This window comes from Streptomyces sp. NPDC111507 (genome assembly GCF_055638955.1).
This window is the reverse complement of record NZ_JBVKBU010000001.1, coordinates 646329-759066: the sequence shown is the minus strand read 5'-3', so window position 1 is coordinate 759066 and position 112738 is coordinate 646329. Positions and strand designations below refer to the sequence as shown.

General features: G+C 70.9%; 96 protein-coding genes, 1 other RNA gene and 3 pseudogenes (2 of these 100 only partly in view). 47 read left to right on the top strand and 53 right to left on the bottom strand.

Annotated elements, in window-relative coordinates; translation table 11 throughout:
• Positions 1-685: the 3' portion of an esterase/lipase family protein gene (locus ACZ7M2_RS03405; RefSeq protein WP_471593935.1), read on the top strand. 587 nt of this gene lie to the left of the window's left edge; the window shows 685 of its 1272 coding nt (coding positions 588-1272); its start codon lies beyond the left edge, outside the window; the stop codon is at positions 683-685.
• Positions 686-877: 192 nt separating this feature from the next.
• Here the strand turns inward: ACZ7M2_RS03405 and ACZ7M2_RS03400 are convergent, their stop codons facing one another.
• Both ACZ7M2_RS03400 and ACZ7M2_RS03395 read right to left on the bottom strand, forming a co-directional pair.
• Positions 878-1771, bottom strand: coding sequence for a methyltransferase domain-containing protein (locus ACZ7M2_RS03400; RefSeq protein ID WP_471593934.1), 894 nt, complete (start codon positions 1769-1771; stop codon positions 878-880).
• A gap of 229 nt (positions 1772-2000) precedes the next feature.
• Positions 2001-2720 (bottom strand): YoaK family protein, encoded by a 720-nt coding sequence (locus ACZ7M2_RS03395; protein ID WP_471593933.1) that lies wholly within the window; start codon positions 2718-2720, stop codon positions 2001-2003.
• 411 nt (positions 2721-3131) lie between these two features.
• Here ACZ7M2_RS03395 and ACZ7M2_RS03390 point away from each other — a divergent pair, with 411 nt between their 5' ends.
• The gene (locus ACZ7M2_RS03390) at positions 3132-4721 is read left to right on the top strand and encodes a PE-PGRS family protein (RefSeq protein ID WP_471593932.1); all 1590 of its coding nucleotides are present in this window, start codon (positions 3132-3134) and stop codon (positions 4719-4721) included.
• A 133-nt stretch (positions 4722-4854) separates the two neighbouring features.
• On the opposite strand, the gene ACZ7M2_RS03385 is transcribed toward ACZ7M2_RS03390, so the two are convergent.
• From ACZ7M2_RS03385 to ACZ7M2_RS03360, 6 genes are all read right to left on the bottom strand, one after another.
• Complete coding sequence (locus tag ACZ7M2_RS03385; RefSeq protein ID WP_352045671.1) at positions 4855-5271, bottom strand: aggregation-promoting factor C-terminal-like domain-containing protein; 417 nt, start codon at positions 5269-5271, stop codon at positions 4855-4857.
• Between the two features lie 376 nt (positions 5272-5647).
• Positions 5648-6469, bottom strand: a complete 822-nt coding sequence (locus ACZ7M2_RS03380; protein WP_471593931.1) for an ECF transporter S component — start codon at positions 6467-6469, stop codon at positions 5648-5650.
• The gene (locus ACZ7M2_RS03375; protein WP_471593930.1) at positions 6466-8124 is read right to left on the bottom strand and encodes an ABC transporter ATP-binding protein; all 1659 of its coding nucleotides are present in this window, start codon (positions 8122-8124) and stop codon (positions 6466-6468) included. The genes ACZ7M2_RS03380 and ACZ7M2_RS03375 overlap by 4 nt, the downstream gene beginning before the upstream one ends.
• Positions 8121-9236, bottom strand: coding sequence for a CbiQ family ECF transporter T component (locus ACZ7M2_RS03370; RefSeq protein ID WP_471593929.1), 1116 nt, complete (start codon positions 9234-9236; stop codon positions 8121-8123). The genes ACZ7M2_RS03375 and ACZ7M2_RS03370 overlap by 4 nt, the downstream gene beginning before the upstream one ends.
• Positions 9237-9251: 15 nt before the next feature.
• A complete protein-coding gene (locus ACZ7M2_RS03365; RefSeq protein ID WP_471593928.1) occupies positions 9252-9935 on the bottom strand; it encodes an SCO2322 family protein in 684 nt (227 codons plus the stop codon).
• Positions 9932-11167 (bottom strand): prenyltransferase/squalene oxidase repeat-containing protein, encoded by a 1236-nt coding sequence (locus ACZ7M2_RS03360; RefSeq protein WP_471593927.1) that lies wholly within the window; start codon positions 11165-11167, stop codon positions 9932-9934. The genes ACZ7M2_RS03365 and ACZ7M2_RS03360 overlap by 4 nt, the downstream gene beginning before the upstream one ends.
• 477 nt (positions 11168-11644) lie before the next feature.
• On the opposite strand from ACZ7M2_RS03360, the gene ACZ7M2_RS03355 reads away from it, so the two are divergent.
• Together ACZ7M2_RS03355 and ACZ7M2_RS03350 are read left to right on the top strand one after the other, a co-directional pair.
• Positions 11645-12811 (top strand): M48 family metallopeptidase, encoded by a 1167-nt coding sequence (locus ACZ7M2_RS03355; RefSeq protein WP_471593926.1) that lies wholly within the window; start codon positions 11645-11647, stop codon positions 12809-12811.
• Between the two features lie 37 nt (positions 12812-12848).
• Positions 12849-13517, top strand: coding sequence for a phosphotransferase (locus ACZ7M2_RS03350; protein WP_471593925.1), 669 nt, complete (start codon positions 12849-12851; stop codon positions 13515-13517).
• Here the strand turns inward: ACZ7M2_RS03350 and ACZ7M2_RS03345 are convergent.
• Positions 13511-14725: a serine hydrolase domain-containing protein gene (locus ACZ7M2_RS03345; protein WP_471593924.1), complete on the bottom strand. Its 1215-nt coding sequence runs from the start codon at positions 14723-14725 to the stop codon at positions 13511-13513. The two genes, ACZ7M2_RS03350 and ACZ7M2_RS03345, sit on opposite strands and share 7 nt — an antisense overlap.
• A gap of 67 nt (positions 14726-14792) precedes the next feature.
• Positions 14793-15821 carry a PP2C family protein-serine/threonine phosphatase gene (locus ACZ7M2_RS03340; RefSeq protein ID WP_471593923.1) on the bottom strand — a complete coding sequence of 343 codons (1029 nt, stop codon included), beginning with the start codon at positions 15819-15821 and terminating at the stop codon, positions 14793-14795.
• A gap of 259 nt (positions 15822-16080) precedes the next feature.
• Between ACZ7M2_RS03340 and ACZ7M2_RS03335 the strand changes: the two genes are divergently transcribed.
• Complete coding sequence (locus tag ACZ7M2_RS03335) at positions 16081-18174, top strand: ATP-binding protein (RefSeq protein WP_471593922.1); 2094 nt, start codon at positions 16081-16083, stop codon at positions 18172-18174.
• Here the strand turns inward: ACZ7M2_RS03335 and ACZ7M2_RS03330 are convergent.
• Positions 18153-18380 (bottom strand): hypothetical protein, encoded by a 228-nt coding sequence (locus ACZ7M2_RS03330; RefSeq protein WP_471593921.1) that lies wholly within the window; start codon positions 18378-18380, stop codon positions 18153-18155. The two genes, ACZ7M2_RS03335 and ACZ7M2_RS03330, sit on opposite strands and share 22 nt — an antisense overlap.
• Positions 18381-18421: 41 nt before the next feature.
• Complete coding sequence (locus tag ACZ7M2_RS03325) at positions 18422-19459, bottom strand: MBL fold metallo-hydrolase (protein WP_471593920.1); 1038 nt, start codon at positions 19457-19459, stop codon at positions 18422-18424.
• Positions 19460-19652: 193 nt separating this feature from the next.
• Here ACZ7M2_RS03325 and ACZ7M2_RS03320 point away from each other — a divergent pair, with 193 nt between their 5' ends.
• Together ACZ7M2_RS03320 and ACZ7M2_RS03315 are read left to right on the top strand one after the other, a co-directional pair.
• A complete protein-coding gene (locus ACZ7M2_RS03320) occupies positions 19653-21110 on the top strand; it encodes an aldehyde dehydrogenase (protein WP_471593919.1) in 1458 nt (485 codons plus the stop codon).
• A gap of 2 nt (positions 21111-21112) precedes the next feature.
• Positions 21113-21346, top strand: a complete 234-nt coding sequence (locus ACZ7M2_RS03315; protein ID WP_054230941.1) for a ferredoxin — start codon at positions 21113-21115, stop codon at positions 21344-21346.
• A gap of 299 nt (positions 21347-21645) precedes the next feature.
• Here the strand turns inward: ACZ7M2_RS03315 and ACZ7M2_RS03310 are convergent, their stop codons facing one another.
• Positions 21646-22299, bottom strand: a complete 654-nt coding sequence (locus tag ACZ7M2_RS03310) for a TetR family transcriptional regulator (protein ID WP_099941091.1) — start codon at positions 22297-22299, stop codon at positions 21646-21648.
• Positions 22300-22549: 250 nt separating this feature from the next.
• Here ACZ7M2_RS03310 and ACZ7M2_RS03305 point away from each other — a divergent pair, with 250 nt between their 5' ends.
• From ACZ7M2_RS03305 to ACZ7M2_RS03295, 3 genes are read left to right on the top strand one after another with little or no spacing between them, the layout of a single operon-like run.
• Positions 22550-24172, top strand: coding sequence for a glycosyltransferase family 4 protein (locus tag ACZ7M2_RS03305; RefSeq protein ID WP_471593918.1), 1623 nt, complete (start codon positions 22550-22552; stop codon positions 24170-24172).
• A complete protein-coding gene (locus ACZ7M2_RS03300) occupies positions 24166-24912 on the top strand; it encodes a class I SAM-dependent methyltransferase (protein WP_403687670.1) in 747 nt (248 codons plus the stop codon). Before ACZ7M2_RS03305 ends, ACZ7M2_RS03300 begins: the two co-directional genes overlap by 7 nt.
• Positions 24909-25976 (top strand): prenyltransferase, encoded by a 1068-nt coding sequence (locus tag ACZ7M2_RS03295; protein WP_403687668.1) that lies wholly within the window; start codon positions 24909-24911, stop codon positions 25974-25976. The genes ACZ7M2_RS03300 and ACZ7M2_RS03295 overlap by 4 nt, the downstream gene beginning before the upstream one ends.
• Before the next feature lie 80 nt (positions 25977-26056).
• On the opposite strand, the gene ACZ7M2_RS03290 is transcribed toward ACZ7M2_RS03295, so the two are convergent.
• Positions 26057-26350: a hypothetical protein gene (locus ACZ7M2_RS03290; protein ID WP_352045653.1), complete on the bottom strand. Its 294-nt coding sequence runs from the start codon at positions 26348-26350 to the stop codon at positions 26057-26059.
• A 156-nt stretch (positions 26351-26506) separates the two neighbouring features.
• On the opposite strand from ACZ7M2_RS03290, the gene ACZ7M2_RS03285 reads away from it, so the two are divergent.
• Positions 26507-27070 (top strand): hypothetical protein, encoded by a 564-nt coding sequence (locus ACZ7M2_RS03285; protein WP_471593917.1) that lies wholly within the window; start codon positions 26507-26509, stop codon positions 27068-27070.
• Between the two features lie 52 nt (positions 27071-27122).
• Here ACZ7M2_RS03285 and ACZ7M2_RS03280 read toward each other — a convergent pair whose 3' ends face one another.
• From ACZ7M2_RS03280 to ACZ7M2_RS03260, 5 genes are all read right to left on the bottom strand, one after another.
• A complete protein-coding gene (locus ACZ7M2_RS03280) occupies positions 27123-28133 on the bottom strand; it encodes an LLM class F420-dependent oxidoreductase (protein ID WP_471593916.1) in 1011 nt (336 codons plus the stop codon).
• 130 nt (positions 28134-28263) lie between these two features.
• Entirely contained in the window at positions 28264-29097 is an 834-nt protein-coding gene (locus ACZ7M2_RS03275; protein ID WP_471593915.1) for a hypothetical protein, read from the bottom strand.
• A 176-nt stretch (positions 29098-29273) separates the two neighbouring features.
• Entirely contained in the window at positions 29274-30275 is a 1002-nt protein-coding gene (locus ACZ7M2_RS03270) for an N-acetylmuramoyl-L-alanine amidase (protein WP_471593914.1), read from the bottom strand.
• Between the two features lie 22 nt (positions 30276-30297).
• Positions 30298-30948 (bottom strand): class I SAM-dependent methyltransferase, encoded by a 651-nt coding sequence (locus ACZ7M2_RS03265; RefSeq protein ID WP_352045798.1) that lies wholly within the window; start codon positions 30946-30948, stop codon positions 30298-30300.
• 326 nt (positions 30949-31274) lie between these two features.
• A complete protein-coding gene (locus tag ACZ7M2_RS03260; RefSeq protein WP_471593913.1) occupies positions 31275-33014 on the bottom strand; it encodes an MFS transporter in 1740 nt (579 codons plus the stop codon).
• Positions 33015-33235: 221 nt separating this feature from the next.
• Between ACZ7M2_RS03260 and ACZ7M2_RS03255 the strand changes: the two genes are divergently transcribed.
• The 4 genes from ACZ7M2_RS03255 to ACZ7M2_RS03240 all read left to right on the top strand — a co-directional run bounded on the left by ACZ7M2_RS03255 (position 33236) and on the right by ACZ7M2_RS03240 (position 37469).
• Positions 33236-34429, top strand: a complete 1194-nt coding sequence (locus tag ACZ7M2_RS03255; RefSeq protein ID WP_471593912.1) for a lipid-transfer protein — start codon at positions 33236-33238, stop codon at positions 34427-34429.
• 159 nt (positions 34430-34588) lie between these two features.
• Positions 34589-36016 carry an MFS transporter gene (locus tag ACZ7M2_RS03250; protein ID WP_352045646.1) on the top strand — a complete coding sequence of 476 codons (1428 nt, stop codon included), beginning with the start codon at positions 34589-34591 and terminating at the stop codon, positions 36014-36016.
• 77 nt (positions 36017-36093) lie between these two features.
• The gene (locus ACZ7M2_RS03245) at positions 36094-36633 is read left to right on the top strand and encodes a SigE family RNA polymerase sigma factor (RefSeq protein ID WP_471593911.1); all 540 of its coding nucleotides are present in this window, start codon (positions 36094-36096) and stop codon (positions 36631-36633) included.
• Positions 36633-37469 (top strand): hypothetical protein, encoded by an 837-nt coding sequence (locus ACZ7M2_RS03240; RefSeq protein ID WP_471593910.1) that lies wholly within the window; start codon positions 36633-36635, stop codon positions 37467-37469. Before ACZ7M2_RS03245 ends, ACZ7M2_RS03240 begins: the two co-directional genes overlap by 1 nt.
• 30 nt (positions 37470-37499) lie before the next feature.
• Here the strand turns inward: ACZ7M2_RS03240 and ACZ7M2_RS03235 are convergent, their stop codons facing one another.
• On the bottom strand, positions 37500-38132 hold the full coding sequence (locus tag ACZ7M2_RS03235) for a response regulator transcription factor (protein WP_352045797.1): 633 nt from the start codon (positions 38130-38132) through the stop codon (positions 37500-37502).
• Between the two features lie 290 nt (positions 38133-38422).
• Here ACZ7M2_RS03235 and ACZ7M2_RS03230 point away from each other — a divergent pair, with 290 nt between their 5' ends.
• Positions 38423-39973 (top strand): alpha-L-arabinofuranosidase B, encoded by a 1551-nt coding sequence (locus tag ACZ7M2_RS03230; protein WP_471593909.1) that lies wholly within the window; start codon positions 38423-38425, stop codon positions 39971-39973.
• On the opposite strand, the gene ACZ7M2_RS03225 is transcribed toward ACZ7M2_RS03230, so the two are convergent.
• The 3 genes from ACZ7M2_RS03225 to ACZ7M2_RS03215 are packed head-to-tail and all read right to left on the bottom strand — an operon-like array spanning position 39951 to position 42888.
• Entirely contained in the window at positions 39951-41228 is a 1278-nt protein-coding gene (locus ACZ7M2_RS03225; protein ID WP_471593908.1) for a sensor histidine kinase, read from the bottom strand. The two genes, ACZ7M2_RS03230 and ACZ7M2_RS03225, sit on opposite strands and share 23 nt — an antisense overlap.
• A 29-nt stretch (positions 41229-41257) precedes the next feature.
• Positions 41258-41977, bottom strand: coding sequence for an ABC transporter permease (locus ACZ7M2_RS03220; RefSeq protein ID WP_471593907.1), 720 nt, complete (start codon positions 41975-41977; stop codon positions 41258-41260).
• Positions 41977-42888: an ABC transporter ATP-binding protein gene (locus ACZ7M2_RS03215; RefSeq protein ID WP_471593906.1), complete on the bottom strand. Its 912-nt coding sequence runs from the start codon at positions 42886-42888 to the stop codon at positions 41977-41979. Before ACZ7M2_RS03215 ends, ACZ7M2_RS03220 begins: the two co-directional genes overlap by 1 nt.
• A gap of 254 nt (positions 42889-43142) precedes the next feature.
• Here ACZ7M2_RS03215 and ACZ7M2_RS03210 point away from each other — a divergent pair, with 254 nt between their 5' ends.
• The 3 genes from ACZ7M2_RS03210 to ACZ7M2_RS03200 all read left to right on the top strand — a co-directional run bounded on the left by ACZ7M2_RS03210 (position 43143) and on the right by ACZ7M2_RS03200 (position 46132).
• On the top strand, positions 43143-44000 hold the full coding sequence (locus ACZ7M2_RS03210; RefSeq protein WP_403687629.1) for a MaoC/PaaZ C-terminal domain-containing protein: 858 nt from the start codon (positions 43143-43145) through the stop codon (positions 43998-44000).
• 45 nt (positions 44001-44045) lie between these two features.
• Positions 44046-45122 (top strand): Zn-dependent alcohol dehydrogenase, encoded by a 1077-nt coding sequence (locus ACZ7M2_RS03205; RefSeq protein ID WP_403687627.1) that lies wholly within the window; start codon positions 44046-44048, stop codon positions 45120-45122.
• 71 nt (positions 45123-45193) lie between these two features.
• Positions 45194-46132 carry a 3-oxoacyl-ACP reductase gene (locus ACZ7M2_RS03200; RefSeq protein WP_471593905.1) on the top strand — a complete coding sequence of 313 codons (939 nt, stop codon included), beginning with the start codon at positions 45194-45196 and terminating at the stop codon, positions 46130-46132.
• Positions 46133-46360: 228 nt separating this feature from the next.
• Here the strand turns inward: ACZ7M2_RS03200 and ACZ7M2_RS03195 are convergent, their stop codons facing one another.
• Positions 46361-46528, bottom strand: coding sequence for a hypothetical protein (locus tag ACZ7M2_RS03195; RefSeq protein WP_398095057.1), 168 nt, complete (start codon positions 46526-46528; stop codon positions 46361-46363).
• Positions 46529-46590: 62 nt separating this feature from the next.
• On the bottom strand, positions 46591-47901 hold the full coding sequence (locus ACZ7M2_RS03190) for a hypothetical protein (protein ID WP_471593904.1): 1311 nt from the start codon (positions 47899-47901) through the stop codon (positions 46591-46593).
• A 255-nt stretch (positions 47902-48156) separates the two neighbouring features.
• On the opposite strand from ACZ7M2_RS03190, the gene ACZ7M2_RS03185 reads away from it, so the two are divergent.
• From ACZ7M2_RS03185 to ACZ7M2_RS03175, 3 genes are read left to right on the top strand one after another with little or no spacing between them, the layout of a single operon-like run.
• Positions 48157-49014 carry a Nif3-like dinuclear metal center hexameric protein gene (locus ACZ7M2_RS03185; protein ID WP_471593903.1) on the top strand — a complete coding sequence of 286 codons (858 nt, stop codon included), beginning with the start codon at positions 48157-48159 and terminating at the stop codon, positions 49012-49014.
• Positions 49011-49754, top strand: a complete 744-nt coding sequence (locus ACZ7M2_RS03180; RefSeq protein WP_471594508.1) for a zinc ribbon domain-containing protein — start codon at positions 49011-49013, stop codon at positions 49752-49754. The genes ACZ7M2_RS03185 and ACZ7M2_RS03180 overlap by 4 nt, the downstream gene beginning before the upstream one ends.
• Positions 49755-49766: 12 nt before the next feature.
• Positions 49767-50996, top strand: a complete 1230-nt coding sequence (locus ACZ7M2_RS03175) for a bifunctional RNase H/acid phosphatase (protein ID WP_471593902.1) — start codon at positions 49767-49769, stop codon at positions 50994-50996.
• Here the strand turns inward: ACZ7M2_RS03175 and ACZ7M2_RS03170 are convergent.
• Positions 50939-51793: a helix-turn-helix domain-containing protein gene (locus ACZ7M2_RS03170; RefSeq protein WP_471593901.1), complete on the bottom strand. Its 855-nt coding sequence runs from the start codon at positions 51791-51793 to the stop codon at positions 50939-50941. The two genes, ACZ7M2_RS03175 and ACZ7M2_RS03170, sit on opposite strands and share 58 nt — an antisense overlap.
• Positions 51794-51908: 115 nt before the next feature.
• Between ACZ7M2_RS03170 and ACZ7M2_RS03165 the strand changes: the two genes are divergently transcribed.
• Positions 51909-52925: a zinc-dependent alcohol dehydrogenase family protein gene (locus ACZ7M2_RS03165; RefSeq protein ID WP_471593900.1), complete on the top strand. Its 1017-nt coding sequence runs from the start codon at positions 51909-51911 to the stop codon at positions 52923-52925.
• Here the strand turns inward: ACZ7M2_RS03165 and eda are convergent.
• Positions 52909-53559, bottom strand: coding sequence for a bifunctional 4-hydroxy-2-oxoglutarate aldolase/2-dehydro-3-deoxy-phosphogluconate aldolase (gene eda, locus ACZ7M2_RS03160; RefSeq protein ID WP_471593899.1), 651 nt, complete (start codon positions 53557-53559; stop codon positions 52909-52911). The two genes, ACZ7M2_RS03165 and eda, sit on opposite strands and share 17 nt — an antisense overlap.
• Before the next feature lie 211 nt (positions 53560-53770).
• Positions 53771-54553 carry a peroxide stress protein YaaA gene (gene yaaA, locus ACZ7M2_RS03155; RefSeq protein WP_471593898.1) on the bottom strand — a complete coding sequence of 261 codons (783 nt, stop codon included), beginning with the start codon at positions 54551-54553 and terminating at the stop codon, positions 53771-53773.
• 93 nt (positions 54554-54646) lie between these two features.
• On the opposite strand from yaaA, the gene ACZ7M2_RS03150 reads away from it, so the two are divergent.
• Positions 54647-56083: an RNB domain-containing ribonuclease gene (locus ACZ7M2_RS03150; RefSeq protein ID WP_471593897.1), complete on the top strand. Its 1437-nt coding sequence runs from the start codon at positions 54647-54649 to the stop codon at positions 56081-56083.
• A gap of 7 nt (positions 56084-56090) precedes the next feature.
• Here ACZ7M2_RS03150 and ACZ7M2_RS03145 read toward each other — a convergent pair.
• Positions 56091-56273: pseudogene (locus ACZ7M2_RS03145) on the bottom strand (MerR family transcriptional regulator); the annotation flags it as partial.
• A gap of 114 nt (positions 56274-56387) precedes the next feature.
• Between ACZ7M2_RS03145 and ACZ7M2_RS03140 the strand changes: the two are divergent.
• The 6 genes and pseudogenes from ACZ7M2_RS03140 (at position 56388) to ACZ7M2_RS03115 (ending at position 72441) form a co-directional block, all read left to right on the top strand.
• Positions 56388-57212, top strand: coding sequence for an AraC family transcriptional regulator (locus ACZ7M2_RS03140; RefSeq protein ID WP_471593896.1), 825 nt, complete (start codon positions 56388-56390; stop codon positions 57210-57212).
• Between the two features lie 25 nt (positions 57213-57237).
• Positions 57238-58017, top strand: a pseudogene (locus ACZ7M2_RS03135) (DMT family transporter); the annotation flags it as partial.
• 136 nt (positions 58018-58153) lie between these two features.
• Positions 58154-58555, top strand: an RNA gene (gene rnpB / locus ACZ7M2_RS03130) — RNase P RNA component class A.
• Positions 58556-59819: 1264 nt separating this feature from the next.
• A complete protein-coding gene (locus ACZ7M2_RS03125; protein WP_471593895.1) occupies positions 59820-64883 on the top strand; it encodes a DEAD/DEAH box helicase in 5064 nt (1687 codons plus the stop codon).
• Complete coding sequence (locus ACZ7M2_RS03120) at positions 64880-67984, top strand: helicase-related protein (protein ID WP_471593894.1); 3105 nt, start codon at positions 64880-64882, stop codon at positions 67982-67984. Before ACZ7M2_RS03125 ends, ACZ7M2_RS03120 begins: the two co-directional genes overlap by 4 nt.
• A complete protein-coding gene (locus ACZ7M2_RS03115; protein WP_471593893.1) occupies positions 67981-72441 on the top strand; it encodes an Eco57I restriction-modification methylase domain-containing protein in 4461 nt (1486 codons plus the stop codon). Before ACZ7M2_RS03120 ends, ACZ7M2_RS03115 begins: the two co-directional genes overlap by 4 nt.
• Positions 72442-72468: 27 nt before the next feature.
• On the opposite strand, the gene ACZ7M2_RS03110 is transcribed toward ACZ7M2_RS03115, so the two are convergent.
• Both ACZ7M2_RS03110 and ACZ7M2_RS03105 read right to left on the bottom strand, forming a co-directional pair.
• Positions 72469-72690: a DUF397 domain-containing protein gene (locus ACZ7M2_RS03110; protein WP_471593892.1), complete on the bottom strand. Its 222-nt coding sequence runs from the start codon at positions 72688-72690 to the stop codon at positions 72469-72471.
• Positions 72671-73552 (bottom strand): helix-turn-helix domain-containing protein, encoded by an 882-nt coding sequence (locus ACZ7M2_RS03105; RefSeq protein WP_471593891.1) that lies wholly within the window; start codon positions 73550-73552, stop codon positions 72671-72673. The genes ACZ7M2_RS03110 and ACZ7M2_RS03105 overlap by 20 nt, the downstream gene beginning before the upstream one ends.
• A gap of 145 nt (positions 73553-73697) precedes the next feature.
• Between ACZ7M2_RS03105 and ACZ7M2_RS03100 the strand changes: the two genes are divergently transcribed.
• The 4 genes from ACZ7M2_RS03100 (at position 73698) to ACZ7M2_RS03085 (ending at position 79497) form a co-directional block, all read left to right on the top strand.
• Positions 73698-74204, top strand: a complete 507-nt coding sequence (locus ACZ7M2_RS03100; protein WP_471593890.1) for an ATP-binding protein — start codon at positions 73698-73700, stop codon at positions 74202-74204.
• A 265-nt stretch (positions 74205-74469) separates the two neighbouring features.
• Positions 74470-76749, top strand: coding sequence for an McrB family protein (locus tag ACZ7M2_RS03095; RefSeq protein WP_471593889.1), 2280 nt, complete (start codon positions 74470-74472; stop codon positions 76747-76749).
• An 80-nt stretch (positions 76750-76829) separates the two neighbouring features.
• Positions 76830-78134 (top strand): McrC family protein, encoded by a 1305-nt coding sequence (locus tag ACZ7M2_RS03090; RefSeq protein WP_471593888.1) that lies wholly within the window; start codon positions 76830-76832, stop codon positions 78132-78134.
• A gap of 823 nt (positions 78135-78957) precedes the next feature.
• A complete protein-coding gene (locus ACZ7M2_RS03085) occupies positions 78958-79497 on the top strand; it encodes an AMIN-like domain-containing (lipo)protein (protein WP_471593887.1) in 540 nt (179 codons plus the stop codon).
• Between the two features lie 235 nt (positions 79498-79732).
• On the opposite strand, the gene ACZ7M2_RS03080 is transcribed toward ACZ7M2_RS03085, so the two are convergent.
• A complete protein-coding gene (locus ACZ7M2_RS03080; RefSeq protein ID WP_471593886.1) occupies positions 79733-80443 on the bottom strand; it encodes a TetR/AcrR family transcriptional regulator in 711 nt (236 codons plus the stop codon).
• Between the two features lie 104 nt (positions 80444-80547).
• Here ACZ7M2_RS03080 and ACZ7M2_RS03075 point away from each other — a divergent pair, with 104 nt between their 5' ends.
• Positions 80548-81027 carry an SRPBCC family protein gene (locus tag ACZ7M2_RS03075; RefSeq protein WP_471593885.1) on the top strand — a complete coding sequence of 160 codons (480 nt, stop codon included), beginning with the start codon at positions 80548-80550 and terminating at the stop codon, positions 81025-81027.
• 385 nt (positions 81028-81412) lie between these two features.
• On the opposite strand, the gene ACZ7M2_RS03070 is transcribed toward ACZ7M2_RS03075, so the two are convergent.
• Entirely contained in the window at positions 81413-82243 is an 831-nt protein-coding gene (locus ACZ7M2_RS03070; protein ID WP_471593884.1) for a LysR family transcriptional regulator, read from the bottom strand.
• A 117-nt stretch (positions 82244-82360) separates the two neighbouring features.
• Here ACZ7M2_RS03070 and ACZ7M2_RS03065 point away from each other — a divergent pair, with 117 nt between their 5' ends.
• Positions 82361-83251 (top strand): NmrA family NAD(P)-binding protein, encoded by an 891-nt coding sequence (locus ACZ7M2_RS03065; protein ID WP_471593883.1) that lies wholly within the window; start codon positions 82361-82363, stop codon positions 83249-83251.
• 123 nt (positions 83252-83374) lie between these two features.
• Here the strand turns inward: ACZ7M2_RS03065 and ACZ7M2_RS03060 are convergent, their stop codons facing one another.
• Together ACZ7M2_RS03060 and ACZ7M2_RS03055 are read right to left on the bottom strand one after the other, a co-directional pair.
• Positions 83375-84379: a Gfo/Idh/MocA family protein gene (locus tag ACZ7M2_RS03060; RefSeq protein WP_060897193.1), complete on the bottom strand. Its 1005-nt coding sequence runs from the start codon at positions 84377-84379 to the stop codon at positions 83375-83377.
• A gap of 100 nt (positions 84380-84479) precedes the next feature.
• Positions 84480-85244 (bottom strand): SDR family oxidoreductase, encoded by a 765-nt coding sequence (locus ACZ7M2_RS03055; protein WP_471593882.1) that lies wholly within the window; start codon positions 85242-85244, stop codon positions 84480-84482.
• 133 nt (positions 85245-85377) lie between these two features.
• On the opposite strand from ACZ7M2_RS03055, the gene ACZ7M2_RS03050 reads away from it, so the two are divergent.
• Positions 85378-86415: a LacI family DNA-binding transcriptional regulator gene (locus ACZ7M2_RS03050; RefSeq protein ID WP_352045597.1), complete on the top strand. Its 1038-nt coding sequence runs from the start codon at positions 85378-85380 to the stop codon at positions 86413-86415.
• Positions 86416-86512: 97 nt separating this feature from the next.
• Here the strand turns inward: ACZ7M2_RS03050 and ACZ7M2_RS03045 are convergent, their stop codons facing one another.
• From ACZ7M2_RS03045 to ACZ7M2_RS03030, 4 genes are all read right to left on the bottom strand, one after another.
• Positions 86513-87178 carry a histidine phosphatase family protein gene (locus tag ACZ7M2_RS03045; protein WP_471593881.1) on the bottom strand — a complete coding sequence of 222 codons (666 nt, stop codon included), beginning with the start codon at positions 87176-87178 and terminating at the stop codon, positions 86513-86515.
• Between the two features lie 219 nt (positions 87179-87397).
• Positions 87398-88792 carry a hypothetical protein gene (locus tag ACZ7M2_RS03040; RefSeq protein WP_471593880.1) on the bottom strand — a complete coding sequence of 465 codons (1395 nt, stop codon included), beginning with the start codon at positions 88790-88792 and terminating at the stop codon, positions 87398-87400.
• Between the two features lie 103 nt (positions 88793-88895).
• A complete protein-coding gene (locus ACZ7M2_RS03035; RefSeq protein ID WP_471593879.1) occupies positions 88896-89228 on the bottom strand; it encodes a MazG-like family protein in 333 nt (110 codons plus the stop codon).
• A 59-nt stretch (positions 89229-89287) separates the two neighbouring features.
• Positions 89288-89833 (bottom strand): DoxX family protein, encoded by a 546-nt coding sequence (locus ACZ7M2_RS03030; protein ID WP_261684368.1) that lies wholly within the window; start codon positions 89831-89833, stop codon positions 89288-89290.
• Between the two features lie 142 nt (positions 89834-89975).
• On the opposite strand from ACZ7M2_RS03030, the gene ACZ7M2_RS03025 reads away from it, so the two are divergent.
• Positions 89976-90302: a nuclear transport factor 2 family protein gene (locus ACZ7M2_RS03025; protein WP_352045593.1), complete on the top strand. Its 327-nt coding sequence runs from the start codon at positions 89976-89978 to the stop codon at positions 90300-90302.
• Between the two features lie 120 nt (positions 90303-90422).
• Here ACZ7M2_RS03025 and ACZ7M2_RS03020 read toward each other — a convergent pair whose 3' ends face one another.
• Both ACZ7M2_RS03020 and ACZ7M2_RS03015 read right to left on the bottom strand, forming a co-directional pair.
• Entirely contained in the window at positions 90423-91133 is a 711-nt protein-coding gene (locus tag ACZ7M2_RS03020; RefSeq protein ID WP_352045592.1) for an ABC transporter ATP-binding protein, read from the bottom strand.
• Between the two features lie 88 nt (positions 91134-91221).
• Positions 91222-92703, bottom strand: coding sequence for an ABC transporter permease (locus ACZ7M2_RS03015; protein WP_471593878.1), 1482 nt, complete (start codon positions 92701-92703; stop codon positions 91222-91224).
• 337 nt (positions 92704-93040) lie between these two features.
• Here ACZ7M2_RS03015 and ACZ7M2_RS03010 point away from each other — a divergent pair, with 337 nt between their 5' ends.
• Positions 93041-94267, top strand: coding sequence for a D-alanyl-D-alanine carboxypeptidase family protein (locus ACZ7M2_RS03010; protein ID WP_471593877.1), 1227 nt, complete (start codon positions 93041-93043; stop codon positions 94265-94267).
• Positions 94268-94551: 284 nt separating this feature from the next.
• Here the strand turns inward: ACZ7M2_RS03010 and ACZ7M2_RS03005 are convergent, their stop codons facing one another.
• Together ACZ7M2_RS03005 and ACZ7M2_RS03000 are read right to left on the bottom strand one after the other, a co-directional pair.
• Positions 94552-95337 (bottom strand): SDR family oxidoreductase, encoded by a 786-nt coding sequence (locus tag ACZ7M2_RS03005; protein WP_471593876.1) that lies wholly within the window; start codon positions 95335-95337, stop codon positions 94552-94554.
• Between the two features lie 89 nt (positions 95338-95426).
• Positions 95427-96434, bottom strand: coding sequence for a Gfo/Idh/MocA family protein (locus tag ACZ7M2_RS03000; RefSeq protein ID WP_471593875.1), 1008 nt, complete (start codon positions 96432-96434; stop codon positions 95427-95429).
• Positions 96435-96532: 98 nt separating this feature from the next.
• Here ACZ7M2_RS03000 and ACZ7M2_RS02995 point away from each other — a divergent pair, with 98 nt between their 5' ends.
• The 3 genes from ACZ7M2_RS02995 to ACZ7M2_RS02985 all read left to right on the top strand — a co-directional run bounded on the left by ACZ7M2_RS02995 (position 96533) and on the right by ACZ7M2_RS02985 (position 100156).
• A complete protein-coding gene (locus tag ACZ7M2_RS02995; RefSeq protein ID WP_471593874.1) occupies positions 96533-97897 on the top strand; it encodes a multidrug effflux MFS transporter in 1365 nt (454 codons plus the stop codon).
• Positions 97898-97914: 17 nt separating this feature from the next.
• Entirely contained in the window at positions 97915-99024 is a 1110-nt protein-coding gene (locus ACZ7M2_RS02990) for a serine hydrolase domain-containing protein (protein ID WP_471593873.1), read from the top strand.
• A gap of 136 nt (positions 99025-99160) precedes the next feature.
• Positions 99161-100156: a small ribosomal subunit Rsm22 family protein gene (locus ACZ7M2_RS02985; RefSeq protein WP_471593872.1), complete on the top strand. Its 996-nt coding sequence runs from the start codon at positions 99161-99163 to the stop codon at positions 100154-100156.
• 34 nt (positions 100157-100190) lie between these two features.
• Here the strand turns inward: ACZ7M2_RS02985 and ddaH are convergent, their stop codons facing one another.
• A complete protein-coding gene (gene ddaH / locus ACZ7M2_RS02980) occupies positions 100191-101012 on the bottom strand; it encodes a dimethylargininase (protein ID WP_471593871.1) in 822 nt (273 codons plus the stop codon).
• A 343-nt stretch (positions 101013-101355) separates the two neighbouring features.
• Between ddaH and ACZ7M2_RS02975 the strand changes: the two genes are divergently transcribed.
• Both ACZ7M2_RS02975 and ACZ7M2_RS02970 read left to right on the top strand, forming a co-directional pair.
• The gene (locus tag ACZ7M2_RS02975) at positions 101356-102012 is read left to right on the top strand and encodes a TetR/AcrR family transcriptional regulator (RefSeq protein WP_471593870.1); all 657 of its coding nucleotides are present in this window, start codon (positions 101356-101358) and stop codon (positions 102010-102012) included.
• Between the two features lie 205 nt (positions 102013-102217).
• Positions 102218-102958 (top strand): bifunctional DNA primase/polymerase, encoded by a 741-nt coding sequence (locus tag ACZ7M2_RS02970; RefSeq protein WP_075026527.1) that lies wholly within the window; start codon positions 102218-102220, stop codon positions 102956-102958.
• 57 nt (positions 102959-103015) lie between these two features.
• Here the strand turns inward: ACZ7M2_RS02970 and ACZ7M2_RS02965 are convergent, their stop codons facing one another.
• From ACZ7M2_RS02965 to ACZ7M2_RS02945, 5 genes and pseudogenes are all read right to left on the bottom strand, one after another.
• Positions 103016-104029, bottom strand: coding sequence for an SCO2278 family lipoprotein (locus ACZ7M2_RS02965; protein WP_471593869.1), 1014 nt, complete (start codon positions 104027-104029; stop codon positions 103016-103018).
• The gene (efeU, locus tag ACZ7M2_RS02960) at positions 103986-104861 is read right to left on the bottom strand and encodes an iron uptake transporter permease EfeU (RefSeq protein WP_471593868.1); all 876 of its coding nucleotides are present in this window, start codon (positions 104859-104861) and stop codon (positions 103986-103988) included. Before efeU ends, ACZ7M2_RS02965 begins: the two co-directional genes overlap by 44 nt.
• Before the next feature lie 3 nt (positions 104862-104864).
• The gene (gene efeB / locus ACZ7M2_RS02955) at positions 104865-106142 is read right to left on the bottom strand and encodes an iron uptake transporter deferrochelatase/peroxidase subunit (protein WP_352045581.1); all 1278 of its coding nucleotides are present in this window, start codon (positions 106140-106142) and stop codon (positions 104865-104867) included.
• 12 nt (positions 106143-106154) lie between these two features.
• Positions 106155-107303 (bottom strand): iron uptake system protein EfeO, encoded by a 1149-nt coding sequence (gene efeO, locus ACZ7M2_RS02950; RefSeq protein ID WP_471593867.1) that lies wholly within the window; start codon positions 107301-107303, stop codon positions 106155-106157.
• Between the two features lie 190 nt (positions 107304-107493).
• Positions 107494-107938, bottom strand: a pseudogene (locus ACZ7M2_RS02945) (ATP-binding cassette domain-containing protein); the annotation flags it as partial.
• Between the two features lie 18 nt (positions 107939-107956).
• Between ACZ7M2_RS02945 and ACZ7M2_RS02940 the strand changes: the two are divergent.
• Together ACZ7M2_RS02940 and ACZ7M2_RS02935 are read left to right on the top strand one after the other, a co-directional pair.
• Positions 107957-108250: an HtaA domain-containing protein gene (locus tag ACZ7M2_RS02940; protein ID WP_471594507.1), complete on the top strand. Its 294-nt coding sequence runs from the start codon at positions 107957-107959 to the stop codon at positions 108248-108250.
• 15 nt (positions 108251-108265) lie between these two features.
• Complete coding sequence (locus ACZ7M2_RS02935; RefSeq protein ID WP_471593866.1) at positions 108266-108913, top strand: PhzF family phenazine biosynthesis protein; 648 nt, start codon at positions 108266-108268, stop codon at positions 108911-108913.
• Positions 108914-109091: 178 nt separating this feature from the next.
• Here ACZ7M2_RS02935 and ACZ7M2_RS02930 read toward each other — a convergent pair whose 3' ends face one another.
• Both ACZ7M2_RS02930 and map read right to left on the bottom strand, forming a co-directional pair.
• Complete coding sequence (locus ACZ7M2_RS02930; RefSeq protein ID WP_471593865.1) at positions 109092-109742, bottom strand: biliverdin-producing heme oxygenase; 651 nt, start codon at positions 109740-109742, stop codon at positions 109092-109094.
• A 180-nt stretch (positions 109743-109922) separates the two neighbouring features.
• Positions 109923-110780, bottom strand: coding sequence for a type I methionyl aminopeptidase (gene map / locus ACZ7M2_RS02925; RefSeq protein ID WP_054230856.1), 858 nt, complete (start codon positions 110778-110780; stop codon positions 109923-109925).
• Positions 110781-110839: 59 nt separating this feature from the next.
• Between map and ACZ7M2_RS02920 the strand changes: the two genes are divergently transcribed.
• A complete protein-coding gene (locus tag ACZ7M2_RS02920; protein WP_403687505.1) occupies positions 110840-111070 on the top strand; it encodes a hypothetical protein in 231 nt (76 codons plus the stop codon).
• A gap of 112 nt (positions 111071-111182) precedes the next feature.
• Here the strand turns inward: ACZ7M2_RS02920 and ACZ7M2_RS02915 are convergent, their stop codons facing one another.
• Entirely contained in the window at positions 111183-112547 is a 1365-nt protein-coding gene (locus ACZ7M2_RS02915) for an MFS transporter (RefSeq protein ID WP_471593864.1), read from the bottom strand.
• Between the two features lie 79 nt (positions 112548-112626).
• On the bottom strand, positions 112627-112738 hold the end of the coding sequence (locus ACZ7M2_RS02910) for a hypothetical protein (RefSeq protein WP_067363306.1). 491 nt of this gene lie beyond the right edge of the window; the window shows 112 of its 603 coding nt (coding positions 492-603); its start codon lies beyond the right edge, outside the window — the gene reads right to left on this strand; the stop codon is at positions 112627-112629.

The following is a 112738-nucleotide window of genomic DNA, read 5'->3' as shown; positions in this document are numbered from 1 at the left end:
GCTTCAGGCGTTCGCGCACTACATCAAGCGCGGCAACCCGGCCAACAGCGCGCTGTCGGACCAGATCAACAGCCCGGCCTCCCGCGAGCTGATGTGGCGGCACATCGAGACGGTGGACGGCACTCCCGGGCAGGACAAGGCCCGTACCGAGTTCCTCGCCGCACTGGAGCGCGTCGGCGGCTGGCCGATGCGCCCGCGGAAGATCGGCGTCGCCAACGGCACCGGTAATGGCCAGGGCACGGGCATCGAGTCCGGCGCGGAGGCGTTCCGCGCCACCGGACTGCTGTTCCCGGGCACCACCATCTACACGCAGTCCGAGGGTGACGACGCCGTGGTCGCCGAACTGAAGGCGACCTTCGGGAAGGACGAGACGATCACCACCGACGGGTTCCCGGAGATCGACGGCGCTCCCGGCGGCACCCTGGAGTCCTTCGGCATCGCCGCCAACACCCTCAACAAGCTGATCCCCGGCAGCGCCGTGGCCCCGGTCCCCGAGATCTGCTTCGTGCCCTCGGTCAGCGCGGTGGCCGTCCGCGACCTGGACACCACCGCCCTGCTGCACACCGACATCAGTGCCCTCGACCCCGCCGAGAGCGAACTCGACGCGTTCCTGTGCGCCTCCCAGAACGAGGAGCACACCAAGATCACCGAAGAGCTGTGCACCTGGCTCCTCGACCGGCTGTAGCCCGGCCCGCTCGAAGGCCCCGGACTCCGTGACGGAGCCCGGGGCCTGTTCGCGCGTCGAGGGAGTCCGACCGTTCCTGTGGACTGAGCAGGTCCTCAGGCCGCGGGCTGCTGAGCGCGCACCTGCGCGAGCTGCCTGGCCTCCCTCGACGAACAGCGCTGTGGGCAGATCGGACAACGCCTGGATCTGCGCCTAACCGAGTGCCTGCGGGTGCTCGGCTGGACGGCGTCCCCAGGCCGAGATCAGCGGCGCGAGTGTCAGGTCGAGTTCGCCGGCGTCGATGGCGGCCAGGTGCGCGTCGATCTCGGCGTCGTCGGCCAGGCCGGCCGTGAGCAGTTCGCCGCGCACGTGCCGGATGGTCGCCGCCTCCAGCCGGTCGCAGGCCGGCCCGCCGACCGGGAATGCGCCCCCCGCGGCGACATCTACCAAGCCGGCCTCCCGCAATGCCCGCGGCAGTGTCCGGCCGTAGCGCAGGTCCGCGCCGCGGCGCGTCAGCAACTCCCGGACCGCGTCGCGCAGCTGGTTGGCCCGCCGCTGCGTAGGGCCGCTGTCGTCCAGGCAGGCCAGTGGCTGCAGAGCGGTATCGGCGTCCTCGACCAGCAGCCAGCCGCCGGGCCGTAGCGCTGCCACCATCGTGGCCAACGCCCGGGCCCGGTCGGGTACATGGATCAGCACGAGCCGGGCGTGCACCAGATCGAACGTCCCCGGCTCCGGGGGCGGATCAGCGGCGACGTCGTGCCGGCGCACCTCGTACCCGTCTCCTGTCTTCAGCCACGACGGGTCGATGTCCGTGACCAGCACGTGCCCGGTCGGACCGACGGCCGCCGCGAGTGCCTCCGGGATACTGGGGCCACCGGCGCCCACTTCCCAGCAGCGCGAGCCGGCCCTGACCCCCAGTCGATCGAAGTGCCCGCGCGTCACATCGTCGAACAGCTCGGCCAGCCAGACGAATCGCTCGCCCGCCTCGGCGCGTGCGTTGTCCAGCAGGTACCCGCGGGCGGGAGTGGACTCTCCACCGAGCGCGGTAGTCCCGTCTATCGGATCCGGTCGGCCACCGACGTGCGGCGGCCGGGGCGAGGTGGTCATCACCACATGGTCCACCTCCCCAGGCGGCCAGTGCCACGACGACGGGGGGAGAGGCATCTCACACAGCCGGCGAACCCCGCACGTCCGGATCGGACTGTCGGCTACGGCCGGTTCGGCCTCGTAATCCGACTTCGGCTCCGGCGACCACGTCAACCTGACCGAGCATGGCTACAACGCCATCAGCAACCGTCATGGTGGTCTTCGGGCGAGCCGGCCTTCGAGGCCGTTGTCACTCCTGCCCCGAAGTCGCGACCGCCAATACCCCCGCCAGTACTGCCGAGAGCAGCAGAGGGATGCCCAGGCCGTGGTGGATCACCAGCCATGCGCCGAGCGTCGCGCCCGCCAGCATGGCGAGGACGGACGCAGTGCGGCGGGGGGAGCGGTGGCCCGTGCCGTCGCCGGCCCGGGACTCGGAGGCGAGGCCGGTCAGGGTCATCGTCAGGACGGTGGTCGTGAGGTCCGGCACACCGAGTTTGCGGACCGTCGCGTTGCGCAGGCCCATGGCGAAGGCCGTGAGGGCGATCAGGGCGTAGACGGTCGCGGTGGCGCCCGGCGCGGCGAAGGCGACCACCGCGGACGCGCCCACGAACACCGCCTCCGCGGTGAGCGTGACCCGCGCCCAGGTCCGGCGTGAGCCGCCGCCGTACCGCACCGAGATCCGGCCTCCGGCCGCGGCGCCCGCCAGGAAGAAGGCCAGCGAGGTCGAGGTGTGCGGGACGGAGAAGCCGGGGGCGCCGGCCGCGGCGAAGCCGAGCACCACCACGTTGCCGGTCATGTTCGCCGTGAAGACGTGCCCGAGTCCGAGATAGCTCACCGCGTCGATCAGCCCGCTGACCACGGTCAGCGACAGCAGCACCACCACCAGACGCACCCCGCGCGCCTCGGGGTCGGCGGGCGGCGGCCCGGTGTTCTCCGCGCCCTCCGCGCCCTCTGCGCTCTGTTCGCTCACGGGGGCTCCGGTGGGAGTGACGGGCACGGTGTGCTCAAGTCCACCACGGACGCGGAGGACTCCCGGACACCAGGGCGCCCCGCGTGTCCGTCCGGTGCGCCGCGCCCCGGGGCAACCGTGCCCGTGAGGTCCCGCGTGCTGCCCCTTGTGTCCTTCCGTCCGGGTGCGCCCCGGAGTCACCATGACTCCTTATACCTCTGGGGACAACGGAAGCGGGCGCTCAGGCGTACGGCGGGAGCCCGGTGGATGAAGAGGTGGGTGGAGAGGCGTATGGACAGGCGGCAGTACGGCGAGGGCGGGCGCTCACGGGCGGGATCACCTGCACGTACCGCGCCCCTGCCACGCCCAGCCTCCCCGGGCCCCCACCAGGCCCGGACCGGGTCGGACGCCACGCCCAGGACGCCCGCCGAGATGGCGGCGATCCAGCGCACGGCCGGCAACCGGGCGGCGTCGTCCGTGACCGTGCAGAGGGTGGGGGAGTCGAGCACGGGCGCGCCTCCGGCCGCCGAGGAGTCCGGCAGGGAGGACCAGGGCGCGGCCGTGATCACACGGCTGAGCCGGTCGATCGAGGGCCATGTCGTCGTGGCGAAGATGAAGGTGAACCCCCTGGCGCCGGGCACGTGGTGGCCGGAACACTGGATGCCGGACGGGCCCGCGCGCCTGAAGCGCACCCTGGAACGGCGGGTGATCAGCGGCGAGCTGTTCGGCGCCCAGGACCTGGAGGACATCAGGACGCTCTCTCAGCTGAACCCCCAGTGGCTCGCGAAGGTGGGTATCGGCACCTTCAAGGAGTCCGAGGACTACATCAAGGGCGACCACAAGGACTGGCTGCGGAACCTTCCGGGCAAACGCATCCTCGCCGCGACCCTGGCCTTCCAGCAGAACGCGCCGGGCACGCGCGCGGCGGGCGCGCCCACCCCGATCGCCCCGGACTACACCCTCGGCCGTTTCATGACCACCAAGGCTCCCGGAGTCCCGGACGAGGAGAAGCAGCCCCTGCGGGCCGAGCGGGACGAGCAGATACGGCAGACCGCCGTCGACACCCTGCACCCGGCCGGACTCCCGCCCGAACGCCGCCACCCCGACGCGGACAGGCCCGAGACGGTGAAGCACGCGGCGAAGGACGCGAAGGCCCGTGACGTCTTCACCTCCGTCCTGCTCCTGCTGCAGCACGGGCTGAAGACCTACGACCCGGGGGAGGGTGTGGCCGCGCATGTCGACTACCGCGAGGGTGACGTCGTGCGGGCGCTCGCCCACGGCGGCCGCGTCAACATCCGCATCCCTGCCCTGCGCGCGGGCGAGTCGCCCCAGTCGTTGACGGACTTCCTGGGCGTCACGGACCAGGGCCGACGCGCGGGGTTCGTCGACAAGCGCGATTTCGCCACGCACCGCACCGCCATCGAGAAGAACAAGAAGGGGGGCGAGCCGGGCACGTTCCAGGAGAAGGGCGGCATCGGCGCGTCCATCACGAACTATCTGACGCCGGCCGTGCCCCATGTCGGGCCCGAGCGTCCGCAGCTCATGGGCATGGACATCTCCGGCGGCGGGTTCGGCTCGCGGGACTGGAACGGCGACGTGGTCCTGCCGAACGGCTCGTACGGCCACATGCTGCTGATTCTCACCCCGCCCACCGTCGCCAAGGACGGCTCCCTGCTGGTCGGCATCGAGACGATCAAGCCCCATGCCGAGAGCCCGGTCGGTTATGTGCACAACGCCCGGTCCACCGAGGCCACGGCCAACCCCGAGTCGGTCCTGCACGGTCACAAGGGGGACAAGGTCGGCAGCGGCGGGCTGAAACGGAACGAGCGCCTGGTGGAGCTGCGGGAGCTGGGGAAGGCCCAGGGAAGCGGGGACTGGCGCGCGTTCCTGGACCAGATCAGGCGGGAGTGGCTCGACGAGCTGGAGAAGAACAAGGACGACATCGCCGAGCAGCGGAAGATGTACGAGCGGCTCGTCGGCAGGCGGCAGCACTTCTACGAGCAGACCGAGCAGATCGAGTAGGCCGAGCAGATCGAGTAGGCCGATTCGTTCGATGTTCGGTGGGCATGGCGAAGGCGGCGGCCCCGGGGATCGGGGGGCCGCCGCCTTCGCGTCTGCGGGTGCCGTGGGGCGCCGGTGGTCACCGGTGGGCCGCTCAGTACCAGTTGTGGGCCTGCCAGAAGTTCCACGCGGCGACCGGGCTGCCGTAGCGGGAGTTCATGTAGTCGAGACCCCACTTGATCTGGGTGGCCGGGTTCGACTTCCAGTCTCCACCGGCGGCCGACATCTTCGAGCCGGGCAGGGCCTGGACCAGGCCGTAGGCGCCGGAGGAGGCGTTCGTGGCGCTGGGGTTCCAGCCGCTCTCGTGCTCGACGATCTTGCTGAAGGCGGTGAACTGCGCGGCGTCCGGGATCATCTGGTGCGCGATCGCCTGGGCGGAGGAGGCCTGGCCGGTGGCGGCCTGAGCGGGGCTCGCGGCGAGGACCATGCCGGTGGCGGCGGCAGCCACGGCGGCAGTGGTGAGGACCTTCTTCGGGGAAGCGGCGATGTTGCGGATGAAGGAGACGGACACGCGGAGAACCTCTCTTCGGAAACAGGGCGGTCGCGGTGCGCCGTGACCACACGACGTGTGGTGGGGGCGTACATCGGCGCCGCGACCCGGGTGGGTTCGTGGCGCCTTGCGACTGCTTCAGAGAAACAGGCTCAGGGGGGTGTCCGCAATGACCCCTTTTACTAGTGGTGGTCGCATCCGAGGGAAACGTCCCTCGTGTGACCTGGGTCTCAAACCCCAGGTCAGAGGGGTTGACGACGCGTGCATGCCACGCCTTTGGCGCTACTAGCGCGCGTCGTATGTGACGTGGGTCCTATGGGGTGCTTCACCCCGCGGCTGGCGGACGGTGTGCGGGTGACTACGAGGCGCGTCCGGGTGGTGTGACCTGGGCCGCACGTCACCGGGGTTCGAAGGTGACCGGGGTCTCAAAGGCGGCCCGCCGCGTCGCCCGGCGCAGCGCCTTGAGGAGGGTCGCGCCGAGCGCGAGGGTCAGGGCGACGGTGACGACGGCCCGGCCCAGGTCCCAGCCGAGGGAGGTGGCCAGGCAGTAGGCGAGGAAACGGGCCAGGTTGGCGGTCACGTCGGCATGCGGGTCGAAGGCGACGTTCGAGGCCAGCGCGCCCATGAAGGGCCAGCCGGCCAGGTTCATGACCGTGCCGTACGCGAACGCGGCGCAGAACCCGTACGCCGCGAGCAGGGCGAGTTCCCCGCGCCCGCGCAGCCGGTCGGGGCCCGGCAGCAGCCCGGCGCCCATCGTGAACCAGCCCATCGCGAGCATCTGGAACGGCAGCCACGGACCCACCCCGCCCGTGAGCAGCGCGGAGGAGAACATGGTCACGGACCCGAGCACGAACCCGAACCCCGGTCCGAGCACCCGGCCGCTCAGCACCATCAGGAAGAACATCGGCTCGATCCCGGCCGTCCCGGCGCCGATCGGCCGCAGCGCGGCGCCGGTCGCGGCCAGCACCCCGAGCATGGCCACCGCCTTCGGGCCGAGCCCGGACTCGGAGATCGTCGCCGTGACGACGGCGACGAGCAGCACCAGCAGCCCCGCGAACAGCCAGGGCGCGTCCTGCGCGTGCGCGGCGACCTGCGAGGTGGGATCGGCGAAGAGCGGCCAGCCGAACCCGGCGACCCCGACGGCGCTCACGAGGCAGAGCGCGGCGAGGGAGCGAGGTCCGAGGCGGACGGCTCTGGTCCGGACCTCCGGTGTCGTCATGCGAGGGCCTCCCTGACCTGGGTGACCGTGAGCCACGGCTGCGGCGCGAGCACCTTCGCGACCTGGGGGGCGAAGGACGGGGAGGCGACGACCACCTCGGCCGTGGGGCCGTCGGCGACGATCTCGCCGTCCGCGAGGACGACGACACGGTGCGCGAGCTCGGCGGCGAGTTCCACGTCGTGGGTGGCCAGGACGATCGCGTGACCCTCGGCGGCCAGGCCGCGCAGGACCGTGACCAGACGGGCCTTCGCCGCGTAGTCCAGGCCGCGGGTCGGTTCGTCGAGGAGCAGGAGCGGGGGGCGGGCCGTCAGGACGACGGCCAGCGCGAGCGCCAGCCGCTGCCCCTCCGACAGGTCACGGGGGTGGGTGTCGTCCCCGATGCCCGGCAGCAGCTCGGACACCAGGGCCCGGCAGGTACCGGGCTCGGCCCCCGCGTCCCCGTCGGCCGCCGCGCACTCGGCGGCGACCGTGTCGGCGTACAGCAGGTCGCGCGGTTCCTGCGGTACGAGACCCACCCGGCGTACGAGGTCCCGTGGTGCCGTCCGGTGCGGGACCGCGCCCCCGACCAGGACCGAACCGGCCGCCGGTTGGACCAGGCCGACCAGCGTGCCGAGCAGGGTGGACTTCCCGGCCCCGTTGCGGCCCATCAGCGCGATGATCTCGCCGGGGGCGGTGGTGAGGTCGACGCGCCGGAGCGCCTCGACGCGGCCGTGGCGGACGGCGAGGGCTTCGATCGAGGCCGGGGCCGTCGCCCGGGGAACCGTCGCCCGCGGGGCTGTCGGCCGCGGGGTCCTCGGTTGCCGGGTTGTCGGCCGCGGGGTCCTTGGCTCGGGGACGAGTTCCGTGAGCCGCTCCCGCAGGGACCCCGCCCTGCGCCGTGCGTCGCGCACCGTGAGGGGGAGCGGGGACCAGTCGGCCAGCCGGCCCAGGTCCACCACCGGCGGGTACACCGGGGAGACGGCCATGATCTCGGACGGGGTGCCGAGCACCGGCGCGGCGCCCGGGGACGGGAGCAGGGCGACCTGGTCGGCGTACTGGATGACCCGTTCGAGGCGGTGTTCGGCCATGAGGACGGTCGTGCCGAGGTCGTGGACGAGGCGTTGCAGGACGGCGAGGACCTCCTCGGCGGCGGCCGGGTCCAGGGCCGAGGTGGGCTCGTCGAGGACCAGGACGCGCGGGTGGGGGGTCAGGACCGAGCCGATGGCGACGCGCTGCTGCTGGCCGCCGGAGAGCGTGGCGATCGGGCGGTCGCGGAGGTCCGCCAGGCCCAGCAGGTCCAGGGTCTCCTCGACGCGGCGGCGCATCACGGCCGGCGCGAGGCCCAAGGACTCCATCCCGTAGGCGAGTTCGTCCTCGACCGTGTCCGTCACGAAGTGGGACAGCGGGTCCTGGCCCACCGTGCCGACCACGTCCGCGAGTTCGCGTGGCTTGTGGGTGCGGGTGTCCCGTCCGGCGACCGTGACCCGGCCGCGCAGGGTGCCGCCCGTGAAGTGCGGCACGAGACCGGAGACCGCGCCGAGCACGGTCGACTTGCCGACACCGGAGGGCCCCACCAGCAGGACGAGTTCACCCTCCGGGACCTCGAAGTCCACGCCCTGGACGGTGGGTTCGACAGCTCCGTCGTACGTCACGGAGACATCCTCGAAGCGGATCATGAGGGGTCCTTGGGGGTGGAGGATTCCCGCGCGTGGGGTGTCGGGGCCACGAAGGCGGGGAGCAGGCCGAGCAGGATCGCCGCCGCGGGCCAGAGGGGCAGGGCGGGGGCGGTCAGCGGGAGGACACCGGGGCTCAGGGCCGAGGCGTCGTACGCGGCGGAGACGATCAGTCCGGCGGCGACCGCGACTCCGGAGCCCGTCACCAGCCAGGCCCGTACGCCCCACACGTCCGGGCGGTAGCGCGTGCGGACCGAGCGGCGCCCGCCCAGCCACAGCCCGCCGAGCGCCGCGGCCACTCCGGCGAGCAGCACGGGCAGGCCGTAGGTGCCGCCCTCGGCGGTCAGCACTCCGTACGTCCCCGCGCAGACGCCGAGCAGACCGCCCAGCGTCAAGGCGGTGGTCGTACGGCGGACGGCGGGCGGTACCTCGGCGGTGCGGCCGTAGCCGCGGGCGTCCATCGCCGCCGCGAGGGCGACCGAACGCTCCAACGCGCCCTCCAGGACCGGGAGTCCGACGTGCAGCAGGCCACGCAGGCCACGGTCGGGGCGGCCACGCAGACGGCGGGCGGCGCGCAGCCGTTGGACGTCCGCGATCAGGTTCGGCGCGAAGGTGAGCGCGACGACCACCGCGACGCCCGCCTCGTACAGGGCGCCCGGGAGCGACTTCAGCAGCCGTGCCGGGTTCGCGAGGGCGTTCGCGGCGCCGACGCAGATGAGGAGCGCGGCCAGTTTCAGGCCGTCGTACAGCGCGAAGAGCAGGCCCTCGGCGGTGACCCGGCCGCCGACGCGGATGCCCTGGGCCCAGTGGGGGAGGGGGAGTTCGGGGAGGGTGACGAGGAGATGGGTGCCGGGGATGGGGGAGCCGAGGAAGACGGCGAACGCCAGCCGGATGCCGAGGACGGCGATGCCGAGTTTGACGAACGCGGTGTAGGAGCGGGCCCAGGGGGCGTCGGTCCGGCGGGCGGCCACCACATAGCCGGCCACGGCTATGAGGAGGGCGAGCAGGAGGGGGTTGGTGGTGCGGGAGGCGGCGGTTCCCAGGCCCAGGGCCCAGATCCACCAGGCTCCTGGGGGGAGGGCGTTGGAACGGTGTGCCTTCGGCGCGCGTGTCATCGTCGGTCGCCGTACTCAGGGCCGGCGGCGGCGGGTCTGCCAGACCGCTGCTCCGCCGAGCGCGGCGACCGCGACGACTCCCGCGAGCAGGCCGAGCGACGGGCCGTGCCGGTCCGGCTCGGACTTGGCGTCGGTGTTGGCCTTGGCATCGGTGCCGGCGCCGGCTTGCGCGGTGGCGGAAGGCGTGGTGCGTGACGTCGTGACCTGGTCGCCGCAGCCCTTGCCCGGGTAGCCAGCGATGGCGCACAGGAGGGCGTTGGTGTCGTAGCGGAGGGGCTTGGCGACCGTCGCGAGGGCCTCGGCCGTGGTCGCGTCGGCGGGGACGCGGGCGCAGACCGTCCGCGGTGCGGGCGGCGTCTCGCCGCCCGGGGCGTCCGCGGTCGTGCCGGAGTCGATGACGAGCGCCACCCGCTTGTGGCCCGCCTGGGCGGGCGTCTTCGCGCAGATGGACGCGAAGTCGGCGTGGCCGCGCGGCTTGGAGGCGTCCTGCGAGTCCGCGCTCACCGCGAAACGGAAGCCCTGTACGTCGCCGTCGGACGGTCGCGCGGTCGACGGGCCCTGCGTCGCGTACGTCCACTTCCCGCCGGTCAGGTCCCAGAACGACCAGTAGCGGTAGCCGACGGCTCGGGCCTGTCCCGCGCCGCCGAGTACGAGCAGGAGCAGGGACAGGACCAGCGCGCACGTCCGACGGCGGCTCACGGCTGCTGCTTCTTGTTGCGGGCGCTGATCAGGAAGCCGATGCCGATGCCGCCGACGAGACCGACGCCGATGATCCACCAGACGCTGACGCCGCCGTCGTCCTTCTTCTTCGCGGTTTCCGCGGCGGACGCGGAGACCGTGGGCTCGGCCGGGAGGGACGCGGGCGCGGGGCCGGTGGCGTCGAGCTGCTTGACGAGGTCCTGGCCGCCGAAGTCGCGCGGGTCGAACGTCGCCGCGTCGGCGGCGAGGACGAGCTGCGCGTACGCGGCGGGTCCGGACTGCTCGGCCCACTGCGCGGAGTGGGTCTCCAGCCAGCGCATCGTGCCGGCCGCCTTGTCGCCGTGCCCGGCGGTCGCGAGCGCGACGACCGCGTCCGCCGTGTTGCCGTAGTCGGGCTGGTTCTTGGCGCCGGGCATCACCGACGTGAGGTGCTGGTCCTTGGCGAGCGCCTTGACGAGGTACGCGGCACCGTTCTGGGCCGCCTTCTCGGGGCTGTCGGCGGTCCCGCAGGAGAGGGGGTCGGCCACGGGCTTCAGGGGCTCACCGGCGAGACCCTTGCCCAGGGCCCCGACCACGGCCGCCGCCGTCGCGTCCGCGTTGGCCGCGAGCTTGCCCTTCTTGTCCGGCTGGTAGGCGAACGCGCCCCCGTCGGCCCCGCCGCACGGGATCGACAGCTTCACGAGGGCGTCGTACGGCGACTTGCCGTCCTTGGAGACGTCCGCCGGCTTGATGCCCACCGCCGCCAGCGCCCCGATCACCACGGACGTGGAGTTCGCGTCGCTCGCGCCGCCCGCCGTGTAGCCCCAGCCGCCGTCCTTGTTCTGCACGGACTTCAGCCAGGCGACGGCCTTGCCCGTCTCGCCGCCGTGGCCGCCGAGCGCGGCGAGGGCCTGGACGGCCGCCGAGGTGCTGTTGGTGTCGGCCATCGTCTTGGCGTCGCACTTCGCCGACGCGTCGGCGCGGTACGCCGCGAACGCCCCGTTCGCGCACTGCTGCCCGGCCAGCCAGTCGACGGCCTTGGCCGCGGGCTTCACACCGACGGTGTGCTGGGCGAGCAGCGCGAGGGACTGCCGCCAGACACCGTCGTAGGTGGGGTCGGAGGTGCCGTAGAGGCCGGAGGGTATCGCCGGGGCGGGCGAAGGCGAGGCGCCCTCGGCCACGGCGGCCGGGGCCAGGGCCGTACCGATCACTACGGTGGCGGCCAGTACCGCGGCGCTGCGGCGAACAATCATGACTCTCCCTGCGGAAGCCGGGCAGCACCGGGCGCAGGCTTGGCCCCGAGCGGCTCCGGCCCCGTATCCCTCGACGGTGCCGGCCACCGGCAGGCTGCCGGTGGCACGAGCCGGTCACGTCCCGGACGAGGCGATCCGGCTCGCCACGCCTGTGGGTGGCTCACGGTTGCGGGTCAGCGCCGGAATTGCACCGGCTTCTCCGCGTACGGGTGTGATGACGACCTGCTTACTGTACCGGCCCGTAGGAATCGTCTGAGGAGTGGCTGTGGGCACCCGCTCGCGGGCCTATGCTGCGCTCTCGATGTGCTCTGTTCGAACACGTCGACATTCGCCGGTCCTTGGGGGGACCTGGAGTCCAGGGGGGACACGAAGATGCGCGGCACTGTGGACGAGAGGGTGCAGCCGTGCCCGGAATGCAGCACTGAGGTTCGCACCGACCCGCGGTTCACGGCGTGGTGTGCGGCCTGCGGATGGAATGTGGATCCCGGCGAGCCGGAAGAGAGACCGGGGCGGCTGGAGGGGCTGCGGCGGTCGCTGGCCAGGCAGCACGGGGAGACGCTGCTGGCCGAGGTGTCGGCCGACGGCGCGCCCCGTCCGCGTCGCGATACGGCCGCTGTCCTGGCGTACGCCGTCGCGCTGGCCATCCACGGTGCCACGATCGCCCTGCTCGGCACGGGGGTCCTGCTGGTGATACTCGGCTGGGGCACCGCTCTGCCGGTGGTCGGCGTGATCCTTCTGCTGCTGGCCTGGCTCCTTCGGCCCCGCTTCGGACGGCTGCCGGACGACGCGCCCGTGCTGCACCGGGCCGAGGCGCCCCAGTTGTTCGCCCTGGTCGACGAGATCGCCTCCGTCGTCGGTACGTCCGGGGTCCACGCCATCGCCCTGACGACCGACGTCAACGCGAGCGTGACCACCTACGGGGTGCGCCGGCGCCGCCTGTTGACCATCGGGTTCGGGCTCTGGGAGATCACCACCCCGCAACAGCGGATCGCGCTGCTCGGACACGAACTCGGTCACTACGCCAACGGGGACACCCGGCACGGACTGGTCATCGCCAACGCGCTCCAGTCCCTCGCCACATGGCGCTATCTGATGCGCCCGATCTCTCACCCCACCGTCCCCGAGATGGCGCTCAACGTGCTCTATCTGATGCCCTACGGAGCCGCCCAGGGCCTGCTGATGCTGCTCGACCAGCTGACGATGCGCGCGAAGCAGCGCGCCGAGTACCTGGCCGACGCCGCCGCGGCCCGGGCCGGTTCCAGCGAAGCCGCCGTGGCACTCATGGACCGCCTCCTCGTGACCGACTCGGCCGAGACCCTGCTGCTCCGCATGTCCAACGCAGGCCAGGTGATCCGGGCCCAGGACGCGGAGGGTCGCGAGCCGTGGCGTGATCTGTGGGACCAGTTGGCCGCTCACGTGGACTCGATCCCCGAGCACGAGTACGAGCGTCAGCGCCGCGCCGGAGTCCTGCGCGGACACAGCGTCGACTCGACCCACCCGCCGACCCACCTGCGCCGGGCCTGCCTGCTCGCCAGGCCCGCCGTGGCCGCCACGGTGGTCGCGGACGACGAGCGACGGCACGCGATCGACGCCGAGCTGGCCTCGTCCCGAGCCCGCCTCGCACGCCAAGTACTCGCCCGGTAGGAGCGGATGGCGGCGGTACCCGGATAGGTTCGGCGGCATGCGGACGGGGAGGCTGGTCGGTTCGGGGCGGGCGGCGGATGTTTTCGAGGTGGAGGGGGAGCCGGGCTGGGTGGTGCGGCGGGACCGGGACGGGTGGGGGGACGCGGCGGCCGAGACGGCGGTGATGGAGTACGTGCGGGGGCACGGGTATCCGGTGCCGGCCGTGCGGGCGGCCGGCCGGACCGAGATGGTGATGGAACGGCTGACGGGGCCGACCATGCTGGCGGCGTTCGAGTCGGGGGAGATCGGCGCGCGGGAGGGTGGTGGCGTGCTCGCCGGGCTGCTGCGCGCGCTGCACGCCGTGCCCGGTCGCAGTTCCGGTGACGCCGGCATCCGCGTACTGCACCTGGACCTGCACCCGGACAACGTGATGCTCACCCCGGACGGCCCGAAGGTCATCGACTGGTCCAACGCCGAGGACGGGCCGCCCGGCCTGGACTGGGGCATGTCCGCCGTGATCCTCGCGCAGGTCGCCGTCGGCGGTGAGGCCTACGCGGAGGTGGCCCGCGAGACGCTGGTCGCGATGCTCGACGGGAACACGGACCGGGTGACGCAGGAGGGGCTTGCGCAGGCGCGGGTGCGGCGGGCCGCCAATCCGACCATGAGCGCATGTGAGGTCCGACTCCTCGGTGATGCGGAGGAGTTGATCCGGGCGTTGCTTCACTGAGCGGTGCGGCGCCAGAAGTCCCGCATCAGCGGGGTCGGCGTCGGATTCTGCATGGCCACCTGCGTGAGGAGCAGGGTGACGGTGCCGGTAGCGGGGACGAGGTGGCCGGTGGTGCCGGTGCCGCCGGTCCATCCGTAGCGGCCCGGGACGTTCCAGGGGTCGGTGGGCGCGATGTCGACCTGGGCGCCGTAGCCCCAGCCCTGGCCCTCCATGAAGAGGGCGCCGATCTCGCGCTGCGGCCGGGTGAGGTGGTTGGTGGTCATCTGCCGTACCGAGGCGCGGGAGAGGAGCCGGCGGCCCTCGGCCGTGGTGCCGCCCGCGAGGAGCAGCCGGGCGAAGGCCAGCCAGTCGTCGGCGGTCGAGACGAGTCCACCCCCGCCGGAGGGGAACGGCGGCACGCTGCTCCACTGACCGTCGGGCGCGTCGGCCAGTTCGAGACCACGGCCGTCGGGCGCGATGCGGTAGGAGCTGGTGAAGCGGTCGCGCTTGGCGGCCGGTACCTCGAACGCCGTGTCGGTCATGCCGAGCGGCTCGAAGATCCGCTCGGCCAGGAACTCCGGCAGGGAACGGCCCGTGACCCGGGAGACCAGCACACCCTGGAGGTCGGAGCAGGTGCCGTACAGCCAGGCCTCGCCCGGCTGGTACAGCAACGGGATCCGGGACAGGCCCGCCAGCCACGCGTCCGGCGCCGGGAAGCCCTGCGGTTCGCGGCCGTCCTTCTGGACCTCGAACAGCGCCTGGACCTGAGGCAGCGTGAAGTCGGACGGGAAGCCCCAGCCCGCCCGGGAGGAGAGCAGGTCGGCGACGGTGAGGGGACGGGCGGCCGGGACCACGTCCTCGACCGGACTCGACGGGGTCCGTACGACCATCGGCTTCGCCAGCTCCGGGAGCCAGGTGTCGACCGGATCGTCCGACGCGATCTCGCCGTCGTCGATCAGCATCATCACCGCCGCCGCGGTGATCGGCTTGCTGATCGAGGCGATACGGAAGATCGAGTCCCTGGCCATCGGGGCGCTGCCCTCGACGTCGACGGTGCCGACGGCCCGGACCTCGACCGTGTCGCCGCGGGCCACCAGGCCCACGGCTCCCGGCACCTTGCCCTCGTCGACGTACGCCTTCAGGAGGTCGTGCAGGCCGCTCGCCGGCTTCGGGTTCGGGTTCGGGTTCGTGTCCGGATTCGGGTTCGGCAACGGGTTCGGGTTCGGCATCGGTTCGCCTTTCTGGGGGGGTGCTGCTTCGGTGTCTACGACTCCCGTCGCGTCGCGGATTCATCGGTCACAACACCGGTGCCGGAACCGTTGTCTCCATGGGCTGGCACAGGACCAGGGCGAGATCGTCGGCGAGAGCGGTGCCGGTGTGGGCGAGCAGGCGGGCGTGCAGGGCTCGCAGGGCGTCGTCGGGGAGCGCCTCGCGCAGGGCGAGCGCCGCCTCGCCGAGGAGGGGGAAGGGGGCGCCCTGCGCGTCACGGGCCTCGGTGAGGCCGTCGGTGTAGAGGAGCAGCCGGTCGCCGGGCTGGAGCCGTACGCGGTACTGGCGCGGATCGGGACCGAGGCCCAACGGCGGGGTGGGGACGAGAGGTTCGAGGAGTTCGATGCGGTGGCCGGAGTGCAGCGGGGGCGGATGCCCGCAGTTGACGAGCCGCACCTCGCCGGGCGCGAACTCGGCGAGCACCGCGGTGACGAAGTCCTCGGGGCCCAGTCCGGGCGTGAGAAGGGCGTCGAGTTCGGCGGTGAGGGTCGTCAGGTCGGGTGCGGCGTGGGCGAGTTCACGGAAGGCCGTGATGGTGTCGGCGGCCAGCCGCAGCCCCTCGACGCCGTGGCCGCGTACGTCGCCGACGAGGACCCGCAGGCCGTACGGCGTCACCGCGACGTCGTACAGGTCGCCGCCGACGGCCGATTCGTGCGAGACGCTGTGGTACCGGGTACAGACCCGGGTGCCGTCGAAGGTACGGGAGATGGGCCGCAGGACCGCCGTCTGGGTGACCCGGGCCACCTCGCGGGCCCGCGCCAGCCGGTCGTGGAGGCGGTCGCGCTGCCGGGCCGCGTACACGGTGAGCGCGCAGCCGACGAGGAGTCCGCCCCAGCGGACGCCGAAGCCGGCGCTCGGCACCGCGTCGTCGCCGATCCCCATGGCCAGGCCCAGGACCGCCGACCAGCAGCACACCAGCACGGTGTGCCGGACGCCGAGCCGGGCGCAGGCCAGCAGCGGGCCGATGAGCAGCAGGGTGATGAGCGGCGGTACCCGGTCGAAGAGCAGATCCGGGACGGCGATCAGCAGACAGATGACGAGCGGCGCGAGCAGCATCCGGTGTTCCCGCCGCTCCGGCCGATCCCACTGTTCTTGATGTCCTTGGTCGTGGTGGCGTTCTCGTCGATCTCGCTGCCCCTGCTCCCTCGTGCCCATCACCCGACGATCTCCGAACGGAGACCGTCGCATGCTCACCAACAGGGAGTTGATCGCATCTCGTCGAAAGGTGCCCGGAACTGTCGTCATGCCGACGCCTTTCTGTCCGAGTTCCCGGACAGTCGCCGGAGCCGGTCATGATCCGTCCAGACTGGTCGCTGTGTCCGACGAAACGACCGAGCCGACGCATCCGACCGGCGGCGGCCCCGGCAATCTCCCGCCCGAGACGCACAGCTTCGTCGGACGGCGAGAGGAACTCCACTGGCTGGAGACGGAGTTGGGCCCCTCGGTGGGCATACACCGGCTCCTGAGCGTCGTCGGCGTCGGCGGGGTCGGCAAGACCCGGCTCGCCCTGCGCGCCCTGGGCCGGGTCCAGGAGGCCTACCCCGACGGCGTCTGGCTGGTGGAACTCTCCCCCCTGCACACCGCGGGCCTGGTCGGCCTCGCCGTCGTGGAGGCGCTGCGGCTCACCGACCAGTCCACCGGCCCCGTCACCGAGGTGGTGGCCGAATGGGCCGACGGCAAACGGCTGTTGCTCGTGCTCGACTCCTGCGAACACGTCCTCGCGGACTGCGCCGTACTCGTCGAGACCCTGCTGCCCGCCCTCCCCGGCCTGCGTGTCCTCGTCACCAGCCGCGAACCGCTCGGACTGCCCGGCGAACTCGTACTGCCCCTGGACCCGCTGCCGGTCACCGATGACGCGGTCACCCTGTTCGCCGACCGCGCCGCCCTCACCGGGTTCACCCTCGACGACACCAACCGCCCCACCGTGGAGGCCGTCTGCCGCCGCCTCGACGGCATCCCGCTCGCCCTCGAACTCGCCGCCGCCCGCCTCTGCGAGCTGTCCCTGGCCCAGCTCCACGGCAAGCTCGGCGAACGCCTGCCGTCCCGGCTCGACCTGCTCAGCGCCCCGCGTGACGGCGCCGGACCGCCACGCCACCAGACACTGCGCACGGCGATCGGCTGGAGCCACGAACTGTGCGCACCGCTGGAGCGGCTGCTGTGGGCCCGGCTCTCGGTGTTCGCGGGCGGCTTCTGTCTGGGCGCCGCCGAGGAGGTCTGCGCGGGCGGCCCGCTGCCCGCCGGACGGATCGCCGCACTGCTGGCCCGGCTCGTCGAGCAGTCCATCGTGCAGCGCCACCGCACCGACCCGGCCCGCTTCCGACTCCTCGACACCGTCCGGGAGTTCGGCGCCGACTGGTTGCGCGCCCTCGGCGAGGAACACGCCGTACGGCTGCGCCACCGCGACCACTTCCGGCGGCTGGTCCGCCAGGGGTGGACCGAGTGGAACACCGGACGGCAGGTCGCCTGGTGCGAACGCACCCTCACCGAACACGCCAACCTGCGCGCCGCGATGGACTGCGCGCTCACCGACCCCGACCGCCGGATCGCCCTGGGGATGGCGGCCGACCTCGGCTTCCTGTGGCGGCACTGCGGGTCTCTGCGCGACGCCCAGCACTGCCTGGACCTCGCGCTGGCCGCCGACCCGCCGCCCGGACCCGACCGCACCCGCGCCCTGTGGGCACGCGGCGCGGTGGCGCTGCTCCAGGGCGACCTGGAGGTCGCGGCGGACTGGGCGGAGCGCTGCACGGACGCGGCGGACACCCAGGCCGACCCGGTGGCCGTGGTGGCCGCCGCGTATCTCACCGGGGGCCAGCTGGCGCTGAGCGGACGGCTCGGAGAGGCGATCGACGTACTGTCCGCCACGCCCCGACTGCCCATCAGGCAGGACGGGTTCGGGGCCGCCCAGCTCCAGGTCCGGGTGGCGCTGTCCTTCTCGCACCTGCTGCGCGGCGACCACGACCGGGCGCGGACGGTGGCCGAGGAGGTGCGCGAGGCCAGCGTGGAGTGCGGGGAGTCGTGGGCGGGCGCCTTCGCCGACGGGATCGTCGCCCAGACGGACCTGGCCCGCGGCGAGGTCCGCGCCGCCGTCGACAACGCCCGCACCGCGCTCGCCGGGCACGGCCTGCTGCACAACACCGTCGGCGCGGCCATGGCGCTGGACGTCCTGGCCGCCGCGGTCGTCGCGGCCGGCGACGGCCTGCGCGCCGCCCGTCTCCTCGGCATCGGCGAACGCGTCTGGGAACTCACCGGCCGCGCCCAGATGGACTCGCCCGACCTCCTCGCCACCCGCCGTTCCCACGAACTGCGCATCCGCGCCGAGATCGGCGACCGCGCCTACCGCGCGGCGTACGAGGAGGGGTTCGGGATGCCGTACGAGGAGGGGCTCGACTATGCGGCCGAGGGCCGCTGACGGGGCGTGGGGCCGCCGAAGGGCAGGAACAGGGTGCGGGTCGAGACCAGCCAGGTCCCGCGCGCCGACATACGCGCGCAGGGCCGCACGACCCTCGACGAGCCGGTCGCCCTCCAGGCGGGTTCACCGAGGTCGAGACGGTGGACGAAGTCGAGGACGAGACGCTCGCAGGCGCGCTCGGCGAGAAGTGCTTCCAGGGGGTCCATGAGCCGTCGCTGCCAGCTCGGCCCCCGCCGTCTCCACCGCATTACAACGCCACGTACGTCACCGGATCGCTCCCCGGCACCGCCTCCGCCCGGCCAAGTTTCACCAGGCGGCGCACATGGGCCTCGGCCTCCGACACCGCGATGTTGCGGGAGGTGAAGGGGATCTGGTCCCACGGGCGGTTCCACTCCATGCCCTCGGCGAGCTGCCAGGCGGTGAGCGGGGCCGACAGGAGGGCGAGCAGGCCGGTGAGCCGGTCCTCGTGGTGTGCGAGCAACTCCCGTACGCGGCCGGGCGCGTCGGTGAAGGCGTGCTGGTGGGCCGGGAGCACCTCGGCCGGGTTCAGCCGGCCGACGCGCTCCAGTGCGTCCAGATAGTCGCCGAGGGGATCGGCGACCGTGGCGTCGTCGGGATCCTCGTACAGGCCGATGTGCGGGGTGATCTTCGGGAGCAGGTGGTCGCCGGAGAAGAGGCGGCCGTTGCCGGGGAGAGCGGCCGGGTGGGTCTCCTCCAGGTGGAGGCAGACGTGGCCGGGCGTGTGGCCCGGGGTCCAGATCGCGCGCAGGCGGCGGCCCGCCAGGTCGAGGAGCTCGCCGGGGACGATCTCACGGTCGGGGAGCGCGGGGGCGAAGGCGGGCAGGCCGGTGGAGAGCCGGGCCGTGCGGGCCGCGCGCAGCTGGGCCACGTGCTCCTCGGGGGCGCCGGAGGACGCCAGCTTGTCCGCCATGTAGGAGAACCAGCGGTCGGGCCGGTTCTCCCGGGTCCGCCGCACGATCGCGGTGTCCAGCGCGTGCATCGCGATCCATGCCCCGGAGGCCTCCCGCACCTTGCCCGACAGACCGTGGTGGTCGGGGTGGTGGTGCGTGATCACCACGCCGTGCACCTCGGCGACGGAGACGCCGCAGGCGGTGAGCCCGGCGGCGAGGGCGTCCCAGGAGGCCGGGTCGTCCCAGCCGGTGTCGATCAGCACGGGGCCCCGGTCGGTGTCGACGAGATGGACCAGCGTCGTGCCGAGCGGGTTGTCCGGGATGGGGACCCTGATCGACCGTACGCCCCCGCCGTGATCGGTCACCTGCGTCATGGGTTCCCACCAATCGCCGTGTTCTCGCCACTATAACTAGAACCGATTCCATTGGGTGCTCAAACCAACCGTTCTGTGGGCGGTGCGTGAGTCGGTGCGCGAGTCATGGGTCCGGCCCGTGGACTCCGTCGACCGGAGCTGGTATCAGTTCTCATATCTGATGAAGCGTCAGAAACCAGGGAGGCGGTCGGTCATGACCGAGCTCGTGGAGCACGGACAGCTGTTCATAGGCGGGGAGTTGACGGACCCCCTGGGCAAGGACGTCATCGAGGTGATCTCGCCGCACACCGAGGAGGTCATCGGACGCGTCCCGCACGCGTCGACCGAGGACGTGGACCGGGCGGTCGCGGTCGCGCGCCGGGCGTTCGACGAAGGGCCCTGGCCCCGGATGAGCCTCGACGAGCGGATCGAGGTCGTCACCCGGATCAAGGACGGGATCGCGGTACGGCACGAGGAGATCGCCCGGGTCATCTCCTCCGAGAACGGCTCCCCGTACTCCTGGAGCGTCCTCGCGCAGGCCCTCGGCGCGATGATGGTGTGGGACGCGGCGCTCACGGTCGCGCGGAACTTCACGTACGAGGAGACACGCGACGGCGTCCTCGGGCGGATCCTCGTGCGGCGCGAGCCGGTGGGCGTGGTCGCGGCCGTGGTGCCGTGGAACGTGCCGCAGTTCGTGGCGGCCGCCAAACTCGCGCCCGCGCTGCTGACCGGCTGCACGGTCGTACTGAAGCCGTCGCCCGAATCGCCGCTGGACGCCTATCTGCTGGGAGAGATCGCGAAGGAGGCCGGGCTGCCGGAGGGCGTCCTGTCGATCCTGCCCGCCGATCGCGAGGTCAGCGAGTACCTGGTCGGACACCCCGGCATCGACAAGGTCTCCTTCACCGGATCGGTCGCGGCCGGCCGGCGCGTGATGGAGGTCGCCTCGCGCAACCTCACCCGTGTGACGCTGGAGCTGGGCGGGAAGTCGGCGGCGGTGGTCCTGCCGGACGCGGACCTCGCCACCGCCGTCCCCGGAATCGTCTCGGCGGCCTGGATGAACAATGGGCAGGCGTGCGTCGCGCAGACCCGGATCCTGCTGCCGCGCTCGCGCTACGACGAGTTCGCGGACGCCTTCGCCGCGGCGGCGGGCGCGCTGGTCGTCGGGGACCCGCTGGACCCGGCCACCCAGGTCGGTCCGCTGGTCGCCAGGCGCCAGCAGCAGCGCAACCTCGACTACATCCGCATCGGCCAGGAGGAAGGCGCCAAGATCCTCACGGGCGGTGGCCGTCCGCACGGGCTCGACCGGGGCTGGTACGTCGAGCCGACCCTCTTCGGAGACGTCGACAACTCCATGCGGATCGCTCGGGAGGAGATCTTCGGGCCGGTGATCTGCCTTCTCCCGTACGGCGACGAGGACGAGGCCGTGAAGATCGCCAACGACTCCGACTACGGGCTGAGCGGCAGCGTCTGGACGGCGGACGTCGCGCACGGCATCGACGTCGCGCGGCAGGTCCGTACCGGCACGTACTCCGTGAACACCTTCAGCCTCGACATGCTCGGCCCCTTCGGCGGCTACAAGAACTCGGGGCTGGGGCGGGAGTTCGGGCCCGAAGGGTACGGCGAGTTCCTTGAGCACAAGATGATCCACCTGCCGGCCGGCTGGGAGACCTGAGGATGGGTGACCGCTGGGGGGTCGAGGTCGACCGCTCCGTCTGCATCGGCTCCGCCCAGTGCGTCCACCGCGCCCCGGAGGCCTTCCGGCTCGACACCGCCATGCAGTCGCATCCGGCCGAGGCGGAGACCGACGCGAACGAGAAGATCCTGGAGGCGGCGGAGAGCTGTCCGGTGGAGGCCATCATGATCACGCTGCTGGGCAGCGGGGAGCCGGTGTTTCCACCGGAGGACTGAGGTGGGGCGCGATGTCGAAAAAAAGTCCCTCTTTGGGTGGTTTCATTCGGCTGTAGGCGTTCTATGCTGGTAGTGGCCTACGAGGCGAGTGAGGGAGTTCAACCGGAGTAGCCGACTTTGGCGAGAGGCAGCAACTTCCGCCGGGGCCGACGTCGACGGTCGGGCTGAGAGGCCTGAAGGTAGTAGTCGGACCGGAAGGCGACCTCCATTACCTGATCCGGACCATGCCGGCGAAGGGAACCCGTCTCGTAGGTTTTCACGTGCCTTCGTGCACCGACCTTCGTGCACCCACAGCATGCCTAGGGCTTCTCGGTCGGCTCGGTCGGCTCCGTCAGATCGATCAGGCGGCACACCGTCTCGATGTCGATCTTGACCTGGGCGATGGAGGCGCGGCCGGAGAGCCAGGTGATCAGGGCCGAGTGCCAGGTGTGCTCGATGACCCGGACCGCGGAGAGCTGGGCGGGGCTCGGGTCGTCCAGCCCCATCGCGTCCAGGATGATCACCGTGGTCTGCCGGGACACCTGGTCGACCTCGGGGCTCACACTGCGGTCCGCGAAGGTCAGCGCGCGGACCATGGCGTCCGCGAGGTGCGGCTCGCGCTGCAGGGCGCGGAAGGCCCGCATCAGCGTCTCCGCCACCCGCTCCGCCGCCGTGTCCCCGGCCGGCGGCTTCTTGCGGAGGGTGCCGTGCATGTGCTCCAACTGGTCCTGCATGGTGGCGACCAGCAGATGGACCTTCGAGGGGAAGTAGCGGTACAGCGTGCCGAGGGCGACCTGCGAGGACTCCGCGACCTCGCGCATCTGCACCGCGTCGAAGCCGCCCCGGCTGGCCAACTGCGCGCTCGCGTGCAGGATCCGGCGGCGGCGTGCCTCCTGCCGCTCGGTGAGCGGGGGAGAGGCCGGCTGCGCGGCGGGTCGCGCGGACTTGGCTTCCACCTTGACTTCCGCAGGCATGGGTCCCGTTCCGTGGTTCAGCTGGAGGAGCGACGAGACAGCATGGCAGACACTTCCGTGGGTCAGAACACATCCGTCATGTCATCCGCTCCGACGCTTCCGTCGTGGCGCGGATCACCTGATCCACTGCTCACAGAGACGCTACCTGCCGGTAGATTCAGTGCTCCTCGAACGATCAAGTCTGAAACTTGTTCTAGATTAGCGTCCCGGCGTAATCTCGCGGGAAAGTGCAGGGAGAAGGGGGCCGTAAGTGACCGCTGAGGCCATGGAGGCGGGCCCCGGAGCGGGCGCGGCCACCAACGGTGACGGACCGTTGCGCATCGCGCTCCTCACGTACAAGGGGAACCCGTTCTGCGGCGGTCAGGGCGTGTACGTACGGCACCTCTCGCGCGAACTGGCCCGCCTCGGCCACCGGGTCGAGGTCATCGGATCCCAGCCGTACCCCGTGCTGGACGAGAACCTCCCCGAGCTGAGCCACAACCTCACCCTCACGGAACTGCCCAGCCTCGACCTGTACCGCCAGCCGGACCCCTTTCGCACCCCGAAGCGCGAGGAGTTCCGCGACTGGATCGACGCGGTCGAGGTCGGCACGATGTGGACCGGCGGCTTTCCCGAACCCCTGACCTTCTCCCTGCGCGCCCGCCGTCATCTGCGCGCCCGGCGCGGGGACTTCGACGTCGTGCACGACAACCAGACGCTCGGGTACGGGCTGCTGGGCGACGTCGGCGCGCCGCTGGTCACCACCATCCACCACCCCATCACCGTCGACCGCCAGTTGGAGCTCGACGCCGCCGAGGGGCGCAGACGCCGCGCGTCCGTGCGCCGCTGGTACGCCTTCACGCGCATGCAGAAGCGTGTCGCGCGCCGTCTGCCGTCCGTGCTCACCGTCTCCGGCAGCTCGCAGCAGGAGATCGTCGACCATCTGGGCGTCGCCCGGGACCGTGTCCACGTCGTGCACATCGGCGCGGACACCGACCTCTTCTCGCCCGATCCGTCCGTGCCGCAGGTGCCGGGCCGGATCGTCACCACGTCCAGCGCGGACGTGCCCCTCAAGGGGCTCATCCACCTCGTCGAGGCGCTCGCCAAGGTGCGCACCGAGCACCCCGGCGCGCATCTCGTCGTCGTGGGCAAGCGTGCCGAGGACGGGCCGGTCGCTCAGGCCATAGAGCGCTACGGCCTCGAACGCGCCGTCGAGTTCGTCAAGGGCATCTCGGACGCGGAGCTCGTCGACCTCGTACGGTCCGCCGAGGTCGCCTGCGTGCCCTCCCTGTACGAGGGGTTCTCCCTGCCCGCCGCCGAGGCGATGGCCACGGGGACGCCGCTGGTGGCCACCACCGGCGGGGCGATCCCGGAGGTCGCCGGACCCGACGGCGAGACCTGCCTCGCGGTTCCGCCCGGCGACTCGGGGGCGCTGGCCGCCGCGCTGAGTCGGGTGCTGGGCGACCCGGAACTCGGGGCACGGCTCGGCTCCGCCGGGCGCGCGCGGGTACTGGACCGCTTCACCTGGGCCCGTGCCGCCGAGGGCACGGTGGCCCACTACCGCGAGGCAATGGCCCACTCCCACGCTCGGCTCCGCTCGCGCGGGGGAAGCCACGTCGCGCCGGGTATCGCCCTGACGGACGCTGCGGCGCCGGACACGCAGGCGTCCGCCGTGGTGGCGGCCTCCGCCCGCGAGGCCGCCGTGGCGGGTGCCGTCGCGCCGGACGCTCCCGCCCCCGCCCCGGCAGCCGTCGCCACGGTCGGTGCGGGCGCTGTCTCCGCCCCCGGCGCCGGCTCCACCACCGGCCCCGCAGGGACCCCCGGCCCCGTAGATTTCGGCCCGGCGACGGGCGTCACCCCCACCTCCGATCGTGAAAGCAGGGCCACGTGCTGACCGTCGACTTCTCCCGGTTCCCGCTCGCCCCGGGCGACCGCGTACTGGACCTCGGATGCGGTGCCGGCCGGCACGCGTTCGAGTGCTACCGGCGCGGCGCCCAGGTCGTCGCGCTGGACCAGAACGGCGAGGAGATCCGCGAGGTCGCCAAGTGGTTCGCGGCGATGAAGGAGGCGGGCGAGGCCCCGGCCGGCGCCACCGCGACGGCGATGGAGGGCGACGCGCTCGCGCTGCCCTTCCCCGACGCGTCCTTCGACGTCGTGATCATCTCCGAGGTCATGGAGCACATCCCGGACGACAAGGGCGTCCTCGCCGAGATGGTGCGCGTGCTGAAGCCGGGCGGGCGCATAGCGATCACCGTGCCGCGCTACGGACCGGAGAAGGTCTGCTGGACCCTGTCCGACGCGTACCACGAGGTCGAGGGCGGCCACATCCGCATCTACAAGGCGGACGAACTGCTGGGCAAGATGAAGGAGGCCGGGCTCAAGCCGTACGGCACCCATCATGCTCACGCCCTGCACAGCCCCTACTGGTGGCTGAAGTGCGCGTTCGGCGTCGACAACGACAAGGTGCTGCCCGTGCGGGCGTACCACAAGCTGCTGGTCTGGGACATCATGAAGAAGCCCCTGGCCACCCGGGTCGCCGAGAACGCGCTGAACCCGCTGATCGGCAAGAGCTTCGTGGCGTACGCGACCAAGCCCCACCTGCCCCTCGACGCTGCCGCGGTGGACGCTTCGTGACCACGCCCCGGACAGAACACCTCGTCCTGCCCGGGGTCCTCACCGCCGAGGAGGCCGCCGCCACGGTGCGGGCCATCCTCGGGGTGCAGCGACCCGACGGCGCCATACCGTGGTTCCGCGGGCACCACCTCGACCCGTGGGACCACACCGAGGCGGCCATGGCACTGGACGCGGCGGGGGAGCACGAGGCGGCCGAGCGGGCGTACGACTGGCTGGCCCGGCACCAGAACCAGGACGGATCCTGGTACGCGGCCTACGCCGACGGGGACGCGGACGACGTCACCGACCGCGGTCGCGAGACCAACTTCTGCGCCTACATCGCGGTCGGCGTCTGGCACCACTACCTCGCGACCGGCGACGACACCTTCCTCGACCGGATGTGGCCCGCGGTCTACGCGGCCGTGGAGTTCGTGCTGCGCCTCCAGCAGCCCGGCGGGCAGATCGGCTGGAAGCGCGAGGACGACGGCACGGCGGTCGAGGACGGCCTGCTGACCGGGAGTTCGTCCATCCACCACGCGCTGCGCTGCGCGCTCGCCATCGCCGAGCAACGCGAAGAGCCGCAGCCCGACTGGGAGTTGGCGGTCGGCGCACTGCGGCACGCGATCCGCAGGCACCCCGAGCGGTTCCTCGACAAGGACCGCTACTCGATGGACTGGTACTACCCGGTGCTCGGCGGCGCGTTGACCGGCGCCGAGGCCGAGGCCCGGATAGCGGAGGGCTGGGACCGGTTCGTGGTCCCGGGGCTCGGCGTGCGCTGTGTGGTGCCCAACCCGTGGGTGACCGGCGGTGAGTCGGCCGAACTCGCCCTGGCGCTGTGGGCCGTGGGCGAGTCCGACCGTGCTCTGGAGATCCTCCAGTCCATCCAGCACCTGCGCGACCCGAAGACGGGCCTCTACTGGACGGGCTACGTCTTCGACGCCCGGACGATCTGGCCCGAGGAACTCACCAGCTGGACGGCCGGCTCGCTGCTCCTCGCCGTCGCCGCGCTCGGCGGCGACGAGGCGACCTGCGCGGTCTTCGGCGGCGAGCGCCTGCCGCTGGGTCTCGACGCGGAGTGCTGCTAGGACCTGTCCGGCCCCTGGGCTCGGTCCGGCCCCTGGGCCCGGTCCGGCCTGGGGCCTGGCGGCAGCGCGGCGGGGGCGGCTCAGTGGCGGTGCATGCGGTTGGCGATGGCGTGGCCGACGAAGAGGTACACGACGGCGGCCAGGCCGTAACCCGCGACCACGCGCGCCCACGCCCTGTCGAAGGTGAACAGGTCGCGGGACCAGCCGGCCAGCCAGCTCGCCACGTTGTGGACGAACTGGACCAGGTCGTTGGCCCGGTTCGCGTCCAGGAGGTACATCAGGATCCACAGGCCGAGGATGACGGCCATCACGTCGGCGACGATCGCGACGACCGTGCCCGCTTGGTTGGAACCGTTGCGATATCGAGGGGACATGACCTCCGGGTTGCCGCGTATTCGCGGATGAAACCCCTGGGGGACGGAACCCGAACGCCTCGCTCGAGTGGCGCGGCGGCCGGGTTCGGGTGAGCCTGCTGGAAGAGCCGTGTCTCCCGGAAACCGGGAGAACCGTTCCCTTCCCCGGAGGACACCGTGCCCGTACCGATACGGCGCCTCGTCGTGGCGCTCACCGTCTGTTGCGCCCTGCTTGCCGGCGCCACGGCCTGCGGCAGTGGCAGCAGTGCCACCAAGGACACCGCCGCCGTCGTGGCGGCCGCCACCCCGTCCAGCAGCAGCACCGTGGAGAAACAGAAGCTCTCCAAGACCCGCTTCGTGGCGAACGCGGGCCTGGCCGCCGGAGCCACCTACCAGTGGATCGTGAAGCCCTGGAAGGCCGGCAAGTTCAAGAAGGGCGCCAAGGGCCGCAGGACCGCCCTGATCAAGGCGGCCCTGGCCGGCACGTTCGCCTACAACCGGCTCAAGGCCGCGAGCAGGAACGCCCAGGGCGACCCCACGCTGTCCAAGGCCGTCGCCCCGCTCACCGCGGGCATCGACGCCCTCAAGAACCTGCCGTCCAAGCTCCGCAAGGGCGATGCGACGGACGCGACCGTGGGCTCGTTCGACGACATCATCAACAAGGTGAAGGACGCGGGCAAGAGCGCGGGCGCCCCGGTCACCGACAAGGTGCCGTCGGCCTCGCAGCTGTCCGGCGGCTGAGCCCCGCCCGCCCCGTCGCTCCTGGGCCCCGTCGTCAAACTCCCGTCCGGACCTACGAGTTGAGCTCGGCGAGGACCCGTAGCGTGTGAGGGTCCGGTGACAGGACCAGCAGGTCCGTCACCGGGCCCTTGCGCCACAACTCCAGCCGCTCGGCGATGCGTTCACGCGGTCCGACGAGGGAGATGTCGTCGGCGAACGCGTCCGGGACGGCGAGCACCGCCTCCTGGCGGCGTCCGGCGAGGAACAGCTCCTGGATGAGCCGGGCCTCCTCCTCGTACCCCATCCGTGCCATCAGATCGGCGTGGAAGTTGCGCGCCGCGTGCCCCATCCCGCCGATGTAGAAGCCGAGCATCGCCTTCACGGGCAGCAGCCCTTTGGCGACGTCGTCGCAGACGCGGACATGGGCCATGGGCGCGACGAGGAAGTCGGCGGGGAGATCGCTCAGCGCCGCCTCGTAGGCCCCTGGGCGGGTCGGCGACCAGTACAGCGGCAGCCAGCCGTCCGCGATCCGGGTCGTCTGCGCGATGTTCTTCGGCCCCTCGGCGCCGAGCAGGATCGGCAGGTCGGCGCGGAGCGGATGCGTGATCGGCTTCAGCGGTTTGCCGAGCCCGGTGCCGTCCTCGCCCCGGTAGGGGTGCTTGTGGAAGCGGCCGTCGAGCTCGACGGGCCCTTCGCGCCTGAGGACTTGGCGTACGACGTCGACGTATTCCCGGGTCGCGGTCAGCGGCGACTTCGGGAACGGACGGCCGTACCAGCCCTCCACGACTTGGGGCCCCGACAGCCCGAGGCCGAGCATCATGCGCCCGCCCGAGAGGTGGTCGAGGGTGAGCGCGTGCATCGCGGTGGTCGTGGGGGAGCGGGCGGCCATCTGCGCGACGGCCGTGCCGAGCCGGATACGGGTCGTGTGCGCGGCGATCCAGGTCAGCGGGGTGAAGACGTCCGAGCCCCAGGACTCGGCGGTCCACACGGAGTGGTAGCCGAGCCGCTCCGCCTCCTGGGCGAGCGGCAGATGGTCCGCGGAGGGGCCGCGCCCCCAGTAGCCGAGTGCGAGGCCGAGCCGCATGAACCCTCCAGGAGTTAGGTTCTGACGATGCGTCAGTCATGTGCGCGCGCCAGCCGACTGTACGGCAACGGCCCCCCGCCCGAAAGGACGAGGGGCCGTGGGTGGCCATAGCGGGAGCGGGCGCGGCAGGTCAGCCGCGCTGGATCCCGGAGGTGTCCTGCAGCACGCCGCGACGGCCGTCCTGCGTCTGCGCCACCAGGCTCGCACCGCGCTGTTCCACGGCCAGGTACCAGGTGCCCGGCGCGAGTTCGGCGATCGGCGCCTGCGAACCGTCCTCCGAGAACAGCGGACGCGGCACCGGCACGGCGAACCAGAACGGCGAGAAGTCACCGGCGGGCGGCTGCGGTTGCGGGGCCGGCGCCTGCTGCGGCTGGCTGGGCCCGCCGCCGAACGCCTGCCCCTGCTGCGGCTGCCCCTGCTGCGGTTGCCCCCCGAAGGGCTGACCCTGCTGCTGCGCGCCGGGGTAGCCGTAACCCCCGGGCGGCTGGGCGCCGTAGGGCTGGGGCGCGGCGGGCTTGGGAGCGGGCACGAGCGCGGCCTGCAGGGCCGGGACGAGGGGGGTGGCGATGGCGGCGCCGGCCAGGATCAGGGTGGCGATCAGGCCGAGGATGAGGCCGGAGCCCGAGCTGATGTTCGCGCTGCCGAAGCTGTCGCTGAAGGCGCCCAGAGGGTCGACGATGGTCCAGAAGGCGGTCCACGCGGCGAAGATCGACAGCGCTACCCCGAGCTGGCCGAGGTCGAGCCCGATGACCTTGCGCGGCTGCGGGAGCGAGCGGGAGACAATGATCAGAGCCGCACCGATGATGCCACCGACGTACATGCTCATCACGAGGCCCAGGTTGTCCCAGGCATTGGGGGCGTTGCTGCCGGAGCTGTCGTACGTGTGGAGGAACGACGCGATGAACAGCAACACCGCTGCTCCGATCACCACGCCGTCGCCTCGAGTGAGGGAGCGGATATTCACTTCAAGGTCCTTCGGTTCAGTCGTCTCGTCATCGGTGGAGGCGTCGCTGACACCGTGTTGTCGTCGGGCATGGAGCCCTCAGGCCGTGGTGTGAAGCGCGGGGGTGGCCCCTCATCGTAGGGACGACACTATCGCCCGTCCGATCAGGGTGTCCGTCGGGTTCGATCCGCCGATCACTACCCGCGCAGGAAACTCACGATTCCCTCAGAGATCCCACGCGCCGCCTTCTGCCGCCATGCGCCGCTGGTCAGCAACGCGGCGTCCTTGCTATCGCGCATGTTGCCGCATTCGATGAACACCTTCGGAACCGTTGACAGATTGAGACCGCCGAGATCACTGCGGACGTCGAGACCGGTGCCGCCGCCGATGTAGTTGGAGGGCGCGCTGCCGGTGTCACGGACGAAGTTGCCTGCGATGCGCTCGCCGAGATCGCGGGAGGGGGCGACGATCGCGCGAGTGTCGGCGGAGCCGGAGTGGACGGACGCCGGGAGGATGACGTGGAAGCCGCGGTTACCGGCCGCGGAGCCGTCCGCATGGATGGAGATGACCGCGTCGGCGTGCGCGTCGTTGCCGATGCGGGCCCGCTCGTCGACGCACGGGCCCCAGGAACGGTCGCCGTCCTGGGTGAACTTCACCGTGGCGCCCTCCTGTTGCAGGAGCGTGCGCAGCCGACGGGCGACGTCGAGCGTGAACCGGGCTTCCGTGTAACCCGCGTTGGTCGACGTGCCGGTCGTGTCGCACTCCTTCCAGTTCGTGCCGATGTTCACCTTGCGGTTGATGTCGGCCGAGTGCTGGAAGTTGCCGGGGTTGTGGCCCGGGTCGACGACGACGACCTTGCCCTTGAGGGGGCCCGCGGCGGCGGGCAGGTCCGAGACCGCGGGAGTGGCGGGGCCGGAGAAGGTCGAGCTCGGCGGCTTCCCGTCGTCCGTCCCGGACGCGCTCGGTGTCCGCGCCGCGGCGGAGGCGGATCCGGGTGCCGCGGAGGAAGCCCCGGGTGTGCCCGAGGAGGTCGTCGACGTGGCGGACGTACTGCCCCCGCCGCCCGAGTCACCCACCGCCTGCCACACCAGCCACCCCACCAGTGCCCCCGGCACCAGCGCGGCGACCGCCAGCGTCATCGGCCCACGCCGGGAGCGGCGGGGGTGGGGAGGATCGAAGTCAGGACCTACGTACGACACGTCTGCGACTCTAACCGCGCTCTCAGATCCCCGCTCCCGTTCGCCGCAGGACGCGCAGCGAGTCGGTCGCCGAGACCTCGGTGAACGCGCCGGACTCCAGGGCCCGGAGGTAGACGCGGTAGGGGGCCTGGCCGGTGAACTCGTCGGCCGGGTCGGGGAACACGTCGTGGATGAGGAGGAGGCCGCCCTCGGCGACGTGCGGCGCCCAGCCCTCGTAGTCGCCGGAGGCGTGCTCGTCCGTGTGGCCGCCGTCGATGAAGACGAGACCGAGGGGCGTGCGCCAGAAGGCGGCGATCTGCGGCGAGCGGCCGACCATCGCGACCACCTGGTCCTCCAGGCCTGCCTTGTGGAGGGTGCGGCGGAAGGTGGGAAGGGTGTCCATCCGGCCGATCTCGGGGTCGACCGTGGCCGGGTCGTGGTACTCCCACCCGGGCTGCTGTTCCTCGCTGCCCCGGTGGTGGTCGACGGTGATCGCCGTCACCCCGGCCGCGCGCGCCGCGTCCGCGAGCAGGATCGTGGAGCGCCCGCAGTACGTGCCGACCTCCAGGAGGGGCAGTCCGAGCCGGCCCGCATCGAGGGCGGCCTCGTACAGCGCGAGCCCCTCATGGAGCGGCATGAACCCCTTCGCGGCCTCGAAGGCGGCCAGGATCTCCGGCTTGGGTGCCGCGGGCATGGGGTCCTGCATCGGGGGTCCTCCATCGGGTGCGAACGGCAGCGTCGCACGTCTGCCTGTGCCTGTGCCTGTGCCTGTGCGAGTGCGGGTGCGGGTCCGCGTGTACGTGCCGGTGAGCGCCCCATGGTGCACCACACCCCCGTCGCAGCGGCGACGGGGGTGTGGGTGGGGATGGACAGACGGGAATTTGACGACAGGACCTAAGCGGGTCGGGCGAAGTCCGCTGCGGTTCGGCAGCGCCCTGAAGGGGCGCGGGGAACTGCGCGACCGGCCACGAGTGCGCCGCAGACGATCGACGGCACCTCCCCGCACTTCCAGCGGAGCGCTTAGGCGTGAACGGTCTCGCTCGGCAGCGCGAGGTCCAGCTCGACGGGACGGTCGTCGCCGGAGTGGGTCGCCGAGGAGGCGAGCGGGCCGTGGCCCGGTGCCCTGGCCGCGAGGACGTACGCGCCCTCGGCGGGCACGGCGAGCACGTAGCTGCCGTCCGCCTCGGAGAGCGTGGCGCCCGCCTGGCGGCCCCGCCGGTCGATCAGGGTGACCTTGGCACGGGCGACCGTGCCGCCGTCGGCGTCCAGCACCCGGCCGCGGAAGCCGCGGAGCACCTCCTGGGCGCGCTCCAGGGCCGCGTCCTCCTCGCTGCTCGCGCGCAGCTGCGGCTTGGTCGCCGGACGCCGGCCCGGCAGCAGCAGGGCGAAGAGCAGACCGACGGCGACCGCGCCGGTGGCGATCAGGAAGGAGACCCGGAAGCCGTGCATGGTGGGGACCTCGACGCCGCCGACGTTGTTCGCGGTGTTGGCGAGGACCATGCCGATGACGGCGCTGGAGACCGACGTGCCGATCGAGCGCATCAGGGTGTTGAGGCCATTGGCCGCGCCCGTCTCCGAGGCCGGGACGGAGCCGACGATCAGCGCCGGAAGCGAGGAGTAGGCGAGGCCGATGCCCGCGCCCAGGACCACCGAGATCACGATGGTCTGCCAGGCGGCGCTCATCAGGCCGAGGCCGGCGCCGTAGCCGATCGCGATGATCAGCATGCCGAGGATCAGGGTGACCTTGGGGCCGTACTTGGCGGAGATCCGGGCGTAGACCGGCGCGGTGAACATCATCGTCAGCCCGAGCGGTGCCACGCACAGACCCGCGACCACCATCGACTGGCCGAGGCCGTAGCCGGTGGCCTTCGGCAGCTGGAGCAGCTGCGGCAGGACGAGCGAGACGACGTAGAAGGAGACACCGACCATGATCGAGGCGAGGTTGGTGAAGAGCACCGAGCGGCGGGCGGTGGTGCGCAGGTCGACCAGCGGCGCCTTCACGCGCAGCTCCATCACGCCCCACAGGAGCAGGACGACGGCCGACGCGGCGAACAGGCCCAGCGTGGTGGTCGAGGTCCAGCCCCAGTCGCTGCCCTTGGTGATCGGCAGCAGGAAGAGGACGAGACCCGCGGAGAGCCCCGCCGCGCCCAGTCCGTCGAAGGTGCCCTCGGCGCGCATCGGGGACTCCGGTACGGCGACGAGGGTCAGGACGATCGCGACGGCGCCGAGACCGGCGGCGAGGAAGAAGAGGGCGTGCCAGTCGGCGTGCTGCGCGACCAGGGCCGCGACCGGCAGCGCGAGTCCGCCGCCGACGCCGATGGAGGAGCTCATGAGGGCCATCGCCTTGCCGAGCTTCTCGCGGGGCAGCATGTCGCGCATCAGGCCGATGCCGAGCGGGATCGCGCCCATGGCGAAGCCCTGCAGGGCGCGTCCGACGATCATCACCAGCAGTGCGCTGGTGAAACCGGCTATGAGCGAGCCCACGACCATCACGGACAGGCTCGCGAGCAGCATCCGCCGCTTGCCGTAGAGGTCACCGAGCCGGCCCATGATCGGTGTGGCCACGGCTCCCGCGAGCAGCGTCGAGGTCATCACCCAGGTGGCGTTGCTGGGTGCGGTGCCCAGCAGCTCCGGCAGGTCCTTGATGACCGGAACGAGCAGGGTCTGCATCACCGCGACAACGATGCCCGCGAAGGCCAGTACCGGCACGATCGCGCCGCCGGGCCTCCGGGTGGGCTGGGCGGTCGTCGTGTGCGTCATTGCGTGAGGCCTCCAGGCCAAAAGAGAGAAGGAAGAAGGAGGAGGAGAGCGGTGGGCGATCCGTGCGGGATTCCGGGCGGGATACGTGCAAGAGGAACCCGGTGCGCCCAGGCAACTATTCCGATGCTTCGGCGTACTAACAAAATCTTGACCTTCCCATGAAGAACTGACCCGGCATCAGACCTGGCGGGTAAGTGAAACGTGTTCTAGTCTGGCGCGCCATGAAGGCCTACGTCGCCGGGGTCGGGATGACCAGGTTCGAGAAGCCCGAGACCCGTGATTGGCAGTACTGGGACATGGTGCGGGAGGCAGGGAGTGCCGCGCTCACGGACGCCGGGATCACGTACGCCGAGGTGGAACAGGTTCCTGTCGGCTACTGCTTCCAGCCCTCGACCGCCGGCCAGCGCGCCGCGTACGAACTCGGTCTGACCGGCGTCCCCGTCTACAACGTCAACAACAACTGCGCCACCGGATCGAGCGCGCTGATGCTGGCCCGGCAGTTCGTCGAGGGCGGGATCGCGGACTGCGTGCTCGCGCTGGGCTTCGAGAAGATGAAGCGCGGGGCGCTGGGGGGCGGGGCGGACGGGGGAGACTTCTCGACGTCCCCGGTGGCCCGCCACTACGGCGTCATGGCCGCCCGGCACGGCTTCGAGATGTCGCCGCCCACCGCGCAGATCTTCGGCGACGCGGCGCGCGAGCACATGGAGAAGTACGGCACCACCGAGGCGCAGCTCGCCGCCGTCGGCGCCAAGAACCACCGCCACTCGGCGAACAATCCCTACGCCCAGTTCCAGGACGTGTACGGGGTCGACGAGATCCTCGCCGCCCGGGTCGTGCACCGGCCGCTGACGAAGCTCCAGTGCTCGCCCACCTCGGACGGGGCCGCCGCCGCGGTCGTCGTGTCCGAACGGTTCGTGGAGCGCCACGAGCTGGCGGACAAGGCCGTCGAGATCGTCGCGCAGGCCATGACCACCGACACCGAGGAGTCCTTCGCGTCCGGCTCCTGCCTCGACGTCGTCGGACAGCCGATGTCGCGGGAGGCCGCGCGCCAGGCGTACGAGCGGTCGGGGCTCGGCATCGACGACGTGGACGTCGTGGAACTGCACGACTGCTTCTCCATCAACGAGCTGCTGACGTACGAGGCGCTCGGGATGTGCGAGGAGGGGGAGTCAGGCAAGCTCGTCGAGTCGGGGGCCACGACGTACGGCGGGCGGTGGGTCGTGAACCCGTCCGGCGGGCTGATCTCCAAGGGGCATCCGCTGGGGGCGACCGGGATCGCCCAAGTGGCCGAGCTGGTGTGGCAGTTGAGGGGCGATGCGGGTCCCCGGCAGGTGGCGGGCGCGCGGGTCGGGCTCGCCCACAACATCGGGCTGGGCGGGGCGGCGGTGGTCACGCTGCTCCGGGCGGCGGGCTGATCACCAGGGGGTCCGCTCCAGACCGCCGCGATGTTCGAGGCTGCCTCGACGCCGGGTTCGAGGCTGTCTCGATGCCCGGTACGCGGGTGGCCCTAGGACCAGTGGCCCAGGGCGAGTGCGGCGAAATCCCGATGCAAGGACCGTAGGGCGGTTGAGAGCATGACACCCATGCTTCGAGCCGCGGAAGACACCCGAATACCAGCCCGCGTCGCGCCGCCCACCTGGCTGGTGGTGGCGCTCGCCTGCGCCGGACAGTTCCTCGTGGTGCTCGACGTGTCCGTCGTGAACGTGGCGCTGCCGTCCATGCGGACCGACCTGGGGCTGAGCGCGCCGGGACTGCAGTGGGTGGTCAACGCGTACGCGATCGCCTTCGCCGGGTTCATGCTGCTCGGCGGGCGGGCCGGTGATCTGTACGGGCGCAAGCGGATGTTCCTGGTCGGGCTCGCGCTGTTCACGGTGGCCTCGCTGGGCGGCGGGCTCGCCCAGGCGGGCTGGCAGCTGCTGCTCGCGCGGGCCGCGCAGGGGCTCGGAGCGGCGGTGCTCGCGCCCTCGACGCTGACGATCCTCACCTCGGCGGTCCCGGAGGGTGCCGCCCGCGCACGGGCCATCGCGACCTGGACGGCGGTCGGCGCCGGGGGCGGGGCGGTGGGTGGTCTGGTCGGCGGCCTGCTGGTGGACGGGCTGTCATGGCGATGGGTGCTGCTGATCAACGTGCCGGTGGGCGCGGTGGTGCTGGCGGGCGCCGCACGGTGGCTCGTGGAGAGCCGGGCCGGGGACGGGCGGCGGCTCGACCTGCCGGGCGCGCTGCTGGTGACGGCGGGGCTCGCGACCCTCGCGTACGGGATCGTGCAGACCGAGGCGCGGGGGTGGGCGGCGGCCGCGACCCTCGTGCCGTTGTGTGCCGGGATCGCGCTGATCGGCCTGTTCCTCCTGGTCGAGGCGCGGACGCGGGTGCCGCTGATGCCGCTGCGCCTGCTCGGTGTGCGGGCGGTGGCGTCGGCGAACGCGGCCATGTTCGTGTGCGGCTCCGCGATGTTCTGCATGTGGTTCTTCATGACGCTGTACGCGCAGAACGTGCTCGGCTACTCGCCGCTGGGCGCCGGGTTCGCGCTGGTGCCGAGCTCACTGGCGGTGGTCCTCGGCTCGAAGCTCGCGCCGCGGCTCATGCCGGTGGTCGGGGCGCGCAACGTCGCCGTCATCGGGTCGCTGGTCGCGGCGGCCGGCTTCGGCTGGCAGTCGACGATGACGGCCGACGGCTCGTACCTGACGGCGGTCATGTTCCCCGGGATCCTGATGATGGCGGGCGCGGGGCTGGCCGCCACCCCGCTCGCCTCGCTCGCGACCTCCGGCGCGGCGCCGGGAGACGCCGGTCTGGTGTCCGGGCTGGTCAACACCTCCCGCACGATGGGCGGTTCACTCGGACTCGCCGTCATGTCGACCATCGCGGCCTCCCGCACGGGGAGCGGCTCGTCGGCCCAGGCCTTGACGGCGGGGTACGCGCTGGTCTTCCGTACGGGCGGGTACGTACTGCTCGGCGGGGTGGTGCTGATGCTGCTGTGGCTGCCCTCGAAGATCTCCGCTCGCTGAGGCCACCGAAGATCTCCTGCCGTCGAGGCAACGAAATCCGGTCCTCGTGGACTCCTTTGTACATCTAGGAGGTGCCCATGGGGGATCGGAAGCAGGCTCGGGACGAGGAGTTCCAGCGCTTTGTCATCGGCCGCTGGCCGCGGTTGATGCGTACGGCATTTCTCCTTACGGGGGAGCAGCACGCCGCCGAGGACCTGGTCCAGACGACGCTGGAGCAGGTCTACGTGGCCTGGCGCAGGGTCGGCGCGGCCGACGACCCGGAGGCCTACGTACGGCGCGTGATGATCAACGCACACGCCCGGAAGCACCGCAGAAGGCTCAAGGAGTTCCTGGCGCCGAAGGACGACTCGGGGCTCACGCACGAGCTGCCCGACCAAGGTGACCGGATCGCCCAGGCCGACGACCGCAGCGCCCTGCTGACGGCGCTCGGCGAACTGCCGCCGCGCCAGCGCGAGGCGGTGGTCCTGCGGTACTGGGAGGACCTGAGCGAGAGCCAGGCGGCGGAGGCGATGGGCTGTTCGGTGGGCGCGGTGAAGAGCAACGCGGCGAAGGGGATCGCGAAGCTGCGCGCCATACCGGGCCTGGCGGACATGGTGACGCACGGAGGGCGGAAGTGATGAGCGCGGACCGGGAGACGAACCACGACATGACACACAGGGACATCGCCTTCCTGCTGGCCGACGCAGCGGACGAGGCGGACATCGGTATAGCCCCCTACCAGGCGGTGATCCGCGGTGGCCGCCGCCGCAAGGCCCGCCGCTGGGCACTGGCGGCAGCGGCGGCGCTGGTGATCGCCGGTTCGACGGGCACGCTGGCACTGGCCGGGGCGACGGGCGGCGACGCACGGCGGGTCGCGCCGGCGGCGACGCGCCCGCCGGTGGGCGACGAGCGGCATCTGTACGAACCGCAGCGCAGCGACCTGGCCAGGGGAACCGAGCACGGCAAGAAGTGGAAGGTCGTCATCGACGTCTGGGGAGCGCCCCGGAACAAGGCGGAGGCGCAGGGCCAGCTGGACGCGATGACCGGGTCCGGGCTCGGCAAGCCGTGGGTGAACGTGCGCGATGCCTCCGAACTCATCGGCAAGAGCTCGTACTTCGTCCGCCTCACCTTGGACGGCAGGACGTCGATCAAGTTGCTGGGGGCGTTCGAGAAGGGCGACACCATGACGGGTACGGACCTCAAGTCCGGCGCGATGCCCTTGGAAACCAGCAGGACGGCGACGAGCGGGACCGACCAGCGGCTCGTGGTCGGTCAGGTCGCCACGACCGCCCAGGAGGTCACCTGCACCTGGGACGACGGCACGACGACCGAGGCGTCGAGGCCCGCCCCGGGCACGGGCATCGTCGGGGACTTCGAGGATGCGATCCGCCCGGCGGACGGCTCCCGGTCCGACTGGTTCGTCTGCGTGGGACCTGAAGGAAGGAACTTCAAGGCGGTGGCGGTGACGAAGTAGGAGGTTCGCGCGCGGTGAGCCGGCCGGCGGTCAGAGCCAGCCCTGCTGGCGGGCCTCCCGCATCGCCTCCATGCGGTTGCGGGTGTTCGTCTTGCCGATCGCGGAGGAGAGGTAGTTGCGGACGGTCGACTCGGAGAGGTGGAGCTTGGAGGCGATGTCGGCGACGGTGGCGCCGTCCACCGAGGCCTTCAGCACGTCGCACTCACGGGCGGTGAGCGGATTGGGACCGGCGCTCAACGCGGCGGCGGCGAGCGCCGGGTCGATGACCGTCTCGCCGGTCAGCACCCGCCGGATCGCCTCGGCCAGGTCCTCCACGGGGCCGTCCTTGACCAGGAACCCGGCGGCGCCCGCCTCCATCGCGCGCCGCAGATACCCGGGTCGGCCGAAGGTGGTGAGGATCAACACGCGGCAGTCCGGCGCCTGTTCGCGCAGTACCGCGGCGGCGTCCAGGCCGCTCATCCCGGGCAGTTCGATGTCCAGTAGGGCCACGTCCGGGCGGTGTATCAGCGCCGCGTCCACGATGGCGTCGCCCGCCGCGACCTGGGCGACGACCTCGATGTCCGGCTCCAACCCCAGCAACAGGGCGAGCGCGCCCCGCATCATTCCCTGATCCTCGGCAAGCAGGACACGCACGGACTTCGTGGGCCGGTGGTCCCGGGGCATCTCGTTCACGGGGCCAAGCGTAAGGCGGGGGAAGGCGCGGGACCCGTCGTGGTGCGCACTTCGCCGGTCATTAAAAACTCTCCATGGTTCGACTCCGCGCATCTTGACGGCCCTTGACTCCGGGCAAACAATCGCCTCGACATTCCGCGATCGCCTTTGCCATTCCTGTGTCGGGCCGATATTCGCAAACGTTCGGCATTTCGACCGGGAATGGTTCGGTATTTCGATCGAACGATGTCCGGTATTTCGACCGGATACCCGCACTGTCCTACCAGGAACGGAAGAGGTGCATGGTGTTACCAAGATCGTCGCGCCCGAGAAGCGCCGTGCTGGCCGTGCTGTCGGTGCTGGCGGCCGTCGTCGCGCTCGCCGTCGGGACCCCGGCGGCCACCGCCGCGGGATCGCTGCCCTGTGACGTCTACGCCGCCGCGGGCACGCCCTGTGTCGCCGCGCACAGCCTCGTCAGAGCGCTCTACTCGTCGTACAACGGCTCGCTCTACCAGGTGCAGCGCGCCTCCGACAGCGCCACCGCGAACATCGGTCTCCTGGCGGCCGGCGGGTACGCGAACGCGGCGGCGCAGGACTCCTTCTGCTCCGGCACCACCTGCATCATCACCAAGATCTACGACCAGTCCGCGCGCCACAACGACCTCACCGTCGAGGGCGCGGGCGGGGCGGGCGCGGCCGACGTCGGGGCACCCGCGGACGCGCTGCCCGTGACCGTCGGCGGCCACCAGGTCTATGGCCTGGAGATCTCGGCCGGCATGGGCTACCGGGACAACTCCACCTCGGGCGTGGCCACCAACGGGGCGGCCGAGGGGATGTACATGGTGACCTCCGGAACCCATGTGAACGGCAGCTGCTGCTTCGACTACGGCAACGCCGAGACCAACAACAAGGACACCGGCAACGGCCACATGGACGCGATCAACTTCGGCACCGAGTGCTGGTTCTCGCCCTGTTACGGCCAGGGCCCCTGGGTGCAGGCCGACCTGGAGAACGGCCTGTTCCAGTCGGACTCCGGCTACAGCAAGAACACGTCGAACACCGGCACCGGGCCGATGCCGTTCGTGACCGCTTTGCTGAAGAACAACGGTCAGGACCATTTCGCGCTGAAATACGGCAACGCCCAATCGGGCGGTCTCACGACCACTTATTCCGGGGGCGAACCCACCACCAGTGGTTACTCGCCCATGCATCAGGAGGGCGCGATCGTCCTGGGCACCGGCGGCGACAACAGCAACGGCTCCATCGGGTCCTTCTTCGAGGGCGTCATGACCTCGGGCATCCCGACGGACGCCGCCGACAACTCCGTCCAGGCCAACATCGTCTCCGTCGGCTACGGCGGTGCGACCGGCAGCACCGGCTCACTGACGGCCGGGTCGGAGATCTCGCTGCGCGCGACCACCTCGTGCTGCAAGACCGACTACATCCGTCATCAGAACAACGCGGCGGTCATCTCGGCCATCACGTCGAGCAGTTCGACGCTCGACAAGGGTGACGCCACCTGGATCGTCCGCAGGGGCCTCGCCGACAGCTCCTGCTACTCCTTCGAGTCACGGAACTACCCGGGCGACTTCCTGCGGCACTACAACTACCAGCTCTACCGACAACCCATGGTCGGTACCGCCCAGTTCAGACAGGACGCCACGTTCTGCGCCGGGACCGGCAAGAGCGGGACGGGGACCTCGTTCGCTTCGTACAACTACCCGACGAGATACCTCCGGCACTACAACTACAACGTCTACATAGCGAGTGACGGCGGCTCGAACACCTTCGACAGCGCCACCTCGTGGACGGACGATGTGAGCTGGGCGGTCACGGCTCCCTGGGCGCCGTAGCCACCGAAGAGGACGCCAGGTCCGCCGCCTCCACCGGGAGTTCGGCGGTCACCGCGAAGCCGCCGCGCGGCGACGGGCCGGCCCTGAGCGACCCGCCCGCCGCCGCGAGGCGTTCCGTCAGGCCCTTCAGCCCGGTCCCGCCGACACCCTCGGCGGGACCGGTCGAGGCGCCCGTGCCGGTGCCGTCGTCCGTGACGGTCAGGCGGACATGGCCGCCCGGTACGCCCTCGACGGTGATCTCGCAGCGGGTCGCGCCGCTGTGCCGTACGACGTTCGTCACCGCCTCCCGGACCACCCAGCCCAGCAGGGCCTCGTTCTGCGGGGTCAGCGGTGCGCCGGACTGGCGGACCACGGGGTCGACGCTCGCCGCGGACAGGGCCGAGCGGGCCCGGTCCAGTTCCGTGGTGAGGCTGCCCTCGCGGTAGCCGGTCACCGCCTCGCGGATCTCGGTCAGCGCCTGCCGGCCCACGGACTCGATGTCCGTGATCTGCGTGAGGGCCGCGTCCAGGTCGCGCGGGGCCAGCCGGCGGGCCGCCTCCGACTTCACCACGATGACGGAGAGCGTGTGGCCGAGCAGGTCGTGCAGATCGCGGGAGAAGCGCAGGCGCTCCTTCTCCACGGCACGGCGGGCCAGCTCCTCGCGGGCGGCGCGCAGCTCTCGTACCGCCTCGGAGAGGGAGAGGATCGCCGCCGTCACCATGGTGGACAGGAAGGTGCCGTACGCGACGTTCACCGCGTCCCAGCCCGCCCGGACGAAGGAGACCACCGCCGCGAGCGCGGTCAGGCTGAGACCGATCTGACCGAGCCGCGGGCCCCGCAGCACCGCGCCGGTGGCCAGGCCGAGGAGCGGGAAGAAGTACAGCCAGCTGCCGCCGTATCCGAGGGCCAGCCCACAGGTGACCAGGCCCATCAAGGCGAGCGCCACCTTGGTGGAGCGGGCCTCGCGGGCCTCCTTCACGAAGGCGCGGAACGTCACGTAGATGTAGAGGGAGTTGAAGGTGAACAGACCCAGGCCGCCGATCCAGGGGTTCGCGGTCTTGCCCTGGAGGAGGTTGGAGAAGGCGCCCATCCCCATCAGCAGCCACGGCAGCAGCGCGAAGCCGGTGGGTGGCGGGCCCGGGTTCTCGGGCATCTTCCCGCCGCTCCTGCGGGCGGCCCGCTGCTCGGCCTTGAAGCGTTCCATGTCGGCCCGCCAGCGCGCCCGCGCCGCTCGCCACTCCTGCACCTGACAAGTGACCTCTCGTATCCAGGACATGTCCCCGCTCCCCCTTCGGACGGTCCGCTTCAGATGGTCCGCGCGGCCCTGCGGTACGAGACCACAGCGTACGAACCGAAGGCCAGTAGCCAAGCCGTGAGAACCGCCACCGCGCCGAGCGCCGGTGCGCCGCCCTCGGCGACGGACACGCCGAGCTGGGCGATGCGGTTCGTGGGGGTGAAGCCGGACAGGGACTGGAGCCAGCCCGGGAAGAGCGTGAGCGGGAACCACAGACCGCCGACCACCGAGAGCCCCAGGTTGCACACCATGTTCGCGACACCGGTCGTCTGCGCGGTGAGCCGGTAGCCGTTGCCGAGGCCGAGCAGGGTGAAGGGTATCGAGCCGAGCCACAGCAGCACCGCGACGGCGGCCCACTGCCAGACCTCCAGCCGTACGCCGTTGACCAGGCCGCCCGCCGCCAGCACCACGGCGATCGCGGGCAGCACCGTCACCGAGCCCGTCAGCGTCCGCCCGAGCACCACCTCGCGCGGGGTCATCGGGGTCACCCGCAGCTGCCGCAGCCAGCCGATCGACCTGTCCTCGGCGACCCCGCCGCCGGTGTTCAGGGCCGAGCCCACCGCCCCGTACGCGGCCATGCCGATCATCGAGCCGGTCTGCCAGCCGCCGTCACTGCCGTCACCGAGGTTGGTGAACAGGAGGTACATCATCACGGGCATCGCGATGCCGCCGATGACGAAGCCGGCGTCGCGCAGCGTCCGGCGCACTTCGAGGCGCAGATAGTCCAGCATCACACCGTCTCCAGAACATGTGAGGTGAGCGTCATGAACGCGTCGTCCAGGGATGCGGGGACGACCTCCAGGCCGCGGATCGCACCGAGCTCCGCCAGCGCGAGCACCGTCGCGTCCGAGTCGTCCGTGCGCAGCCGGGCCCGGTCTCCGCGCACCTCCACCGACACCACACCGGGCAGCAGGGTCAGCCCCTCGGTGCCCCGGCCCGCGAGGTCGAAGGAGACCAGGTTGCCGCCCACCGACCGCTTGAGCTGCTCGCCGGTCCCGTCGGCGACGAGCTGGCCGTGGTCGATGACGAGGATCCGGTCGGCATGCGCGTCGGCCTCCTCCAGGTAGTGCGTGGAGAACAGGACGGTGTGGCCACGCCGCGCATAGGACCGCATCGAGTCCCAGAACGCGCGCCGCGCCTCCACGTCCAGCGCGGCGGTCGGCTCGTCGAGCACGATCAGGTCGGGGTTCCCGGCGAGCGCCACCGCGAACCGCACCCGCTGCGCCTGTCCGCCGGAGAGCCGGTCGACGCGCCGTCCGGCCAGATCCGCGATCCCCGCGAGCTCCAGCGCGTCGGCGACCGGGAGCGGCGCGGGATAGCGGCCCGCGACGAAGGAGACCAGCTCACGGACGGTCACGCGGGGCACCGGCCGGGTCTCCTGAAGCATCGCGCCGACCCGCCCGGCGCGCACCGCCGCCTCCGGGGGGCCGCCGAAGAGCGAGACCGTCCCCTCGTCCGGCTCGTTCAGACCGAGCAGCAGGGAGATCGTGGTCGACTTCCCCGCCCCGTTGCGCCCCAGCAGCGCCACCGTCTCGCCGCGGCGGATCTCCAGATCCACTCCGTCCACGGCGCGCACCGCGCCGAACGCCTTGACCGCCCCCGTGAAGGACACGGCACGCTCTGTCCCACCTGTCTGTGTCATGTCTGAGACGGTACGAATCCGCGGCCCCTGCCCGGCAGATGCGCTTGTACGGACTCCGGCAGGACAAATGTCACGGCCGGGCGGACGGACCGTTGACCTGACAGGGCGTCAGGAGCCTTCACAACTGCCGAGTGCTGGGCTATACAAGGGTCGCCGGACTGGAACGCGTTCTAGATCGGCCAGTGTCGACCTCGGTGCGGCCGACGGTGCGGACGGCCGCACCGAGGTCTTTCGCGCTACTGATCAGGAGCCCCATGCCCATCGACGCCGCCAAGGCCCTCGCCGCCGAACCCCGCAGCGGTGAGATCACCTGGGACCGCAAGGACGTCCAGCTCTACCACCTCGGCCTCGGAGCGGGCGTCCCGGCGACGGATCCCGACGAACTGCGCTACACCCTCGAATCGAAGCTGCACGTCCTGCCGAGCTTCGCCACCGTCGCGGGCGCCGGTTCCCCCGGAGTGATCAGCGGTCTGTCCATGCCCGGCGTCGACGTCGACCTCGCCCGCGTCCTGCACGGCGGCCAGACCATCGAAGTGCACCGCCCGATCCCGGTCGAGGGCAAGGCCCTGGCCACCGGGCGGATCGCCGCCATATACGACAAGGGCAAGGCGGCCGTCCTGGTCATGCGCACCGAGGTCGCCGACGCCGAGGGACCGTTGTGGACGAACGACGCCCAGATCTTCGTACGGGGAGAGGGCGGCTGGGGCGGCGACCGTGGCCCCTCCACCCGCCTCGAGGAGCCCGCCGGTGCGCCGGACCGGACCGTCGAGCGCCCGGTCCGCGAGGAACAGGCGCTGCTCTACCGGCTGTCCGGCGACTGGAACCCGCTGCACGCCGACCCCGAGTTCGCCAAGCTCGCCGGGTTCGACCGGCCGATCCTGCACGGGCTGTGCACGTACGGGATGACGGTCAAGGCGGTCGTCGACACGCTGCTCGGCGGGGACGTGGCGCGCGTCCGCTCGTACACCACGCGCTTCGCCGGGGTCGTGTATCCGGGGGAGACCCTGCGCATCCGTATGTGGCGGCAGGAAGGCAGCGTCCGGGTGGCCGTGAGCGCCGCCGAGCGCGATGACGCGCCGGTCCTCGCCGACACCGTCGTCACACACTCCTGAGCCCAGCCCGTCAGTGATCAGCCCGTAGTCGAGGGGAGCCGCACCATGCGCGCAGCCGTACAGCACGAGATAGGCCAGGACAAGCTGGAAGTCCTCGACGACATCGAGGCGGTGGGCTTCGGGCCGGGCAAGGTGCGGATCCGGGTGCGGGCCACCGGGCTGTGCCACTCCGACCTGTCCGCGATGAGCGGCGTACTGCCGCAGCCCGCGCCGTTCGTACCCGGCCACGAGGGTGCCGGGGAGATCGTCGAGGTCGGCGAGGGCGTCACGCATCTCAAGCCCGGCGACCGGGTCGTCGTCTGCTGGCTGCCCGCCTGCGGCGTCTGTCCCGCCTGCAAGCGCGGCCAGAGCCAGCTGTGCCTGGCCGGCTTCATGAATGCCGGCACGCCCAACTTCAGGCGCCCGGGCGGAGACGTCTTCGGCTTCGCCGGGACCGGCACCTTCACCGAGGAGGTCGTGGTCGACGCGGGCTCCGCCGTACCGATCCCGGACGACGTGCCCTTCGACATCGCGGCCCTCATCGGCTGCGGAGTGACGACCGGCCTCGGCGCCGCCCTCAACACCGCGGACGTGGCGGCCGGTTCCTCGGTCGCCGTGATCGGCTGCGGTGGCGTCGGCATCTCCGCGATCCAGGGCGCGCGCCTCAAGGGCGCCGCCGAGATCGTCGCCGTCGACCCGGTCGCCTCACGCCGGGAGGCCGCTCTGCGGTTCGGCGCGACGAAGGCGGTCTCGCCCGACGAACTCCCGGGCGCGAAGCAGTCGGTGACCGGCGGCGAGGGCTTCGACTACGTCTTCGAGGTCGTCGGCCGCTCCGCCACCGCCCGCACCGCGTACGAGAACACCCGCCGCGGCGGCACCCTCGTCATCGTCGGCGCGGGCGCCATGGACGACTTCCTGCAGCTCAACATGTTCGAGCTGTTCTTCGACGAGAAGCGGATCCTGCCGTCCATGTACGGCGGCGGAGACGTTCTGCGGTCGTACGAGCGGACGGTCGCCCTGTGGCGCGCGGGCCGCATCGACCTGGAGAGCCTGATCACCCACCGGGTGCCGCTGGCCGGGATCAACGAGGCGCTGGACCAGATGCGGACGGGAACCGCGCTGCGTACGTGCATCGAGATCTGACCCCCACGGCCGCTGCCGGCTGACCCCCACGACCGCCCCCACGACCGCCGCCACGATTGCTGAGGACTTCGATGTCACTGCCACTTGAAGGGCTCGCCGCGATCGTCACCGGCGCGGGGCGCGGGCTCGGCCGGACCGAAGCGCTGGAACTGGCCCACCTGGGTGCCGCCGTCGTCGTCAACGACTACGGGCAGCCCGGACGGGACGGCTCCGGCGCGGCCTCGGCCACCCCCGCCGAAGAGGTCGCCGCCGAGATCCGCGCCGCGGGCGGCCACGCCCTCGCCCACACCGGGGACGTCTCCGACCGCGAACGGGCCCGTGAGCTGGTCGACCTGGCGATCGGCGAGTTCGGGAAGCTGGACATCCTCGTCAACAACGCGGGCATCCTGCGCGACCGGATGGTCTTCTCGATGTCCGAGGACGAGTGGGACTCCGTCATCCGCGTGCACCTGAAGGGCCACTTCAACACGACCCACTTCGCGTCCGTGCACTGGCGGGCGCGGTCCAAGGCGGCGGACGGGCCGGTGTACGGGCGGATCGTGAACACCTCCTCGGAGGCGTTCCTCGCGGGCTCGGCGGGACAGCCCAACTATGCGGCGGCCAAGGGCGGCATCGTCGGTCTGACGACCTCGACCGCGCTGGCGCTCGCGAAGTACGGCGTGACGGCCAACGTCATCTGCCCGCGTGCCCGGACCCGGATGACCGAGGACGTGTTCCACGGTTTCGAGGTGCCCGAGCAGGGCCTCGATCCTCTCGCCCCCGAGCATGTCGCGCCCCTCGTCGGCTACTTGGCCTCGCCCGCCGCCGCGCACGTCAACGGACAGCTGCTCGTCGTGCACGGTGGCATGGTCGCGGTCGTCGAACGGCCGCGGGTGGCAGCCAAGTTCGACACCAAGCAGGACGCCTTCACCTACGACGAACTCGACGCACTGCTCGGCCCGTACTACGCGGAGCGGCCAACGGGGGAGACGTTCGCGGCGGCGGAGGTACTGGGACTCAAGCACCTCTAAGCGCTCCGCTGGAAGTGCCGGGATGTGCCGTCGATCGTCTGCGGCGCCCTCGTGGCTGGTCGCGCGGTTCCCCGCGCCCCTTCAGGGCGCTGCCGAACCGCAGCGGACTTCACCCGACCCGCTTAGGTCCCGCAGTTCCCCCTGCTTCCCCCGGCCCGTCCGCCCCGTACGAAACGGCCCCGCTCGCGCCGGGCGCGGGCGGGGCCGTATCGCTGGTCCTGCTTACCGTCAGGCCGATGCGTTCTGCTGGTCGGACGGCTTGCGGTGGCGGCCGTGGGGGGTCGCCTCGTCGTCCCGGCCGGAGACCGGGCCGCGGTGCTTGCCGTGGCCTTCGTCCTGGACCGTCGCCTCGTGGGCGTCGGTGGCCGGCGGTTCCATGGTGCTGGTTTCGCTCATGTGGAAGTGTTCACCCCGTCAACAAGATCCTTCTTTGCAGCCGGGGGATTCTAACCGGTCGCTCACGCGGGAACGGGGGCGGGTGACCTGTTCTCTCCCCCGGGTCCCCCTTCGGGCCGGACGGCCTCGTCCTCGGGTGCCGGGCGGGCGGATAGGTGCCGCCTCTTCACGGGGGACTGCCCGCTCAGCGGTGCCTGTTGGAGGGGGACCGGGCGCGCCGCGGGCCGTTCCGGCGGAGGGGGCGCCTCCGCCGTCGTCGTTGCTGCGGCGGGTGCCGTCATCTTCGTCACCCCGCACGGCACCGACCCCGTCGCGTACGGCAGTTGGAGGACCCCCTCCCTGGTCCACAGGCCCGCGCCCGCCAACCAGCCTTCCGGCGCCGCGAGATGGTGGACCTGGCGTTCGACCGGCCGCCACACACCCACCCAGCTGCCGGCCGGCCCGTCGATGCACAGGGCCACCGCGCAGCGCTCCGGCGTCAGTACCTGCCCCGGCTGGATCGCGAACGGCGTCACCGCGCAGTCGGTGGCGCGCAGACAGTCGGGGAAGCGGATCGGCAGGGTGCTGCCGAGGACGCCCCAGCCGAGGCGGTCGTGGCCCGGGGACGGAGCGTCGGAGCGGACCAGCAGCAGTCCGCTGTCGGCGTCCGCGAGCAACAGCCGGTCGTCGCTGTCCTCGGCGATCTGCAGCAGTGGCGTTACTTCACCGCCGCGCCCCAGGTCGACGACCACCGTCTTGGTGCGGCCGTCCTGGTGGCGGTCCAGGGCCAGCAGGCGCCCCGTGCCGTCCAGCCAGACCCCGCCCGAACAGCGGCCCGGCACCTCGGCCAGGTGCTCGGGCCCGAACGCCCCGCCCGCCACCAGCCACACCGCCGTGGAGGCGCGGCCCGTGGAGAGGGCGTACGCGTGCTCCCCGTCCGGCGCGGGCGGCAGCAGCCGCAGCCGGGTGTCCTCGTCGTGGCACTCCACCGCGCCGAGGAGCAGCTCCCCGGTGCCGGGCCCGGTCGGGTACAGCAGGGAGAACGTGTGCCGCCCGTCCGCGACGCGGTGGATCAGCACCCGCCCGTCGGACATCGGCAGCACCTCGGTGCCGGGCTCCTCCGGCTGGTGGGACGGCAGCGGTACGGCGTAGGGCTCGGGGCCGTCCAGCGTCCAGCGCTCCGGGAACCAGCACGCGCCGTCGAGGGCGAGGCGGGCCGCGTAGGTTCCGTCCGCGGCGATCACACAGGTGGGGCGGGCGATCGGGTCCGCGGGGCGGACGATCGCATCCATGGGGCAGGCGGTCGCGTCCGCGGGGTGGGCGGTCGCATCCGTGGGGCGAGTGGCCCGCTCGTCCCCGGGTTCCGCCGCAGGTTCGGTGGCACAGGCCGTCATCGTTCGGTCACCTCCGGCGACGAAGCTAGTTTTCGCACGCACAGACGTGGGACCGGCGGGCGGGCGCTTCACACATAAGGGTGGCCGTGCCGCGATTCGCCTGAGGGAACGGGGACGCGTGTGCTGAACGGTGCGGGGAGAAGGGGGCGGGACCCGGATCACCGGGGCCGCCCGCCGCCGGGATCCCTGGTCGCGCACCCCGGGACCGGCCCGCGACCGGTGGGACACCGGCCCGAGCCAGGTAGCCTTTTCCCCGTGCCCCGTCTGTCTGAAGTCATCGCCGCGCTCGACACCCTCTGGCCCCCCGAGAGGGCCGAGGGATGGGACGCGGTCGGCACCGTGTGCGGCGAGCCTGACCAGGAGATCACCCGCGTCCTGTTCGCCGTCGACCCCGTTCGGGAAATCGTCGACGAAGCGGTGAAGCTGGGCGCGAACCTGCTGGTCACCCACCATCCGCTCTATCTGCGCGGGACGACGACGGTCGCGGCCGACACCTTCAAGGGCCGGGTCGTGCACACCCTCATCAAGAACGACATCGCGCTGCACGTCGCCCACACCAACGCCGACCGCGCCGACCCGGGAGTCAGCGACGCCCTCGCCGGGGCGCTCGACCTCCGGGTCGTACGGCCGCTCGTGCCGGACCCCACCGACCCCGAGGGCCGCCGCGGCCTCGGCCGTGTCTGTGAGCTGGACCACCCGCTGACCGTCCGTGAACTCGCCGCGCGCGCCGCCGGGCGACTGCCCGCCACCGCGCAGGGCATCCGCGTCGCCGGTGACCCGGAAGCGGTCGTACGGACCGTCGCGGTCAGCGGCGGCTCCGGCGACAGCCTCTTCGACGACGTGCGCGCCGCGGGCGTCGACGCCTTCCTCACCGCGGACCTGCGCCACCACCCGGCATCAGAGGCCCGCGCCCACAGTCCTCTCGCGCTGCTCGACGCGGCGCACTGGGCCACCGAGTGGCCCTGGTGCGAGCTGGCCGCCGCCCAGCTCGACGAGATCTCCGACCGCGAGGGATGGGACCTGCGGGTCCACGTCTCCAAGACGGTCACCGACCCCTGGACCGCCCACGCGGCGTCCACCGAAACACCTAACGCAATGGGAGCCCCCAACTGAACGCCGCGCCCGCCGACCAGATCCGACTTCTCGACGTCCAGGCCCTCGACGTACGCCTGCAACAGCTCGCGCACAAGCGGAGGTCCCTTCCCGAGCACGCCGAGATCGAGTCGCTGAACAAGGACCTCACGCAGCTGCGCGACCTGCTCGTCGCCGCGCAGACCGAGGAGAGCGACTGCGCCCGCGAGCAGACCAAGGCCGAGCAGGACGTGGACCAGGTGCGCCAGCGCGCGGGCCGCGACCAGCAGCGCCTGGACTCCGGTGCCGTCACCTCCCCCAAGGACCTGGAGAACCTCCAGCGCGAGATCACCTCCCTCGCCAAGCGGCAGGGCGACCTGGAGGACGTCGTCCTCGAGGTCATGGAGCGCCGCGAGTCCGCGCAGGAGCGGGTCGCCGAGCTGACCGAGCGGACCTCCTCCGTGCAGTCGAAGATCGACGACGCGACCGGTCGCCGGGACGCCGCCTTCGAGTCCCTCGACGGCGAGAGCGCCTCGGTGACCAAGGAGCGCGAGGTCGTCGCGGCCTCCGTCCCCGCCGACCTGCTGAAGCTCTACGACAAGCTGCGCCAGCAGCAGGGCGGCGTCGGCGCCGCGCGGCTCTACCAGCGCCGTTGCGAGGGCTGCCGCCTGGAGCTCAACATCACCGAGGTCAACGACGTGAAGGCGGCCTCCCCGGACACCGTGCTGCGCTGCGAGAACTGCCGCCGCATCCTGGTGCGTACGTCCGAGTCCGGTCTGTAAGGGGCGCGGGGCGTGCGGGAGTTCATCGTCGAGGCCGACGGCGGGTCCCGGGGCAACCCGGGACCCGCGGGGTACGGCGCCGTGGTCATCGACGCGGCCACGGGGGAGACGCTGGCGGAGCGTGCCGAGTACATCGGCATCGCCACCAACAACGTCGCCGAGTACCGGGGCCTGGTGGCGGGCCTGCGCGCCGCCCACGAACTGGACCCGACCGCGCGCGTCCGGGTCCGGATGGACTCCAAGCTCGTCGTCGAGCAGTTGTCCGGCCGCTGGAAGATCAAGCACCCGGACATGAAGCCTCTGGCCGCGGAGGCGGCCCGCGTCTTCCCGCCCGACCGGATCACCTACGAGTGGATGCCGCGCGAACAGAACAAGCACGCGGACCGACTGGCCAACGAGGCGATGGACGCCGGCAAGCGGGGCGAACAGTGGTCGCCCGGTGAGGGGCGCGGGGCTGTGACATCTGCGGCTCCGCCGCGTGGGCGCGACCAGTCCCCACCGACCCGCGGCCGGACGACTCCCGGCGGCGAAGCCGCGAAGTCCGAGGACGACGCACGGGCCGCACGCAACGTGGCCACACCGGCGCCGTCGACCGGCTGGGGTGCGGCCCCCGACATGGGCGCCCCCACCACCTTCGTGCTCCTGCGTCACGGCGAGACCCCCCTCACCCCCCAGAAGCGTTTCTCCGGCAGCGGCGGCACCGACCCGTCGCTCTCGGACGTGGGCCGGGAACAGGCCGAGCGTGTCGCCGCCGCGCTGGCCGCACGCGGCACCGTCCAGGCGATCGTGGCGTCGCCACTCACCCGTACCCGCCAGACCGCCGCCGCCGTCGCCGCCCGCCTGGGACTGGACGTCGCCATCGAGGACGGCCTGCGCGAGACGGACTTCGGCGCCTGGGAGGGCCTCACCTTCGCCGAGGTGCAGGAGCGCCACCCCGAGGACCTGAAGACCTGGCTCGCCTCCCCGAAGGCCGAACCGACCGGCGGCGGCGAGAGCTTCGCGGCGACCGCCCGCCGTATCGCCACCACCCGCGACAAGCTCATCGCCTCCTACGCGGGCCGCACCGTCCTCCTCGTCAGCCATGTCACCCCGATCAAGAGCCTCGTACGGCTCGCGATCGGTGCCCCGCCGGAGTCCCTGTACCGGATGGAGCTGTCCGCGGCCTCCCTGTCGGCGGTGGCGTACTACGCGGACGGCAACGCCAGCCTGCGCCTCTTCAACGACACCTCGCACCTGCGCTGAGCGGCACGGGCCCGCAGGATCTCGGCGGTCTCCCGGTCCGCCGGCAGGAACGCCTCCAGATGGAGCTCGGCGAGCGTCACGTCGACCGCGGTCGCGAACGACGTCAGCGTGGTGAGCAGTCTCAACTCGCCCTCCGCGCACCGCAGTCGCAGCGGCACGGCGAAGCCGAGATAGTCGGCGCCGGGCTCACTCGCCGGTACGTGGTCCGCCAACTCCTCGGCCAGGGAGGCGAGTCGGGGATCGGGGCTGCGCACGGCACGGGCCCGCAGGTTCTCCACGATGTGCTGCCCCCACGCGTCCAGGTTCACCACCCGCGATCCCATCCCACGCGGATGCAGCGCGAGCCGCAGCACATTGACGGGCGGCGCGAGCAGCGCGGGGTCCGCGCCCTCGGTGAGCACGTCGAACGCCTCGTTCGCCGCGACGAGTTCACCCCGCGGCCCCGCCACCACCGCCGGATACGGCAGATGCCCTTCGAGGATGCTGTCCAACGCCTCCCGTACGGGCTTCAGGGCGACCGCGTCGAGCGGTGACTCCGTGAACGCGGGCGCGTAACCGGCCGCCAGCAGCAGCGAGTTGCGCTCCCGCAGCGTCAGGCCGAGCGACTCGGCGAGCCGTATCACGATCTCCCTGCCGGGCACCGACCGCCCGCGCTCGATGAAACTGACGTACCGCTGGGTCGTCCCCGCCCGCGAGGCGAGCTCCAGCTGACTGACCCGGCGCGCGGTGCGCCAGCGCAGCAGCTCCCGGGCGAAGGGCGGCGGTTCGGTCACCGAGGCGGCGGTGCTGAGGGTCATGGCTCAGTTGTACGTCACGGGTACGACAGTCCGGCCATACCTCACGGGGAATTGAGCGGCGTACCCCGTCCGAGCAGCATGGACGCATCCACGGAGCACACCCCAGGGAGCCGACATGCGCGCCTACCACCTCGAAACGCCCGGCACTGCCGACGGCATCGCACCGCGCGAGACGGACCGCCCCGAGCCAGGCCCCCGCGACATCCTCGTCCGCGTCCGCGCCGTCTCCCTCAACAAGCGCGATCTGCTGATCCTGAACGGTACCTATCCGCTGAAGGCCGTGCCGGACGTGATCCCGCTGAGTGACGGAGCGGGCGAAGTCGTCGCGGTGGGCGCGCAGGTGACCCGGTTCGCGGTCGGGGACCGGGTGGCGAGCACGTACTTCCCGCGGTGGATCGACGGCCGGATCACGCCCGCGCAGATCGACCAGCCCGGCGCAACCCTGCCCGGCATGCTCACGGAGTACGCGCGCCTCGACGAGAACGCGGCGGTGCGGGTGCCCGGCCACCTCGGCTGGGAGGAGGCCGCCTGCCTGCCCTGCGCGGGTGTCACGGCCTGGCACGCGCTGACCGGCGGTGACGCGCTCGCCCCCGGGCAGACCGTGCTCACACTCGGCACCGGTGCGCTGTCCCTCTTCGTGGTGCAGTTCGCCAAGATGCTGGGCGCCGAGGTCATCGCCACGACGTCCGGCGCCACCAAGGCCGGCCGTCTCAAGGCACTCGGCGCGGACCACGTCGTCAACTACTCCGAGAACCCCGAATGGGGCACGGCTGTGCGGGAGTCGACCGGCGGGCGCGGCGCCGATCTCGTCGTCGAGACCAACGGCCCCGACACCATCGAGCAGTCGATGCGCGCCGCCGCGCTCTACGGCCAGATCGTGCTCCTGACCACCGGCAACCCACGCCGACCCGGTATCGAGATCTCCAACGCGGTGTACGCGGCGAGTCTGGCGACGATCCGTCGGGTGTTCGTGGGCAGCCGGGCCCACTTCGAGTCCATGAACCGGGCCCTCACCCTGCACGGCACCCGCCCGGTCATCGACCGGGTCTTCGGCTTCGACGAGGTCCACGAGGCGTTCCGCCACTACGCGTCCGGCGTGGCCTTCGGCAAGGTCGTCATCCGCGTGGCCTGAGCGCGGCGGCCTCGCGCGCCAGGCTCTCCACACGCCCCCAGTCCTTCGCGGCGATCGCGTCCTCGGGAAGCATCCATGTCCCGCCCACGCAGCCGACGTTGGGGAGGGCGAGGTAGTCCGGCGCGTAGGTGGGGCCGATACCGCCCGTCGGGCAGAACCTGGCCTGCGGCAGCGGTCCGGCGAGCGACCTGAGGTACGCCGTGCCGCCGGCCGCCTGCGCCGGGAAGAACTTCATCTCCCGCACTCCGCGCTCCAGCAGCGCCACCACCTCCGAGGTCGTGGACACCCCCGGCAGGAACGGCACTCCGGACGCCTTCATGGCATCGAGCAGTACGTCGGTCCAGCCGGGACTGACCAGGAAGCGGGCGCCCGCGGCCACGGACTGCGTCACCTGAGCCGGCGTGATGACGGTGCCCGCGCCGACCACCGCGCCCGCAACCCCGTCCGCGATCGCCCGGATGGCGTCGAGCGCGCACGGCGTCCGCAGGGTCACCTCTATCGCGGGCAGCCCACCCGCGACGAGTGCCGTGGCCAGGGGTACGGCGTCCGCGACCTCGTTCACCACGACGACGGGAACCACGGGGGCGAGATCCAGCACGGAGGCCGCGGGAACCGAGGGCAGCGGTGAGCTCATGGGCTCATCGTGCCCTCGTCGCGCAACATGCGCAAAGAGCGTTGCATATGTTGCAACAGCTCCCGCTCGGTGCGCCTGGGCCGCTCCAAGCAGGCCGTGCGAAGTCCGCCGCGGTTCGGCAGCGCCCTGAAGGGGCGCGGGGAACTGGGCGACCAGCCACCACGGCGCCGCGGCAAAACGACGGCACGTCACGGCACTTCCAGCGGAGCGCTCAGTGCACCTCGTTCACCAGCACGTCCAGCGCCCAGGCCGTCCCCGCCCGCGCGGGCGCCTGCACCTCCACCTCGTACCCCAGGTCCCGCAAGGCCTCCACCAGCTCCGCCGGACCGGCGGGCGCGGCCCCCGCCGAAAGCAGACTCCGCACGATCCGCCCCTTCGTCGCCTTGTTGAAGTGGCTGACCACCTTCCGGGTGGGCGCGTGCAGCACCCGGACCGTCGCCGTCCGCCCGGCCACCTCGCCCTTCGGCTTCCACGCGCCCGTGTACGCCGAGGACCGCAGGTCGAGCACCAGCCCGTCGCCGGCCGCCTCGGGGAGCGCGGCGGCCATCGGCGTACGCCAGTGCGCGCCCAGCGCCCCGAGCCCCGGCAGCCTCACCCCCATCGAGCAGCGGTACGACGGGATCCTGTCCGTCACCCGGACCGCGCCCCACAGCCCGGAGAAGACCAGCAGCGAGCGGCTCGCGCGCCGCTTGGCCGCCGTGTCCAGCGAGGCCAGGTCCAGGGCGTCGTACAGCACCCCCGTGTAGATCTCCCCGGCCGGGCGCGCGCCCGCGCTGCGCAGCTCCGTGTTCTTGGCGATCTCGCCACGCAGGCCCTCGCTCAGTCCGAGCACCTCGCGGGCCTTCTCCTCGTCGCCGGCGCACAGCTCGGCCAGCTCGTCGAGGACCGCCCGACGCGCCTCGGTGAGCCCGGGCAGGGACAGCGACTCCAGCTTCAGCGCGGTTCCCCGGCGGGAGGGTGCCTTGCCCTCGGAAGGCGGCAGCAGCACGAGCACGGTGGTGTTCTCCTAACGGTGGGTGTGGCCCGGCGCCAGCCTAAGGGGTGCGGTCGGGGTGCCCGCCGCGTGCGCGCGACCTACGCTCGACCCATGCCGTGCCGCCACATCCGCGCCACCTGCGTACCGGGGGCTCCTCTGCAGGCCGCCCTGTCCGCCCTGCGGACCGGTCTCGGTGTGCCCGGGGGCTTCCCGCCCGGTGTGCTGGAGGAGGCCGCCCGGCCACCCCGCCTGCCTCCCCACGACGCGACGGACATCCCCTTCCTCACCATCGACCCACCGACGTCCGCCGACCTCGACCAGGCGATGCACCTGTCCCGCCGCGAGAACGGCCGCGGCTACCGCGTCCGGTACGCGATCGCCGACGTCGCCGCCTTCGTCGCCCCCGGCGGCGCCCTGGACGCCGAGGCGCACCGCCGCGTGACGACCCTCTACTTCCCGGACGAGAAGGTCCCCCTCCATCCGACCCGGCTCTCCGAAGGCACCGCGAGCCTCCTGCCCGACCAGACCTGCCCGGCCGTGCTCTGGACGATCGACCTGGACGCGGACGGCCGCACGGAGGGCGTCGACGTACGCCGTGCCCTCGTCCGCAGCCGCGCCAAGCTCGACTACGCGCACGTACAGAAGAGGATCGACGACGGCACGGCGGAGGAGCCGCTCGCCCTTCTCAAGGAGATCGGGACGCTGCGCGAGCGTCTGGAGGTGGAGCGCGGCGGGATCTCCCTCAACGTCCCCGAGCAGGAGATCGTCGAGAAGGACGGGACGTACGAACTCGTCTACCGCGCCCCGCTTCCCGCCGACGCCTGGAACGCGCAGATCTCCCTGCTCACCGGGATGGCGGCGGCCGACCTGATGCTCGCGCACGGCACCGGCGTCCTGCGCACGCTGCCCGCCGCCCCCGACGGCGCGGTCGGCCGCCTTCGCCGCACGGCCAGGGCCCTGCACATCGACTGGCCGCACCACGTCTCGTACGCGCGGCTCGTCCGCTCCCTCGACCCGCACCTGCCACGCCACGCGGCCTTCCTCCAGGAGTGCACGACGCTGCTGCGCGGCGCAGGCTACACGGTGTTCCGGGGCGGCGCCCTCCCGGACGTCACCTCGCACGCCGCCGTGGCCGCGCCCTACGCCCACTGCACGGCCCCCCTGCGCCGTCTCGTCGACCGCTACGCCTCGGAACTCTGCCTGGCCGCCGCCGCGGACGAACCGCCCCCCGACTGGGTGCTCACCGCCCTCGACACCCTCCCCAAGGAGATGGCCGAGGGCTCCCGGCGCGCGGGCACCGTGGAACGCGAGTGCGTCGACATCGTCGAGGCCGCGCTCCTCAAGGACCGGGTCGGGGACATCTTCGACGGATGCGTGGTGGATGTGATGGAGCGTCAGCCCACGGTCGGCACCGTCCAGTTGGAGTCCCCCGCGGTCGTCGCCCGCATCGAGGGCGGCACCGGGACGCTGCCGCTGGGGGAGCGGTTGCGGGTCCGCCTCACCCAGGCCGACCCGGGGACGGCGAAGGTACGGTTCGCGCCCGCGTGAGGGCCCGTGCGAGCCCGAGTCCCAGCTCGGTCAGCCGCCGGATCCGGGCGAGCACGACGGCGTGCCGCAGCGTGTAGTCCCGGTAGCCGTTGGGGCGCCGCTCGGGCTCCGGCAACAGCCCGAGATGGTGGTAGTGCCGTACCGTCCGCGTGGTGACACCGACGGTGACGGCGAGTTCTCCGATCCGCATGCCCTCAGTAGAAACGTTGACGCTGCGGCAAGGTCAAGCGAGAAGATCCTTGGCGGCATGAAAACGCGGGCCGCCGGCGTTGCACCCCTGACGGGGGCGACCGGGGAGGCGGCCATGGGTGCACGACGTGAAGAGGCCCGCTGGACCCGGGCCACGCTCGGCCATGACGGTCCGCCCCTCGACCTGCTGACCGCACACTTCGACCAGCACCGCTACGCACCGCACGCCCACGACGAGTTCACCATCGGCGTCTGCGTCGGCGGCTCCGAGATCATCGACTACCGGGGCGGCCGCATCCACACCGGCCCCGGCTCGATCGTCGTCCTGGCTCCGGGCGAGATGCACACCGGCGGCCCGGCCGCTTCCGACGGCTACGCCTACCGGGCGCTGTACGCCGAGCCCTCCCTGCTCACCGAGGGAATCCTGGGCAGCCTCCCGCACTTCCGGGACCCCGTCCTCGACGACCCCGAACTGGCCGCCGCCCTGCGCACCGCCCACGCGGACCTGAGCGCCTGCCCCGACCCCCTGGAGGCCGAGTCCCGCCTCCCCTGGCTGCTGGCCGCCCTCGCCCGTCGCCACTCCACGGCCCGCCCGGCGTGCGACACGGTCCCGGGAGCGGCCCCCATAGCCCACGCCGTACGCGACCGTCTCGCCGACGAACTCCAGGCTCCCCCGTCACTCGCCTCCCTCGCCACCGACCTGGGCCTCTCCCGCTACCAGCTCCTGCGCGCCTTCCGTACGACGATGGGGATACCGCCGTACGCCTGGCTGGCCCAGTACCGCGTGAACCGGGCCCGCGCCCTGCTGGAGAGCGGCCTGCGCCCCGCGGAGGTCGCCCCGCTCGTGGGCTTCGCGGACCAGGCGCACCTGACGCGCTGGTTCCGCAGAGTGCTGGGGGTGACCCCGGCGGCGTACCGCAACAGCGTTCAAGACATCTGACCGCGCGGCGGCCGAAACTCCCCCCATGACTGCACGCGGTTGGTTCCTGTTCTCCCTGATGGGAGTGGTCTGGGGCATCCCCTACCTGATGATCAAAGTGGCGGTGGACGGTGTGTCCCCGTCGACGGTGGTGTTCACGCGCTGCGCGGTGGGCGCCGCGCTGCTGCTCCCCTTCGCGATCCGCCAAGGGGGCCTTGCTCGGACCGTACGAACGTACTGGCGCCCGATGCTGGCCTTCGCGTGCATCGAGATAATGATCCCTTGGTGGACCCTCACGGACGCCGAGCGCCACCTGTCCAGCTCCACGGCGGGCCTGCTGATCGCGGGCGTACCGATCGTGGGCGTGGCCGCGGCCCGCCTCTTCGGCGACACGGAACGCCTCGGCGCCCGCAGGATGACCGGCCTGACCCTCGGCCTGTCCGGCGTCGCGGTCCTCACCGTCCCGCACCTGACCGGCGGCGACGCCCGCTCGCTGGCCGAGGTACTGCTGACGGTCATCGGCTACGCGACCGCGCCCGTCATAGTGGCCCGCCACCTCAAGAACGTCCCCTCGCTCCATCTCACGGCCGCCTGCCTGACCCTGGCGGCCCTGGTCTACGCCCCCGCGGCAGCCGCCACCTGGCCCTCCTCGTCCCCCTCCCCGCAGGTCCTGGCCTCCCTCGCGGGCCTCGGCGTCATCTGCACCGCGGTCGCCTTCGTGGCCTTCCTGGAACTGATCAAGGAGGCGGGCCCGACACGGGCGACGGTGATCACGTACGTCAACCCGGCCGTGGCGGTGGCGGCGGGAGCCGCCTTCCTGGACGAACGCCTGACGCCGGGCACCCTCGCGGCCTTCGCCCTGATCCTCGCGGGCTCGGTCCTGGCGACGGCGACGGCGACATCGCCGTCAGCGGCCGGACCAAGGCGCACCCCACGCCCGGTACCATGGTCCACACGGCAGACGAGCCGGGCGGACGGCCGCGTGGAGGTCCTTGTGGACCTTCCCGAGGAACGTCCGGGCTCCACAGGGCAAGGTGGTGGCTAACGGCCACCCGGGGTGACCCGCGGGACAGTGCCACAGAAAACAGACCGCCGGGGACCTCGGTCCTCGGTAAGGGTGAAACGGTGGTGTAAGAGACCACCAGCGCCTGAGGTGACTCAGGCGGCTAGGTAAACCCCACCTGGAGCAAGGTCAAAAGGAAACACCTCGGTGTTTCTGCGAGGACGTTCGAGGGCTGCCCGCCCGAGTCCCCGGGTAGACCGCACGAGACCGGCGGCAACGCCGGTCCTAGATGGATGGCCGTCTCCCCGGCCGCCGCGAGGCGACCGGGCGACAGAACCCGGCGTATAGCCCGACTCGTCTGCCGCTTCAGCCCTGACCAGGGAAAACAACCTGGCCGGGGCCTTTCCGCGTCCGGCTGGAGTGCCCACCTCTACCTGAGGTTTCCTGGGAGTTCTCGGGCGGTTGTGCACCGGATGTGCCTGAGGTGGGGTGCTAATTGGGTGGTGCTGCGGGCTATGAAGGGCGCGCGGGCAGGAGCCCTCGGCAGGACTTGAACTTGCGGTCAAGCGCTCGGCGGCCAGCCTCCGCAGCTCTTCACGCTTGGTCGTCAGCTCTCCCGGTGCCCCCTGCCCACGGTCGATCGTGTCCTGCTTGACCCAGTTCCGCAGTCTCGCGGCACTGACCCGAGCTCCCGGGCCACCTCGGTGACGGGCTTCCCGGACGAGCGCACGAACGCGACCGCATTCCGTTCGAACTCCTCCGTGTACCGCCTGCTGTGGTTGCTCTTGCTTCCCACCCGGCACTACTTCCTCTGGAAGCTCACGTCCCAATCTCCAGGTGTCCTGGGTCAGGGGGAAGGTTCAGGGGTGCCTGGCGACTTTGTCTGTCCGGTCCTGATCGGAATTGGGTGGAATGGCTGCTGTGCTGCTACGGCCGGGAGCGGTGGCCTGATTAGTTCGTTTGTTGCTGGAGGAACGAGGGTGTCACCCGCTGCAGTGGCGCACACGGCACACGGCGTCCGTGCTGATACCTCTCGCGGGTACGTCGCGGCTGATCGTGTCTGGTCTGGATTTCCTCCTTGCCGATGGGGTCATGGTCAGTCCCGGCGAACTCAAGGTAGTAAGGACTGCCGCGTTCGATTCGGCGGTCTGGCTGCTGCGGCCGAACAGCGATGTCGCCAGCCGCCCGCGCACACTGGATCCTGATCAAGCCAGGGTCTTCGCCCCCTACTGTCACCGGCGATCTCGCGGGTAGGGTTGTTCGGGCGGGCTCAAGGGTGGGTGGTCGTGCGGTTGTGATCAGCCGGACGCAAGAGCAGCGGTACCGCGAGATACGAGTCGTGCATGAGGGGGATTGGCAACGCCATGGATGTGTTTGGCGCGCATGAGCGGCTCATCGAAGACTACGACGAGTTCACGCGTTCCCTGGTCTGGGTGAGGGATCCTTCCATTCGTGCGCACCTCAAGGTGGAGCGAGACAGAAAGTCCAGGTGGCCTGATCCATGGATCTCGCTCAACCCCACATTCCGCAAGGGCGGAACGGTCGCGGAACTGACCGAGCCGGGATCCGATGACACCAGGCTCCTGCATCCGCTGTGCGCGCAGTACTTCCGTAACAAGAACCGCGTGGGTGATACGGCTGCGGACGAAGACATCACCCTTACTCTGCACTACCACCAGCGCCAGGCGATCGAGATCGCCGCGTCGAAGAGTTCGTACGTTCTCACCACCGGAACCGGGTCTGGAAAGAGCCTCTGTTATCTGATTCCGATCGTGAATGAGGTCCTTGAGAACCCGAACCCCGACGGCATCTCCGCGATCATCGTGTATCCGATGAATGCCTTGGCCAACAGCCAGATGGACGAGCTCAAGCACTATCTCGAGAACGGGGTGGCTTCCGAGGACCGCCGCGTCACCTTCGCCCGTTACACAGGGCAGGAGAAGCGCAAGGAGAAGGAGTCCGTACTCAACAGCAAGCCGGACATCCTGCTCACGAACTACATGATGCTCGAGTACCTCCTCACCCGCCCCGATGAGCGCAAGGAGCTGATCAAGGCGGCGAAGGGCCTGCGCTTCCTCGTCCTGGATGAGCTGCATACTTACCGGGGCCGCCAGGGGGCCGACGTGAGCATCCTGGTGCGCAGGCTCAGAGAGGCTTGCGAGGCGACGGATCTGCGGTGCGTTGGGACGTCCGCGACCATGGCCACGACGGAGACGTTCGCCGAGGCCCAGGAGACGGTGGCCGAGGTCGCCACTCGGCTCTTCGGTACTCCTGTCGATCCGGACCGGGTGATCGGAGAGACGCTTGAGCGGGCCACTGATCCCGGCCGGCCACTCGCGCCCGAGGCGCATGCGGTCGCCCTCGCTACCGCCGTGCGCCGTGCGGTCTCCGGTCCTGATGCCCTGCCGTCCTCGTATCAGGTCCTCAGCCGTGATCCGCTTGCTGTCTGGGTCGAGCATGCCTTCGGCCTCGAGCTGGAGCCGGGCCCCACGGATGGAGCCCCGCGGCGCTTCCGCCGCCGCAGTCCCACCACGATTCCGCGGGCTGCCGTCGAACTGCGCCGGGCGTGCGGCGAACAGACCGTGTCGGAGGCTGACTGCAGGGAAGCGATCAAGGCGATGCTGGAGGCCGGCGCACGGGTGAAGGATTCCGGCACCCGCCGCCCCCTGTTCGCGTTTAGGCTCCACCAGTTCCTCTCCAAGGGCGACACTGTCTACGCCAGCCTTGAGGCACCCGCCGCCCCTCGCCATCTCACGAGTCAGTACCAGCTGCGGGTACCCGGACACCAGGATCGGCCGCTGGTCCCGCTCCACTTCTGCCGTGAATGCGGTCACGACTACCTGGCTGTGACCCACGACGGGCGGCAGGAGCGTTATTTCGCCCGCAAGGACCCCGAGGCCCCGGCCGAGACAGGTGACGGCTACCTCTACGTGGACAAGGAACGTCCCTGGCCCAGCGACCCCGAGGAGATCCTGGACCGGCTTCCGGCAAGCTGGATCGAGACGGACGACCAAGGACAGCGCACGGTCGTCAAAGCCCGCAAGGACGACCTTCCCGAACAGGTGTGGATCAGCCCCGACGGGCGGCGGGCGCAGCCCGGCACCGGACTGCGCGCCTGGTGGATCAGAGCACCGTTCCGCTTCTGCCCCCGCTGCCGCGTCGGATATGAGCAGCTGCGCGTCCGGGACTTCGCCAAGCTCGCCACCTTCTCGGCCGAAGGGCGCAGTTCCGCAGTGTCCCTGGTCAGCGCGAGCGTAGTGCGGTCACTGCGTGGCCAAGCCGACCTCGGCAAGCGCGCTCAGAAGCTGCTGACGTTCGTCGACAACCGTCAGGACGCCAGTCTCCAGGCCGGCCACTTCAACGACTTCGTCCAGGTCACCCAGATCAGGGGCGCTCTGTACCGTGCCCTGGACAAGGCGGGTACGGCGGGGCTGCGCCACGATGCGCTGCCTCAGGCCGTCGCCGAGGCGCTGAACCTGCCGCTGACGGCCTACGCCCGAAACGCCCAGGTCAAGTACGGGCCGCTGGAGGACACCCAGGCGGCCCTGCGTTCCGCACTGGCCTACCGCATCTACGCGGACCTGGAGCGCGGCTGGCGGCTGACCATGCCCAACCTCTCCCAGACCGGCCTGCTGCGCTTCGACTACACCTCGCTCGCCGACATCGCCGCCGACGCCGACCTGTGGCGCGGCACCCACTGGGCTCTGGAGAACGACGACCCCGCTCACCGGCAGGAGATCGCGCGCACCCTGCTCGACGAACTGCGCCGGGCTCTCGCCGTCAACGAGAAGTGGCTGACCCAGCTGGGACACGAGCAACTGGTCGCTCTCAGCAAGGAACACCTCGCCGGTATCTGGGCCGTGCCGGACACGGATCCGCGCACACCAGCCCGGATCGCGTACGCCGGGCCGCGGCCGAAGCGCTCCTCGACAGCGGACACCGTGTACTTCAGCGCCCGCGGTGGTTACGGCCGCTATCTGCGCAGGCCGGGAGAGTTCGGAGCGCTGCCGCAGCTCGCGGGCAAACGTCTCGGTGAGGCTGACGCCGACATCATCATTGGCGATCTCCTCCGGGCACTCCGCACCGCCGGTCTGCTTCAGGTTGTGGATGAGCGGTCCGACGGCAGCCTCGGCCACCAGCTCAAGGTCTCCTCCCTGATCTGGCTGCCCGGTGACGGTGAGACCGGCGAGCCGGACCTTGTACGCAAGACGTTCGACTCCGGCGCGGGAGCCCGGGTGAATCCGTTCTTCCGGGACCTGTACCGGGACGCGGCCGACGAACTGCGAGGGCTGGAGGCCAGGGAGCACACCGCTCAGGTGGACTCGGAGATGAGACGGGAGCGCGAGCGGGGCTTCCGGGACGGGGATCTTCCGCTGTTGTTCTGCTCACCCACCATGGAGTTGGGCGTCGACATCGCGGAGCTCAACGCGGTCACCATGCGCAACGTCCCGCCGACCCCGGCCAACTACGCGCAGCGCTCGGGCCGTGCCGGACGGTCGGGTCAGCCGGCCCTGGTGACGACGTACTGCTCGACGGGCAGCGCCCATGACCAGTACTACTTCCGCCGTCCTGAACTCATGGTGTCCGGCAGTGTGGTGCCTCCGCGTATCGACCTCACCAACGAGGATCTGCTGCGCTCCCATGTACAGGCGGTGTGGCTGGCCGAGACGGGAGCGAGCCTGGGCCACCGTATGACGGAGGTACTCGACGTCGCCGCGCCCGCGAGCGAGGCGAGCGGCCCTCTGCCGCTGCCGCTCGACAAGGAACTACGCAAGACCCTGGAGACCGACGCCTACCGCCGCAACGCCATCGCACGCTGCGTACGGATCCTCGCCCCGCTGGAGGGAGATCTCGCCGACACGGCCTGGTGGTACGACGGCTGGATCGAGGACCAGGTACGAGACGCGCTGCGCACCTTCGACCGGGCCTGTGACCGCTGGCGTCGGCTGTACCGCAACGCGCACGACGAACGTGACGAGCAGGACCGCCTTGCCAACGATTCCTCGATTGGTGCTCGGGACCGCAGGCAGGCGAGGGCCCGCCGTATTCAGGCCGAGCAGCAGCTCGACCTGCTGCGCAACGACTCGGACGACAACGAGGGCGCCCGCTCCGACTTCTACACCTACCGTTACTTCGCTTCCGAGGGGTTCCTGCCTGGCTACTCGTTCCCGAGGCTGCCGCTCGCCGCATACGTTCCCGGAGAGCCCGGCGAGAGCAAGTACGGTCAGAAGCGCGGTGCCTATATTCAGCGGCCGCGGTTCATCGCCATCGGCGAATTCGGTCCTGGGGCTCTGATCTACCACGAGGGCCGCCGTTACACCGTCTCCAACGTCCAGGTCCCGATGGGGGAGACCCCTGGCCGGATCGCCACGGTGGACGCCAAGGTGTGCGGCGACTGCGGCTACTGGCATGACACCCGGGAAAAGCGTGACGACTGCCTCGGCTGCGGAGCCCGCCTCGTACCGGTCCTGCGCCGGTTGATGCAGCTGACCACCGTGTACGCGGAACCCCGACGCCGTATCTCCTCCGACGAGGAAGAGCGCCTGCGGGAGCCCTTTCACCTGAAGACCGCCTACCGCTTCCACCACGGCAAACTCACGGCCCGGTTCTGCCTTCCCGGTACCGTGGACGCCGAGCGCGCGATCGCCGAACTCACCTATGGCGACGCGGCGGTGCAGGTCATCAACCTGGGGCGGCGGACCCGTCGCCCCCCTGGTGACGAGGGCTTCTGGCTCGACCCCGTCTCGGGGCGCTGGCTGAGCGACACCAAGGCCGCCGAGCGCGCCGAGACCTCGGCGGAGCAGGAGGCGCTCGGCACCTTCCGGCTCACCACACGGACTGAGAAGGTCGTGCCCTACGCGGAGGACAGCAAGAACATCGCCGTGCTGCGGCTGTCCACCCCGGTCGACCACTACACGCGCGTGACGCTCCGCTACGCCCTGGAGCGCGGCATCGAAGCGCACTTCCAGTTGGAGGACGCCGAGCTGCACAGCGAGGACCTGCCCGATCCGGAGGACAGGGCCCGCATGCTGTTCGTCGAGGGCGCGGAGGGCGGCGCCGGAGTGCTGAGGCTGCTGCACGACGACCACGAGACGATCGCCAAGATCGCCGCCAAAGCCCTGGAAATCATTCACTACGAGTGGGAGGACGGGCAGTGGCACGACCGGAAGCACGCCAAGGGAGCCCGCGAGACCTGTGAGTTCGGCTGCTACGACTGCCTGCTCACCTACCACAACCAGCTCTTCCACCCCATGATCCGCAGGCAGACGGCAGTCGAGGTGCTGAAAGAACTTGCTCAGTGTCGGGCGGTCAGGGACCAGCCCCAGGCGGCGAGCCCCGTCGAGCACGCGGCGGCACTGGCGCTGCGTTCGTCGCACGACAGCGGCGGTGGATTCGTGGAGTGGCTGCGCGGTCACGGCTACCGGCTGCCGGACGAGACCGGCGAGGAGACGGCCTCGGCACGGGCCGTGCCCGATTTCGTCTACCGTCTACCCGACGCCGACGTCGCGGTCTTCCTGGACCTGCCCGGCCATGGCGTCCCCGACGAGTCACGCGATACCAAGGCCAGAACCTGGCTGGAGAACCGCGGCTGGCTCGTGATCGAGATGAGCGACGACAGCGAAGAGGAGTGGCACAACACCGTGCGCGCGTACCCGAACGTCTTCGGCCCGGGACGGGCGCCGCGATGACCGGCCTCTACACGCCCGGTTCACTGGTCCGCGCCCGCGACCGGGACTGGGTGGTGTTGCCCGGCACCACGGCGGACTTCGTGCTGGCCCGCCCACTCGACGGCGACAGCGAATTCGACACCCTGCTGTTCCCCGAAGAGACCGGTGACCCGCACTTCTCCGCCCCTGGGCTGCTGGTCAAGGATGACGGAACGGGTCGGTCCCAGGCTGTCGACAGCGACGACATCGGCGACTTCGCCGCCGCGTCCTTGTTGCGTACGGCCCTTCGGGTATCGGCGTCCAGCGGTGCGGGCCCGTTCCGCTGCCTGTCCGGAATCGCCGTTCAGCCACGTCAGTACCAGCTGGTGCCGTTGATGGCCGCTCTGCGTATGGACACCGTACGGCTGCTGATCGGAGACGATGTCGGCATCGGCAAGACCGTCGAGGCGTCGCTGATCGCCAAGGAACTCATCGAGCAGGGCTCCGCGACGAAGATGGCCGTGCTGTGCTCCCCGGCGCTGGCCGAGCAGTGGCAGCGCGAGCTGCACGACAAGTTCAGCCTCGATGCGGAACTCGTGCTGCCGTCCACGGCCGGCAAGCTGGAACGGTCGATCATCGAGACCGATCAGACGATCTTCGACCGGTATCCGTACACCGTCGTGTCCACGGACTTCATCAAGCAACGCGATCGCCGCGACGCCTTCCTGCGTACCTGCCCGGACCTGCTGATCGTGGACGAGGCCCACACCTGCATCGGAGCCGGTGCGGGCCGCCAGCAGCGCTACGAGCTGCTGAAGGACCTGGCTGCCGATCGTGACCGCCATCTGATCCTGATCACCGCGACCCCACACAGCGGGGACCGCGACGCCTTCGCCAAACTCACCGGCCTGCTCGACGAGAGTCTCGCCCAGCTGGATCCGACTGTACCCGCGCACCGCGACCGGATCGCCCGTCACCTGGTGCAGCGCCGTCGCCGCGACATCCGTCACTTCCTCGACGAGGACACTCCCTTCCCGGCCGATCGCATGCTGCGGGAGGTGCCGTACCGGCTCGATTCCTCGTACGCCGAGTTCGTCTCCGACGTGATCACGTACGCCCGTGAGCAGATCCGTCGGCCCGACGGCGAGCTGCGCCAGCGCATGAGCTGGTGGTCCGTCCTTGCGCTGTTGCGCTGTGTGCTGTCCTCCCCCGCGGCGGGCCGGGCGACCCTGACCACCCGCTCCGCGGTCGGCGCCGCACGCACCCCTCAGGAGGCCGACCGCATCGGCCGCGACGCGGTCCTGGAAGCCCCGGATGCGGAGGCGTCGGAGGGCCTGGACGCCGTTCCCGGCACACTCCTCGACGGAGGGGAACCGCCCGTCGCTGACGCGAAGACCGATGACGCGCGGAGCACGGGGGCGCCCGAGGAGGCCACCCGTCCTCGCAAGGCGGACCGTCGGCTGAAGGAGTTCGCCCAGCGTGCCGCCGAACTTGCGGGCCCCGAGCACGACGCGAAGCTGCGCCTGCTGATCGACGAGGTCAAGGCACTCATCGCTGACGGCCACGATCCCATCGTGTTCTGCCGCTACATCCCCACCGCAGACTACGTCCGTACCCACCTCCACGATGCTCTCGGTGGCCGGGCGCACGTCGAGGCGATCACCGGCAACCTGCCCCCCGAGGCGCGGGAGGCACGCGTCGCGGAGCTCACAGTACGGTCCGGACGCCAGGTCCTGGTGGCCACCGACTGCCTGTCCGAGGGCGTCAACCTCCAGGAGCGCTTCAGCGCCGTCCTCCACTACGACCTGTCGTGGAACCCGACCCGCCACGAGCAGCGCGAGGGTCGGGTCGACCGGTTCGGCCAGCGCAGTGAACGTGTCATGGCCGTCACGCTCTATGAGACCGACACCGGTATCGACGGACTCGTCCTGGACGTCCTGATCCGCAAACACCGCGACATCGCCCAGCAGACCGGTGTCGCCCTGCCTGTGCCCAGGGCGGGGGAGCGGGTCCTGGAGGCGCTCACCAACAGTCTGCTGCTGCGCGGTCGGCCCGAGGCGGCGGCCGCCGGTCAGATGTCCTTCGACTTTGGGGCGGACGAGCAGATCGGGGCGGCCCGCGACGCGCTGCACCGCGAATGGGAGAGCGCCGCGGAAAGGGAGTCACGGATTCCGACCAAGTTCTCCCACTCCGGTATGCGGCCGCAGGATGTCGAGGACGAGCTGACCGCGCTGCGGCAGGTCCTCGGCGTACCCGGCGACATCGTCGAGTTCACCCGGGAATCCCTCGCCGCGTTGCGCGCCCCGGTGCGGAGTCTCCTGCATGCTCCGGGCTTCGCCGCCCAGCCCGGCCCGCTCCCCGCCGGCCTGCGCCATGCCCTCGGCGTGTACGAGACCGAGGACCAGGCGGCGGCTGCCGCCGGCACCGGAAGGACCACACGCCGAACGACGGCGAAGGCCCCTCGGAGCACCAAGTCCCCGAAAAAGACCGCCGGTTCCGCGTCCGGCCCCCGCGACCTGGTCTTCCACCGGGACCTGCCCGTTCCGCCGAACGAGCACGCGCTGGTACGCACCGACCCCGCGGTCCGCGCCATCGCCCGCTACGTCCTGGACTCCGCACTCGACCCCGCCGTATCGACCGAGGACCGACCCGCCCGCCGCCTCGGCGTGATCCGTACCGAATCCGTCGACACCTACACCGTGCTCCTGCTGGCCCGCTACCGCCTCCAGCTCAAACTGCCCCTCAAGCGCAGTGGCGAGTCCAAGGAACTGGTCGCCGAGGACGCCCGTGTGCTGGGCTGGCGCCCTGACGACGACGGCGGTATCGAATGGCTCACCGACGAGGAGACCGCCCGTCTCCTCGCCGCCGAACCCAAGGGCAGCGTCATCACCGAGCAACGCGTGCGCGCCGTCAGCCGTGCCCTGGGCGAGCTGAGGCTTCCCGAGGTGCGCGACCATGTGCACGCCTACGGGGATCAGCTCGCCGCGCAGCTCACCACCGCGCATCTGCGGGTGCGCGAGGCCGCGGGCGAGCGTGGTCGTGCGCTCGGTGCCGCCGCGGCCCGCCGTATCACCGTCACCCCTGCCGGGCCGCCCGACGAGCTCGGCGTCTACGCCTTCGTACCCGCCGGAGTCCGCCGTTGACCGCCGTACTGCCCGACCCGCGGGCCGCCGTCCCCTCCGTGTCCACGTCCGCCGTTCGGGTCGAGGGCCGACTCTTCACGGCTGATCTGCTCGCCCGGGTCACCGCGGGGGACCGCGAGCTGCCCGGCTGCGCCCCCGCCGACTACGGCCTGTACCGCGGCGAACGCATCGGCGACGCGGCGGGCCGCGCTTGGACGGCGCTCACCGGCGCCTACCGGGCCTTCCGTGACGATCTCGACCGACTGCCCGGGGAGAAGTCCGCGACCACGCTCACCCGCAGGGCGTGGTTGCTGCGTCTGTTCACGGAGCTCGGCTACGGGCCGCTGGCCGCCGACGGCGTCACCGTCGAGCACCCTGGCCGGGGCGAGCGGCTGCACACGAGCCATCGCTGGCAGGACCACCTTCCGGTGCACCTGCTGGCTTGGGACAAACCGCTCGACCGCAAGGTGGGCAGCCGGCGCGCCCCGCAGTCTGTCCTCCAGGAGCTTCTCAACGTCTCGCCCGGCCACCTCTGGGGCATCCTCTCCAACGGCCAACTCCTACGCGTCCTGCGGGACTCGACCTCCCTCGTCGGCTCCGCGTATTTGGAGTTCGACCTCGAAGCGATCTTCGACAACGACCAGTACGCCGACTTTGTCCTCCTGTACTCCCTGCTGCACGCATCCCGTTTCGAGCTGGTGGCCAAGCCGCGCAAACGCGGTCGTGGGCGGGCCGGCGCGGATGCGGGAGAAGAACCAGACGGTGACACCGCCGAAGAACCGGAGTCGGCGGAGACGTCTGAGGGCAACGAAGGGGACAGCGAGGAGGACGAGGGCGAGTACGACTCCCGTAGCGACGCGGTCGGCGGGGCAGCGCAACTGACGCTTGACGAGACCGGGGACCCCGACGCCCCCGCCCTCACCCCGGCCGACTGCCGCATCGAGTGGCTGCGCACCCACTCCGTCGAGACCGGCCTGCGCGCCCGCGACCACCTCCGTGACCAGGTCGCCGACGCCCTCGGCGTGCTCGGCACCGGCTTCCTGGGCACCAACGAGCATCTGCGGGACGCCGTCGCACGCGGCGGCCAGGAGGCCCTGGAGGAGTTCCATCACGAACTGCTGCGCCTCGCCTACCAGTTGATCTTCCTGTTCGTGGCCGAGGACCGAGGCATTCTCCTCGACCCGGAGGAGTCCGAGGAGGTGGCAGGCGCTCGTAAGCGGTATATGGCCTACTTCTCCACCAGACGCCTGCGCCGTATCGCCTTCCGCCGTCCGGGAGACCGCAACACCGACCTTTGGACCACCCTGTGCAGAGTGCTCGACGCCCTCGGCACTGACGGTGGGGCACCCGCTCTCGCCCTGCCCGAACTCGGCGGCCTGTACTTCCGGGACGTCCGGGACGAGGACGACGTCGCCGCCACCCGGCTCGGCTCGGCCGAACCACTGCGTACCGCCAGGCTGCCCAACGACCGCCTCCTGGAGGCCGTACGGCTGCTGTGCCAGGTCCAGGACACGCACCGCCGCTGGCAGCGCGTCGACTACCGCCACCTCGGCGCCGACGAACTCGGCAGCGTCTACGAGTCCCTGCTGGAACTACGGCCCCGGCGCAGCGCCCAGCCGGAACGCTTCTGGCTCCAGACCCTCGCGGGCAACAAACGCAAGACGACCGGCGCCTACTACACGCCCGTAAGCGTCATCGAGAAACTCCTGGACGAGGCACTCGACCCGGTCATAGAGGGCTTCGCGACGACGGACCCACGCCGTCTCCTCGACCTGAGGTTCATCGATCCCGCCTGCGGTTCGGGCCACGTCCTGGTCGCTGCTGCGCGCCGCGTCGCCCTCCGCTACGCCCAACTCGACACCGGGGACCCCGAACCGGCCCCGGAGCGGGTGCGAGCCGCGCTCGCCGAGGTCGTACGCCACTGCGTGCATGGCGTGGATATCAACCCGATGGCGGTGGAGATCGCCAAGGTCTCCCTGTGGCTGGAGTCCCTGGAGCCCGGTCGGCCCCTCGCCTTCCTCGACGACCGCGTCAAGGTGGGCAACGCCCTGCTCGGTACGACGCCGAAGCTTGTTGCGGAGGCGATCCCGGACGGCGCGTTCAAGAAGCTCGCGGGCGACGACGGCAAGATCCTCACGCGGCTCAAGGCGACCAACAAGAAGGAGCGCGCCGGCGGCGACGGAATCCAGACGGCCTTGGGGCGCAGCCCGCTACGGGTCGGGACGGCCGAACTCCGCCAGGAGGCGGAAGAGCTGGCCAAGCTGCCGGACCGCAGTCTGTCCCAGGTACGTGAACAGGCCCGCCGCTACGAGGAGTTCGTACGGGAGTCCGAGGAACGCCAACGCCATCAGCGCGTCGCGGACGCCTGGTGCGCGGCTTTCCTGTGGCCCAAGTACGAGGGCGCTCCCTCGGCGATCACGAGCACCACGCTGCTGTATCTGGCAGACGGCGGCACCCTGGACGAAGAGGAGACCGAGACCCTCCAGAACATCGCCTCCCGAAACCAGTTCTTCCACTGGCACCTGGAGTTCCCGCGCGTCTTCCGCGTCGAGAACGACGAGGACGACGACCACAACCCGGACACCGGCTGGCAGGGCGGCTTCGACTGCATCCTCGGCAACCCGCCGTGGGAGCGTGTCAAGATCCAGGAGAAGGAGTGGTTCGCCTCCCGCGACGAGACCGTCGCCGACGCGCTGAACGCCCACGAGCGCAAGAAGCTCATCGCGGCGCTTCAGCAGAGCGAGGACGCCGTAGACCGCGAGCACTACGACGACTTCCAGGTGGCGCTGCGAGAGGCGGCGGGTACGACACTGATGCTCCGAAACTCCGGCATCTTCCCGCTCACCGGACACGGCGACGTCAACACTTACGCGGTGTTCGCCGAGCGAGCTCGGATGCTGCTCGCCCCGAAGGGGATGTCGGGGCTTGTGCTGCCGACGGGGATCGCGACGGACATGACGACGTCGCGGTTCTTCGGGGATCTAGTAGAGCGGCGGCAGTTGGTGACGGTGTTGGACATGGAGAACGAGGAGAAGGTCTTTCCCGACGTCCACAACCAGTACCGCTTCTGCCTGTTCACGGTCTGCGGACCGGACGGGCGTCACGAGCGGGCGCGGCTTGCGTTCCGGGCTCGCAGGCCCGACCAGTTGGATGCCCGCACCTTCGAGTTGGACGCGCAGGGCTTCCGCGACATCAACCCCAACACGCGAACCTCACCCGTGTGCGAGAGCCCGGAGCACCTGAGCGTGCTGCGGGGGATTCATGAGCGGGTGCCGGTGCTGTGGGCGGACAAGGGGATGGGGGGTGAGCGGAATGCTTGGGGGCTGCGGTTCATGCGTATGTTCGACATGGCCAGCGACTCGAAGCGGTTCCTGACGGACGAGACTCTGCTCAACGACGGCTGGACTCGCGCGGGCACTACGTTCGTGCGCGAGGACGAGCGTGCCCTGCCGCTCTACGAGGGCAAGTTCGTCCACCACTATGACTCGCGCTTCGCGACGTACGAGAACGCGACGCAGGCGCAGAAGAACAAGGGGACGCTGCCCCGGCTGGACACGGGGGCGCATGAGGATCCGTATGCGGTGCCGCTGCCCCGGTACTGGGTGTCGGAGAGGCTGGTCGACGCCCGTCTCGCAGCGGAGCCGCTGAAGCCGGAGACGGAGTGGCCGTACGACTGGCTGATGGGCTGGCGCGATGTGTGCCGGGCGTCGGACGAGCGGACGGTGATCGCTTCGGTGGTGCCTCGGACGGCGGTGGGGCATACGACTCCGTTGCTGCTCCCTGTTCATCATCAGCTGCCGCTTGAGGGGCTCCTCGCCAACCTGTGCACGTTCGTCGTGGACTTCACTGCGCGCCAGAAGATCTCGGGTGCCCACTTGACGTACACGTATCTGGAGCAACTTCCCGTCCTGAGCCCCGATGCCTACTCCCGCCCCACCCCCTGGCTTGCGAACGAGCCCCCGGCCCCCTGGATCCGCGATCGAGTCCTCGAACTCACCTATACCTCCCACGAACTGGCCCCCTTCGCCAGCCACCTGGGCGACGAGGGGTATCCGTTCGTCTGGGACGAAGAGCGCCGCTTTCTGATGCGGGCGGAGTTGGACGCCGCGTATTTCCACCTGTACGGCGTGTCCGAGGGAGAGGCAGCCCTCGTGCTGGACAGCTTCCGAGCGTTCCGCAACAAGAAGCCGGAGCTGTTCCAGCATACGAAGGACGAGATCCTGGCGATCTACCGTGAGATGGCGAAGGCGGCGGAGCATGGCACGCGGTACGTCCACGCCGAGCTGAGCCCGGCCCCCGGCCGGGGCCGTCGGCACGGGCCCGGTACGAGTCCGCTCACTCGGTCGATGCCCCCGGCCCCGGAGCCGCCGGACTCGGACGGGCACATGGTCGCCGACGCGGGTCGGCCTGACGCGGTGGACGTCCTGTTCGGCATGGCGGACATCGGGGAGGACGAGCAGCTCGGCTTCTGGAGTTGAGGCGCAGCAGGGGAAGATCAGCGCCGGTCACAGTTCGCCGGCGATGACCCCTTCCCGGAAGGCGGCCCACTCCGAGGCGGTGAACCGCAGGGGTTCCCGTCCGGGGTTCTTGGAATCCCGGACGGCCCTGGCGCCGCCGAGGAGTTGGGCGACCTCTACGCAGTCGTGCTCCGCGCCGCTGGCTGATGCCTTGTGCCATATCGCGCCGGTGAGGTCACATGCGTACAGCTCAGCCTTCGGGTCGTTCACTCCTGTGGCCTTCTTCCAGTTCGGCGATCTTCGCGAGCGAGTCCTCCACAGAAAGGGCCGTCGCGCGGATGCGTTCGAAGGCTTTGGCGAAGGGCGTCGCGTCCTCGCCTTCAACGTACGTCGCGCCGCTGACGTTTTCCAAGAGCACTACTGAGGGCATGGGATGCGGGAACCCGGTCAGGGTGAAGCCACCGACAACGCCGGGATGCGCAGTGGCGGCCAGCGGCATCAACTGCACGGTGACATTGGGCATTTCTGAGACGTCGAGCAGCCGACGGAGTTGCTCACGCATGGTCGTGGGACGCACAGCGAAGCGCTGATGCAGCGCCGCCTCGTGCACGATGGCCCACAGCTCCGGCGCTGTACCTGGACGGGACAGCACCGATTGCCGGGCCATCCGCACCTCGGCCAGAGCGGCCACTTCCTCCGGCGTGCGAGATGTCGTGACGCCCGAGATCGTCTCCCGTGCGTAGGGGGCTGTCTGCAGCAGACCGGGGATGACCAGCGGAGACCAGGCACAGATCATCTCGGCGTCCGCTTCGAGCGAGATGTAGTCGGCGTAAGAGGGCGACACGATCGCGCTGTACGTCTGCCACCAGCCCTTCTTCCCCGCATCCCGCGCGAGGTTCTCCAACGCATCGATCACGGAGGGGTCTTCGACCCCGTACACCGCCAGTAGGACACTCACATCGGCGTGCCGGATCGCCTGGGTGGCGCCTTCGATCTTCGAGAGCTTCGGCCCCCTCCAGCCCATGGCAGTGGCGGCGGCGTCAAGTGTCATTCCGGCTTCGGCGCGAAGGCGTCGCAGCGTCGCACCAAGGCGTCGACGTCGAACCGTGGGGACCAGTGGTGAGTTGGGCATGCGTGAAGTCTGACAAGCCCCACACGTCGATCGCACACCGTCGCGAGCACTTCACCCTTTTGGGTTGGAAGTTTTCTACCTAAGGGAGAATCTTCTCGGCGTGGCTGAAGCTATCGGCAACGGAACGTAAGCGCGAGGAGGCGCCATGCACCCCACCCCCGCCGAGGCCACGCCCGCCCATGCCACCCCCCATCCTCCCGAACTCGCCCTCTCCATCCCCGGCTACTACCTCCGCCCCCGCCCCCAGGGCTTCGCCGCCCATATCTGTGCCTCCCCTGAAAACCTTTACGGGGTAAGGACGTTGGCTCGCTCCGCCCTGCTCGCGCACGGCGTGGGGCCCGACGTCGTCGACGCCGTGCAGCTCGTCGTCTCCGAACTGGTCGGCAACTCGGTGCGGGCATGCGGAGACCACGTACCGCTTGTCGTGGAGGTGTACGTGACGTCGTACGGCATCGCGGTGAATGTGCACGACCCGGACCCCGGGGTCCTGCCACGGCGAAGGGCGACACCGCTGGACAGCGTCGAGGCGGAGACGGGGCGGGGGCTCGGCCTGGTCGATCTGCTCGCGCCGGACTGGCAGGTACGACGGTCAACGATCGGGAAGCAAGTGCGCTGCCGGGTGCCTGTGCCCGCTCAGCCCATGCTGAACTGAACTGCGGTGGCAGCGTGGTAAGGCGTGCGGCGCGACCCGGAAGCACACCGCTCCTGCCGGAGTGGCATCGTCACCGGCGATCGCGCCCGGATGCAGGCACCCGCTGTCCAGTACCCCGCCAGGCCGGATCGTGCCTTGGCTTGAACACCGTCCCATCGCCGGATTGTCAGTGGTCGCCGCTATGTTGGTGGCGCTGGAGTTGATCGGCCTGTGACCGGGGCGTATGCGCCGGGATGGGGCGAGTACGGAGAGGCTGGGGGATGTCATGACCGTGGTCTTCGAGTTGAACGCGCGTGCGGTGCACGGCGCCATGCTGGTGCTCGCCAAGCTGCCGAAAGGCCACGGGCTGGCGTTCCGAGAGGTGTGGGAGCGGGTGCAGGAGCTGGACCCGTCGCTGAAGGCGGACTGGGAGGAGGCCTTTCCGGACCTGTCGACCACGATCAGGACCAAGCTGCGGTACGAGAGCATCAACCTCGGCAAGGCGGGCTGGCTGCGCAAGACGGGCCGGACGTGGAGGCTGACCGGCCCGGGGCGTCAGGCGTTCCTGGCGTACGAGGGCGATCCGGCGGCGCTCCTGACCCGCGCGTACGAGCGATACGGATACTGGAGTACCGAGCGCGCGGCCTTCGACCGGGCGGCGGAGATCCTGGAGACGTTGCCGGACGCCAACCAGTGGGTGGAGATCGCCGACCTGGCGCGGGCTGTCGGTCTGGAGGAGGAGCCGTTGCGGGCGTGGCTCCAGAGTCATCGCCCGACCGGCTGGCATCTCGCTCTGGGAGCGGACGGGGAAGTTCCCGAGCAACTCGGTCTGGCAGAGGGCGAGTACGACGACTGGCGCACGCTCCTTGAGGAGAGTCGGGTCTATGACCCGGCGGCCTCCGGGGCGCATGCGGTGCGCGCACTGCTCACGAAGAGAATTCGGGGGGAGGAGCTTCAGGACCTCGTGCCTCAGGAGCTCAAGGCCGCGGCCCCGGAGGACAAGCCGCGCCGGCGGGCCTGGCTCATCCGCGGAACCGATGGGAGGGGAGCGACGCTGATCCGCTCGCTGTGGCGGGAGAAGGGCGTCTGCACGCTCTCGGCGGACCGGCTTCCCGGACTGGCCGAGGGGGATGAACCGGAGCACGTGCGCCAGGTCGTCGACCTGTACTACACCGATCTCAGCCAGTCCCGGCGCACCGAAACGGCCACCGCCTTCCATGCCTTCCTGTCCCGGATGAGGGAGGGCGACATCGTGGTCACCACCGATGGCGACCAGATCTACCTCGGCGAGGTCAGGGGCCCGGCCGTGTCGACCGTCACGGGAGACGGGACCGTTCTGCAGAGGGCGGTTGACTGGAGGAATCTGGACAGCCCGCTCACCATGGACGACCTGCCCGAGGCACTCACCGGCCCGCTGGGCAGCCCGAACTCCGGCCTGCTCGAACTCTCCGAGTTCACCGGCGACCTCGAAGTCTTTCTCGACGAGGACCCCGAGCAAACCCCCACGGGTGCGGTCGACGCCGCCGAACTGCCCGACGCCACACCGGAGCTGGCCGACGAACTGACCATGCGCGACACCGAATGGCTCCAGGACTGCGTGGAACTGCTTCGTGACCGGCCCCAGCTGATCCTGCACGGACCGCCGGGCACCGGAAAGACCTTCGCGGCCCTCGCCCTGGCCCGCCACCTCACGGCGGGCCGGTCGGCCAACGTCCAGCTGGTGCAGTTCCATCCGGCCTATTCGTACGAGGACTTCTTCGAGGGCTTCCGCCCGCGCGCGGTCCCTCTCGCACCGGAGGAAACCCGGGGCGGGAGCGGCCCGAAGGCCGTGACGGGAGGACCTGCTGGAAAGGGTCTCTCAGATGCCGGATCCGGCATCGTTTTCGATCTGGTCCCGGGCCCCCTCAAGAACCTCGCCGAGAAGGCCGATGACAACCCCGGGGAGAACTTCGTCCTGGTCATTGATGAGATCAACCGTGGCCATCTCGCCAAAGTCTTCGGCGAGCTGTACTTCCTCCTCGAATACCGCCGTGAGTTCGTGCACTTGCTGTACGGCTCCGACAAGGGGCGCCGCTTCAGGCTGCCGCGCAACCTGGTCATCCTCGGCACGATGAACACGACGGACCGTTCGATCGCTCTCATGGACGCGGCAATGCGCCGGCGTTTCTCCTTCATGGAACTGCACCCGTCCGAGAGGCCGGTGGATACCGTTCTCGCCGACTGGCTGGCGAAGAAGCAGTTCCCGCAGGACGCCGCTCGTCTTCTCGACGCCCTCAACAGCCGCATCGAGCGGTCCCGGCTCGACGACCGCGACTTCAGGATTGGCCCGTCCTACTTCATGCGCACGCCGGTGCACACCCACCCCAAAGGTCTGGATCGGGTCTGGCGCCACCAGATCCTGCCCCTGCTCAAGGAGCTCCACTGGGGGGACGATGTCGACGTGTCGTCCGAGTACGGCCTGGAGGGGCTGCGGGAGGAGCTCGGACTCGGCGCACCAACCGCTGCCCCGGCCGCTGAGGAGGGGCCGGGCGAGGGTGTTCCGGCGGCGCGAGGGGCCGCTGAGTGATGGAGGCCAGCGGGCGGCAGCGGCCCTTCACCGCGGTGCGGGCCGTTCCCACAGCGTCTGTCGGCGCCCCCGTCCAGGCCGTGCCACGCACCGCTGGTGTGACAACGGCTCGGCGCGGTCGGGTCCCCTTCCCCATCGATGTGGCGGAGGGCGGCGGATGGAGTGCCTGGGCCCTGACCGCCGCACAGGTGGACACGCTCAGCTCCGAGGATGCCCGCAAACTCATCGAGGTTCGTCCAGCCGTCCGGGGCGCAGACCGTTCCCGCTGGGAGCTGAGGGCCAGACGGACGGTCGGTGCGGTCCGACTCGGCACGGCCGAGGGCGCCGTCCAGCTGCGTATCGCCCCGAAGGTCACGGTGGACCGGCTCCTGTATTTGCTGGCCTACGCGCCGCGCTGGGCGCGCTGGCAGCCCGACCCGGTCGACGCGGCCGTACGGAACGAACTGTTCCCGGCGATCGCCCACACTTTCGCCCGAGCAGCCGAACAGGCACTCCGTCGCGGCCCGCTGTCCGGATACCGGGGCCGCGAGGACACCTCGATGATGCTGCGCGGGCGGCTACGCGCAGCCGCCCAGCTCCGCAGCCGCCCGGGTCTCGCCCTTCCGCTGGAGATCTCGTACGACGAACACACCCCTGACATCCCCGAGAACCAACTGCTGCTTGGTGCGGCCCGTCGCCTCACCAGGCTTCCGGAAGTGCAGCCGCAGGACCGTGCCAGACTCCGGCGGTTGGACGCCCTGTTGGACGGCGTGACCGCACCGGTGCTCGGAGCTCCCGTATCGGCCTGGACCGCCAGCAGACTCAACGCCCACTACATCCCGGCGCTGCGCCTCGCCGAGATCATCCTCAAGGGCGCTTCATTCGAATACATCGATGGCCGGCCGGTCAGGGTGGACGGCCTCCTCCTCAACATGGAGAAAGCCTTCGAGGAGTTCCTCGCGAAGGCCCTCGGGTCCGCTCTGGAACGGCAGATTGGAGGGCGCTTCCAGGCCCAGGCGAACACACACTTCCTGGACGACCGGAGCGAGTACCCCCTCCTGCCCGACCTCGTGCACAAACTGCCTGGCGAGGACGGGTCCCTGCACCCGGCCATCCTCGTGGACGCCAAGTACCAGGACGGCGTCAAGCGGGCCAATCTCTACCAGATGTTGGCGTACTGCACCTGCTTCGGGCTGTCCGAAGGACATCTCGTATCCGTCGCGGGGCACGAGGACGGCACGGGGATACGCGTCCCGGTTCCTGGCGGTGCGATCATGCTGTACCAGCATGTGGTGGACCTGTCTCTGCCGCCCCAGGCGCTCACGGCACGCATCGACAACCTCGCGAGGACGATCGCGGCAGCTCGGACCACAACTCCACGGCCCCGTACGAGGGCTGGAATGTGAGCGTGGGAACAGACCCTATGCAGTGACTCCTTCGGGCATGGCACCCTGCCGGATTCGGACACGACATAGTGGCGGTACCTGCCAGACGGGGAGTATGAGCGGATGATGACGTCCGATCCTTCCGGCCCCGAGCGCGCCGATCAGGCCCATCGCCGTTGAGTCAGCCTTGGGCCAGGTCGTAGAGCTTGCAAGCGGCGTAGCGCACCGCGTCGCCACCGCCGGGGCTGTTGTTCACCAGCTTCGTGCGACGCAGCATCAGTCGTAGATGGCGTGCCGCATCGCTGCTGTTGTCAGGGCCTGCGTCAAAAGCACCGCGGTCGCGTTACCGTCGAGTTCTGCACGGTCGCATCTACGGAGTGTCCGTTGGCCGGCTGACCGAGCGTGACGCTGCCGCCCGGTTTCTTGGCCAGTTCCTGATAGAGCAGTTTGAGTAGCCCGGTCGAGGACGTGGCATCGCCCCTCTGGGCGGTCCCATCGGCTGCCAGCAGGTCGGTGGCGATGCTCTTCCGGGGCCGCCAGTAGGTGGCGTCGCCCGTCGCGCTGCTGCGCGCGGCGAGCGCGTGGGCTGGTGGCTTGAACGGAGACGCAACTGCGTGCCTTTCCGTTCAACCTGTACACCACCGACTCCCACCAGGGCGAGTAGCCGCCCCTTCAGGAAGAACAGCACCAGGCGTCGGCGTACGCGGAAAGCGCTGTGGTCTCACGGGGCACCTGGTGCTGGAAGGGCCCCTGTGCCGCGATGGACTGCTCCACGACGCGCAACCTTCCGGAAGGCCGCCGGTCTAAACAGGCACACACCTACGCGAGCTACTGGGGGGTAGTCATGCGACGGATAGGTACTGCACTGGCCGCGATGATGCTGGCGGGCGGCGGCCTGTTGGCCGGCACGGTTCCGGCGGTGGCCGCGCCGACGGCCGTGGACTGTGCCGTGACGTGGGGGAGCCTGGACAAGACCGGTGACTCCGTTGCCTCCAGGCGACTGGCCGACGTGAGGACCGGACAGCACGAGTGCTTCGACCGTCTGGTCTTCGACGCCCAGGGCACGGCGGCCGACCCCATCGGCTACACCGTCCGCTATGTCGACGTACTGCACCAGGACCCGAGCGACGTCGTGGTTCCGATCAAGGGCGGAGCCATTCTGGAGATCTCGCTGTTCTCCCCGCGCTACGACCCGGCGACCGGGAAGCCCTACCCGCCGCTTCCGTCCGTCAACGTCACCGGGTACCGGACGTTCCGGGAGTTCAAGTTCACTGGTGGCTCCGAGGGCTACACCCAAGCGGGACTGGGCGTCCGCGCCCGGCTGCCGTTCCGGGTCTTCCAGACGGCCAACCATCTCGTAGTGGACGTGGCTCACACCTGGTGACCCCGTGCGGCCGGGCGCGCGTTTCGCTGATGTGCCCCCGGCCCTGCTCCACCCGGCACGATGAAACAGGTCGGCCGGCAGCAAGGATCGCCGGTAGCGCACCTGGCTGCCTCCGTGGGGATCGCGGTGTTCGGACTCCTTGACAACTTTGAAAGACCCCACCTCTTGCTCGCGGGTTCCCGGAGATGCCCGCGTTCGCTCCCCGCCCTCCCGGGTGGGGGCGTGGCTGGGCGTGTCAACGAGTCGGTTCTCCCAGGGCCTTGAACGAGACCAGACCGGCCTCGATGAGCCTGGCCGCGCGGCGGACGTCGGCGGTCACCGCCTTGTGCACCTGCTCAGGTGCGCGGACGCCCTCCAGGTGCTTGCCCAGACTCCGGAACTGGATGGGCCACAGCCCGAGCAGGGCCGTTGCCGCGATCTGCGGCTCGGGATCATCGGGGCTCATCCCGGTGCGCTGGGCCAGCGCACCGGCCGCGACGCGGATGAGTCGGTCGGTCATGTCGTGGTGATAGGCCCGCAGCGAGGGCGTGGACCGGGTCAGTTCGCGGAAGCGTCTGATCATGGCGGCGGCCTGGACCGGGTCGTCCTGTGCGGCGATCCAGGACACCAGGCCGCGCAGTTCGCCGGAGAGGATCCCCAGCACCGCTTCGACCGGAGAGCGGCCGGGGAGGGCCAGGTCGGTACGCAGGGCGGTCATCGTGTTCTCACCGAGGTCCAGGACGAGCGATTCCTTGGTGGGGAAGTAGTTGAAGACCGTCTTCTCCGAGACACCGCACGCCTCGGCGATCTCTGCTACGCGAACGCCGTCGAAACCGTGCTCCAGGAACATCTCGGTCGCGGTGTCCGACAGGCGCTGCCGCATCAGCCGCTTCTTCCGCTCCCGCAACCCCTCGGCCTTGGGCTCCCCGACCTGTCTGCGCCATCCCGTCCAGTCCACCGTGCTCACGCGGGACAGCGTAGTCCAGCGAAGAGATTCTTACTGCTACTGTATCTTTTCAGTCGCTGTAAAATTATTCTCCGGCCAGACGTCCACACCACCCTGGGAGCCCCGTGAGCGCCATCCATATCGTCCGCGACTACCCGCATTCCCCCGCGAAGGTCTGGCGCGCCGTCACCAACCCGGCGCTCATCCCCCTGTGGACCGCGACCGGCGCCGGGGCGCGACCGGAAGGATTCGCCACCACCGTCGGCACCGAGTTCCGGTTCGTCGCGAAGCCGAAGCCGGGCTGGAGCGGCATCGTCGACTGCGTCGTGCTGGAGTTGGACGAGCCGCGACTGTTGCGTTATTCGTGGACCGACCGCGGCGGCGGTGAGACCACGGAGGTCGCCTACCTGATCGAGCCCCATGCCACGGGAACGCGCTTCACTTACGACCATACGGGCTTCACAGGAACCGGCGGGTTCTTCATGGCCCAGATCCTGGGCCACGTCCGGCGCAAGATGCTGCGCGTCGGATTGCCCGCGGTGCTCAACGACCTCGACGAAGCAGGCAGGCTCCACCCCGGCAGCAGTCCCAGGCGAAAGAACTGACGGCTGCCGACCACAAGGCAGATCGAGCAGATCATCCGACCCCAGGAGCGACGAAGTCCCGTCCGGACCGCCGCAGGGTGCGATGTTGTCGCACGTAGCCATCGGGTAGCCGCAGAAGCGCCCTCCCTGTGCGTTTGCGCAGGTCATGGTGTTGCGGTGGCTCTCCCCGGTGTACAGCCCGACTCGTCTGCCGCTACCTGCGGCTTTCCTGAGAAAGAGCCTCTGACCTGCGTCGGATGTCGCCGCTGCGGGAGGAAAGCTTCAGCCTGCAGGCCAACGCAAGAAAGCCGCCACCCCCGCTGTCTGCCCGTATGCCCCGCTGACGGGCTTCTCAGACGCCCTCTACCGCCGAGGCAGGCGACGGCGTCGCCGCCGGGCAAAAGCCCTACTTGTCCTGGATGGATCTCAGTCCGTCCGGCCCAAGGGCGTGTGTCGCCGTGGTCAGGAAGTCGTGCACGTGCCCGTCGCGGCGGCCGTCGAGTACGGCGAGGCAGGTCTCGGTCGGTGGGACGTCGGTCACCGGGCGGTGTACGAGGTCGGGGCGTGAGTAGGAGCGGGCGACGCTGCGTGGGAGTAGGGCGATGCCCTGTCCGGCCGCGATGAGTTCGAGTTTCTCCTCCACCGTCGCGGTGCGGCGCGCGTGGAAGTCGAGGATCGTCTCGCCGTCTAGGGCGGCCAGGGTCAGTCGGCGGCGGGACGCCAGGGGGTGCGTGGTGGGCAGGCATACGACCTTCGGTTCGCTGCCCAGCGGGACGGTGCGGAGCCCGTTCGTGTCGAAGGGGTGGCGCAGGAAGCCGATGTCGGCCCGGCCGTCCCGGAGCGCCTCGCCCTTCTCGTACCAGTTCAGGTGGAGCAGTTCGATCTCGACGTCGGGGTGGGTCCGGGTGAACGCGCGGACCGCGAGGGAGACGCTGAGGCCGGGGGCGAAGCCGACGACCAGACGGTCGGCGCGGGCGGCGCCGTGCACCCGGCGGGTCGCGGCCTGCGCGGCGGCGAGTACGCCCGGCGCGTCTTCGTAGAGTTGCCGGCCGGCCGGGGTCAGACGCACGCTGCGGGTCGTACGCACCAGCAGCGTGCAGCCCAACTCCTGTTCCAGTGCGCGGATCTGACGGCTCAACACCGGCTGTGCGATGTGCAGTTGCGCGGCGGCGCGGCCGAAGTGCTCGTGCTGCGCGACGGCCGTGAAGTACCGCAGTTTGCGCAGGTCCAGATCCATGCCCTGAGGGTATCAATGTGCCCGAAGAGGTATTGGACGCGTGACGTCGGGCGAGCGCAGAGTGACGGGGCACGGTGTTCGGGCAGCCCGTTCGCCGGTTGTCAGGAGGTTCCTTTCGTGATCGTCATTACTGCGCCCACCGGACAGATCGGCCGCCAGGTCCTCGACATCGTCCTGGCCGACTCCCTCGGCGGCGGTGAACCGGTCCGGGTGATCGCGCGCGATCCCGCCCGGCTCTCGCCGCGGGTACGCGAGCGGGTCGAGGTCGTGACCGGCTCGCACGGCGACCCCGATGTCGTCGAGGCGGCGTTCGCCGGAGCGGACAGCGTCTTCTGGCTGGTGCCGCCCAACCCGCGGGCCGAGCGGGTCGAGGACGTCTATGTGGAGTTCAGCCGGCCCGCGTGCGAGGCCTTCAAGAGGCAGGGGGTCGAGCGGGTCGTGGGGATCTCGGCCCTGGGGCGTGGGGTGCCCGGGAACGCCGGGCTGGTGTCGGCGTCCCTGGCGATGGACGACCTGATCGCGGGTACGGGCGTGGGTTACCGGGCGCTGACGCTGCCCTCGTTCATGGACAACCTGCTGCGTCAGGCCGAGGCCATCAAGGACCAGGGTGTGTTCTTCCAGCCTGTCGCCGGGGACCTCAAGGCGCCGACCTGTGCCACCCGTGACATCGCCGCCGTGGCCGCCGGGCTGTTGCTCGACCACTCCTGGAGCGGGCAGGGCGAGGTCCCGGTGCTCGGGCCCGAGGACCTGTCCTTCGAGGACATGGCGCGGATCATGTCCGAGGTGCTGGGGAAGCCGGTGCGGTTCCAGTACGTCCCCGTCGAGTCGTTCAGGAACTCGCTGACGCAGCGGGGGATGTCCGAGGCGATGGCGCAGGGCATGGCGGACATGGCGACGGCCAAGGACCGTGGCCTCGACAACGCCGAACCACGCACCCCGGGGGCCACCACCCCCACCACCTTCCGTCAGTGGTGCGAGGAGATCCTCAAGCCGGCCGTTCTCGCCTGACGGCCGCGACGCACGAGGGCCGCGACGCACGACGGCCGCAACGCACGACGGCCGCAACGCACGAGGGCCGGACGGCGGCCCCGAATCTTCGGGCGCGCCGTCCGGCCCTGCCGCGTCCGGCGGTCAGGCCTCGCGTACCTCCTCCAGGCGTACGGGACGGTGCTCGGCCAGTGAAAGGGCGCAGGCCTCGGCGATCCAGCCGGCCTCGATGGCGTCGGCGACCGTGCACGGCGAGGTGGCGCGGCCCGCGACGACCTCCGTGAAGGCGGTGAGTTCGGCGCGGTAGGCGGGCGCGAACCGGTCCATGAAGAAGTCGTGCGGCGGCCCCGCCGGGAAGGTGGCGCCCGGCTCGACGGAACGCAGCGGCAGCTTGTCCTCCAGGCCCACGGCGATGCTGTCGCGCATGCCGTGCAGCTCCAGACGGACGTCGTAACCCCGCGCGTTGTGGCGGGAGTTGGAGACCAGGGCGATGGTGCCGTCGTCGAGGGTGAGGATCGCGGACGCCGTGTCGACGTCACCCGCCTCGGCGATGTACTCGGCACCCCGGTTGCCACCGGCCGCGTACACCTCGACCACCTCGCGGCCCGTGACCCACCGCACGATGTCGAAGTCGTGGACGCTACAGTCACGGAAGATGCCCCCGGAGACCGCGACGTACGCGGCGGGCGGCGGCGCCGGGTCCAGCGTGGTGGACCGTACGGTGTGCAGCTTGCCGAGTTCGCCGCTCACCACGGCCTTGCGGGCGGCCACACAGCCCGCGTCGAAACGCCGGTTGTAGCCGATCTGCACCTCGACACCGCTGTCCCGGACGCTTTCCAGCACGTCGAGGCTCTCCTCGACGGTCCGCGCCACCGGCTTCTCGCAGAAGACCGGGATACCCGCCTTGACCGCGGCGAGGATGAGCGCGGGGTGCGCGTCGGTGGCGGCCGCGATGACGATGCCGTCGACCCCGGCGGCGAGCACCGCTTCGGGGGAGTCCACCGCCGTCGCCCCGAACCGCTCCACCGCCGCCGCGGTGGCCGCCGCCACCGGGTCGCTGACGACCAGGGTGTCCACCGCGTCGAGCCCGGCGAGGGTCGCCGCGTGGAAGGCGCCGATCCGGCCCAGTCCCAGGATGCCGATACGCATGAGATTGCTCCTAAAGCCAGTGAGGGTGTGCCCGCCGAGGGAGGGGCGAGGGAGGGAGAAGGGAGGAGGGGGGTGCGGTGAGGGGCAGGGGGTCAGGGGGTCAGTCGAGGCCGCCGAAGACGATCTGGTCCCAGTCGATGACCGAGCCCGTGACCACGCCACTGCGGTCGGAGAGCAGGAAGACGACGAAGTCGGCGATCTCGTCGACCTGGCCCAGCTTGCCCATCGGCTGGGTCTTCGCCGCCTTCTCCCGCCAGTCGTCGCCCGCGCCGTGGAAGGCGCGCTGGATCTCCTCCTCGCCCTCGGTGTCCGTCCAGCCGATGTTGAGGCCGTTGATCCGGACCCGGTCCCAGCGGTGCGCGTGGGCGGCGTTGCGGGTGAGGCCCATGAGCCCGGCCTTGGCGGCGACGTACGGGGCGAGGAAGGACTGCCCGCCGTGCGCGGAGGACGTGATGATGTTGACGACGGTGCCCGGCGCCCCGCGGTCCACCAGATGCTGGACGGCGGCCTGCATCGCGAAGAACGGTGCCCGCAGGTTGATCGCCATGTGCGCGTCGAACAGTTCCGGCGTGGTGTCCAGGAGCGTGCCGCGTGACGTCAGCCCGGCCGCGTTCACCAGGCAGTCGATCCGCCCGTGGGCGGCCACGACCTGCTCGACACTGCCACGCGCCTGCGCGGGATCGGTCAGATCGGCCCGTACGAACGTGGCGCCGGTCCGAGCGGCGAACCTCTCGCCGAGCTCGGTGCGGCGCCCCGTGAAGGCGACCGTGGCGCCCTCGCGCACCGCCGCGCGCACGATGCCCGCGCCGACGCCCTGGCTGCCGCCGTTGACGAGGACGACCTTGTCCTCGAGCAGTTGGTTCATGAGAGTGCTGCCGCCTTCCGGCGCGGTGACATTTCTGCCAGTCTCATGAGACCCGGACCGTCAATCAATCCGCAGAGAACCATCAAAAACCCCTCATTGATCTCCTCGATCACGGGACGCAGCGAAGGAAGCCATGGGACATCCGTACACGATCCGCGAGATCGCCCGGCAGGCCGGCCTGAGCGAGGCGACGGTCGACCGGGTCCTCAACCATCGAGGCGGCGTGCGCGAGAGCACGGCGCGGGAGGTGCAGCAGGCCATCAAGGACCTGGACCGGCAGCGCACCCAGGTCCGCATCGGCGGCCGCACCTTCATGATCGACATCGTGATGCAGACCCCGGAGCGGTTCTCCTCGGCGGTACGCGACGCCCTGGAGGCCGAACTGCCGTCCCTGCACCCGGCGATCGTCCGCTCACGGTTCCACTTCCGCGAGACGGACCCCGCGGCGGAGCTGGTGAAGGACCTGGACAGGATCGCCGCGCGCGGTTCTCAGGGAGTGATCCTCAAGGCCCCGGAGGTCCCCGAGGTCACCGCCGCGGTCGGCCGGCTGGTGGCGGCCGGCATCCCGGTGGTCACGCTGGTGACGGATCTGCCCAGCAGCCCGCGGCTGGCGTACGTCGGCATCGACAACCGGGCCGCCGGAGCCACCGCCGCCTACCTGATACGCCAGTGGCTGGCCGACCGTCCGGGGCATGTGCTCGTCACGATCAGCCGGGGGTCCTTCCGCAACGAGGAGGAGCGCGAGATGGGTTTCCGCAGCGGGATGCGCGGCGGCGGGCCCGTACGCCGACTGGTCGAGGTCACGGACAGCGACGGGCTGGACTCCACCCAGCGGGCCCTGGTCCTGGCGGCTCTGGAGCGGGATCCGGAGATCAACGCCGTCTACTCCATCGGCGGCGGCAACACCGCGACCATCGACGCCTTCGCGGCGCTCGGCCGGGGGGTGCTGGCCTTCGTCGCGCACGACCTGGACCACGACAACACCCGGCTGCTGGCGGAGGGGAAGCTGTCCGCGGTGCTCCACCACGACCTGCGCCAGGACATGCGGCGCGCCTGCCAGACCATCATGCGGGCCCAGCAGGCGCTGCCGGACGAGGGTCCGTTCCTGCCGTCGGCGATCCAGGTGGTGACGCCGTACAACATGCCGCCGTACAACGTGCCGTCGGTGTGAGCATCCCGTACCCGCGGGGACGGATCTCGCATCCCCGGGGACGGATCCCGTACCTGCGGGGGGACGGATCCCGTGCCCGCGGGGGACAGGCGGACGTCTATGCGGTCGGGCCCAACGGCTGTCCCGCGGGGCCGCTCTCCCGCGCGTGCGCCGCGCCGCCGATGTCCGTGCCCGCCCAGGACAGCGCCGTCCAGCCCTCCTCGGGTGAGCCCTCCAGGATCACGATGTCGGTGTTGTCCAGCCGGTGCTCGGTCGCGAAGGACATGTCGACGTTGTGCGCCCGAGCCGCCGTCCACACCCGGATCGCGGCGCCGTGGCTGACCATGGCGACGCTGCCCGCGCCGGTCGCCGCGGCCTCCGCGACCACCGCGTCGAACCGGCCCAGCGCCTCGGTGCCGTTCTCGCCGCCCGGCATCCGCAGCCCGGTGTCCCCGGCCACCCAGGCGAACGCCGTCGTGAAGTACGTCCTGGCCGCCTCGGTGTCGCCGCGCATCATCTCCAGGTCGCCGGCCTCCAGCTCACGGATGCCGTCGCGTACGACCACCTCGAGGCCGCGGGCGGCCGCCAGCGGGGCGGCCGTCAGCTGAGTGCGGGTCAGCGTGGAGACGTACAGCAGGTCGATGTCCACGTCCGCGAGCGTCTGGGGCAGCGCGGCGGCCTGCTTCTCGCCGAGGTCGGTCAGACCCGGTCCGGGGACGGCGGTGTCCAGGAGGAACGCCACGTTGGACGGGGTCTGGCCGTGGCGGATGAGGATCAGGCGCATACGGTCACCTTCTCAGACGGCGCTACGACGGATGCGGCGGCCCGGGCGGTCGGGGCCGCCCCCTGGAGGGCAGACCCGCCCGGCGGGGAAGAGCTGCCCCGCAGGAAAGAGCCGCCTCCGCAGGACGGAGTAGCCCCCGCAGGACGGAGTAGCCCCCGCAGGACGGAGCAGCCTCCGCAGGACGGAGTGGCCCCGTGCCCCGGCCGCCCGCCCCGTGCCTCAGCTGCCGACCGTGAACCAGGTCGCCCGGGACTTCTTCCACTCGGGGTGGGTGAGGTCCTTGGCCTCCGTGCCGTCGCCGTACAGGTCGGCGGAGCCGTCGTCGGTGATCAGCTGGGCGCGGGCGCCGGGAACGGTGAGATCCGGGACGTCGACGACCGACTCCCAGCCGCCCGGGTCCGAGGTGGGCAGGTCGAGCCGCTTGACCGGGGCGTGCGCCGGGTCGCCGTCCCAGGAGTACAGGGCGTACGGGTCGGAGTTGTCGTCGGCGGCCCAGGAGCCCGCGACGATCAGGTACTGGTTCGCGGCGTTCTTGCGCAGGTCGCGCACGGAGAGGCCGCCGAGGTCCAGCTCGATCGGCGTCCCGAAGACGGCCTTGGCGCCGCTGCCCACCACCTTGTCCATGTTCGTGACGGGCACGAGGAACGCCTTGCCGCCGGCGACCGCCGGGGCGAGCGGCGCGCGGAAGCCGAGGTACGCGGTCGTCGTCGACCCCGGCGCGAACTCCAGCCCCTCCACGTTGAACCCGTCGATCTGCTTGGGGACCTGGCCGTCGGCGGTGCCCGCCGCGAAGCCGTAGCGGTCGCCGTGGGCCTCGTCCCAGGCCACGAGGTCGTCGCGGAGCTTGCCGTACGAGCCGCCGTACGACAGCGCGGTCGCCGCGCCCGAGCCGCTGACCTTGGTGGTGAAGACGGTGTTGCGGGCGGACTTGTACTCGCCGTCCTTGTTGTTGCCCAGCGAGCCCGTCCAGTAGATCGTGTCGCCGACGCGCGTGCCGGCCTCGATGTCGATCTCCTTCGAGACACCGATGTTCGAGCTGAAGTCCCAGGTCTTCACGGGCGCGCCCGAGGCCGAACGGTCGTACAGCCGCAGGGTGTTGGACTCGTCGTCCGCCACCACCGCATAGCCGCCCCCGACGTCCACGGCGGCGGAGGCGTCGCTGGACCCCGTGAAGTACCGGCTGTCCGCGGCCTGTTGGACGGCGGCCGACGCGGCGTAGTGCAGGGTCTTGGTGGCGGTCGTGCCGTCCACGCCGGTGACCTTCACGGTCAGGTCGGTGTAGCCCCGGCCGCGCGCGGCGATGGCGACCTGGCGGGTGGCGCCGGTGCCGGTGACCGTGACGTCGGCGGTGGTCGCCACGGAGGTCTTGCTGCTCTTGGTCACCGTGACCGTGAGCGCTCCGGCGTCCGCGCCGCTCTGTGCGACCGTCACCTTCACGACCGGATCCCCGCTCGCCCCCACCGCGCCGGACAGATAGGACGCCGACAGCGACAGCGTCGGAGTCCCGTAACTCGCCGCTCGGGCCTGGCTTCCCAGCCCCAGGACGGCGAGCGCGAGCACCCCACTGGCGACGGCGAGCGTCCTGCGGCCACGGGGGAGAAGGTAGTCCTGCACGGGGACCCTTTCGTCGGCGTGATGTCGACGAGAAGGCTCGGCCGTCCCCACCAACTGCCGACGGCCCGCACACGTCCACGGGGTGAACAAGTGCGGGCGCGGCTCACGTAGTTGGATCCGTCCCGAGCGACCGCCGCGTGACGCCCGTCAGATGGGCCATGAAGACCTCGCGCGCGTCCGGCGTCAGCGTGCGCAGCGCGATCAGCGCCGTGATGACGACGTCGCAGAGCTCGGACCGTACGTCGTCCCAGGTGTGGCTGGCGCCCTTGCGCGGGTTCTGGCCGGTCGCGCCGATCACCGCCTCGGCGACCTCGCCGACCTCCTCCGACAGTTTCAGGATGCGCAGCAGCAGGCCCTCCTGGCCGCCGTGCGCGCGGTGGGCGTCCAGCCAGGAGTGCAGGCGGTCGATGGATTCCCAGACGTCGTCATCAGCCATGGGGCAAGCTTCCCGCACCGGCCGTGCGCCCCGGCCCACACGTACCCCCGCTCCCGCGCCTACTCCTCGAACAGGGCCTCCTGCTTGCCCTCGGCCGCCTCGCGCACCCTCTTGTTCCGGGCGCCCACCACGGCCAGCGTGGCCGCCGCCGTCACGCCGAGTGCCACGGGGACCATCCAGCCGCGGTTCACGGTGTGGCCGAGGGCGTGGTCCAGCGAGAGGCGGCCGGGGCCCGCCACCGCGAGGCCCGCCGCCGTCAGGGCCAGCGACGCCGCGTGCTCGTAGCCGCCGTTCATCGCGAAGAACCCGTTGGGCAGATGCACCGCGGCCGCGCCCACCATCCCCCCGGCCGCCGCCGCACCCGCCGCGGGGGTCGCGAGGCCCAGCGCCAGCAGGGTGCCCCCGCCGGCCTCGGCCAGCCCCGCCGCCACCGCGCTCGCCTTGCCGGGCGTGTAGCCCATGGCCTCCATGGCGGTCCCGGTCCCCTCGAGGCCGCCCCCGCCGAACCAGCCGAACAGCTTTTGCGTCCCGTGCGCGGCCAGCACTCCGCCCGTGCCCAGACGGAGCAACAGCAGTCCCAGATCGCTTCGGTCGTAACAGGTCACGGTGGCTCCCAGAGCAGACGGACGGCGGTAATGGTCAACGGTCCCTCCCGTGGCTCCACCGTCGCACCGATGGCGCGTGACCGACGTGTTCGGGGTGTCGTTCGGGTGGCGGGCGCCCGGGACCGGTGTGAGGGTGACTCCCATGACGATTCAGGTAGCGAAACTCAGCGACCCGGCCGTCCGGGCCTTCGTCACCGCTGTGAACGCCCATGACCGTGACGCCTTCCAGGCCCTCCTCGCACCCGGCGCGACCATGTCCGACGACGGTGCCGACCGCGACCTCGCCGACTGGACCGATCGGGAGATCTTCTCCTCCCGCGGCCACATGGAGGTCGACAACGAGTCGAAGGGCGGCCGTGCCCTCATCGCCCGCTACAGCAACGACACTTGGGGCGAGATGAAGACGAGGTGGAGCTTCGTCGTCGACGACGGCGGCAGGATCATCCGCTTCGAGACCGGCCAGGCGTAGCCCGACCGTCCCGGGGTCTTTCGCCAGCGGCGGCGCGAACGTGCGAGGGCCGCTCACCGCCGCGCGGTCGGCCGAGGCCGACCGCGTGCTGGGACGGTGAGCGGCCCCGGGACGCGCCTACTACTGGGCGTACTGCTGGGACAGCGGGCGTCGGCCCCCCTGCTCGGTCAGGGTGATCTGCCCGGCCTTGATGGTCGCGAGGCGCGGCGCCCGGCGGGCGATCGACGAGTCGTGGGTGACCATGATGAAGGTCAGCCCGTACTCGTGCCACAGCCCTTCCAGCAGGCCCATGATGTCGTCGCGGGTGCCCTCGTCGAGGTTTCCGGTCGGCTCGTCGGCGAGGAGCACCTTCGGCTTCTTGACCAGCGCGCGGGCGATGGCGACACGCTGCTGCTGACCGCCCGACAGCTCGGACGGCGCATGCGTCAGCCGCTCGCCGAGACCGACCGAACGCAGCGCCTCGGCGGCCCGCTCGCGCCGCTCCGCGGGCTTCACCCCGAGCGGTACGAGCGCGGTCTCGACGTTCTCCTGCGCGGTCAGCGTCGGGATGAGGTTGAACGACTGGAAGATGATGCCGATCTTCTCGGCGCGCAGCCGGGTCAGCTTGGCCTCGCTGATGGAGGCGAGGTCGACACCGTCCAGCTCGACGCTGCCGGCGGAGGGACGGTCCAGGCCGCCGATCATCTGGAGCAGGGTGGACTTGCCGCCGCCCGTGGGGCCCTGGATGACGAGCTGGTCGCCGTCCTCGATGGTGAGGTCGATGCCACGCAGCGCCTCCACCGTGTCCTTGCCCCGCGTGTAGCGCTTGGTGACGCCGGTGAGCTTGTACATGAGGTTCTCCGAAGATGAAGCAGGCGTTGAAGTGGGAGAGGAGGGGATGAGGAGAGGGGGCGAGAGGGAAGGGGATCGCCTGCAGGGGCTACGAGACGCTGCGCAGCGCGTCCGCCGGACGCATCCGCGAGGCGCGCCAGCCGCCCATCGCACCGGCGATCAGACCGCCCGCGATGGCCAGGCCCGCGGCGAGGGCGATGGTGGTCACCGAGACCGGCGCGGAGAGCGCGATCTCCATGGTGTTCTTGACCGCCTGCTGCCCGGGACCGCCGCCGCCGGGGCCGCCGCCCATGCCGCCACCGCCGCCACCACCGGTGTTGCCGAGCTCCGCGGTCAGCTTCGGGCTGATCGCCGTCACCGCGTACGCCGCGCCGAGGCCGATGGCGATGCCGAGCGCGCCGCCGATCAGACCGTTCACGATGGACTCGCCGACGACCTGCCGGGTGACCTTGCGGGAGGGCCAGCCGAGTGCCTTGAGGGTGCCGAACTCACGCACCCGGCGGGACACGGCGGAGGAGGTCAGCAGCGCCGCCACCAGGAACGCGGCCACGAGCACCGCGATGGACAGCCACTTGCCGACGCTGGTCGCCAGGTTCGAGGCGGTCGACAGGGAGCCGGAGACGGTGGAGGCGAGGTCGGCGGAGGTGGTGACCGTCGTACCCGAGATGTTCTTCTGGATGGTCGTCTTGACCGTGGTGATCTGCTTGGAGTCGGTCGCCTTGACGTAGATCGTGGTGACCTTGTTCTTCGCGTCGCCCAGCGTCTGCGCCTGCTTCAGCGGCAGGTAGACGTCGGTCGTCGACTCACTGCTGTCCGGCGTCGCGATCCCGATGACCGTGTACTTGGTGCCGGAGATCTTGAAGGTCTTGCCGACCGTGTACTTGTTCTCCTTGGCGTACGACTTGCTGACCACCGCGACCTTCGCGTCGGTCTGCGCCGACGTGAAGGTCTTGCCCGAGGTGATCTTCGAGGTGGCGAGCGGGCCGAGGTCCTGGTTGGTGACGTCGACGCCCGCGACGGAGTAGGAGTTCACGTCGAAGGAGGCGCCGCCGCCCTGCACCTGGGGCGCTCCCGTGCTGCCGCTGCCCTGGCCGCCGCCGGGGCCGCCCTGCTGGGAGGAGCCGCCGGACCCCGAGGACGTCGTGGACTTCGCGGTGCCCTGGGTGAAGGAGCCATCGACCTTGGTGACGTTCAGGCTCAGCGCGCCCACCGCGCTCGCCACGCCCTTCTGCGCGGAGACCTTGGTGACCAGGGAGGAGGCCAGGGACTGTCCGCCCTGCGTCATCACGCGGTCCGAGCTCTGCTTGGTGGAGCTGCTCGACTTGGCGTTGAAGTCGAACTTCGGTCTGCCGGACGAGTTGCTCGAAGGCGCCGCCTGGGCCTTGGTCACCGTCATGTCGGTGCCGAGCCCGTACAGCGACTTCAGGACCTTGTCCTGTGCCTGCTGCATACCGGCCGACACCGAGTTGACGGTGATGACCAGCGCGATACCGAGCGCCAGACCCATGGCGATCACCAGGGCCGCCTTCTTGCGCCGGCTCAGCTCACGCTTGAGATAGATGCCAAACATCCCGTTCCCCAAAGGTTCTTGGCGCCCGCTGTGGGCGCGGCCACAAGCTATGGAGAAACCTTTGAGCGGGGCTGAGTAAGAGATGTGTGAGAGCTGAGAAAGTAGGGTCCGGAATCAATATTCCGTAAGACAGCTGATTCCTAAGGTCCGGAGGGGCTATTGCCAGGAAACCCCTGTTGGGTGGGGTGCTGAGGGCAGGAGTCGGCCGGACGTAGGGGCGGGGGTGTTCCTTCGCGCCGCCTTCGGGTGCGCTGTGGCCTTTCTTTGAGACCCCGACGCGTGGCGACTTCGAGACCCCGGCGTACAGATGCGCGAACTTCTTTTGTACGGTCCCGGGATGCGCGATTCCTCTCCTGTCCCCCCGCGTGACGCTCGGCTGTCCCGCCGTGCCGCCCTCGGCCTCGCCGCGGCCGTCCCGCTGGCCGCGGCCTCCCCGGCGTCGGCCGCCACGCCCGTGATCGGCGGTGAGCGGCTCGCCCGCGCCGGCGTCCAGGTGAGCGGCGCCACGGGACTGCCCAAGCGGCTCACCGCCCGCTCCTGGCTCGTGGCCGACCACCAGAGCGGCGAGGTGCTGGCCTCGTACGACGCGCACACGCACCTGGCGCCCGCCTCCACGCTGAAGATGCTCTTCGCGGACACCGTGCTGAAGAACTTCGAGCGGACCGAGCGACACCGGGTGACCGACGCCGACCTCGCCGACATCCCCTCGGGCTCCAGCATGGTCGGCGTCAAGCCCGGCATCACCTACACGGTCGAGCAGTTGTGGCTCGGCGTCTTCCTGCGCTCCGGCAACGACGCGGTGCATGTCCTCAGCCACATGAACGGCGGCCTCGCCAGGACGGTCGCCCAGATGCAGGCCAAGGCCCAGGACCTGCAGGCCCTGGACACCCATGTGGTCAGCCCCGACGGCTTCGACCACAAGGGGCAGGTGTCGTCCGCCTACGACCTGACGCTCTTCGCCCGCCACGGCCTCGCCGACGCCGACTTCCGCGCCTACTGCCACACGAAGACCGCGAACTTCCCGGCGGGCGGCAAGAAGACCTTCCAGATCCAGAACACCGACCGCCTGCTGACGGGCGCGTGGGGTGTGCCGACGTACGACGGACTCATCGGCGTGAAGAACGGCTACACCAGCAACGCCGGCAACACCTTCACCGGCGCCGCGACCCGTGGCGGGCGGACCCTTCTCGTCACCGTGATGCACCCCAAGAGCGGCGGCAGCGGCGTCTACGAGGAGACGGCCGCGCTGCTCGACTGGGGGTTCAAGGAGGGCGCGAAGGCCCGGTCCGTGGGCGCCCTCGTCGATCCGCTCAGCGAGGGCGGCGCCTCCGCGGCTCCCACCCGGAAGGCGGGCAAGGCGGCGGCCGGAGCTCCCGCGGCGGCCGCGGGCGACGGCGGCTCGTCGTCGTGGGGGCTGGTCGGCGGAGCCGGGGGAGTGGTCGCGCTGCTCGCGGGCGGGGCGTACGCGTGGCGCAGGCGGCGGCGTGTGGCGGGGGACGAGGCTCCGGGGGGACGCCAGGAAGGTCAGGACCGCCAGGACGGTCAGGGACGTCACCAGGGCTGACCGCGGTGGCCGCTGGGGGTCGGCCGTTGTTGGGACAGCCGTTCCGAGGCCCGGAGCTCACCTCGCGGTCCCGCGCGAGGTCCGCCCCCACCCGGGCCGCGGAACGGCTGCCACCACCCCCCTCGGTGTGGACCGTGGTCGTACCGAAGTCCTCCACTCCAAGTGTGAAGCTCTGGTGGAGAAGCCACGAGCATAAGCCCGCCACCGGCCCGAACGGTACGGACGTTCAGCTTCCGTTTGTGTAGGTTGAGCCGTTGACGAGCCGTCGAGCTGTCCGGGGTCCGTCAGCCGCGCCCGACATACGGCATCGCGGTGGCCAGTACCGTCGCGAACTGCACATTCGCCTCCAGCGGCAGCTCGGCCATGTGCCGCACCGTGCGTGCCACGTCCGCCACGTCCATCACCGGCTCGACCGCCGTTTCCCCGTTCGCCTGCAACGCTCCCGTCCGCATGCGCTCGGTCATGTCGGTCGCCGCGTTGCCGATGTCGATCTGGCCGCAGGCGATCCGGTGCGGACGCCCGTCCAGGGACAGTGACTTGGTCAGCCCCGTCAGCGCGTGCTTGGTCGCCGTGTACGCCACCGACAGCGGGCGGGGCGTGTGCGCCGAGATCGAGCCGTTGTTGATGATCCGGCCGCCCTGCGGGTCCTGCTCCTTCATCTGCCGGTACGCGGCCTGCGCGCACAGGAACGCGCCGTTGAGGTTCGTGTTCACGACGTGCAGCCATGCCTCGTACGGCAGTTCCTCGACCGGGACGCCGCCGGGCCCGAACGTCCCCGCGTTGTTGAAGAGCAGGTCCAGCCGCCCGAAGCGCTCGCGCGCCGCGTCGAACAGGGCCGTCACGTCGTCGGGGCGCGAGACGTCGGTGCATACGACGAGGGAGGGCGCCTCGGGGGCGAGGGCGGCCGTCTCCTCCAGCGTCTGCGGCTTGCGTCCGGCGAGCGCCACCGACCAGCCGGTGCGCAGCAGTTCGACGGCCACCGCACGGCCGATGCCGGAGCCCGCGCCGGTCACCACCGCGATCTTCGCCTGCGAGGCGGGCAGGGCGTTCGAGTCGTTGAGGGCATTCATGGGCCCGCAGCGTAATCGGGAGGAGCTGCCGTGCGGTGTCGGCGACCTGGTCGTGACCGTCCTGGTCGGAACGTTCTGGTGGGACCGTCCTAGTCGGTCTCTCCGGGGTAGCGGACGCCGATCTGGGCGCGGATCGTGTCGAGCGTGCGCATCACGGCGAGGCTGCCGTCCAGGGGGACGAGCCGTGACTCCCTCTCGCCGGCCCGCAGGGCGCGCATCACCTCGGCGGCCTCGTGCTTGAGGCTGGTGCGCGGGCCGTGCGCCGGGTCGGCCGTGAACTCCTCGGGGTCGCGGCCGTCGCGGTGCAGCACGAGCCGGTCCGGGAAGAAGAAACCGCCCGGGATGTCGATGCGCCCCTGGGAACCGGTGACGGAGGCCGAGACAGGGGTGCCGCCGTTGACGGAGCAGTGCACCGAAGCGAGAGCGCCGCTCTCCCAGGTGAGCAGTGCTCCGGTCTGGAGATCGACGCCCTCGTCGGAGAGCACCGCTCTCGCGGTGATGCCCGAGGGCTCCCCCAGCAACAACTGCGCGAACGACACCGGATAGACGCCGAGATCGAGCAGCGCGCCACCGCCCTGCGCGGGGTCCCGCAGCCGGTGCGACGGCGGGAACGGGCCGTTGATCCCGAAGTCGGCCTGAATCGTGCGGACTTCACCGATCACACCGTCGTCGACGAGGCCCTTGAGCCGCCGGACCAGCGGATTGCAGTACATCCACATGGCCTCCATCAGGAAGCGGTCGTGCTCCTTGGCGAGCGCGACCAGTTCCTCCGCCTCGCGCACGTTCAGCGTGAGCGCCTTCTCGCACAGCACATGGCGCCCCGCCTCCAGACACATCCCGGCGGCGGCCCGGTGCGCCGAGTGCGGAGTGGCGACGTACACGACGTCGACGTCCTCGTCCGCCGCGAGCGAGGCCCAGTCCCCGTACGCCCTCGAAATCCCGAACCGCTCGGCGAACGCCTTCGCCGAGGCATCCGTCCGCGAGGCCACGGCCACGACCTCGGCGTCCGGCATGTCCACCAGATCCGCCGTGAAGGCCGCCGCGATCCCGCCGGTCGCCAGAATCCCCCACCGCACCCGCTCGCCCACGCCCGTCATTCCCGGCCTTTCGCTCTGCCACTTGAAGTTCTGTGACCCCGAACACTCCGTTCGAACTGAGAGCATAGGTGGCGGATTACTCGAAGAGGGAGGGGCTCATGCCCGAGCGCGGGCACACCAGGCGGGACCCGAAGGGCCCGGAAGCCCCGCAGGGGCACATACCGAACACGGTGGTGGCCGACGCGCCGGCGGTGGCCGACGCACCGCAGGCGCCCGAAGCGCCGGACCCCGGTGCCCTCCGTCGCACCGGACTCCTCGTCACCCTGATCCTCGGCGGACTCACCGCCACGCCCCCGCTGTCGATGGACATGTACCTCCCGGCCCTGCCGGAGGTCACCCGCGCACTGCACGCCCCCGCCGCCACCGTCCAGCTCACGCTGACCGCCTGCCTCGCCGGGATGGCGCTCGGCCAGCTCGTCGTCGGACCGATGAGCGACAAGTGGGGCCGCAGACGCCCGCTCCTCGTCGGCCTCGTCGTCTACGTCCTCGCCACCGCCCTGTGCGCCCTCGCCCCGAACGTCGAACTCCTCGTCGCCTTCCGCCTCGCCCAGGGCCTCGCGGGCGCGGCCGGCATCGTGATCGCGCGAGCCGTCGTCCGCGACCTGTACGACGGCATGGCCATGGCCCGCTTCTTCTCCACCCTCATGCTGATCTCCGGCGTCGCCCCCGTCGTCGCGCCCCTCATCGGCGGCCAGATCCTGCGTACCACCGACTGGCGGGGCGTGTTCGTCCTCCTCACGGCGGTCGGCATCGCACTCACCGCGCTCGTCTGGACGAGGCTCCCCGAGACCCTCGCGCCCGCGCAGCGCCACGGCGGCGGCGTCGGTGAGGCGCTGCACGCCATGCGCGGACTGCTCGCCGACCGCGTCTTCACCGGCTACACGCTGGCGGGCGGCTTCGCCTTCGCGGCACTGTTCGCCTACATAAGTGCCTCTCCTTTTGTGATCCAGGAGATCTACGGCGCGTCCCCGCAGACCTTCAGCCTGCTCTTCGGGATCAACTCCGTCGGCCTGGTGGTCGTCGGCCAGATCAACGGCAAGGTCCTCGTCGGCCGGGTGAGCCTCGACAAGGTCCTCGCGGTCGGCCTCGCCCTCATCGCCCTCGCCGCGACGGCGCTGCTCCTGCTCGCCACCGGCGTCTTCGGCAAGGCAGGCCTCGTCCCGGTGGCCGCGGCTCTCTTCGTCCTCATGTCCGCCATGGGCCTCGCCATGCCCAACACCCAGGCGCTGGCCCTGATGCGGGTACGGCACGCGGCCGGTTCCGCGTCCGCGCTGCTCGGCACCTCCTCCTTCCTCATCGGCGCGATCGCCTCCCCGCTCGTCGGCATCGCCGGGGAGCACACCGCGGTCCCGATGGCCGTCGTCCAACTGGCGGCGGTACTGGTGGCCATCGCCTTCTTCGTGGGACTGTGCCGTCCCTGGCGGACGGGACACACCGTGGACGGAAAGGCGGCGGGCAGCTGAGCGCACCGAGACTGCGCGTGGACACCCCGGAACGGGCCGGACTCGACCCGACGGAACTGCGCCACCTCGTACGGGACGTCCGCACCCTCACCCGTGGGCCGCGCCCCTGGACGGCGGGCGTCGTGCTGGTCGCCGGCCGTGGCCCCGTCATCGCCGTCGAGGAAGCGGCGGGCTGGGCCGTGCGCTACTCCTCGTACGACGAGAAGACCGACATCGGGGTCGAACTACCGCCCGGGGACCGGCGGCCGATGACCGTCCACACCCCCTTCGACCTGGCCTCCCTCACCAAGCTGTTCACGGCGGTCGCCGCGGTGCAGCAGCTGGAGCGGGGCACGCTGGGGATCGACGCGCGGGTGGGGGCGTATCTGCCGGAGTTCCGCGCGGCCTCCGCCCACGACATCACCGTACGACAGCTGCTCACGCACACCTCCGGGCTGCGCCCCGAACTCCCGCTGTACGACTGCCCGGACGACGCGGCGCGCCTCGCCCTGCTGCGGGCCGAGGCCCCTTCGTCCCCGCCGGGCGAGTACGTGTACTCCGACCTGAACCTGCTCCTCCTCCAACACGTCCTGGAACGCGTCACCGGCCGCACGCTCGACGTCCTCGTCCGCGACGGGATCACCCGGCCGCTCGGGATGACCGCCACGTCCTTCGGGCCGTGCGCGGGGGCGGCGGCGACCGAGGACCAGCGGCGGCCGTGGGGCAAGGCGGACCGGGGGATGCTGCGGGGGGTCGTGCACGACGAGAACGCGTGGGCGCTCGGTGGGGTGGCCGGGCACGCGGGCCTCTTCTCCACGGCCCACGACCTGGCGATCTTCTGCCGGACCCTCCTCGCGGGCGGTTCCTACGGCCCCGCCCGCATCCTCGGCCCCGACTTCGTCGAGCTGATGCTCACCCCGCCGGGCCTCGGCTTCGCCGTCGACCAGCCCTGGTTCATGGGTGCGCTCGCCGGGCGGGGCGCCGCGGGGCACACCGGTTTCACCGGTACGTCCCTTGTACTGGACCCCGCGACGGACACGTTCCTGGTGCTCCTCGCGAACACGGTGCATCCCCGCCGCCGGCCGCCGGACAGCGCGCCCCGGGCAGAGGCGGCGACGCGGCTCGCGAGGGCGGTACGGGGCGCGTGAGCCGGGGGTTGTGTTCACTGCGGTGAAGGGGCACTGCGCGCATCTTGGCGGGGCCGGAGGGGCGGAGCCCCTGGGGACGGGACGGGTAGGGGCGGCGGGGGCGAGGACCTCCTGGCGGCGACCGTAGAATCGGCGGGTGAACGTCCCCGTACATCCCGCCGAGACCCTGCGTACCGCCCTCGCCGGACTCCTCGACGGCCTCCCGCCGAAGGCGGCCACACAGGCGGTCGACCGGCTGATCGCGAACTACCGGGGAACGACCCCCACCCACACCCCGGTCCTCCGCGACCGCTCCGACGTGGTCGCGTACGCCGCCTACCGCATGCCGGCGACCTTCGAGGCGGTGCGATCGGCGCTGGAGGCGTTCGCGGACGCGGTCGGGCAGTGGACGCCGGCGAGCCACGTGGACGTCGGCGGCGGCACGGGCGCCGCGACCTGGGCGGTGAACGCGACCTGGGCGGGCACCCGCCCCGTGACCGTGCTCGACTGGGCCGAGCCCGCCCTCGCGCTGGGCCGCGAGATCGCCGCGGCGAACCCGGAGCTGAAGTCCGCCGAATGGCACCGCTCTCGTATCGGATCGGCGCTCACCATCGAGAGCACTGATCTCGTCACCGTCTCCTACGTCCTCGGCGAGCTCACCGACGCCGACCGCGCCTCCGTCGTGACCGCCGCCGCGACCGCCGCTCAGGCCGTCGTGATCATCGAGCCCGGTACGCCCGACGGCTACGCGCGTGTCATCGAGGCGCGCAGCCGTCTGATCACCGCCGGGTTCCACGTCGCCGCCCCCTGCCCGCACAGCGCGGCCTGCCCGATCGTCCCCGGCGAGGACTGGTGCCACTTCTCCGCCCGGGTCGCGCGTTCCTCCCTGCACCGTCAGGTCAAGGGCGGCTCCCTGCCCTACGAGGACGAGAAGTTCAGCTACGTCGCCGCCACCCGCTTCCCGCCGGCCCCGGCCCCCTCCCGCGTCGTACGCAAGCCGCAGATCCGCAAGGGCCAGGTACTCCTGGACCTGTGCGGCCCCGACGAGGCCCTGCACCGCGAGACGGTGACCAAGCGTCACGGGTCGCTGTACCGGGCGGCCCGCGACGCGGACTGGGGCGACGCCTGGCCACCGCCGCCCGCCGAGGACTGACAGCCAGGGCTCAGCACCTCAACAGCGCGGCTCCTCAGCACCTCAGCTCCTGTGTGCAGCACTTCACGCTGCCGCCGCCCTTGAGGAGCTCGCTCAGGTCGATGCCGACGGGCTCGAAGCCACGTTCCCGCAGCGGACCGAGGAGCCCCGTCGCGGCCTGCGGCAGCAGCACGTGCAGGCCGTCCGAGACCGCGTTGAGGCCGAACACGGCGGCATCCTCGGCACCGGCGATCAGCGCGTCGGGGAACAGCCGCCGCAGCACCTCCCGGCTACCGGGGGAGAAGGCGGGCGGGTGGTACATGACCTCGTCCGTGGTGTCGTCGAGGACGGCGAGGGCGGTGTCGAGGTGGTAGTAGCGGGGGTCGACCAGGTCGAGCCCGATCACCGGTCGCGCGAAGAACTCCTGGGCCTCGCCGTGTGAGAGGGGGCTCGCGCGAAAGCCCCGGCCGGCGAGTACGTAGGAGGCGGTGACCGCGAAGTCGCCCTCGCCCTCGTTGACGTGGACCGGCTCGTGGACGTCCGGGAAGCCGTGCGCGCGGAACCACTCCAGGTGGGCCGCCGACTCCGGTTCGCGCTCGCGGTGCGCGAACCGGGCGCCCAGTACTCGGCCGTCGACGACCGTCGCCCCGTTCGCGGCGAAGACCATGTCCGGCAGGCCGGGGCGCGGGGTGAGTTCCTCGACCGTGTGGCCGAGCGCGCGGTAACGGCTGCGCAGGTCCTCCCACTGGGCGACGGCGAGCGGCACGTCGACCGGCTTGGCGGGGTTCATCCACGGGTTGATGGCGTAGGTGACGTCGAAGTGTGCGGGTGGGCACATCAGATAGCGCCGGGGTGTGGCGCGGCGGGGAGGCTGCAAGGAGGGCTCCTCACGTACCGCAGGGGCAGGTGATGCCCATGGTGCGGTCCGCGGGGCCCGTCGGCCCCTTGGCGAACGGGTGGACTTCGCAGGGCCACGACGGTTCTCGCCCCCCGTCGCTCCTACCCGTCCCATCCCCCAGGGGCTTCGCCCCTTCGACCCCACTGGGGGCTGCGCCCGCAGACCCCCTATCGGCCTGAACGGCCTCGTCCTCAAACGCCGGACGGGCTGAAAGATGTGCGCCAGCGCTCTTGAGGGGCGCGGGGAACTGCGCGACCAGCCCCCACCGGCCGTCAGCCCGGTCGCGAGACGCCCCGTCTTGTCAGCCTGTTAAATTCGCCCCATGGCCCACACGCCCCGCCCCTCCGCCAAATCCACCCCCGACTCCACCCGCCGCAGCGAGAAGTCCCGGCGCGCGATCTTCGACGCCGCCCTTGCCCTCGTCGGAGAGGTCGGCTACCCCAAGACCACCATCGAGGGCATCGCCGCCCGCGCGGGCGTCGGCAAGCAGACGATCTATCGGTGGTGGGCGTCGAAGGCGGACGTCCTGCTGGAGGCGTTCATCGATCTGAGCGCCCAGGCGGCGGAGGCGGCGGACCGGCCGGAGGTGCTGGGGGAACGCGCGGAGTACGCCATCCCGGACACCGGTGACCTCGCGGCCGACCTCAAGCTGGTCCTGCGCGCGACCGTCGACGAACTCCAGAACCCCAAGTTCGAGATCCCCTCGCGCGCCCTGGCCGCGGAGGGACTCGTGAACGAGGCGCTCGGCGTCGAGTTCGTGAGCAAGCTCCTCGAACCCCAGCTCCAGCTCTACGTGAAGCGGCTGCGGTCCGCCCAGGCCAAGGGCGACGTGCGGCCCGACATCGACCCCCGCATCGCCCTGGAACTCTTCGTCTCCCCGCTCGCGCAGCGCTGGCTCCAGCACACCGGCCCCATCTCGTACGCGTATACGGACACCCTCGTCGACTACGCGCTGTACGGCCTCACTCCACGGGGATGAATCATGCCAAAGCGCCCCGGATGGGGGGCTCTGTCCATTCGGGGCGCGGGAGAGTGGGACCATAGAGGTTGTTGAAGGCGTTCGTCGGCACGATGGACTGACGTGAACGTGAGCGTGAACGACGTGAACGTGACTGTCGTGAACGTGAGGGACGTGGACGCCGCGACACGACCGCTGTCGGCACAACTGCTTGGCGAGGGGATTGATGAGCGCAGAGTTCGGCCGCCGCTCCGGCGCGCAGGGCAGGATCTCCCAGTGGCTGCGTGGTCGCCGTCCGAAGGGTGCGACGGAGATCGCTGCCGACGGCGGGCGCGAGGCCCTGCTGATCGCCGCCGCCGCCGCGGGGCTGCCGCTCGCGCAGGCCGCGTACCCCTCCGGCTACCGCTGTTCCTGTGACCGCGTCGGCTGCCCCACCCCCGCGCGCCACCCCGTCTCCTTCGCCTGGCAGACCCAGTCCACGACCGACCGCGCCCAGATCGAGCGGTGGGTCAGGCACCAGCCGCAGGCCAACTTCATCACCGCGACCGGCATGGTGCACGACGTCCTCGACGTGCCCGTCGACGCGGGCCGCGAGGCGCTGGAGCGGCTGCTCGCCTCCGGTGTGGAGGTGGGGCCCGTCGCACAGAGCGGCGACGGCCGCATGTTCTTCTTCACGCTCACCCGCGGTACGCCCGAGGACGAGGACGAGTGGTGGCCGTGCGAGCTGGACTCGCACCCCGAGACGACGGACGAGCACCCCGGTCTGCGCTGGCACTGCCGAGGCTCGTACGTCCTGGTGCCGCCGGCCCAGCTCCCCGGCGGCCTGACGGTCGACTGGGTACGGGGCCCGGAACACCCCCTCCCCGACCCCCTGAGCCTGCTCGAGGCCCTGACGGACGCCTGCGCCCGTTACGCGGGCGAGAACGAGTCGGACGACCAGCTGGCAGCCTGGCCCCACCGCAACTAGCCGACCGGAACAGGCTTCACCGGAAACCGGCTTCACCGGAACCGGCCGAGCCCCCGGCTATCCGCCCTTCGCCCCCGTGAGCCCCTCGATCCGCCCCAGCACCGCCACCCGTTGCTTCTGCGCGCTCTTCCCGGGGTCCAGGACCGCCTGGTTGGAGACGAACTCCAGGGTGAGGGACTGCTTGATGTCACCGGTCGTCAGAGCCTTGACGTCCGCGCTGGGGGCCGGGATCTCGGTGCCCTGCGCGGCGGTCTGCTTCTCGAAGCGGCGGGTGGTGAAGAAGACCAGCGCGCCGCCGTCCGCGGTGCGCAGCCCCACCGGGGCGTAGTCGCCGGAGGCCAGCGGCTCGTCGATGTACTGCCGGGCGAGACCGGGCTTGGTGGCGTTCTTGGCGCGCTGGGTCCGCCACTGCGAGGTGTGCAGGCCCGGTGCGAAGGTGTCGCCGCCGCTCTTCAGATACGTGGTGTACGACTGGCTCAGCCTGTCCGGCGCGACGGCCAGAGCCGTGTCGTTCCCGGTGACGGGCTGCGCCCAACCGTCCTTGTCCTGCTGGAACTTCGGTACGTCGGTGGCGGCGAGGACCGTCAGGTACGAGGCCTGCCACACGTCGTTCGCGCTGCCCCGGGTGAAGACGAGCAGCCAACGGTAGCCCGCCACACCCTTGTTGGCCTCGGCGTCGGCCACGAACCAGCGCGGCCAGCCCGCCTTCGCCGGTATCGAGAACTTCGCGTCGCTCAGCGACAGCGGCGAATAGGACGGGTTGCCGCCCGGATTGTTCTTCTGCCCGGCCGTCAGCTTCGCCCCGTCGATGGCACCCAGGGCGCCGGTGACGCGATCCGCGTCCAGGGAGCTGTCGTTCGCCTTGTCCGCCTTGTTGTAGGCGGCGGTGAAGTCCTTGAGCGCACGGGCGGCCTCGGTCCGGGTCGCCGTCGGTACGACCTCCCGCTCCCCGTGCACCACCACGCAGCCGCTCGCCGTCAAGGACAGAACGGTCACCGCCCCCGTTGTCAGGGCGAACCGGTTGAGACTACGAAGCCTTCGTGGGCTGCGACCCGCGCGATCCCTGCTCATCAGGTACCTTCACCTTCCCCTTCCCGGAGGCGAACCCTACCGGGGCGAGGAAGATCGCGAGTGTCGGGACCAGGTACAGCGCCCACACCGTGACCTGAAGGACCGTCGGGTCGGGCTGGAAGTTCAACACGCCCTTGAGGAGCGTGCCGTACCAGCTGTCCGGCGGGATCGTGCCACTGATGTCGAAGGCGAGATTCCGCAGCCCCGGGATCCAGTCGGCCTCCTGCAGGTCGTGGACGCCGTACGCGAGCACACCCGCCGCGACCACGACCAGCATGCCGCCGGTCCAGGTGAAGAACTTCGCGAGGTTGATCTTCAGGGCGCCCCGGTAGAAGAGCCAGCCGAGGAAGACCGCGGTGGCCAGGCCCAGGGCGACACCGATCAGCGGGCGCGGGGTGCCGTCGCTCGCCGCGTGCACGGACGCCCACACGAACAGCGCCGTCTCCAGGCCCTCCCGGCCGACGGCCAGGAACGCGGTCGCGACCAGCGCGCCCGTGCCCATCGCCAGCGCCGCGTCCAGCTTGCCGTGCAGTTCGGACTTCAGATGCCGGGCGGTGCGCCGCATCCAGAAGACCATCCACGTCACCAGGCCGACCGCGACGATCGACAGCGAACCGCCGAGCGCCTCCTGCGCCTCGAACGTCAGCTCCTGGGAGCCGAATTCGAGCGCGCAGCCGAAGCCGAGCGCGAGCGCGATCGCGACGCCGATGCCCATCCAGATGGGCTTCAGGGCGTCCTTGCGGTCGGTCTTCACCAGGTAGGCGATGAGGATGCAGACGACGAGACTGGCTTCCAGTCCCTCGCGCAGGCCGATCAGATAGTTGCCGAACACGGGCTACGCCTCCTTGGAGAACAGCGCGCGCCCCCACCAGTCGTCCTTGTCGAGGACGCCGGGCGGGACGGCGAAGACCGCCGAACTCACGTGCTGGATGTACTCGTTGAGCGCGTCGGAGCGCGCGAGGCTGCGCTGTACCGGGATGAACCCCTTGCGCACGTCACGCTGGTAGGCGAGGAAGAACAGCCCGGCCTCCAGCCTGCCGAGGCCGTCCGTGCCGTCCGTGAAGGAGTAGCCGCGGCGCAGCAGGGTGATCCCGTCGTTGGAGTCGGGATGCGCGAGCCGTACGTGGGCGTCGGGCTTCATCGCCTTCAGGAACGGCTCGTCGCGCTCCTTGGCCTTGCCGACCGGCGCGCCCTCGCCCTTGTCCCGGCCGAAGACGTCCTCCTGCTCCTGCAGCGAGGTCCGGTCCCAGGTCTCGATGTTCATCCGGATGCGGCGCGCCACGAGGTACGAGCCGCCGGTCATCCAGGCGGGACCCTCGTCCTCGCCCACCCACACGAACTTCTTCAGGCGGTCCGGCTCGGTGCCCGCGATGTTGCGGGTGCCGTCCTTGAACCCCATGAGGTTGCGGGGGGTCTGGGCGTCGGGAGTCGTCGAGGAGGTCTTGCCGAAGCCGAGCTGCGACCAGCGGATGGCGACCTTGCCGAAGCCGATCCGGGCCAGGTTGCGGATCGCGTGCACCGCGACCTGCGGGTCGTCCGCGCAGGCCTGGACGCACAGGTCGCCGTCGCTGCGCGTCTTCTCCAGGTTGTCGCCGGGGAACGACGGCAGGTCGACGAGGGCCTCCGGCCGCTGCCCCGCCAGCCCGAACTTCTCGCCGTACTTCTCGAACAGCGAGGGCCCGAAACCGATGGTCAGCGTCAGCCGGGACGGCTTGAGGCCCAGGGCCTCGCCGGTGTCGTCCGGCGGTGCCTCGGCCAGTCCGCCGTACGCGCCCTCGCCGACCGCGTGCCCCGCGGTCATCCGGCGCGCGGCGGCCGTCCAGTCCTTCAGCATCTGGACGAACTCGGCGCGGTCCTCCGTCTTCACGTCGAACGAGGCGAAGTGCAACCGGTCCTGCACCGGCGTCGCGATGCCCGCCTGGTGCGCGCCGTGGAAGGCGATCGCGGCGCCGGTCTCGGCACCCGCCGGGTCCACGTCGTTGCCGGTGCGGGTCATCGCCACCGCGCCGCCGGCCGCGGCGGCCCCGAGCGCGAGCCCGGCACCGCCCCAGCCGATCAGCGAACGCCGGGAGGGCGAAGGTCCGCCCGCTGCTTGTGTGGTGTCGTTCGTCATGATGTGCCCCGCCTACTTCACAACAACCGCGGCGAGCTTGGACAGCGGCTCGGCGAGCGCGTTCACCGCGTCCGAGAGCTCCTTGCGCTGCTCCTTGGTGACCTTGTCGTACGACACGAAGCCGTTCTGCGCCTTCTCCTGCGGATCGTCCGTGCGGTACTTGTCGAGCAGCGTGTTCAGCGCCGAGAACTGCTTGTCGAGCTCCGTGGTCAGCGCCTTGTCGTTCTGCTGTGCGACCGGCTTGAGCAGCTCGTACGACTTCTGCGCGCCCTCGACGTTGCCCTTGAAGTCGCTGAGGTCGGTGTGCGAGTAGCGGTCCTCCTCGCCGGTGACCTTGCCGGTGGCGACCTCGTCGAGGAGTTCCTTGGCGCCGTTGGCCATGGAGGTCGGGGTGATCTCGGCCTTGCCGACCCGCTTCTGCCAGTCCTTCAGGTCGGTGACCAGCTCATCGGCGAGGGTCTTCTGCTCCGCGCCGATCTTCTTGTCCTGCCAGAGGGCCTTCTCCAGGGCGTGCCAGCCGGTCCACTTCTGGCCCTTCTCCAGGTCGTTGACGCGGGTGTCGGTCTTGGGGTCGATGTCCCCGAAGGACTCGGCGATCGGCTCGGTGCTCTCCCAGCCGAAGCGGGAGGGGGCGTAGGCCTGCTGGGCGGCCTCGATGTCGCCGGCCTTGATGGCGTCGGCGAACGTCTGCACCTTCGGGATCGTCGCGTCGGCCTGCTCCTGCGCGTATTCGCGGTAGGCGGCGACGGCCTTGTCGAGGCGCGGGTCGCGCTTGGCGACCGTGCCACCGGTCACGGCGAGCTTCTGGCGGACGCCGAGGCCCTTCATGCCGGGGCGGCAGGCTATCTCGTACGAACCGGCCTTGACCTCGGCGGTCAGCGTGTACTTCGTGCCCGGGCCGATGTTCTCCTTCTCGGAGACGATCCGGTCGTCCGGGAAGAGGATCTCGACCTCGGTGGCCTTCGAGCCCTTGTTCTCGATGTTCAGGGTGACCTGGCCGGCCGGGACGGACTTCGAGGAGGTCTCGCACTTGGAGTCGGCGGCGGTCACCTGAATCGCGTCGCCGGACCCGGCGTCGCTCTTCTCGGTGCAGCCCGTGACGGCGGCCAGAGCGGCCGCGGTCGCGGCGGCGGTGACAACTGAGAGTCGGACGGCTCGCATTCAGGCTCCAAGAGAACGACGGACAAACCAGGCGGAAGATCCCCGCTGGCATGGTGAGGCTGGCCTAACTTACCTGAGGCTTACCTCAGTCCTACCCACCCCTACGGTGATTCAGCTCTCACGGTTGACGCACAGGCACGGCCTGATCACGGTGGCTCAAACTGGACCCCAAGGGAAGGTCAAGTGATGGTCAAGCGTCTCGTTCGGCGGCCACGGCGCCCCGTTCGGGAGTCACCAGGACGGCACCCGTCCGGGGGTGCGGGAACACTTCAACGGGCTGGCGGTAGACCTCACTCGGCAACTCGCCCGCGAAAACCTCGGCCGGCGGCCCCTCGGCGGCGACACGACCGGCGCACAGAATCGCCACCCGGTGCGCGTACGCGGCCGCGAGCCCCGGATCGTGCAACACCACGACCACCGCGTCACCGGCGTGCGCCCTTGCCCGGCACACCCGCAGCACCAACTCCTGGTGCCTGAGGTCGCGACGGCCACGTCGTCGTCCTCCCGGCTCGTGCCCGCCCAGGGCGAGTTCGGGCGCCGGCCACTCCGGGGCGGGGCGACCGTGGATCCGTACCACGCGTGGACTTTCCCGCCCCGTTGGGACCGACCAGCGCCAGCACCTCGTCCCCGTCGACGGCACACTCGGCTGGGGCGTGAAGCGGTCCTTCTGGACGTACGTCGTGGACGGCGTCGCCCAGGGGAAGATCACCGCGTCCGGCGGCGTGACCCAGGCCACCGGCAACGGTGCCTTCACCTTCCCGGACGCCTCCGGCACCTATGACGCCGACACCCTCTCCGCCTCCTTCGCGGGCGTCGTGAACTTCAAGGGCCCCGAGGACAAGGGCAGTTACGGCCTCGACCTCACCCTCAGCGACCTCAGGGCGGAACTCGACGACGTCACGGCCACCCTGGCCATACGCAGGCGGCGCACGGCGTGGAACGGGTGATGTTTGAATGCTCGGGTGACTGATTTCGACGTACTGCGCGTCTTCTGCGGGCCCGGTGGTGGACACGGCAACGAGCTCGGTGTGGTGCGCGAGGGTTCCGTGATGCCGGATCCGGAGGAGCGGCAGGCGTTCGCCGCGAAGCTCGGGTTCAGCGAGACCGTGTTCGTCGACGACCCCGAGCGCGGTGTCGTCGACATCTACACCCCGACCCTGCGGCTGCCGTTCGCCGGGCATCCCTGTGTCGGGGTGGGGTGGCTGCTCGACATCCCCGAACTGGTCACGCCCGCCGGGATGGTGGGGGTACGGCTGGACGGGGAGTTCAGCTGGATCGAGGCGCGGGCGGAGTGGGCGCCGGGGCGTACGTTGCGGCAGTACGGGTCCGCCGACGAGGTCGACGCGCTGGCCGTGCCGGAGCCGGGGGAGTGGGTGTACGCCTGGGCCTGGGAGGACGAGTCGGCCGGGCGCGTGCGGGCCCGGGGCTTCCCCGGACGGGACGACGGCATCGTGGAGGACGAGGCGACGGGGGCGGCGGCGCTGCTGCTCACCGACCGGCTGGGCCGGGCCCTGAACATCGTCCAGGGCGCCGGCTCCCAGATCCTCACCGCGCCGCAGCCGGGTGGGTGGGTGGAGGTGGGGGGCCGCGTACGACTGCTCCGAGCCTGAACGCCCCCAGGTGCGGTTGCCGACTGCGGCCCGGTGGGGGCTGGTCGCGCAGTTCCCCGCGCCCCTTGAGAGCGCCGGCGCGCATCTTTCAGCCCGTCCGGGGGTTTGGGGGCGGAGCCCCCAAGTGAGGATGGGACGGGTAGGGGCGGCGGGGGCGAAGGAAGTCGTCGGTGGCGGGTCAGGCGGTGAGGGGGAACTCCTCGGCCAGGGCGTGGAAGACCGTTGTGTTGAGGGCGAACGCCCGCCTGCACTCGGCGACGATCCGCTGCCGCTCCAGCTCGTCCGCCCGCACCCCGTCCAGCAACTCGCGATACCCCCGCTTGAACGCGGCCGGATTCCCGATGTCCTCGAAGACGTAGAACCGGACGCCGTCACCCTTCCGAGCGAAGCCCCAGGTCTGTTCCGCCTTGCCCCGGATGATCTGACCGCCGGAGAGGTCGCCGAGGTAGCGGGTGTAGTGGTGGGCGACGTACCCGCCGGGCCACTCGCGCGCACACTCGGCGACCCGCGCCGCGTACGCCTCGGTGGCGGGCAGCGCGGTGAGCGTCGCCCGCCAGTCCGCACCCCGCAGATGCGTGAGGTCACGCTCCAGCGCACCGCGACGCAGCAACTCCCGCAGGATGAACGGCCCGGCCACCGGATCGGACGCCAGTCGCCCGGCGTCCGCCTCCAGCGCCTCGTACACGAACCACAACTGCTCGGTGTAGCGCGCGTACGCCTCGATGCCGAGCCTGCCGCCGAGCAGGTCGCTCATGAACGTCGAGGTCTCAGCCTCCATGTGCTGCTCGTGCGACGCGGTGCGGATCAGCGTCGAGAACGCCGTACTCATGGGACCTCCGGTGCCGAAGAGGACGAGAACCAGCGAGAACCTTGTATGGTTAGGCTTACCTAAGTCAATAGGTTCTCGGCAGGTTACCGACATCCTGTCGGTAAAAACGTACCCCGTCGGGCGACAAAAAATGCCCGCCCTGTGATCAGGGCGGGCGAGGTGTGAGCTACGAGCACGCGGCTACGGCAGCGTGAGGATCTCCGTACCGCTCTCCGTGACGACCAGCGTGTGCTCGAACTGCGCCGTCCGCCTGCGGTCCTTCGTCACGACCGTCCACCCGTCGTCCCACATGTCGTAGTCGTGCGTACCGAGCGTGAGCATCGGCTCGATCGTGAAGGTCATCCCGGGCTGGATGACGGTCGTCGCGTGCGGGCTGTCGTAGTGCGGGATGATCAGTCCTGAGTGGAACGAGGAGTTGATCCCGTGCCCCGTGAAGTCCCGCACGACCCCGTATCCGAACCGCTTGGCGTACGACTCGATCACGCGGCCGATGACGTTGATCTGGCGGCCCGGCTTGACCGCCTTGATCGCGCGGTCGAGGGATTCACGGGTCCGCTCGACGAGGAGCCTCGACTCGTCGTCCACGTCCCCGACCAGGTACGTCGCGTTGTTGTCGCCGTGGACGCCACCGATGTACGCCGTCACGTCGAGGTTGATGATGTCGCCGTCCCGCAGCACCGTGGAGTCGGGGATGCCGTGGCAGATGACCTCGTTGACCGAGGTGCACAGGGACTTGGGGAAACCGCGGTAACCGAGGGTGGACGGGTAGGCGCCGTGGTCGCACATGTACGCGTGCGCGACCCGGTCCAGCTCGTCCGTCGTCACGCCCGGCGCGATGAGCTTCGCCGCTTCGGCCATCGCCTGCGCGGCGATCCGCCCGGCGATCCGCATCGCCTCGATGGTCTCGGGGGTCTGTACCTCCGGACCGGTGTACGGCGTGGGGGCGGGCTTGCCCACGTACTCGGGGCGCCTGATGTTTCCCGGAACGGGACGGGTGGGAGAGAGCTCTCCTGGTACGAGCAGCGACTGGCCAGACATGCCAGCGAGTCTAACCAGCGGGCATGGGGGCACTATGTCCGTGGCGAAAGGAGCAGGTCATGGCCCTCTTCAAGAAGCGGACCGTAGGGAAGCCGGGCGAGTGGTACTACTGCCTCGTCCACCAGAAGGTGGAGGAGGGCCCCGAGTGCCCCGCGAAGGACCGCTTCGGCCCGTACACCACCCGTGAGGAGGCCGAACACGCGATGGAGACCGCCCAGGAGCGCAACCTCGAGTGGGAAACGGACCCCAAGTGGCACGACACGACGGGCCCGACCCCGGAAGACGACTGACGAGCCCCGAGCCACCGGGACGCCAGGCGGCTGAGCCATGTGGTGGCGCGCGGACCCGCGGGCGCCGAGGGTGGCCGGCCCCCGCGGGCGGCCCGCACCATCCGGGCGACCGTCACGGGTGGTGGGGGTGGGAGAGCATGGTCTGGCCCCGAGCGGAGCGCATCCGTACCGCGTGCTCATTCGTCCGTACGTCGTACTTCATCAGCTGCGGCAGGCACCACGCCAACACCCCCACCGCTCCCACGCAGATCACACCCCCGGCCCAGATCGACGCCCGTACCCCCGTCCAGGCCGCCATCCCGCCCGCGCGTACCTGCCCCAGCTGGGGCCCGACGGAGTACGAGAGCAGCTCGATCCCGGCGAGTCGCCCCCGTAGCTCGTCCGGAATCGTCTGGTCCCACATCGCGCCCCGGAAGATCCCGCTCACCATGTCGCAACAGCCGCCGAGGACCAGGAACAGCAGCACCAGCCACACGTTGTGCACGGCGCCCGCCCCCACCATCGCAAGCCCCCAGCACGCCGCCGCGAACGCCACCGTCCGCCCGTGCCGGTGCACACGCGAGGTCCACCCGCTCGTCAGCGTCACCAGCAGCGCCCCGGCGGGCAGTGCGGCGTACATCAGCCCGAGCGACCACGCGGCGTGCAGCTCGTCGGCGAGGAACGGCAGCACCGCGAGCGGCATCGCGAAGAACATCGCGGCCAGGTCGATCACGTACGTGCCGAGGAGTTCCTTGCGGTTCCACGCGTACCGCGCGCCCTGGGCGATGGAGGCGAGCGACGGCTTCGCGGCCTCGTGCGCGGCCGGTGACGCGGCGAGTCCGACGATCAGTACGACCGACACCACGAACGTCACCAGGTCCACGGCGTACGCCCAGCCGAGCCCGGCGTACGCGACCACGACGCCCGCGAGCGCCGGCCCCGCGACCCCGCCGACCGACCAGCGCAGGGAGTTGAGGGAGGCCGCGGCGGGCAGGTGCTCGTGCGCCACGATCCGGGGGACGAGCGAGTCGAGCGCGGGCCGCTGCACCGACCCGAGCGCGGAGGACAGCGCGGCGACCACGTACAGCGGCCACACCGCCGGACGCGGCATCAGCGCGTTGACCAGCAGTCCGCCGCACAGCAGCCCCTGACCGGCCTCCGTGTAGAGGATCAGTTTCCGTTTGTCGAGGGCGTCGGCGAGGGCCCCGCCGTACAGCCCGAACACGATCAGCGGTACGAGTTCCACGGCCCCGATCGCCCCCACGGCCACCGCCGACCCGGTCAGCACCTTCATCTGCACCGGCAGCGCGACGAAGGTCAGGAAGCTGCCGAAATTGGTGATCAGCCCGGCCAGCCACAGCCGCCGGAAGTCGGCCGACGCCCGCCAGGGCGCGAGATCGGGCAACAGCGACCGCAGCCGCGCACCGGCACCGGCACCGGCGGCGGGTTCGGCGTGCGCGGGCAGCGCGGCGGGGGATACGGGGGCGTCGTCGGTCACGACGGCTCATGCTGAGCGGCCGCCCACCGCGGCGGCAACTGCTTTTCCGCCGCTCAGCCGCCCCTCCGCCCGCCGCGGTCTACCACCGTGCCGCGGGCGGAGCCGTCAGCTGGTCCGCGAGGCGGGAGAGCCGGTCGCGGAACCGGCGCCGCCCCCGCGGTGAGGGCAGGGAGTTCTCCCCGGCCGCCGCG

Excerpts from the sequence above, each read along its gene's own strand:
- ACZ7M2_RS03400 (WP_471593934.1), bottom strand. The coding sequence starts at position 1,771 with ATGACCACCTCGCCCCGGCCGCCGCACGTCGGTGGCCGACCGGATCCG.
- ACZ7M2_RS03390 (WP_471593932.1), top strand. The coding sequence starts at position 3,132 with ATGGCGGCGATCCAGCGCACGGCCGGCAACCGGGCGGCGTCGTCCGTG.
- ACZ7M2_RS03380 (WP_471593931.1), bottom strand. The coding sequence starts at position 6,469 with ATGACGACACCGGAGGTCCGGACCAGAGCCGTCCGCCTCGGACCTCGC.
- ACZ7M2_RS03375 (WP_471593930.1), bottom strand. The coding sequence starts at position 8,124 with ATGATCCGCTTCGAGGATGTCTCCGTGACGTACGACGGAGCTGTCGAA.
- ACZ7M2_RS03370 (WP_471593929.1), bottom strand. The coding sequence starts at position 9,236 with ATGACACGCGCGCCGAAGGCACACCGTTCCAACGCCCTCCCCCCAGGA.
- ACZ7M2_RS03360 (WP_471593927.1), bottom strand. The coding sequence starts at position 11,167 with ATGATTGTTCGCCGCAGCGCCGCGGTACTGGCCGCCACCGTAGTGATC.
- ACZ7M2_RS03350 (WP_471593925.1), top strand. The coding sequence starts at position 12,849 with ATGCGGACGGGGAGGCTGGTCGGTTCGGGGCGGGCGGCGGATGTTTTC.
- ACZ7M2_RS03345 (WP_471593924.1), bottom strand. The coding sequence starts at position 14,725 with ATGCCGAACCCGAACCCGTTGCCGAACCCGAATCCGGACACGAACCCG.
- ACZ7M2_RS03340 (WP_471593923.1), bottom strand. The coding sequence starts at position 15,821 with ATGCTGCTCGCGCCGCTCGTCATCTGTCTGCTGATCGCCGTCCCGGAT.
- ACZ7M2_RS03330 (WP_471593921.1), bottom strand. The coding sequence starts at position 18,380 with ATGGACCCCCTGGAAGCACTTCTCGCCGAGCGCGCCTGCGAGCGTCTC.
- ACZ7M2_RS03325 (WP_471593920.1), bottom strand. The coding sequence starts at position 19,459 with ATGACGCAGGTGACCGATCACGGCGGGGGCGTACGGTCGATCAGGGTC.
- ACZ7M2_RS03320 (WP_471593919.1), top strand. The coding sequence starts at position 19,653 with ATGACCGAGCTCGTGGAGCACGGACAGCTGTTCATAGGCGGGGAGTTG.
- ACZ7M2_RS03315 (WP_054230941.1), top strand. The coding sequence starts at position 21,113 with ATGGGTGACCGCTGGGGGGTCGAGGTCGACCGCTCCGTCTGCATCGGC.
- ACZ7M2_RS03310 (WP_099941091.1), bottom strand. The coding sequence starts at position 22,299 with ATGCCTGCGGAAGTCAAGGTGGAAGCCAAGTCCGCGCGACCCGCCGCG.
- ACZ7M2_RS03290 (WP_352045653.1), bottom strand. The coding sequence starts at position 26,350 with ATGTCCCCTCGATATCGCAACGGTTCCAACCAAGCGGGCACGGTCGTC.
- ACZ7M2_RS03280 (WP_471593916.1), bottom strand. The coding sequence starts at position 28,133 with ATGCGGCTCGGCCTCGCACTCGGCTACTGGGGGCGCGGCCCCTCCGCG.
- ACZ7M2_RS03265 (WP_352045798.1), bottom strand. The coding sequence starts at position 30,948 with ATGCCCGCGGCACCCAAGCCGGAGATCCTGGCCGCCTTCGAGGCCGCG.
- ACZ7M2_RS03260 (WP_471593913.1), bottom strand. The coding sequence starts at position 33,014 with ATGACGCACACGACGACCGCCCAGCCCACCCGGAGGCCCGGCGGCGCG.
- ACZ7M2_RS03255 (WP_471593912.1), top strand. The coding sequence starts at position 33,236 with ATGAAGGCCTACGTCGCCGGGGTCGGGATGACCAGGTTCGAGAAGCCC.
- ACZ7M2_RS03250 (WP_352045646.1), top strand. The coding sequence starts at position 34,589 with ATGACACCCATGCTTCGAGCCGCGGAAGACACCCGAATACCAGCCCGC.
- ACZ7M2_RS03245 (WP_471593911.1), top strand. The coding sequence starts at position 36,094 with ATGGGGGATCGGAAGCAGGCTCGGGACGAGGAGTTCCAGCGCTTTGTC.
- ACZ7M2_RS03240 (WP_471593910.1), top strand. The coding sequence starts at position 36,633 with ATGAGCGCGGACCGGGAGACGAACCACGACATGACACACAGGGACATC.
- ACZ7M2_RS03235 (WP_352045797.1), bottom strand. The coding sequence starts at position 38,132 with ATGCCCCGGGACCACCGGCCCACGAAGTCCGTGCGTGTCCTGCTTGCC.
- ACZ7M2_RS03230 (WP_471593909.1), top strand. The coding sequence starts at position 38,423 with ATGGTGTTACCAAGATCGTCGCGCCCGAGAAGCGCCGTGCTGGCCGTG.
- ACZ7M2_RS03225 (WP_471593908.1), bottom strand. The coding sequence starts at position 41,228 with ATGTCCTGGATACGAGAGGTCACTTGTCAGGTGCAGGAGTGGCGAGCG.
- ACZ7M2_RS03220 (WP_471593907.1), bottom strand. The coding sequence starts at position 41,977 with ATGCTGGACTATCTGCGCCTCGAAGTGCGCCGGACGCTGCGCGACGCC.
- ACZ7M2_RS03215 (WP_471593906.1), bottom strand. The coding sequence starts at position 42,888 with ATGACACAGACAGGTGGGACAGAGCGTGCCGTGTCCTTCACGGGGGCG.
- ACZ7M2_RS03210 (WP_403687629.1), top strand. The coding sequence starts at position 43,143 with ATGCCCATCGACGCCGCCAAGGCCCTCGCCGCCGAACCCCGCAGCGGT.
- ACZ7M2_RS03205 (WP_403687627.1), top strand. The coding sequence starts at position 44,046 with ATGCGCGCAGCCGTACAGCACGAGATAGGCCAGGACAAGCTGGAAGTC.
- ACZ7M2_RS03200 (WP_471593905.1), top strand. The coding sequence starts at position 45,194 with ATGTCACTGCCACTTGAAGGGCTCGCCGCGATCGTCACCGGCGCGGGG.
- ACZ7M2_RS03195 (WP_398095057.1), bottom strand. The coding sequence starts at position 46,528 with ATGAGCGAAACCAGCACCATGGAACCGCCGGCCACCGACGCCCACGAG.
- ACZ7M2_RS03190 (WP_471593904.1), bottom strand. The coding sequence starts at position 47,901 with ATGACGGCCTGTGCCACCGAACCTGCGGCGGAACCCGGGGACGAGCGG.
- ACZ7M2_RS03170 (WP_471593901.1), bottom strand. The coding sequence starts at position 51,793 with ATGACCCTCAGCACCGCCGCCTCGGTGACCGAACCGCCGCCCTTCGCC.
- ACZ7M2_RS03165 (WP_471593900.1), top strand. The coding sequence starts at position 51,909 with ATGCGCGCCTACCACCTCGAAACGCCCGGCACTGCCGACGGCATCGCA.
- eda (WP_471593899.1), bottom strand. The coding sequence starts at position 53,559 with ATGAGCTCACCGCTGCCCTCGGTTCCCGCGGCCTCCGTGCTGGATCTC.
- ACZ7M2_RS03150 (WP_471593897.1), top strand. The coding sequence starts at position 54,647 with ATGCCGTGCCGCCACATCCGCGCCACCTGCGTACCGGGGGCTCCTCTG.
- ACZ7M2_RS03140 (WP_471593896.1), top strand. The coding sequence starts at position 56,388 with ATGGGTGCACGACGTGAAGAGGCCCGCTGGACCCGGGCCACGCTCGGC.
- ACZ7M2_RS03120 (WP_471593894.1), top strand. The coding sequence starts at position 64,880 with ATGACCGGCCTCTACACGCCCGGTTCACTGGTCCGCGCCCGCGACCGG.
- ACZ7M2_RS03105 (WP_471593891.1), bottom strand. The coding sequence starts at position 73,552 with ATGCCCAACTCACCACTGGTCCCCACGGTTCGACGTCGACGCCTTGGT.
- ACZ7M2_RS03100 (WP_471593890.1), top strand. The coding sequence starts at position 73,698 with ATGCACCCCACCCCCGCCGAGGCCACGCCCGCCCATGCCACCCCCCAT.
- ACZ7M2_RS03095 (WP_471593889.1), top strand. The coding sequence starts at position 74,470 with ATGACCGTGGTCTTCGAGTTGAACGCGCGTGCGGTGCACGGCGCCATG.
- ACZ7M2_RS03085 (WP_471593887.1), top strand. The coding sequence starts at position 78,958 with ATGCGACGGATAGGTACTGCACTGGCCGCGATGATGCTGGCGGGCGGC.
- ACZ7M2_RS03070 (WP_471593884.1), bottom strand. The coding sequence starts at position 82,243 with ATGGATCTGGACCTGCGCAAACTGCGGTACTTCACGGCCGTCGCGCAG.
- ACZ7M2_RS03060 (WP_060897193.1), bottom strand. The coding sequence starts at position 84,379 with ATGCGTATCGGCATCCTGGGACTGGGCCGGATCGGCGCCTTCCACGCG.
- ACZ7M2_RS03055 (WP_471593882.1), bottom strand. The coding sequence starts at position 85,244 with ATGAACCAACTGCTCGAGGACAAGGTCGTCCTCGTCAACGGCGGCAGC.
- ACZ7M2_RS03050 (WP_352045597.1), top strand. The coding sequence starts at position 85,378 with ATGGGACATCCGTACACGATCCGCGAGATCGCCCGGCAGGCCGGCCTG.
- ACZ7M2_RS03045 (WP_471593881.1), bottom strand. The coding sequence starts at position 87,178 with ATGCGCCTGATCCTCATCCGCCACGGCCAGACCCCGTCCAACGTGGCG.
- ACZ7M2_RS03035 (WP_471593879.1), bottom strand. The coding sequence starts at position 89,228 with ATGGCTGATGACGACGTCTGGGAATCCATCGACCGCCTGCACTCCTGG.
- ACZ7M2_RS03025 (WP_352045593.1), top strand. The coding sequence starts at position 89,976 with ATGACGATTCAGGTAGCGAAACTCAGCGACCCGGCCGTCCGGGCCTTC.
- ACZ7M2_RS03020 (WP_352045592.1), bottom strand. The coding sequence starts at position 91,133 with ATGTACAAGCTCACCGGCGTCACCAAGCGCTACACGCGGGGCAAGGAC.
- ACZ7M2_RS03015 (WP_471593878.1), bottom strand. The coding sequence starts at position 92,703 with ATGTTTGGCATCTATCTCAAGCGTGAGCTGAGCCGGCGCAAGAAGGCG.
- ACZ7M2_RS03010 (WP_471593877.1), top strand. The coding sequence starts at position 93,041 with ATGCGCGATTCCTCTCCTGTCCCCCCGCGTGACGCTCGGCTGTCCCGC.
- ACZ7M2_RS03005 (WP_471593876.1), bottom strand. The coding sequence starts at position 95,337 with ATGAATGCCCTCAACGACTCGAACGCCCTGCCCGCCTCGCAGGCGAAG.
- ACZ7M2_RS03000 (WP_471593875.1), bottom strand. The coding sequence starts at position 96,434 with ATGACGGGCGTGGGCGAGCGGGTGCGGTGGGGGATTCTGGCGACCGGC.
- ACZ7M2_RS02995 (WP_471593874.1), top strand. The coding sequence starts at position 96,533 with ATGCCCGAGCGCGGGCACACCAGGCGGGACCCGAAGGGCCCGGAAGCC.
- ACZ7M2_RS02975 (WP_471593870.1), top strand. The coding sequence starts at position 101,356 with ATGGCCCACACGCCCCGCCCCTCCGCCAAATCCACCCCCGACTCCACC.
- ACZ7M2_RS02970 (WP_075026527.1), top strand. The coding sequence starts at position 102,218 with ATGAGCGCAGAGTTCGGCCGCCGCTCCGGCGCGCAGGGCAGGATCTCC.
- ACZ7M2_RS02965 (WP_471593869.1), bottom strand. The coding sequence starts at position 104,029 with ATGAGCAGGGATCGCGCGGGTCGCAGCCCACGAAGGCTTCGTAGTCTC.
- efeB (WP_352045581.1), bottom strand. The coding sequence starts at position 106,142 with ATGACGAACGACACCACACAAGCAGCGGGCGGACCTTCGCCCTCCCGG.
- efeO (WP_471593867.1), bottom strand. The coding sequence starts at position 107,303 with ATGCGAGCCGTCCGACTCTCAGTTGTCACCGCCGCCGCGACCGCGGCC.
- ACZ7M2_RS02930 (WP_471593865.1), bottom strand. The coding sequence starts at position 109,742 with ATGAGTACGGCGTTCTCGACGCTGATCCGCACCGCGTCGCACGAGCAG.
- map (WP_054230856.1), bottom strand. The coding sequence starts at position 110,780 with ATGTCTGGCCAGTCGCTGCTCGTACCAGGAGAGCTCTCTCCCACCCGT.
- ACZ7M2_RS02920 (WP_403687505.1), top strand. The coding sequence starts at position 110,840 with ATGGCCCTCTTCAAGAAGCGGACCGTAGGGAAGCCGGGCGAGTGGTAC.